At 39.0% G+C, this 115,343-nt stretch carries 96 protein-coding genes (2 of these 96 running past the window's edge); 64 read left to right on the top strand and 32 right to left on the bottom strand.

The annotated features are described in order from the left end of the window. The 5 genes from ACGHEH_RS09400 to ACGHEH_RS09420 form a co-directional block, all read left to right on the top strand. Positions 1 to 2,915, top strand: partial view of a TonB-dependent receptor domain-containing protein gene (locus ACGHEH_RS09400; RefSeq protein ID WP_390444418.1) — the 3' portion only. The gene continues 73 nt to the left of window position 1, outside the view; the window shows 2,915 of its 2,988 coding nt (coding positions 74-2,988); its start codon lies beyond the left edge, outside the window; the stop codon is at positions 2,913 to 2,915. 98 nt (positions 2,916 to 3,013) lie between these two features. Continuing rightward, the gene (locus tag ACGHEH_RS09405) at positions 3,014 to 4,039 is read left to right on the top strand and encodes a proline racemase family protein (protein ID WP_390444421.1); all 1,026 of its coding nucleotides are present in this window, start codon (positions 3,014 to 3,016) and stop codon (positions 4,037 to 4,039) included. A 168-nt stretch (positions 4,040 to 4,207) separates the two neighbouring features. Continuing rightward, positions 4,208 to 5,218 (top strand): ArsJ-associated glyceraldehyde-3-phosphate dehydrogenase, encoded by a 1,011-nt coding sequence (locus ACGHEH_RS09410; protein ID WP_390444424.1) that lies wholly within the window; start codon positions 4,208 to 4,210, stop codon positions 5,216 to 5,218. 5 nt (positions 5,219 to 5,223) lie between these two features. Further along, the gene (arsJ, locus tag ACGHEH_RS09415) at positions 5,224 to 6,417 is read left to right on the top strand and encodes an organoarsenical effux MFS transporter ArsJ (protein ID WP_390444427.1); all 1,194 of its coding nucleotides are present in this window, start codon (positions 5,224 to 5,226) and stop codon (positions 6,415 to 6,417) included. Positions 6,418 to 6,523: 106 nt separating this feature from the next. Further along, on the top strand, positions 6,524 to 7,279 hold the full coding sequence (locus ACGHEH_RS09420; protein WP_390444429.1) for a substrate-binding periplasmic protein: 756 nt from the start codon (positions 6,524 to 6,526) through the stop codon (positions 7,277 to 7,279). Between the two features lie 36 nt (positions 7,280 to 7,315). On the opposite strand, the gene ACGHEH_RS09425 is transcribed toward ACGHEH_RS09420, so the two are convergent. Next, entirely contained in the window at positions 7,316 to 7,837 is a 522-nt protein-coding gene (locus ACGHEH_RS09425; RefSeq protein ID WP_390444432.1) for an NADPH-dependent FMN reductase, read from the bottom strand. A 125-nt stretch (positions 7,838 to 7,962) separates the two neighbouring features. Here ACGHEH_RS09425 and ACGHEH_RS09430 point away from each other — a divergent pair, with 125 nt between their 5' ends. Continuing rightward, positions 7,963 to 8,853: a LysR family transcriptional regulator gene (locus tag ACGHEH_RS09430; RefSeq protein ID WP_390444435.1), complete on the top strand. Its 891-nt coding sequence runs from the start codon at positions 7,963 to 7,965 to the stop codon at positions 8,851 to 8,853. Positions 8,854 to 8,881: 28 nt separating this feature from the next. Here the strand turns inward: ACGHEH_RS09430 and ACGHEH_RS09435 are convergent, their stop codons facing one another. Both ACGHEH_RS09435 and ACGHEH_RS09440 read right to left on the bottom strand, forming a co-directional pair. Beyond that, the gene (locus tag ACGHEH_RS09435; protein WP_390444437.1) at positions 8,882 to 9,532 is read right to left on the bottom strand and encodes an outer membrane beta-barrel protein; all 651 of its coding nucleotides are present in this window, start codon (positions 9,530 to 9,532) and stop codon (positions 8,882 to 8,884) included. Between the two features lie 103 nt (positions 9,533 to 9,635). Next, positions 9,636 to 10,970, bottom strand: coding sequence for a serine hydrolase domain-containing protein (locus tag ACGHEH_RS09440; protein WP_390444440.1), 1,335 nt, complete (start codon positions 10,968 to 10,970; stop codon positions 9,636 to 9,638). Between the two features lie 141 nt (positions 10,971 to 11,111). Between ACGHEH_RS09440 and ACGHEH_RS09445 the strand changes: the two genes are divergently transcribed. The 10 genes from ACGHEH_RS09445 to ACGHEH_RS09490 all read left to right on the top strand — a co-directional run bounded on the left by ACGHEH_RS09445 (position 11,112) and on the right by ACGHEH_RS09490 (position 20,333). Further along, positions 11,112 to 12,695: a winged helix-turn-helix domain-containing protein gene (locus ACGHEH_RS09445; protein WP_390444442.1), complete on the top strand. Its 1,584-nt coding sequence runs from the start codon at positions 11,112 to 11,114 to the stop codon at positions 12,693 to 12,695. 246 nt (positions 12,696 to 12,941) lie between these two features. After that, a complete protein-coding gene (locus ACGHEH_RS09450; protein WP_390444445.1) occupies positions 12,942 to 14,372 on the top strand; it encodes a S41 family peptidase in 1,431 nt (476 codons plus the stop codon). Beyond that, entirely contained in the window at positions 14,369 to 15,058 is a 690-nt protein-coding gene (locus ACGHEH_RS09455; protein ID WP_390444446.1) for a response regulator transcription factor, read from the top strand. The genes ACGHEH_RS09450 and ACGHEH_RS09455 overlap by 4 nt, the downstream gene beginning before the upstream one ends. 57 nt (positions 15,059 to 15,115) lie before the next feature. Next, positions 15,116 to 16,363: a sensor histidine kinase gene (locus ACGHEH_RS09460; RefSeq protein WP_390444449.1), complete on the top strand. Its 1,248-nt coding sequence runs from the start codon at positions 15,116 to 15,118 to the stop codon at positions 16,361 to 16,363. Between the two features lie 85 nt (positions 16,364 to 16,448). Then, entirely contained in the window at positions 16,449 to 17,546 is a 1,098-nt protein-coding gene (locus ACGHEH_RS09465; protein WP_390444451.1) for a type 1 glutamine amidotransferase domain-containing protein, read from the top strand. A 90-nt stretch (positions 17,547 to 17,636) separates the two neighbouring features. Next, positions 17,637 to 18,485 carry an SPFH domain-containing protein gene (locus ACGHEH_RS09470; protein WP_390444453.1) on the top strand — a complete coding sequence of 283 codons (849 nt, stop codon included), beginning with the start codon at positions 17,637 to 17,639 and terminating at the stop codon, positions 18,483 to 18,485. Between the two features lie 62 nt (positions 18,486 to 18,547). Beyond that, the gene (locus ACGHEH_RS09475; RefSeq protein ID WP_058029893.1) at positions 18,548 to 18,745 is read left to right on the top strand and encodes an Arc family DNA-binding protein; all 198 of its coding nucleotides are present in this window, start codon (positions 18,548 to 18,550) and stop codon (positions 18,743 to 18,745) included. A gap of 28 nt (positions 18,746 to 18,773) precedes the next feature. Beyond that, the gene (locus ACGHEH_RS09480) at positions 18,774 to 19,754 is read left to right on the top strand and encodes an alpha/beta hydrolase family protein (protein WP_390444456.1); all 981 of its coding nucleotides are present in this window, start codon (positions 18,774 to 18,776) and stop codon (positions 19,752 to 19,754) included. A 4-nt stretch (positions 19,755 to 19,758) separates the two neighbouring features. Continuing rightward, positions 19,759 to 20,076 carry a cupin domain-containing protein gene (locus tag ACGHEH_RS09485; protein ID WP_390444459.1) on the top strand — a complete coding sequence of 106 codons (318 nt, stop codon included), beginning with the start codon at positions 19,759 to 19,761 and terminating at the stop codon, positions 20,074 to 20,076. Between the two features lie 5 nt (positions 20,077 to 20,081). Next, positions 20,082 to 20,333 (top strand): hypothetical protein, encoded by a 252-nt coding sequence (locus ACGHEH_RS09490; RefSeq protein WP_138478675.1) that lies wholly within the window; start codon positions 20,082 to 20,084, stop codon positions 20,331 to 20,333. A 163-nt stretch (positions 20,334 to 20,496) separates the two neighbouring features. On the opposite strand, the gene ACGHEH_RS09495 is transcribed toward ACGHEH_RS09490, so the two are convergent. Both ACGHEH_RS09495 and hutH read right to left on the bottom strand, forming a co-directional pair. Then, a complete protein-coding gene (locus tag ACGHEH_RS09495) occupies positions 20,497 to 22,497 on the bottom strand; it encodes a urocanate hydratase (protein ID WP_390444462.1) in 2,001 nt (666 codons plus the stop codon). An 11-nt stretch (positions 22,498 to 22,508) separates the two neighbouring features. Next, positions 22,509 to 24,008, bottom strand: coding sequence for a histidine ammonia-lyase (hutH, locus tag ACGHEH_RS09500; protein WP_390444465.1), 1,500 nt, complete (start codon positions 24,006 to 24,008; stop codon positions 22,509 to 22,511). Between the two features lie 126 nt (positions 24,009 to 24,134). On the opposite strand from hutH, the gene ACGHEH_RS09505 reads away from it, so the two are divergent. The 5 genes from ACGHEH_RS09505 (at position 24,135) to ACGHEH_RS09525 (ending at position 27,274) form a co-directional block, all read left to right on the top strand. Then, a complete protein-coding gene (locus ACGHEH_RS09505; RefSeq protein ID WP_390444467.1) occupies positions 24,135 to 25,031 on the top strand; it encodes a LysR family transcriptional regulator in 897 nt (298 codons plus the stop codon). Between the two features lie 233 nt (positions 25,032 to 25,264). Further along, entirely contained in the window at positions 25,265 to 25,423 is a 159-nt protein-coding gene (locus ACGHEH_RS09510) for a hypothetical protein (protein ID WP_390444469.1), read from the top strand. Positions 25,424 to 25,554: 131 nt separating this feature from the next. After that, entirely contained in the window at positions 25,555 to 26,202 is a 648-nt protein-coding gene (locus tag ACGHEH_RS09515) for a PTS transporter subunit EIIC (RefSeq protein WP_390444472.1), read from the top strand. A 59-nt stretch (positions 26,203 to 26,261) separates the two neighbouring features. After that, positions 26,262 to 26,684: a hypothetical protein gene (locus ACGHEH_RS09520; RefSeq protein WP_390444475.1), complete on the top strand. Its 423-nt coding sequence runs from the start codon at positions 26,262 to 26,264 to the stop codon at positions 26,682 to 26,684. Beyond that, positions 26,597 to 27,274 carry an EAL domain-containing protein gene (locus tag ACGHEH_RS09525; protein ID WP_390444477.1) on the top strand — a complete coding sequence of 226 codons (678 nt, stop codon included), beginning with the start codon at positions 26,597 to 26,599 and terminating at the stop codon, positions 27,272 to 27,274. Before ACGHEH_RS09520 ends, ACGHEH_RS09525 begins: the two co-directional genes overlap by 88 nt. A gap of 57 nt (positions 27,275 to 27,331) precedes the next feature. Here ACGHEH_RS09525 and ACGHEH_RS09530 read toward each other — a convergent pair whose 3' ends face one another. The 16 genes from ACGHEH_RS09530 to ACGHEH_RS09605 all read right to left on the bottom strand — a co-directional run bounded on the left by ACGHEH_RS09530 (position 27,332) and on the right by ACGHEH_RS09605 (position 48,379). Then, the gene (locus tag ACGHEH_RS09530) at positions 27,332 to 30,148 is read right to left on the bottom strand and encodes a bifunctional aconitate hydratase 2/2-methylisocitrate dehydratase (protein WP_390444480.1); all 2,817 of its coding nucleotides are present in this window, start codon (positions 30,146 to 30,148) and stop codon (positions 27,332 to 27,334) included. 214 nt (positions 30,149 to 30,362) lie between these two features. After that, positions 30,363 to 32,612: an NAD(P)-binding protein gene (locus ACGHEH_RS09535; protein WP_390444482.1), complete on the bottom strand. Its 2,250-nt coding sequence runs from the start codon at positions 32,610 to 32,612 to the stop codon at positions 30,363 to 30,365. An 11-nt stretch (positions 32,613 to 32,623) separates the two neighbouring features. Further along, positions 32,624 to 33,583: an acetoacetate decarboxylase gene (locus tag ACGHEH_RS09540; protein WP_390444485.1), complete on the bottom strand. Its 960-nt coding sequence runs from the start codon at positions 33,581 to 33,583 to the stop codon at positions 32,624 to 32,626. 261 nt (positions 33,584 to 33,844) lie between these two features. Next, entirely contained in the window at positions 33,845 to 34,021 is a 177-nt protein-coding gene (locus tag ACGHEH_RS09545) for a hypothetical protein (protein WP_390444486.1), read from the bottom strand. 9 nt (positions 34,022 to 34,030) lie between these two features. After that, positions 34,031 to 34,918, bottom strand: a complete 888-nt coding sequence (gene ppk2, locus ACGHEH_RS09550; RefSeq protein ID WP_390444489.1) for a polyphosphate kinase 2 — start codon at positions 34,916 to 34,918, stop codon at positions 34,031 to 34,033. A gap of 136 nt (positions 34,919 to 35,054) precedes the next feature. Beyond that, positions 35,055 to 36,563 (bottom strand): Calx-beta domain-containing protein, encoded by a 1,509-nt coding sequence (locus ACGHEH_RS09555; protein ID WP_390444492.1) that lies wholly within the window; start codon positions 36,561 to 36,563, stop codon positions 35,055 to 35,057. 163 nt (positions 36,564 to 36,726) lie between these two features. Further along, positions 36,727 to 36,927 (bottom strand): hypothetical protein, encoded by a 201-nt coding sequence (locus tag ACGHEH_RS09560; protein WP_390444495.1) that lies wholly within the window; start codon positions 36,925 to 36,927, stop codon positions 36,727 to 36,729. Positions 36,928 to 37,068: 141 nt separating this feature from the next. After that, positions 37,069 to 39,843, bottom strand: coding sequence for a M16 family metallopeptidase (locus ACGHEH_RS09565; RefSeq protein WP_390444498.1), 2,775 nt, complete (start codon positions 39,841 to 39,843; stop codon positions 37,069 to 37,071). Positions 39,844 to 40,039: 196 nt separating this feature from the next. Further along, on the bottom strand, positions 40,040 to 40,696 hold the full coding sequence (locus tag ACGHEH_RS09570) for a CoA transferase subunit B (protein ID WP_390444501.1): 657 nt from the start codon (positions 40,694 to 40,696) through the stop codon (positions 40,040 to 40,042). Positions 40,697 to 40,707: 11 nt separating this feature from the next. Further along, positions 40,708 to 41,406 (bottom strand): CoA transferase subunit A, encoded by a 699-nt coding sequence (locus ACGHEH_RS09575; RefSeq protein WP_390444504.1) that lies wholly within the window; start codon positions 41,404 to 41,406, stop codon positions 40,708 to 40,710. Positions 41,407 to 41,470: 64 nt separating this feature from the next. Next, on the bottom strand, positions 41,471 to 42,376 hold the full coding sequence (locus ACGHEH_RS09580; RefSeq protein ID WP_390444507.1) for a hydroxymethylglutaryl-CoA lyase: 906 nt from the start codon (positions 42,374 to 42,376) through the stop codon (positions 41,471 to 41,473). 1 nt (position 42,377) lies between these two features. After that, the gene (locus ACGHEH_RS09585) at positions 42,378 to 44,342 is read right to left on the bottom strand and encodes an acetyl/propionyl/methylcrotonyl-CoA carboxylase subunit alpha (protein ID WP_390444510.1); all 1,965 of its coding nucleotides are present in this window, start codon (positions 44,340 to 44,342) and stop codon (positions 42,378 to 42,380) included. A gap of 10 nt (positions 44,343 to 44,352) precedes the next feature. After that, on the bottom strand, positions 44,353 to 45,135 hold the full coding sequence (locus ACGHEH_RS09590) for an enoyl-CoA hydratase-related protein (RefSeq protein WP_390444512.1): 783 nt from the start codon (positions 45,133 to 45,135) through the stop codon (positions 44,353 to 44,355). 10 nt (positions 45,136 to 45,145) lie between these two features. Continuing rightward, complete coding sequence (locus ACGHEH_RS09595) at positions 45,146 to 46,753, bottom strand: carboxyl transferase domain-containing protein (RefSeq protein WP_390444515.1); 1,608 nt, start codon at positions 46,751 to 46,753, stop codon at positions 45,146 to 45,148. A 9-nt stretch (positions 46,754 to 46,762) separates the two neighbouring features. After that, the gene (locus ACGHEH_RS09600; RefSeq protein WP_138478705.1) at positions 46,763 to 47,938 is read right to left on the bottom strand and encodes an isovaleryl-CoA dehydrogenase; all 1,176 of its coding nucleotides are present in this window, start codon (positions 47,936 to 47,938) and stop codon (positions 46,763 to 46,765) included. Positions 47,939 to 47,974: 36 nt separating this feature from the next. Further along, a complete protein-coding gene (locus tag ACGHEH_RS09605; RefSeq protein WP_390444518.1) occupies positions 47,975 to 48,379 on the bottom strand; it encodes a MerR family DNA-binding transcriptional regulator in 405 nt (134 codons plus the stop codon). 316 nt (positions 48,380 to 48,695) lie between these two features. On the opposite strand from ACGHEH_RS09605, the gene ACGHEH_RS09610 reads away from it, so the two are divergent. From ACGHEH_RS09610 to ACGHEH_RS09650, 9 genes are all read left to right on the top strand, one after another. Next, positions 48,696 to 49,874 (top strand): thiolase family protein, encoded by a 1,179-nt coding sequence (locus ACGHEH_RS09610; RefSeq protein WP_390444520.1) that lies wholly within the window; start codon positions 48,696 to 48,698, stop codon positions 49,872 to 49,874. A 76-nt stretch (positions 49,875 to 49,950) separates the two neighbouring features. Beyond that, a complete protein-coding gene (locus ACGHEH_RS09615; RefSeq protein WP_349286583.1) occupies positions 49,951 to 51,441 on the top strand; it encodes a CoA-acylating methylmalonate-semialdehyde dehydrogenase in 1,491 nt (496 codons plus the stop codon). A 74-nt stretch (positions 51,442 to 51,515) separates the two neighbouring features. After that, positions 51,516 to 52,673, top strand: coding sequence for an acyl-CoA dehydrogenase family protein (locus ACGHEH_RS09620; protein WP_138478713.1), 1,158 nt, complete (start codon positions 51,516 to 51,518; stop codon positions 52,671 to 52,673). A gap of 13 nt (positions 52,674 to 52,686) precedes the next feature. After that, positions 52,687 to 53,463: an enoyl-CoA hydratase gene (locus ACGHEH_RS09625; protein WP_390444523.1), complete on the top strand. Its 777-nt coding sequence runs from the start codon at positions 52,687 to 52,689 to the stop codon at positions 53,461 to 53,463. After that, complete coding sequence (locus tag ACGHEH_RS09630; RefSeq protein WP_390444526.1) at positions 53,463 to 54,596, top strand: enoyl-CoA hydratase/isomerase family protein; 1,134 nt, start codon at positions 53,463 to 53,465, stop codon at positions 54,594 to 54,596. The genes ACGHEH_RS09625 and ACGHEH_RS09630 overlap by 1 nt, the downstream gene beginning before the upstream one ends. Before the next feature lie 11 nt (positions 54,597 to 54,607). Then, complete coding sequence (gene mmsB / locus ACGHEH_RS09635; protein ID WP_390444529.1) at positions 54,608 to 55,495, top strand: 3-hydroxyisobutyrate dehydrogenase; 888 nt, start codon at positions 54,608 to 54,610, stop codon at positions 55,493 to 55,495. Between the two features lie 8 nt (positions 55,496 to 55,503). Continuing rightward, positions 55,504 to 56,265 carry an SDR family oxidoreductase gene (locus ACGHEH_RS09640; protein ID WP_390444531.1) on the top strand — a complete coding sequence of 254 codons (762 nt, stop codon included), beginning with the start codon at positions 55,504 to 55,506 and terminating at the stop codon, positions 56,263 to 56,265. Positions 56,266 to 56,383: 118 nt separating this feature from the next. Continuing rightward, the gene (locus tag ACGHEH_RS09645; protein WP_390444534.1) at positions 56,384 to 56,701 is read left to right on the top strand and encodes a hypothetical protein; all 318 of its coding nucleotides are present in this window, start codon (positions 56,384 to 56,386) and stop codon (positions 56,699 to 56,701) included. A gap of 104 nt (positions 56,702 to 56,805) precedes the next feature. Continuing rightward, positions 56,806 to 57,525 carry an ABC transporter substrate-binding protein gene (locus ACGHEH_RS09650; protein ID WP_390444536.1) on the top strand — a complete coding sequence of 240 codons (720 nt, stop codon included), beginning with the start codon at positions 56,806 to 56,808 and terminating at the stop codon, positions 57,523 to 57,525. 46 nt (positions 57,526 to 57,571) lie between these two features. Here ACGHEH_RS09650 and ACGHEH_RS09655 read toward each other — a convergent pair whose 3' ends face one another. Further along, positions 57,572 to 58,639 carry a DUF3083 family protein gene (locus ACGHEH_RS09655; protein ID WP_390444538.1) on the bottom strand — a complete coding sequence of 356 codons (1,068 nt, stop codon included), beginning with the start codon at positions 58,637 to 58,639 and terminating at the stop codon, positions 57,572 to 57,574. A 223-nt stretch (positions 58,640 to 58,862) separates the two neighbouring features. Between ACGHEH_RS09655 and glnS the strand changes: the two genes are divergently transcribed. The 3 genes from glnS to ACGHEH_RS09670 all read left to right on the top strand — a co-directional run bounded on the left by glnS (position 58,863) and on the right by ACGHEH_RS09670 (position 62,834). Further along, positions 58,863 to 60,527, top strand: a complete 1,665-nt coding sequence (gene glnS, locus ACGHEH_RS09660) for a glutamine--tRNA ligase (protein ID WP_390444541.1) — start codon at positions 58,863 to 58,865, stop codon at positions 60,525 to 60,527. A gap of 56 nt (positions 60,528 to 60,583) precedes the next feature. After that, positions 60,584 to 62,410 (top strand): serine/threonine protein kinase, encoded by a 1,827-nt coding sequence (locus tag ACGHEH_RS09665; RefSeq protein WP_390444543.1) that lies wholly within the window; start codon positions 60,584 to 60,586, stop codon positions 62,408 to 62,410. Positions 62,411 to 62,537: 127 nt separating this feature from the next. Further along, positions 62,538 to 62,834 carry a hypothetical protein gene (locus ACGHEH_RS09670; protein WP_390444545.1) on the top strand — a complete coding sequence of 99 codons (297 nt, stop codon included), beginning with the start codon at positions 62,538 to 62,540 and terminating at the stop codon, positions 62,832 to 62,834. Positions 62,835 to 62,896: 62 nt separating this feature from the next. Here ACGHEH_RS09670 and ACGHEH_RS09675 read toward each other — a convergent pair whose 3' ends face one another. Further along, positions 62,897 to 63,346 (bottom strand): DUF3010 family protein, encoded by a 450-nt coding sequence (locus tag ACGHEH_RS09675; RefSeq protein ID WP_390444548.1) that lies wholly within the window; start codon positions 63,344 to 63,346, stop codon positions 62,897 to 62,899. A gap of 62 nt (positions 63,347 to 63,408) precedes the next feature. Then, a complete protein-coding gene (locus tag ACGHEH_RS09680; RefSeq protein ID WP_390444551.1) occupies positions 63,409 to 64,401 on the bottom strand; it encodes an endonuclease/exonuclease/phosphatase family protein in 993 nt (330 codons plus the stop codon). 220 nt (positions 64,402 to 64,621) lie between these two features. On the opposite strand from ACGHEH_RS09680, the gene thrS reads away from it, so the two are divergent. From thrS to rplT, 4 genes are all read left to right on the top strand, one after another. Beyond that, entirely contained in the window at positions 64,622 to 66,532 is a 1,911-nt protein-coding gene (thrS, locus tag ACGHEH_RS09685; protein ID WP_390444554.1) for a threonine--tRNA ligase, read from the top strand. A gap of 58 nt (positions 66,533 to 66,590) precedes the next feature. Beyond that, positions 66,591 to 67,157: a translation initiation factor IF-3 gene (gene infC, locus ACGHEH_RS09690; protein WP_390445182.1), complete on the top strand. Its 567-nt coding sequence runs from the start codon at positions 66,591 to 66,593 to the stop codon at positions 67,155 to 67,157. Between the two features lie 177 nt (positions 67,158 to 67,334). Continuing rightward, positions 67,335 to 67,535, top strand: a complete 201-nt coding sequence (gene rpmI / locus ACGHEH_RS09695; RefSeq protein ID WP_023398350.1) for a 50S ribosomal protein L35 — start codon at positions 67,335 to 67,337, stop codon at positions 67,533 to 67,535. Positions 67,536 to 67,550: 15 nt separating this feature from the next. Continuing rightward, on the top strand, positions 67,551 to 67,910 hold the full coding sequence (gene rplT / locus ACGHEH_RS09700) for a 50S ribosomal protein L20 (RefSeq protein ID WP_058029851.1): 360 nt from the start codon (positions 67,551 to 67,553) through the stop codon (positions 67,908 to 67,910). A gap of 51 nt (positions 67,911 to 67,961) precedes the next feature. Here rplT and ACGHEH_RS09705 read toward each other — a convergent pair whose 3' ends face one another. Beyond that, positions 67,962 to 68,786 carry an SDR family oxidoreductase gene (locus ACGHEH_RS09705; protein ID WP_390444558.1) on the bottom strand — a complete coding sequence of 275 codons (825 nt, stop codon included), beginning with the start codon at positions 68,784 to 68,786 and terminating at the stop codon, positions 67,962 to 67,964. A 147-nt stretch (positions 68,787 to 68,933) separates the two neighbouring features. Here ACGHEH_RS09705 and ACGHEH_RS09710 point away from each other — a divergent pair, with 147 nt between their 5' ends. From ACGHEH_RS09710 to ACGHEH_RS09735, 6 genes are all read left to right on the top strand, one after another. Further along, the gene (locus tag ACGHEH_RS09710) at positions 68,934 to 70,736 is read left to right on the top strand and encodes a M14 family metallopeptidase (protein WP_390444561.1); all 1,803 of its coding nucleotides are present in this window, start codon (positions 68,934 to 68,936) and stop codon (positions 70,734 to 70,736) included. A gap of 3 nt (positions 70,737 to 70,739) precedes the next feature. Continuing rightward, a complete protein-coding gene (locus ACGHEH_RS09715; protein ID WP_390444564.1) occupies positions 70,740 to 71,381 on the top strand; it encodes an MBL fold metallo-hydrolase in 642 nt (213 codons plus the stop codon). A gap of 66 nt (positions 71,382 to 71,447) precedes the next feature. Further along, the gene (locus ACGHEH_RS09720) at positions 71,448 to 71,906 is read left to right on the top strand and encodes an Lrp/AsnC family transcriptional regulator (protein ID WP_058029847.1); all 459 of its coding nucleotides are present in this window, start codon (positions 71,448 to 71,450) and stop codon (positions 71,904 to 71,906) included. Between the two features lie 132 nt (positions 71,907 to 72,038). Next, positions 72,039 to 73,595 carry a SulP family inorganic anion transporter gene (locus tag ACGHEH_RS09725; protein ID WP_390444567.1) on the top strand — a complete coding sequence of 519 codons (1,557 nt, stop codon included), beginning with the start codon at positions 72,039 to 72,041 and terminating at the stop codon, positions 73,593 to 73,595. A gap of 143 nt (positions 73,596 to 73,738) precedes the next feature. Next, on the top strand, positions 73,739 to 74,815 hold the full coding sequence (locus ACGHEH_RS09730) for a sensor histidine kinase (RefSeq protein WP_390444569.1): 1,077 nt from the start codon (positions 73,739 to 73,741) through the stop codon (positions 74,813 to 74,815). Beyond that, complete coding sequence (locus ACGHEH_RS09735) at positions 74,808 to 75,632, top strand: LytR/AlgR family response regulator transcription factor (protein WP_390444571.1); 825 nt, start codon at positions 74,808 to 74,810, stop codon at positions 75,630 to 75,632. Before ACGHEH_RS09730 ends, ACGHEH_RS09735 begins: the two co-directional genes overlap by 8 nt. Before the next feature lie 65 nt (positions 75,633 to 75,697). On the opposite strand, the gene pyk is transcribed toward ACGHEH_RS09735, so the two are convergent. Then, a complete protein-coding gene (gene pyk / locus ACGHEH_RS09740; RefSeq protein ID WP_390444573.1) occupies positions 75,698 to 77,131 on the bottom strand; it encodes a pyruvate kinase in 1,434 nt (477 codons plus the stop codon). Between the two features lie 409 nt (positions 77,132 to 77,540). On the opposite strand from pyk, the gene gndA reads away from it, so the two are divergent. Then, positions 77,541 to 78,914 (top strand): NADP-dependent phosphogluconate dehydrogenase, encoded by a 1,374-nt coding sequence (gene gndA / locus ACGHEH_RS09745; protein ID WP_390444575.1) that lies wholly within the window; start codon positions 77,541 to 77,543, stop codon positions 78,912 to 78,914. Between the two features lie 69 nt (positions 78,915 to 78,983). Here gndA and ansA read toward each other — a convergent pair whose 3' ends face one another. Further along, the gene (ansA, locus tag ACGHEH_RS09750; RefSeq protein ID WP_390444577.1) at positions 78,984 to 79,994 is read right to left on the bottom strand and encodes an asparaginase; all 1,011 of its coding nucleotides are present in this window, start codon (positions 79,992 to 79,994) and stop codon (positions 78,984 to 78,986) included. Between the two features lie 64 nt (positions 79,995 to 80,058). Further along, positions 80,059 to 81,933: a signal peptide peptidase SppA gene (gene sppA / locus ACGHEH_RS09755; RefSeq protein WP_390444579.1), complete on the bottom strand. Its 1,875-nt coding sequence runs from the start codon at positions 81,931 to 81,933 to the stop codon at positions 80,059 to 80,061. Positions 81,934 to 82,151: 218 nt separating this feature from the next. Here sppA and ACGHEH_RS09760 point away from each other — a divergent pair, with 218 nt between their 5' ends. The 11 genes from ACGHEH_RS09760 to ACGHEH_RS09810 all read left to right on the top strand — a co-directional run bounded on the left by ACGHEH_RS09760 (position 82,152) and on the right by ACGHEH_RS09810 (position 100,587). Next, positions 82,152 to 84,113 carry an FAD-dependent oxidoreductase gene (locus ACGHEH_RS09760; RefSeq protein ID WP_390444582.1) on the top strand — a complete coding sequence of 654 codons (1,962 nt, stop codon included), beginning with the start codon at positions 82,152 to 82,154 and terminating at the stop codon, positions 84,111 to 84,113. A 330-nt stretch (positions 84,114 to 84,443) separates the two neighbouring features. Further along, the gene (locus ACGHEH_RS09765; protein ID WP_390444584.1) at positions 84,444 to 85,748 is read left to right on the top strand and encodes a tetratricopeptide repeat protein; all 1,305 of its coding nucleotides are present in this window, start codon (positions 84,444 to 84,446) and stop codon (positions 85,746 to 85,748) included. Further along, a complete protein-coding gene (locus ACGHEH_RS09770) occupies positions 85,738 to 86,937 on the top strand; it encodes a FecR domain-containing protein (RefSeq protein WP_390444587.1) in 1,200 nt (399 codons plus the stop codon). Before ACGHEH_RS09765 ends, ACGHEH_RS09770 begins: the two co-directional genes overlap by 11 nt. 7 nt (positions 86,938 to 86,944) lie before the next feature. Continuing rightward, on the top strand, positions 86,945 to 92,614 hold the full coding sequence (locus tag ACGHEH_RS09775) for an Ig-like domain-containing protein (RefSeq protein ID WP_390444590.1): 5,670 nt from the start codon (positions 86,945 to 86,947) through the stop codon (positions 92,612 to 92,614). A 12-nt stretch (positions 92,615 to 92,626) separates the two neighbouring features. Next, positions 92,627 to 93,445: an MBL fold metallo-hydrolase gene (locus ACGHEH_RS09780; RefSeq protein WP_390444592.1), complete on the top strand. Its 819-nt coding sequence runs from the start codon at positions 92,627 to 92,629 to the stop codon at positions 93,443 to 93,445. Then, positions 93,442 to 95,664 carry a CHASE2 domain-containing protein gene (locus tag ACGHEH_RS09785; protein WP_390444595.1) on the top strand — a complete coding sequence of 741 codons (2,223 nt, stop codon included), beginning with the start codon at positions 93,442 to 93,444 and terminating at the stop codon, positions 95,662 to 95,664. Before ACGHEH_RS09780 ends, ACGHEH_RS09785 begins: the two co-directional genes overlap by 4 nt. 9 nt (positions 95,665 to 95,673) lie before the next feature. After that, positions 95,674 to 97,311 carry an HD domain-containing phosphohydrolase gene (locus ACGHEH_RS09790; RefSeq protein WP_390444597.1) on the top strand — a complete coding sequence of 546 codons (1,638 nt, stop codon included), beginning with the start codon at positions 95,674 to 95,676 and terminating at the stop codon, positions 97,309 to 97,311. Between the two features lie 28 nt (positions 97,312 to 97,339). After that, positions 97,340 to 98,092, top strand: coding sequence for an ABC transporter permease (locus ACGHEH_RS09795; RefSeq protein ID WP_349286613.1), 753 nt, complete (start codon positions 97,340 to 97,342; stop codon positions 98,090 to 98,092). Further along, a complete protein-coding gene (locus tag ACGHEH_RS09800; RefSeq protein ID WP_390444599.1) occupies positions 98,089 to 98,748 on the top strand; it encodes an ATP-binding cassette domain-containing protein in 660 nt (219 codons plus the stop codon). Before ACGHEH_RS09795 ends, ACGHEH_RS09800 begins: the two co-directional genes overlap by 4 nt. Further along, complete coding sequence (locus ACGHEH_RS09805; protein ID WP_390444601.1) at positions 98,738 to 99,775, top strand: MlaD family protein; 1,038 nt, start codon at positions 98,738 to 98,740, stop codon at positions 99,773 to 99,775. The genes ACGHEH_RS09800 and ACGHEH_RS09805 overlap by 11 nt, the downstream gene beginning before the upstream one ends. Further along, a complete protein-coding gene (locus ACGHEH_RS09810) occupies positions 99,772 to 100,587 on the top strand; it encodes a hypothetical protein (protein ID WP_390444603.1) in 816 nt (271 codons plus the stop codon). The genes ACGHEH_RS09805 and ACGHEH_RS09810 overlap by 4 nt, the downstream gene beginning before the upstream one ends. Before the next feature lie 27 nt (positions 100,588 to 100,614). Here ACGHEH_RS09810 and ACGHEH_RS09815 read toward each other — a convergent pair whose 3' ends face one another. Continuing rightward, complete coding sequence (locus ACGHEH_RS09815) at positions 100,615 to 101,628, bottom strand: glycosyltransferase family 4 protein (RefSeq protein ID WP_390444605.1); 1,014 nt, start codon at positions 101,626 to 101,628, stop codon at positions 100,615 to 100,617. Positions 101,629 to 101,652: 24 nt separating this feature from the next. Between ACGHEH_RS09815 and ACGHEH_RS09820 the strand changes: the two genes are divergently transcribed. After that, on the top strand, positions 101,653 to 101,979 hold the full coding sequence (locus ACGHEH_RS09820; RefSeq protein WP_390444608.1) for an Hpt domain-containing protein: 327 nt from the start codon (positions 101,653 to 101,655) through the stop codon (positions 101,977 to 101,979). A 33-nt stretch (positions 101,980 to 102,012) separates the two neighbouring features. On the opposite strand, the gene yvcK is transcribed toward ACGHEH_RS09820, so the two are convergent. Next, the gene (gene yvcK / locus ACGHEH_RS09825) at positions 102,013 to 102,909 is read right to left on the bottom strand and encodes a uridine diphosphate-N-acetylglucosamine-binding protein YvcK (RefSeq protein WP_390444611.1); all 897 of its coding nucleotides are present in this window, start codon (positions 102,907 to 102,909) and stop codon (positions 102,013 to 102,015) included. 243 nt (positions 102,910 to 103,152) lie between these two features. On the opposite strand from yvcK, the gene ACGHEH_RS09830 reads away from it, so the two are divergent. The 3 genes from ACGHEH_RS09830 (at position 103,153) to ACGHEH_RS09840 (ending at position 106,533) form a co-directional block, all read left to right on the top strand. Then, on the top strand, positions 103,153 to 105,180 hold the full coding sequence (locus ACGHEH_RS09830) for an ATP-binding protein (RefSeq protein WP_390444614.1): 2,028 nt from the start codon (positions 103,153 to 103,155) through the stop codon (positions 105,178 to 105,180). A gap of 58 nt (positions 105,181 to 105,238) precedes the next feature. Next, positions 105,239 to 105,919 (top strand): DoxX family protein, encoded by a 681-nt coding sequence (locus tag ACGHEH_RS09835; protein WP_390444617.1) that lies wholly within the window; start codon positions 105,239 to 105,241, stop codon positions 105,917 to 105,919. A 65-nt stretch (positions 105,920 to 105,984) separates the two neighbouring features. Next, the gene (locus ACGHEH_RS09840; protein ID WP_390444619.1) at positions 105,985 to 106,533 is read left to right on the top strand and encodes an NAD(P)H nitroreductase; all 549 of its coding nucleotides are present in this window, start codon (positions 105,985 to 105,987) and stop codon (positions 106,531 to 106,533) included. Between the two features lie 55 nt (positions 106,534 to 106,588). Here ACGHEH_RS09840 and ACGHEH_RS09845 read toward each other — a convergent pair whose 3' ends face one another. Beyond that, positions 106,589 to 107,809 (bottom strand): NRAMP family divalent metal transporter, encoded by a 1,221-nt coding sequence (locus ACGHEH_RS09845; RefSeq protein ID WP_390444622.1) that lies wholly within the window; start codon positions 107,807 to 107,809, stop codon positions 106,589 to 106,591. Positions 107,810 to 107,817: 8 nt separating this feature from the next. Continuing rightward, positions 107,818 to 108,588: a class I SAM-dependent methyltransferase gene (locus tag ACGHEH_RS09850; protein WP_390444624.1), complete on the bottom strand. Its 771-nt coding sequence runs from the start codon at positions 108,586 to 108,588 to the stop codon at positions 107,818 to 107,820. A gap of 279 nt (positions 108,589 to 108,867) precedes the next feature. On the opposite strand from ACGHEH_RS09850, the gene ACGHEH_RS09855 reads away from it, so the two are divergent. The 5 genes from ACGHEH_RS09855 to ACGHEH_RS09875 form a co-directional block, all read left to right on the top strand. After that, the gene (locus ACGHEH_RS09855) at positions 108,868 to 110,010 is read left to right on the top strand and encodes an efflux RND transporter periplasmic adaptor subunit (RefSeq protein WP_390444626.1); all 1,143 of its coding nucleotides are present in this window, start codon (positions 108,868 to 108,870) and stop codon (positions 110,008 to 110,010) included. A gap of 11 nt (positions 110,011 to 110,021) precedes the next feature. Next, the gene (locus ACGHEH_RS09860; RefSeq protein WP_390444628.1) at positions 110,022 to 113,333 is read left to right on the top strand and encodes an efflux RND transporter permease subunit; all 3,312 of its coding nucleotides are present in this window, start codon (positions 110,022 to 110,024) and stop codon (positions 113,331 to 113,333) included. 43 nt (positions 113,334 to 113,376) lie between these two features. Further along, positions 113,377 to 113,571 carry a DUF1289 domain-containing protein gene (locus ACGHEH_RS09865; RefSeq protein WP_390444630.1) on the top strand — a complete coding sequence of 65 codons (195 nt, stop codon included), beginning with the start codon at positions 113,377 to 113,379 and terminating at the stop codon, positions 113,569 to 113,571. Further along, positions 113,537 to 113,770, top strand: a complete 234-nt coding sequence (locus ACGHEH_RS09870; protein ID WP_390444632.1) for an MAPEG family protein — start codon at positions 113,537 to 113,539, stop codon at positions 113,768 to 113,770. The genes ACGHEH_RS09865 and ACGHEH_RS09870 overlap by 35 nt, the downstream gene beginning before the upstream one ends. Positions 113,771 to 114,303: 533 nt before the next feature. After that, positions 114,304 to 115,343, top strand: partial view of a TolC family protein gene (locus tag ACGHEH_RS09875; RefSeq protein ID WP_390444634.1) — the 5' portion only. It continues 337 nt past the right edge of the window; the window shows 1,040 of its 1,377 coding nt (coding positions 1-1,040); the start codon lies at positions 114,304 to 114,306; the stop codon falls past the right edge of the window.

Consider the following 115,343-nt stretch of genomic DNA (forward strand, 5'->3'; position numbering starts at 1 on the left):
GTTGGCACGCGCCAACGTTAGCTGTAGACGGTAGTAGTATTGTTAAGGGTCATATCGAAGCAAGTACGGGCTCTGATATTATTGGTGCAACTTTGACTTTCAAACACAAAACCAAAGGTTTGAAATACACAGTGACAACCAATGCCGAAGGTGAGTACTTGTTACGTAATGTCCCTGTCGGTACTTACGACGTAACAATCGTAAAAGATGGTTATCAAAGTGTACTACAAGAAAATGTAAACGTTACCATTGGTCAATCAATGATCATTGATGCACAAATGTCTCAAGCTGGTCAAAATATTGAGCGTATCGCTGTAACAGGTGCTTCGATTCGTCGAGTAGATTTAAGCAACTCGACATCAGGTGTGACATTTAGTGATGAAGAATTAAACATGATGCCCGTAAATACGGGGTTTGAAAGTATTGCACTTCTTGCTCCGGGTACGTCTGCGCCAGGTGGTAGCAGTTTTAATGGTGCATCAAGCTTTGGCGGTGCATCATCAGCAGAAAATGGCTACTACTTCAATGGTTTAAATGTTGCTTCAATCAAAACAGGCCTAGGCTCAATTCGCTTACCTTGGGAAGCGATTTCTCAAACACAAATTAAAACAGGTGGTGTAAGCCCTGAGTTTGGTGGTGCGATGGGTGGTATCGTAAATGCGGTATCAAAATCAGGTGATAATGATTTTGATTTTGGTGCAGAAGTGCGCTGGGATCCATCAAGTCTAGAATCACATCATGATTCCATTTATCAAAGTAACGGCACTATATCAACAAATAACCAACGTGATAAATATGACTTTAAAGAGTTTCAAGTATGGGCCTCAGGCGCTTTAGTTGAAGATAAACTTTTTGCTTATGCGTTATTTTCACCACGTCGTTCTGATAGTGAGGGCGCAGGACAAACAACCTTCAGCTCGACGTCAACAGAAGAAGACCGTTGGTTTACTAAGTTAGACTGGTTCATTAATGAAGATCATTCATTTGGTTTCTCAGCGATGAATAACAAGCGTACTTGGGATACAACTAATTTTGTCTATGACTGGCAAACGAATGTCATTGGCGATCAAAAAGGGGTTGCTGCACCGGGTGAAGATGGTGGTAAAGTTTTCAGTGTTAACTATAACGGTTACTTAACAGATACTATGTCGGTTTCTGCTGTAGTTGGTCAGGTTACTGAGAATGTTGAAAATGTGGTTGCATCTACTGATCCCGGTGTCTGGGATTCTCGAAATGGGTGGACAACATTAAGCCAACACACAACATCAACAGTATCTGAAGAGAAATACGTGCGTGAACAAGCACGTGTTGATTTCACTTTGGACTTAGATGAGCACGCTTTACAGTTTGGTATTGACTATAACAAAGTAAAAGTAAAATTTAGCTCAGGTCAAAATGGTATCGGCGACGGTATGGGCTGGTGGGAAATCAAAAACGCAGGTGTTGATGATATCTCAGGCGCGGCAGAAGGTGACTCTTTCATCGAACGACGTGTTAGAACACGTGATGTAGATTCTGATTCAACTTCAATTGCGTTTTATATTAATGATACTTGGCAAGCAACTGACAATTTAGTGCTTAATTTAGGTCTACGTTATAGTGAGTTTGAAAACACGGTAACAGACGGTAGAGCATACGTTGATATGAAAGACCAGATCTCGCCTCGTCTTCAAGCAATCTATGACTTACACGGTGATGGTACAGCTAAAGTATTCGCAACATTTGGCCGTTATTACCAACCGGTTTCTGCAAACATGAATATTACGCAAGGCTCTGCGTCAGTTGAATGGTTCGAATACCATGAAATGGGCGATGTAAATGCAGATGGTACGCCGGTATTGTTAGCTGATGGTTCACCAAGTCGTGGCGATATGTTACGTGACCGTCGCTGGCGTCAACGTGGTATTACTGAACCTGGTCTAATTGCATCTTCAAGCTTGAAACCTATGTACTCAGATGAGATCACAATCGGTTATCAGCAAGAGATTTTTGACACTATGTCAGCGGGTGTACGCTTTGTTCACCGTGATTTGGGTCGAAGCGTAGAAGATACTGACGTAGGTCCGGTATTAGCTAAGAAACTTGAAGAAATGGGTATTACAGATAATGTGGGTCAAGGGTCATATTATGTGTTGAACAACCCAGGTGAAGCGATCGAAATGTCTTATGACTTTGATGGTGATGGTACAGTTGATGTAATTAATTTATCTGCTGAAGAGCTAGCTTTACCTGCCGCAGTACGAAAATACACAGCGGTTGAGTTTACTTTAGATGGCAACGTGACGGATGACTTAAGACTTAATGCATCTTACACTTGGTCTAAAAACTACGGTAACACTGAAGGCTTAGTTAAAACTGATAATAACCAAGCGGATCCAGGTTGGACGACTTCATACGATTATGCTGACCTAATGGACCATGGCTACGGTAACTTGCCAAATGACCACCGTCATGCATTCAAGTTTTCTGGTTCGTACAATATTACGGATAACCTAATTGCGGGTTTAGTTGCTCGAACTACATCGGGTCGTCCACAAAGCTACTTCTCTGTACACCCTAAAAATGTAGATAGTTGTGCAGAAGGTAACCCATGGGATGCATGTATCAGTCGATACTATGATCATGCTTCACACTATGACGAAAATGGCAACCCGGCGCCTCGTGGTAGTGCAGGCACACTACCATGGGTAACGAATGTTGACCTTTCGATGTCATATTTCACAGAGCTAATGGGTAATGAAGTATCTCTGAAAGCAACCGTTTATAACTTACTAAATGCTGATAGTGCATTAAACATCAACGAAGAGCGTACTCGTTATGGTGATGATGGTATTGAGTTAAACCCAGACTACGGCATGGTAACTGGTCGTCAAGCGGCTCGCTATGTTTCCCTGACTGCACGTATGGTTTTCTAATCTCCCTGAAAATACCCGTGCGCGCTGAGTGAAGTACCTAGGCTCAGCATTCACCCAATGCCAAGCTTGCTTGGCATTTTTCGATCTAAGGAAGTTTCATGTCAGATTTTATAAAACAATTAGAAACACTAAACATCCAGTCTGGGATACAAATAAAGTGCATTGATATGCATACAGGTGGTGAACCGCTTAGAGTAATTAAAAGCGGGTTCGCACATCTGAAAGGCAAGCGTATCGTCGATAAACGGCTTGAATGTCTTGAGCATCAAGATCATTTACGAACAGCTATTATGGGAGAGCCAAGAGGTCACTCGGATATGTATGGTGCTTTAATTACAGAGAGTGAAAGAGCAGACAGTGACTTTGGTGTGTTATTCCTTCACAACGAAGGGTATAGCACTATGTGCGGTCATGCCATCATTGCACTGTCTACATTGGCTGAAAAAGCAGGCCATTTCAAAGACAAAGATGAACTCAAAATTGACTCTCCAGCAGGGCAGGTAACTGCCTATTATAATAATGGGCAGGCGTATTTTGATAATGTTGCCAGTTTTGTAGTGAAACTCGATCACCAAATTAATCATCCTGCTCTTGGGTCTTTTTCAACTGATGTCGCCTTCGGTGGTGCCTATTATGCTTTCGTAGACGCAGACAAGCTTGATATCTCGCTGTCAAAAGCAAATGCTGCAAAATTATCTGAGCTTGGTGAAGATATTAAAGCGTTAGTCAACGACTCTTTAGCGCTCTCACACCCAGAAGATGAAAGTTTGAGTTTTTTATATGGTGTGATTTTTTACTCGTCATCTCAAACAAAAGACAAAGAAAGCCATAGCAAACATGTATGTATATTTGCTGATGGTGAGCTTGATAGAAGCCCAACAGGCACAGGTGTTAGCGCAAGAGCTGCAATACTTCATGCTAGAGAGCAAATAAAAGCGGGTGACAAAATTACCATTGAAAGTATCGTAGATAGTAGCTTTGATGTAACAATCCAAAAAGAGTCACAATTTCATGGTTATAACGCTGTAATACCACGAGTATTTGGCACAGCATATATAACTGCATTTTCTAACTTCGTTTTAGAAGACTCAGATCCATTCAAATATGGTTTTTTTCTAAAATAACCCACTCTAATCACCCAGAACGAAAATTAAACTTGAATATATGGAAAATCGAATATATGATTTTCCATATATTTTGAAGGTGACACGTTTTTCTTCAAATTTAGTAACCACATTTTCAAGAAAGTTGACCATAATCGATGTGTCTTCGTTTAATTTCTGGGAGTTAACATGAGTATAAAAGTTGGAATTAATGGCTTTGGCCGTATGGGTCGCTTAACTATGCGTGCCTTATATGACACTACAGGTATTGAGATAATACAGATCAATGACCCAGCAGGTAATGCTGAAACACTGGCGCATCTGATGAATTTTGACTCGGTGCATGGTCGTTGGAGCCATGAAGTGGATTTTGCTGACGATACAATGGTTATCAATGGTCATACTATTTCAGTTACTCAAAATAACATGATAGAAGCGTCTGATTGGTCAAACTGTGATTTGGTGATTGAAGCCTCTGGAGTGATGAAGACCAAAGCTAAACTTCAAGCTTATTTTGATCAAGGTGTAAAACAGGTCGTCGTAACTGCGCCTGTCAAAGAAGACGGTGTACTGAACGTGGTTTATGGCGTAAACCATGATTTATTTGATGTTGAAAAGCACAATATTGTGACTGCAGCGTCATGTACAACGAACTGTTTAGCGCCACCTATTAAAGTATTACAAGAAAAAATTGGTATTGTGCACGGTTCAATGACAACTATTCACGATATCACCAATACTCAAACCATTCTTGATGCGCCACACAAAGACCTTCGTCGTGCAAGAGCGTGTGGTATGAGCTTGATCCCAACCACAACGGGCTCTGCTACTGCAATAACACATATTTTTCCTGAATTGAAAGGTAAACTAAACGGTCATGCTGTTCGTGTTCCTTTGGCAAATGCATCAATCACAGATTGTGTATTTGAAGTAAGTCGTGCGACTACTGCTGAAGAAATCAATGAATGGATGAAAGAAGCGGCTGAAGGTGAGCTAAAAGACATTCTAGGTTTTGAGACTCGTCCACTTGTGTCAATTGACTATAAAACAGATCCAAGAAGCAGCGTGGTTGATGCGCAATCAACCATGGTCGTGAATGGTACGCAAGTCAAAATGTACTTGTGGTATGACAATGAGTGGGGTTATGCAAATCGTACTGCAGATCTAGTTCGCTATGTTATTGAGCAAAAATGGGGATAATCCAGATGTTGTCCAAACTTTCGGATGACATAAAACAATATTTACTTATCACCAGTAATTATTGGGCGTTCACATTAACAGATGGGGCGCTCAGAATGCTGGTGGTGTTGTATTTCCACCAGCTTGGCTATAGTGCGCTTGAAGTCGCCATGTTGTTTTTGTTTTATGAATTCTTTGGGGTTGTGACTAACTTAGTCGGTGGCTGGCTAGGTGCGCGACTTGGTTTGAATAAAACTATGAATTTAGGCTTATCAATTCAAATCTTCGCATTGGTCATGCTTGCTATTAACCCAGAGTGGTTGAGTGTTGTTTATGTCATGTGCGCTCAGGCATTATCTGGCATTGCAAAAGATCTCAATAAAATGAGCGCCAAAAGTGCCATTAAAAAATTGGTACCTGAAGACGCCGATGGTGTTTTGTACAAGTGGGTGGCTATTTTAACTGGCTCTAAAAATGCGCTAAAAGGTGTCGGTTTCTTTCTAGGCGGCTTGCTTCTGACCTTGTTTGGTTTTCAAGGCGCATTATGGTTAATGGCTGGTATGCTCACGCTTGTTTGGCTATTAAGCCTGTGGCGTTTAAAAGCAGACTTAGGCAAAAAGAAAGCGAAGCCTAAATTCACCGAAATGTTTTCAAAAAGCCCGCAAATCAATCGTCTTTCAGCTGCGAGGTTATTTTTATTTGCAGCTAGAGATGTATGGTTTGTAGTTGCGCTACCAGTTTATTTTGTTAGTGAACTAAATTGGCAAAGCAGCACTGTAGGCTCGTTTATGGCTGTTTGGGTCATTTTATATGGCTTAGTGCAAGCTAACGCGCCCAAAGTAACTGGCCGAGATATGGCGTTAACACAAAGTAAGCAATCAGCGCTGTCATGGGTGACAACCCTTGCGATAATTCCGGCAATGATAGTATTGGGTTTAGATTCAAGTTTCTCTCCCGAGGTCATCCTTGTCAGTGGTTTACTCATCTTTGGCGCTGTATTTGCTATTAACTCGTCATTACATAGCTATCTTATTGTGAGGTGTGCAGATAGTGACGGCGTATCAATGGATGTGGGCTTTTATTATATGGCCAATGCAGCAGGGCGCTTAACTGGTACTGTATTGTCTGGTGTTATGTATCAATATTATGGCTTTAGCGCCTGCTTATTGGTTTCGTCAGTTATGTTAGGCATTGCTATAGTGTTAACTAAACGACTTTAATCTCTTTGTCTAAAACCCAGAAACTTAGATTCTGGGTTTAACTTCCACTTTTTATCCATAATTATCAACTACAGTTAATTTAGGTTTGATAATGATTGGTGTCACATTGAAACAGCTTATAACCGTCTATATATTTTCCTTACTGACTTTATTTTCAAGTTTTCTTGCTTCATCGAAACAAATCACTTTGTCTGTTGGAGAGTGGCCGCCTTATATGGGCAGTGATTTACCAAATAACGGTGCTATTGCAGAGATAATTACCGAGGCATTTGCAGATATCGGGTATCAAGTTTCCTTTGAATTTTACCCGTGGGCGAGAGCGATGGAGCAAGCGCAATTAGGCAGAGTTGATGGTACCGGCCTATGGCTTAAAACTGAATCTAGAGAAAGTGAATTTTATTTTTCTGAGCCAGTATTAGAAGAAAAGCATGTATTTTTTTACAACAGAACAAATAAACCGAAACTAGATAGCTTTGAAGCATTAAAGTCGTATAGCTATGTTGGCCTTGAAGATTTCAGTTATGGCATCGACCTAGATAACATTATTCGAGCGAAACAAATCAACATACAAAGAGTGTCTAATGATGAGCAAGCATTTGGCATGTTGTTAAAAAACAGAGTATCAATTTACCCACAAGAAATGGCGGTTGGCTTCTATTTGTTGCGTCAGCATTTTTCAGAGCAAGAAGTGAAAAACATAGGGCATATTGAACAGCCGTTCATGCGGAAAAACAGCCACATCATTTTATCGAAAGCAGATAAGAATAATGCCGGTATTCTGAAGATTTTTGATGAAGCTTTACTTAGAATGAAACAATCAGGTAGTTATGATCAACTTTTTTCTAAAGTGATTAAATTTTAAATATGAGCTGTGTTTATACACAGCTCATAGAAGATTTTAAACCAAAGCAGTGATAGTTTTGATTTGGTCTACAAGCTCTTGGTTTGTTAACTGACCGGTTTCTAAGTCGAAATTATCATAGAAACTCGGTACAGAAAGTGAGCCTTTTACATCCATCGCAAAAAACTGAGATGAACCAACTGCAGAAGCGAGTACACTTTGCGCACCACCAGGGCCTGGTGAAGTCGCTAACAAAATAACTGGTTTACCTTGGTAAACTTTCATATCAATACGTGATGTCCAATCAAAAATGTTTTTGTAGGCAGCAGTATAAGAACCATTGTGCTCAGCAAAAGAAATAACAATGGCATCAGCTTCGCCAATTTTTTTGAAAAAAGTTTGTGCTTGTTCTGGAATACCTGATTCATTTTCACGATCTGAGCTGTAGATTGGCATTTCAAAATCGTTTAAATCTAATAATTCAACGTCTGCGTTTTCAATTTGATTTGCCGTGTACTGCGCCAACTGTTTGTTAATTGATTGACGGCTGCTACTTGCTGCAAATGCTAATACTTTCATGATTTCTTCCTCATTTATTAAGTGATGAGTCTTAAATTCATTGCTCGACTCGATGAAATATAGTCTATATTATCTTTATTTAGTTATTAATCCCTTATTTGTGTTTTCACTATTTCCATATGACTATGAATAAGCTGTTTGAAGGAATAGAAATTTTTGTTGAAGTGGTTAAGCGAGGAAGCTTTGCAAGTGCCGCGCAGCAATTGGGCCATTCTAATTCTCATATTTCTAAAGAAATGAATAAGCTTGAATCAAGACTCGGTGTAAGGCTGTTAAATAGAACCACACGTTCTTTGGCGCTCACACCTGAAGGTGAGGCTTATTATCAGCAATGCATTCAACTAATAAGTGATGCACAAGATGCCTTTAACCTAGTAACACAGGGAGATGATACGCCTAAAGGCAATTTAAAGTTAAGTTGCCCAATTGGGCTATACCGCTCCCATATCCAGTCTATATTGGTGAAGTTTTTAAAGCTTTATCCAAATGTGACGCTTGATTTAGATTTGAGTGATAAACGGGTCGATTTGGTTGCAGATGGTTTTGATCTTGTGATCAGAGCTACGCCTGCGTTAGATGAATCTAGCCTAATTTGCAAAAAGATTTACGCCTGCCCAACTTATGTTGTTGCATCCAAATCTTATCTTGCACAATTTGGTCACCCTCATCACCCCAGAGAGCTATATAATCACCATTGTATAGGTTACAGTAATCATAAGAACCCAGATAAATGGACATTTACGGCAGTTGATGGCGAGCAATTTACCGTTGATGTGAAACTCAAAGCACTTTGTAATAATGGCGACGCTGAAACAGCACTGGTCGAGGCGGGCATAGGGATCACACGTTTACCTGAATTTTATTTATCGGGTGGTATTGCATCAGGCAACTTACAGATCCTTTTCGCAGAATATAAGCAACCAACAGTGAATGTTTACGCGGTTTACCCAAGTAGAAAGCACCTGTCTTCTAAAGTCAGGCGCTTTATTGATATGTTGAGTAATGAGCTTAAATAATGTTTTAAACTCTTACTTAAGACTTAGATTAGAAGTTAATGCCAACAAAAATTGCAAAGTTGCTTACATCATAGTCTATGTTTACTTTTTCTGAAAATTCACCATCTTTTTCAGTTTTGTCCGACGCCATATTAGTAATAGAGTATTCTAAACCAAGATAGATGTTATCAGAAGCTAAGTATTTAAATCCGAAACCATAGTAAAGATCATTACCATCTTCGCTATCTTTTTCAACTTCACCAGGATAGTAACTATCAGTACTTTCAGCTTTTAAATCCCATGCAGCAATACCTACTCGGCCATTGATAAAAAATTTATCGTTGATTGGCCATTGAGCATTTACACCTAGGGTGGTTGATGAGCTCTTAACTTTGTTATTGATGGTGTCATTAAATTCGTCAATAAAGGTATGATCTGTTTCGCCGAACTGATTATGGCCAAGTTCAACACTAAAGTTAGATGTAAATTGATAGCCTAATCTAACGCCAAAAGAGGTCGTATTTAAACTCGGTTGCTTATAACTTGCTTCGCCAGAATAATAAGGGCTTGAAACCTTATAATTTGATTCGAGTTCATGTTTTGCATTACCAAGTAGAATGTCTGTGTAAATGCTATTATCTGCAAATGTTGATGGTGATAAGAAAAGAGCAGAAGTAAGAGCAAAAGCTATTTTACGCATTATCGTCCTTTTTACGTTTAATTTTTTATGTTATTGATTGGCCCCAATATGGGTTCGGGGATTATAATTAAAATTAATGAAATGTACACCGAAAATGATAAGACTAAAGTGACCTTATCCTTTTTAATGCCTGTTTAGCACGAGTTGATTCTGGATTGAGATAAGCATTTAGCGTTAAAAAGGCAATAGCAGATTGTTGTTCGTTAGCATCAACGAGCTCATATGCAAATCTGATTAATTGAGGCTCACTAAACCCTTCGTGTTCTGCTATCAATGTTTTATACCAAGTGATTGATGTAGAAGTTCCATGATCTATGATCATTTTATAGAGTTGTTGTGAAAGTCTTAATTCAGGCTGTTCATAGTCTTTGTCATAGATAATACTCAGAATTTTTTCGGTGATTGGTGTCATTGGCGCACCACCCGTATTATCAAGCAATACAACTAAAATGTCGTCTTCAAACACTCGACTAATATTGGCATTAAAGCCAGGGATCATACCGCCATGATGTACTCGAGTGAGAGGTTTACCGAATTGCTCTTTTGGGTAGTTTTCAACCAACCAACCTGCAGCATAGTTTCTATGCTCAGTGACTTGATATAAAACTTTGGTTAACGGTTTAGATAAGATTTTGTTTTCGGCTAAGCCTCGATCCCAAAGATACAAATCCATGGCCGTTGAATACATACTGCCCGCAGAAAAGGGCACTGACATGTCTATAAAGCTTGCGTGTTCTAAACGATTTAATAGTCGTTCATAACCAGTCACTCGATTGTTTAGTACAGAATGTTGTTGGTTAAATCCAGAGTTATTCATATTAAGCGGTTTTAGGATTTGCTGTGTTAAAACTTCGCTATAAGATTTACCTGTTACTTGTTCGATGACTTTACCTAAAATTGTATAACCCGCATTGCTATATCTGAATTGAGTGCCTGGCTCGAAGTTTAAATCCTCACTACAAAACTTTGAGATAAACTCGTCAAGCGTGAAAGGGTTCCTTGCTTCAACAGCTTTGTAGCCATCAAGGTGAAAGAAATTGCCAAGGCCCGATGTGTGATTGAGTAACTGTCTAATTGTAATTTTCGAGCCAGTATCTGCTCTGTAGCCTGGATAGTATTCGATTAACTTTTCATCCAGCTTTAGCTTTTTTTGCTCAACAAGTTGAAGTATCAACATGGCTGTAAACTGCTTAGTTATTGAGGCGATTTTGAATTTACCTTCAACAGTATGATTAATGTCCCATTCAAAGTTGGCTTTTCCATAACCTTTTTTCAAGAGCACTTTCCCTTTATGGCTGATTAACGCGACACCATTAAATTGCTCTAATTGGTGATATTGAGTCAGTAGCTTGTCAATTTTTTTGCTCTTTATTTGATTTGCAACGCTTAAAAATGAAGTAAAAAATATAAATAAAAAAAGAATCTTAGTACGCATCATGCTTTTCCTAAATTAAACATGCATTTAATTTAACGACATTCAAACTAATTGAAGAGTGAATTAAAGTGAGTTAGGGTGACGCAAAGTGACAAGATAACTTATCTAATAATAAGAAAAAGTTAAGTATATTTAAGGAATGGGATGTCAGTTTATAGAGTCGGAAAAAACCTAACTTTAAACCTTGATGAGCGAAAATTATTTAAAGGTTCTATAGAGGTTTTTTTGCCTGAGTTATCGTATCGATTATTGGTGTGTTTGGCTGAACGCGCGCCGAATGTCGTTTCTCATGACATACTCTTGGATTATGTATGGCAGGGGAAAATCGTCTCAGAAGACACCATTAAAAAACGTGTATCTCGCCTTAGGGAAGTTTTGGCAGTCGAAAAAGAACAAGATCCTATTATCGCAGAACGAGGGCTAGGATATCGTTTAAATTTATCAGTTAAGCTTTTTGAACATACAGTTAGCCAACTAGAAGAACAACAAAATCCACCAAAACTTGTAAGTCCTCAAGTTCATTTTTCTATTAGGCACCGTGTCATGCTTAGTGGATTAGTCATCTTTGGGATTGCTTTAGGTGTTTTTAAGCAAACAGAATCAAGTAAGATACAGCAACCAGTACAAGCAAATATAAGTCTATCATCTCACGATGCATCGATTGAGCTAGATGTGTCTCGATTTATGGGGTTACAAGACAGCTCAAAAATAGATAGTGCGATTAGCGAGCTAGAAAACTCAATCAAACACGCCAGCAATAAAGTCGCTATTTTCTCAATATTAAGCGAATTGTATTTAACTAAACATAAGTTACATGGCGCCAATCAAGACGATTTAATACAAGCCTATCAATTTGCATTAAAGGCAATTAACGCTTCGAACAGCCAACCATGGCCTTATGTTGCGCTTGGGAATGTGCAGATTGAGCAGGGGAAATATAAAAACGCCATTGAAAGCGCCAGTAAAGCTATTTCACTTTCGCCTAAATGGGTGAACGCGCATGCCGTCAAATCTAGTGCACTGAATCACCGTGGTGATATTTCAGGGGCGTGGAATGCTATTCAAATTGCGCATAAACTACAACCAGACAATCCGCTTGTACAAAAGATACGGGTTCAGGTTTTATTAAATAAAAACATGTTTAGTTGGAGTGAACGTCATTTAGACTCATTGATAGCGTCTTCTCCTCAAGATGCGTTTTATTCACTGACTCAAGCTGAGTATTTCTTGGAAATTAAGCATCATGAAAAAGCAGAAAAAACCTTAACTGAATTACTGACCTTAAAGCCAAACTTTATTGAAGGGCATTTACTCATGGCAAGTGCTTTAGACTTACAAGGAAAAATAGATAAGTCACTGTTTCATTTAGAGCGGGTTGCTATTAGCCAAAGTAAATATGCAAATCTAGCGAAGTTGTTCGCCAATTTGGTTGACGGTAAAAATAGAATTGTGAATGGCAAAACTTCAGAAGGTGATAGATACTCCAACCAATTTATCGCTTCGCTCATCGCGTTAAATAACAAAGATCCTGAGCAATTTTTACATTTAGTGGAGAAAGCCGTACAAAGCGGGTTTTCTAAAGAGTATTTTTTAGATTCCAATATTATTTATACTTCCTTAGAGCAACAAGTGCATAATGATAAGCAACTCAAAGACTTCCAAGCCCTTAAAACAAACTTGTTTAATATCAAGCAAGCACGACGAGTAAAGCGGGTGCCTATCCTGTAGCTGAAATTAATCATTCGCATTTCACGACAAAACCTTCACAAACGCTTTGCTAACTTTGCGATACCAATCCTCTTAATTAAGTGATCTATTTTGAGGCAAAGAAAACTTGTCGATAGCAAGGCGAAAATTTAGCTATTTAGTTGTTCTAAAGAAGATATTTTTAACGAAGCTAGCGACAGTTTTAGTCCCTCAAAATGATTGAGTATTATTGAGGATTGGTATGAGATACCGCAAAGGAGCAAAGCGATGTTCAAACAAATTCTTAAATCACTTAATAAATCACTGATGTTGGCGTGTGTACTACCCGTGTTAGTTGCCTGCCAAGGTAGCCATTTAGAGATAATGCCTGAGTTGTCGGATGAAACCTTGCTGACAGAACATTTATCTGTTGAGCAAATGCATCAAGATATTGATGCTTTATTACAAGGTGCATTGGAGCGTCACCCAAATCTTGAACAGTACACTCAAATCTCAGAGCTAAAAAGCTTCACTGAAGTGCTCAAGTCGCAAATTACTCGGCCTTTAATGCGAACCGAGTTTTATAGAATAGTGGGACAACTCAGCCATAAGTTTAATGATGGGCATGCATTTTTGATTTGGCCGTATCAAGAATATAACTTGCTTAAAGAGCAAGGTGCGAAACCTTTTCCTTTTGAAGTATTTATCAATTCACAGCAAGAGCTATATATACAACATGACTATCAATCAGGTAGTGAAAGGGTTGTAGGCGAAAGTGAAATTTTGTCGATTAATGGTATTTCAACAAAAGACCTTGTAAAAGACTTGCAAAAATATACAGGTGGTGAAAGTCAGCTTCTTCGTGAAAAAGTCGTGGCAGCGAGATTCCCCGTTAACTTATGGGCTGTATACGGTTTTATTAACGAATTTAAACTTGAAATAGAATCTGATGGGAGAACTAAAACATTAGAGATAACTCAAGCCCAAGATTGGCAACAGACAGCAAATGCTATTTCAGGAAAAACAAATCAAGATCTTTATTTTAAAGAGTTAGAAGAAGGTATCGGTTTATTATATTTAGATCACTTTGATATAAAACCAAGTGAGTTTGAAGATTTTGTTGATGAAAGCTTTAAGAAAATTAATGCGTCAAACATTCACTCTCTTATTATTGATATTAGAAACAACCCCGGCGGTAATACGGATACCGTTGCTTATTTAAGCCGCTACCTTGCAAATAAACCATTTAGATTGATCTCAGCGCTGCAAGAAAAACTCAACAAAGACAACCGTGGTTGGTTTCATTATAAAGGTGAAGTAGGGGAAATTCTCGACACGGATTGGGATGATTGGGAAGCGCCAATGAGTGACGATATCAGATTTACTGGTAAGGTTTATTTACTGACAGGCGCTATTAGTTATTCAGCTGCCATCGTATTCGCAACGACCTTAAAAGATAATGGCTTTGCAACCTTAGTCGGTCAGCCAACACAAGGTTTTGCCAATCAATCAGGGCAGGGAAATTTATTCAATTTACCTCATTCAGAATTGAGAGCCTATATTACGACTCGCTTGTTAGTTAGACCGAGTGGGGAGTTGATTCAACAAGGTGTTCAACCACATTATGAGATTGAGCCAGGCAATAGTATCACGCAAAACATGGATGATAAGACCATTGCGGCCACACTAGAATTAATTCGACAAAAGACAGTTAAATGAAAGTAGAAAAATGCCATATTTTATTGGTTGAAGATAATCAGCAATTAGCAGAGCAGCTGAGTAATTTCCTTATGCAAAAAGGCATGGTCGTTGACTATGCCTGTAATGGTCAACTAGCGACTAACTTACTTGAGTCTGAGCATTTTGATGTTGTGATATTAGATTTAACCTTACCAGACATTGATGGACTAAATCTTTGTCGTTTTATCAAATTAGAGCTTACGACGAATATTCCTGTATTGATGCTCACCGCAAGAGACAGTATTGAAGAAAAACTAGATGGCTTTTCACACGGCACAGACGATTACCTAACAAAACCTTACGTGTTAGAGGAGGTTTATGTTCGGTGTTTGGCACTCGCTAGAAGGCATCAATTACATAAGTCTCAGAAGGCATGTATTGGTGATTTAGAAATAGACTTTCATCAAAAAACAGTTCAGCGCGGCGGTCAGAACATAAAACTCTCAAAAACTGATTTCTTATTGCTTAAATTGCTTGCTGAAGCATACCCGAACGCGTTGAGTAAACGCCAATTGATTGAAAAAGTATGGGGGGATGATATGCCTGATACCGATGCCGTTCGCAGTCATATATATACGCTTCGCAACGCCATAGATAAACCGTTTGAGTACCAGATGATAAAAACGGTTCACGGAATTGGTTTTAAAATTGTTGTGCCTGAGTAATGCGTGTCTAAAAAAAGAGCATTTTAATTAGAATAACTAAAATAAAGTGAAGCAACGATGAAAAGCCTTTCAAGCAGTATAAGTCGCGTTATTATAGCGACTGTGATATCTATCTCGCTTATTTATAGCTTGTTGATTATCTTATATGCATGGACAATTGAAGATAATATTTTTAACCGTTTAGTCAACGACGAAGCTACTTATATTACTGAACAATTTAAACGTTCAGGCGTGGTGCTGCCACCAAAAGCTAATTATATGCACTTGGTTATAAACTTTGCAGATCTGCCTATCGAGATCCAAAAAGAATACCCGTCAAACGCTAGCAAAGTCGAGTACCAAATAAGTTCTGGCAAAACGCTCCATATGACCACCCTAGAATTAGGTGGACAACACTTATTTTTGCTCGCTGACGTAGAGCAGTTCGAGGTCAGCAAAGATAATATGCCAAACTTGCTCGTGTGGCTTTTAGTAATAGCTTGTGTTATTTCTGCCATAGCCCTCGTTGTTAGCTTATTGACTGCCAAGAAGATAACAAGGCCTTTAAAAACGCTCGCATCTCAAGTGAACACAAAAAATGCAGACAACATTGAGCCTGATGTATTTCCAGAAAACGAAATCGGTTTATTAGCACTCAATACTAAAAACGCTTTTACTCAGTTGAATAGCGCACTTGATCGAGAGCGCGTTTTTACCAAAGACATAAGTCACGAAATCAGAACGCCTGTGGCGATTATTCAAAATGTACTTTCAGAAAGTAAAGAAGAAAAAATAATCACAGAAGATAATTTTGATACAGTTGCGAAGGCAGTTGCCAATATCAATCAAATCACTTCAATTTTATTGGCGCTTGCACGTACCGAAACCAGCCAAACAGAGGTGGTTAATTTAACTGCTGAGTTAGAGTCTTTGATTATTAAGCAATTCGATTTTTTACTTGCACAAGCAGACAAACATCTTGAGTTAACTCTTAATTTTGACGGGGATGTTGAAGTAACGTGTAACCAAAATCTGGTTAACATTCTGATGCTAAATCTATTGTCTAACATTGTACGACACGCAAGTGGCGATAATGCCGACATCACCTTAAATAATCGACAACTTATTTTTGAAAATCATACTCAACAAAACACCATCAATTCACCATTGGCAAGCGGCGTAAAAGGCAAGCAGAGTGGAGGGTTAGGGCATGGTTTAAACTTAATAAAGCGTATTTGTGAGCAATTAAATTGGCAATTGCACATTGAGCAACCGCAAGGTTACTTTATAGTGAAAATAAGCTTTGATAATCCACTTAACGATTAAATTAATACTCAAATAATTAAATCACGACAAAGTCACGACAAAATAAAATATAAAGTGCTGCTAACTTCAACAAGGAGAAGCAGCAATGAAATATTTAACTTTATTCATAATTTGTCTGGGCTTAATAAGCCCCCATGTATTTGCCAAAAAAGTCGCTCTATTAATTTCCGGTTACGGCAATGAGACCCAAGGTAAAATTAGTTATGACCTTGAAGAGCTTGCACAAACTTATTTGGTTTTGCATAACCATAACTTAGAGCTTGATATTGTCACGCCTAAAGGCGGTGAGGTTGTTGTAAAAACTAATAAAGACAACCTAGTTTATATACAAAAATTCAAAGGTCTTGCCTTTCATAAATTGCAAAATACTCACTCAGCAAAACAGGCAATTAAGCAAAGCTATGACGCTTTATTTATTGTTGGGGGAGACGGAGCAATGTTTGATTTACCTTTTGACTCTGCAACTCAAAATTTTATTAATCAGTTTATCGAACAGCAATCTCCAATCGCCGCTGTATGTCATGGACCTGCTGCACTGGTTAATTTAAAACGTTCTGATGGTCGTTATTTTGTTACAGGCAAGAAGGTAAATAGTTTTACGCAAATCGAAGAGCAAGCTTTTAATGCAGAGCTACTTGATAAGTTTCCATTTTCACTTGAAGAAAAGTTGATTGAGCGAGGTGCGATATTTGTGAAAAACAGCCCAATGATGCCGTATATTGCTGTTGATGGAACGCTTATAACAGCTCAAAACCCTATGAGTGTTGCGAAAGCTGCCGAAGCCTTGTTACTAAAGTTAGGTATTTCACCAAAGCAAAGAACACCCTTTAAAGATGAAGCAACATTCGAATTAATAACACAGGCCAAATCAAACGGTGCTGCGGTTATTTCAATTGAGCTTGCAAAAGATAAAACGAGATATGACTTAAACTATTTGGGGCTCTACGCTTTTTACGCATATAGACTCGCACAAACGCAAGAACAAAAAATACAGGAGTTAACGCTTAAAGCTGAAATAGCAAACATCTTTAAGCATCCTAAACTATCACAGTCTCTGATTAACGCCTACTTAGAGCAGCAATTAATTAAAGAAGCAGAGCAGGCATACCAGGTATTTAGACTCGATTTTCCAAACGATAAGTCTATCGCTTTGCTTGAAAATAAAATAAATAGTTACAAATAGACATCTACAAAATAGAAACAAACTACTTGCCAAAAATCCAAACACGATCTAATGTGATATCAACTTGATATCACATTGATGGAGTTTTCAATGAAAGAAACAAAAGGATTCTCAATAAACGGGTATGTTGCAACGGTGATTTTTATTGCAATCGCATTAGTTTGTTTGAGTCAATTTAACCCCGTAAATGGCGATGGTATTTTATTCGTCGTTATAGCAGCCCTTAGTTTAGCGTGTTTAGCTGGTTTATTTATGGTGCAGCCAAACCAAGGCCGCGTTCTAACCTTATTTGGTAGTTATGTTGGCACAGTTAAAGAAAATGGTTTGCGTTGGACGATCCCTTTCTTTATTCGCAGAAATATTTCTTTAAGGTTAAGAAATTTTGAAAGCAACAAAATTAAGGTCAACGACGCACATGGCAATCCAATCGAAATTGCTACTGTGGTTGTTTGGTCAGTAAAGGACACTGCAGAAGCGGTATTTGAAGTTGATGACTATGAAAGCTTTGTAAATATTCAAAGTGAGGCTGCACTGAGAAATATGTCGAGTGCCTATCCATACGATCAACATGATGGTGATGAAATTGCATTGCGCAGTCACCCAATTCAAGTCTCTGAAGCACTAAAAACAGAAATTCAAGACAGATTGGCAAAAGCAGGTGTAAAAGTACATGAAGCTAGAATTTCACACCTTGCCTATGCCTCTGAAATTGCCAGTGCCATGTTACAACGTCAACAAGCTTCAGCCATTATTGCTGCAAGACAAAAAATCGTAGATGGTGCTGTTGGTATGGTAGAGCTTGCATTAAGCCGATTGTCTGAGCGAGAAATCGTAGAGCTAGACGAAGAGCGTAAAGCAGCCATGGTTAGCAACTTGCTGGTGGTATTATGCGCCGAGCAAAATACGCAACCTGTGGTCAATGCAGGTAGCCTTTACTGATATTAGATTTTCAAATTGAGTTGAAGTGTAAGCTTCAACTCAGCAATTTAAAGAGGCTTATTTTGGCCAGTAAGAAAAGTTACCCACTTAGAATAAACCCTGATGTATTAGCCGCAGTACAGCGCTGGGCCGACGATGACTTACGCAGTGTAAACGCGCAAATAGAGTATATTTTGCGAGATGCATTGGTAAAATCGGGCAGGGTGAAAATAGTGCAAAAAGTGGTAACCGAAGTACATCCACAAGACCCAGAAGAATAAAGCTTATTTTAAGCTTCAAGGAGTAAAAATGGTTCAGGAAGAGATTGTATTTAAGTCACAAACGCTAAACTTAAAAGGTACATTGTCATTACCTAAAAGTAATGGAAAATTTCCTTGTGTTGTTATGGTTCACGGTAGTGGCCAGCAAGACAGAGATGGCAACATAAATGGTTTCGATACCAATATTTTTAAACAACTTTCAGAGCAGTTAATTGAAGCCGGTTACGCCAGTTTTTGTTATGACAAGCGTGGTGCAGGTAAAAGTGAAGGCGATTTTAAAACAGCTGGGTTAGAAGAAGTTGTGTTAGATGCTCACCAAGCAATCAACCATATTTCAACCCATAAACAAGTAAATACTGACGCTATTTATGTATTAGGGCATAGTGAAGGGGCTTGTTTAGCACCTGAAATAGCAAATGAGAATAAACTTATTTCTGGGTTAATTATGCTTTGCGCTAGCCTTCGTAGCTTTGAAGAAGATGGCATTAAAAATGCGGAAGTAATGAATCGAGATCTCGATGCTTTGAAGGGCCTAAAAGGCAAGATCTTAAGGCTTTTTTTGTACACCAAAGACCCTGCTAAAACTATGCGAGATTTGCGGCAAAAAGTTGAAAGTACCGATAAACCAACAGTGAGAGTTGGCTTTCAAAAAGTAAGCACCAAGTTCTACAGAGAAACCTTTAATTATGATGTGAAGTCGCATTTGGCTAACACGATAAAACCAATATTAGCGATTGGAGGTGAAAAGGACTTTCAATGTCACTCTGATGATACTAAGCTCATCGACAAGGTTACAAAAGCATCAACAAGTACACATATCATCGAAAATATGGACCATACTTTGCGGTTGCAAACAGGTTTGCCTTCGCTCGCCAGCTACAAAAACGCTGGTAAAAATGACATAATGCCTGAGGTCGCAATTCAGTTAAATGATTGGCTATCAGGGCAAATCAATTTAATTGAAGAACATGTAACCGATGAGAAACCAAAACCAACAGCCATAACTTAAGCGAATGACAGTTAACTTACTTAATAATATTCCTACTGACTTATCAAACGAAGTCTTTGAAGAACTAATTAATACTGATTCTGTTCGGGTTGAGCGAATTATTTCTAAAGGACATAGCTCACCTGCAACGGGTTGGTATGACCAAGACGAGCATGAATGGGTGATGGTCTTAGAAGGGTTTGGCGTACTTGAATTTGAAAATGGCAAATGTGTGAGGCTAGAGAAAGGAGATTCATTTAATATACCAGCTCATACAAAGCACAAAGTGAAACAAACTTCAGAACAACAGCCAACGATTTGGTTGGCTGTTTTTTATAAATAATCGCCATGGCAAAACCCAATAAGAAAGGGCCGGTAAGAACCGTTGATATTTTTTGCGCAAAATGTAGAACTCAACTTTTTAAATACCGAAAGGGCGGTAAAGGTGCGCTAGTTAAATGTTTTGAAGAGCGAATTGTTGAAGATTACACAAACGATAAAATACATTGTCCTCAGTGTAATATTGAATTTGCAAGAAAAACACTGATCAGAGGCACGCCCGCACTAAAAATTGTTGGTGGTAAGGTTACTTTTAAATAAACCGCTATCAAAAGGTTTTTGTTTGAGTGTGTCGAATTTATAGTGAGAAACAATCTTAGTTAAGATCATTTTGCACCTAGCTTGCACAATAAATATAAAGTCGAATCAAAAAAAAGCCGTTTCATGTATTGAAACGGCTTTCTCAGAAAAACAGCTTGTTTTATTAAAAATCCAACTTATTTAAAATATCGTCTTCGACATTTTGTGATAGCGTGACTTTAAGCTTAGGTGTACGCGCCATTTCACGTTTGATTGCAAAATTGGCTTCTTCGTTACGTGCCCAGCTGCGACGCGCAATACCATTGTTTACGTCGAACAACAGCATAGATTTAAGGCGACGCTCAGCATCATCACTACCGTCGAGTAGCATACCGAAACCACCATTCATTACTTCACCCCAACCAACGCCACCGCCATTGTGGATAGACACCCATGTTGCACCACGGAAACCATCACCGATCACATTGTGAATAGCCATGTCCGCCGTGAAGCGGCTGCCATCATAGATGTTAGATGTTTCGCGAAATGGTGAATCTGTACCAGATACATCGTGGTGGTCACGACCAAGTACCACAGGACCAATTTCACCGCGTTCAATGGCATCGTTAAATGCTTTAGCAATTTTAATGCGGCCTTCAGAGTCGGCATATAGAATACGTGCTTGTGAACCAACAACTAGCTTGTTTTCTTTCGCGTCTTTGATCCACGTAATGTTGTCTTGCATCTGCTGTTGAATTTCTTCAGGCGAGTTTGCCATGATTTCTTCAAGCACTTGCGCGGCAATTTCATCTGTTTTGTCTAAATCTGCAGGGTTACCAGAAGTACATACCCAACGAAATGGACCAAAGCCATAGTCAAAACACATAGGACCTAGAATATCTTGCACGTATGACGGATATTTAAAGTCGATGCCGTTTTCAGCCATAACATCACCGCCCGCACGCGATGATTCTAGTAAGAACGCATTACCGTAATCGAAGAAATATGTGCCTTTCGCTGTGTGCTTGTTTACTGCTTCAGCGTGGCGCTTAAGAGTTGATTGTACTTTTTCTTTGAATAGGTCAGGTTCTTCACGGATTAAACGGTTTGATTCTTCGTAGCTAATATCAGCTGGGTAGTAGCCGCCTGACCAAGGGTTATGAAGAGACGTTTGGTCTGAACCTAGGTGAATAAAGATGTCTTCTTCTAAGAAGCTTTCCCACACATTTACAATGTTACCAATGAACGCAATAGACACTACTTCTTCGTTTTCTTGTGCTTTACGCACGCGTGCAACTAAGTCATCGATGTTATCAACGAGTTCATCTACCCAACCTTGCTCATGACGTTTAATCGCGGCTTTTGGATTAACTTCGGCACATACTGTAATACAGTTAGCTATATTCCCCGCTTTTGGTTGAGCACCGCTCATACCGCCAAGACCCGCGGTTAAGAAGATCTTGCCTTTCGGACTTTCGCCTTTGTTAAGCACCTTACGGAATGCGTTCATCACCGTAATAGTTGTACCGTGTACGATACCTTGTGGGCCAATGTACATAAATGAACCCGCTGTCATTTGGCCATACTGAGTGACACCTAATGCATTGAACTTTTCCCAGTCATCTGGCTGAGAATAATTCGGGATCATCATACCGTTTGTAACTACAACGCGCGGTGCGTCTTTTGAAGATGGGAATAAACCCATAGGATGGCCAGAGTACATATGAAGCGTTTGGTCTTCTTCCATCTCGCTTAGGTATTTCATAGCCAGTAAGTATTGTGCCCAGTTTTGGAATACCGCACCGTTACCACCATAAGTGATAAGCTCTTCTGGGTGCTGTGCTACAGCCGGATCAAGGTTGTTGTCGATCATCAGCATGATCGCAGCAGCTTGCTCACATTTTGCCGGATAATCAGAGATTGAACGTGCTTTTAGCTCATAGTTAGGCTTAAAGCGGTACATATAAATACGGCCAAAATCTTTTAATTCTTGAGCAAATTCAACGGCGAGTTCAGCGTGCCACTCTTTTGGGAAATAGCGGAGGGCATTGCGAACTGCAAGCTGTTTTTCTTCTGCACTTAAAATATCTTTACGTTTTGGTGCGCGGTTGGCACCAGCCGGATACGCTTTTGGCTCTGGCAAAACGCTTGGAATACCTTGTTTGATGATATCTTGGAAATTCATGTCGGTTTTCCTTAGTTTACTGAAACTGTGAAAGCTTGAGATTTAACAAATTCAACCATGGCATCGATGTCTGGTTTAAGTAGTCTGTCTTCTTCAAGCTTGGCGACCTTAGTACGGATCAACGCGTGGTTTTGTTCAATAATATCTGAACACGTATTTGGGCGTCTGAAATCAACGGCTTGGGCTGCGTACATTAATTCAATTGCAAAGATTTTTTCTAGGTTACCAAGAATTTGGTTGAATTTACGGCCAGAAATACTTCCCATAGAAACATGATCCTCTTGACCCATTGATGTTGGTACACTGTCAGCTGATGGTGGGAAACACAGTGATTTATTCTCAGTTACCAATGCCGCTGTGGTGTACTGCGGGATCATCATGCCTGAGTTTAGGCCACCTGATGTCGTTAATAGACGTGGTAGACCGTGTAGGCCTTCAAGCAATAAGTAACAACGACGGTCTGAAATATTACCCAGTTCAGCTGCAGCAATTGACGCATAGTCAAGTACCATTGCTAGCGGCTGACCGTGGAAGCTACCACCCGAGATTGCTTCTTCTTCGCTGATAACGATTGGGTTATCAGTAACAGAGTTCATTTCGGTCTCAGCTAATGATTTTAAATGGTTGTACGCGTTACGTGATGCGCCGTGAACCTGAGGAATACAACGTAAAGAATACGGGTCTTGTACGCGGTCACATTCTTCATGATCAGCCATGTTTTGTGAGCTTTTAAATAATCGACGCATACGTTGAGCGACTTCAATGTTGCCTTCAAACGCACGAATTGCATGTAGTTCTTCTCTGAATGGCGACTCACTACCTTGCATACCTTCAATACTCATTGCGCCTGCAATGTCAGCGAGGTCGAGTAAGTAGCGCATTTTAGTTAGACCAGTTATGGCATGTGACAAAATAAACTGAGTTCCATTAATCAGCGCTAGACCTTCTTTGGCATGTAAGTCCATTGCTTCAAGGTTGTTGTCAGCCAGTACTTTTTCAGCAGGTTGAATTTCGTCGCCTACCCAAAACTCACCTTCACCAAGTAGGGGTAAGAATAAGTGTGATAATGGCGCTAAATCGCCTGATGCACCTACTGAGCCTTGTTCTGGTACTACTGGAATTAAATCAAGCTCAATAAACTTAAGCATACGCTCAACGGTTTCAAGACGAATACCTGAAAAGCCTTGGCTTAACGCATGTACTTTAGTGATAAGCATTAGTTTAGAGATAGATTTAGCGATTGGGTTACCAACACCTACTGCGTGAGTGATCAGCAGGTTTTTTTGTAATAGGTTTGTTTCTTTTGGCGTGATTTGCGTATCACACAGCGGTCCAAAGCCGGTGTTGATGCCATACACCGCTTTGTCTGATGCAGCCATTTTGTCAACGCGTTGGCGGCTTGTATTTATTTTGTCGATAGCCTCACTTGTTAAAACAGCATCAACTGACCCGTTTGCAATACCATTTACAGTATCAAGATCTAGACGATCTACACCGTATCTAAACTTCATCTTGTTCTCCAAATTCATTGAGTTCTTATATTTATGGCGTAAATATTAACGAGTGGATGAAGTTTTATAAATTGCATATAATCGATATTCATTCCGGGTTTATCAAACTAAATATTTGGCACATTAATGCAAATACATGACGTAGATCTTAAATTATTAAGAGTTTTTGTCGCAATCGTGGAATGTGGTGGTTTATCTGCTGCAGAATCTAGATTAAATATTGGACGCTCGACCATTAGTTCACATTTGTCGGACTTAGAAGTTCGTTTAGGCATAAAGCTTTGTAAGCGAGGTCGAAGTGGTTTTGAGTTAACAGAGTCGGGTAGGGTAACCTATCAAGCCTCTTTAGAGCTTTTACGTCAATGTGAAGCCTTTGCCAATACTGTAGCCAGTTCTAAAAATGAGTTATCGGGTCGAGTGAATATCTCTGTCATAGATACAATGGTGAGTGACCCCCGCTGTGGCGTTGCACAAGCGATAGCGTCACTTCGCCAGCTAAGTAAGAACATTCAATTTGATATTAATGTATGTGAGGCTAGAGAAGTTGAAACTTCGGTGATAAACGGTCGTTCCCTTGTTGGCTTAGGTGTGAGTCGTCATCATATTAGAGGGCTTGAATATATTCCGCTGCACAACGAAAACAATTATCTATACTGTGGCAAAGGGCATGAACTGTTCAGATTAGAAGGACAGAGATTGTCAGAGCGTTTATCTGATGCTGAGGTGATTACTTCAAACTATATGAGAGACAAAGAAGTCAGAAATGATGGTTTGAATTATCAAAACAGTGCAACGGCATATCATGATGAAGGCATTGCGCATTTAATTTTATCTGGTCAGTTTATTGGTTATCTCCCGGAGCATTACGCGAGTTACTGGGTTGATAAAGGACTAATGAAGGTAATAGAGCCTGAGAAATACACATATCAGATCCCCGTGAGTTTAATCATTTCAAAAAATAACCAAGCCAATCCATTGTCAAATGCCATCGTTGAGGCACTTATATACTCGCATAGTGACTAATAGCAATCCTCAATAATGCTCAATCCTCTTGAAGGACTAAAACAGAAGCGGCCTTCGTTGAATATTTTTATTTAGAACAACTAAATAGCAAAATTATCGAAGTTGCTAACGGTCAGTTTTCTTTGACTCAAAAATGACTGCTTAATTAAGAGGAGTGGTATGGCTTTAATCATTTATTCGCAGATATTAAGAAGGTATTATACTTAATTTAATAACAATGTTTGGGCGCCTTTTTGTCATTTAAAACAGCGAAACGTTCAAAAAAGGCGGTATTACACAGTCGATTTTTTCTGTCTTTGCTTGAAGCCTTCATTGCTCTGATCCCCTATTTTGTCAGCAGTGCCATCGCTATTTTGTTGTTAAAAAGTGCTTTAAAGCTCAATATTGTGTGACAGACCGATCATGCTTATTCAGTCATACTGGCATGTGCTTCTTTAGTGCTTTCTTTATTTCCAGTTATTGTTTCTAATTCCATCGTTTTTTTATTAGTAAAAACTTTGGGCAAAGTGGTGTGGTGGGTGCCATGCTGGCGCTGCTCTGCTTTTCACTTCATGGGCAGTATATCAATTTTGATGGTGATTCATTTAGACTTGATCCTACTGGCGGCACACCCTATGCGGTCATTATTCCTTGCTTAAGAAGCCTGATCTTAAAGTTGTTGGTAAACCTTCACCCTAATTTAGATAAACACTTTCATCATGTAAGTCGTTTTTTGAGCGAAAAATTACTGATTATCCTGCCTTTTACGCTGACATTATTTAGCTTTTATACATTTATGCCGGTAATTAACTTTGCCGGAGATCTGATTGCTTCTTGGATAACGCTAGATATTAGCCAATCAACAATAGCAGAATTAACGTTTGAAAGAATGCTGTTTACACACGGCCTTTGGTTTTTAGGCATTCATGGCGACAATACTTTTAATATGGTATTTGACGTAAATTATTTAATGCAACCAATTATAGGAAACTTACCTGCGAAAACATTTTACGATACATTTGTTTTAATAGGTGGGACAGGCTGTTTCGCAGGGTTAATTATTGCGGCATTATTCTTGAAATCTGGCTCACATGAAAAAAACATTGCTAAACTTTCAATGCCATTTACGGTTTTCAACTTTTGCGAAATCATTCTTTTTGCATTACCCATATTTTTAAACTTCCTTTTGTAATGGCACCAACAATTAACTTTGTGATTTCTTATACAGTTATAGATTATGGGTTGGTTAACGTGAGTAATGAAACGATTAGTTGGATGACACCTACACTGGTAAATGGGTTCATTGTGTCTCAAGGCTTATCAGGGGTGTTATTGCAATTATTTTTATTATGCTTGAACACATTAGTTTATTACCCATTTTTGAAATGGCACAGTGAACAAATCAATTTTGATAAGGCCATCAGTAAATTGAGTGATCAACTCAACATCTCTGAGCAGCTTCGTAATAAAGGTGAGTCAGATTTTATTGCACACCAAATAGATCTAGAAAAAGCAAATAAAGCACTGAAAGAAGTTCTCACAGAGATCAGCAAGGGTAGGCTACTACTTTATTACCAACCGCAAATTTGCCAATTTTCAAAAACCGTTTCTGGTTTCGAAGCATTGTTAAGATTAAAAAACAATCAGGTGATATTGTTGGTCCTTATTTCTTAGACACCTTAATCAAACATGATGAAACAGAAATTATCGATATGTGGGTGATTGAACAAGCACACAGAGATTTATTGTATTTTAATAGTAAAGAGTTTAAACCAGTCATTAGCATAAATGTTAATCCAAAAGTGATGACAAACAGTTTATTAGTAGAATATATCTGTGAAGTGTTCAAAGATTTTCCAAGTCAGCTAAAAATTGAAATAGTTGAATCAAGTTATCTAACAGATAAGAAAACGGTGCTTAAGAATATAAAAAGCTTACAGAATGCAAAAATACATACAGTTATTGATGATTTTGGAACAGGCTATTCTAGTTTGGCCATGTTGTCAGAGTTACCAATAAAATACATTAAGCTTGATAAATCATTACTAGACTATACTGGCACAGTTAAGGGAAAAGAATTCTATCAACATGTTGTTGAATTAGTTCATAAGATGGATAAATCGATTGTTGCTGATGGTGTAGAAACACACGAGCAGTTGGCGTTTATTAATGGTTTAAAAATTGAGGTAGTTCAAGGTTGGGTATATCAGAAAGCACTTGCAAAAAAGGATGTTATTAATTTCGAAAAGCGTTTTGAAAAATAAAAAACGCGGTAAGAAAAAATACTTACCGCGTTTTAAAATTAAAGAAGCTTAACAATATTAAGCATCAACAACTTTTACTGGCACAGCTTGCTCAGAGCCAAACTTAGTTGTTAGTTCTTCTTCAGCAGGAGTAAATGCTGTTAGGTCGATGCCCTCAACTGCCGCAGTATACTCTTCGATAGTTGGGAAGCGACCAAGTACGGTTGAAAGCACTACTAGTGGTGTTGAACCAAGTAGAGATTCACCTTTCTTCTCAGCTGTATCAGCTACAACACGGCCTTGGAAAAGACGCGTTGATGTTGCAATTACAGTGTCACCAGGTTCAGCTTTTTCTTGGTTACCCATACAAAGGTTACAACCAGGGCGTTCTAGGTAAAGGATGTTTTCGTACTTAGTACGTGCAGCCGTTTTAGGTTGCTCATCGTCAAACTGGAAGCCAGCGTACTTAGCTAGGATATCCCAATCGCCTTCAGCTTTAAGCTCATCAACGATGTTGTACGTTGGTGGAGCAACAACTAGCGGAGCTTTGAATTCAATAGAACCATTTAGTTTTTCAAGGTTACGAAGCATTTGAGCGATGATTTGCATGTCACCTTTGTGAACCATACAAGAACCAACGAAACCAAGGTCTACTGGCTTGTCATTGTAGAATGAAACAGGGCGAATAACGTCGTGCGTGTAACGCTTAGAAACGTCTTCGTTGTTTACATCTGGGTCAGCAATCATTGGCTCAACGATTTCGTCAAGGTCAACAACAACTTCAGCGTAGTACTTAGCGTTGTCGTCTGGTGCTAGAGCTGGTTGCTCGCCAGATTGAACTCCTGCAATACGCTCGTCAGCTAGGTCGATAAGGCCTTGTAGCGTCTTAGCTTCGTTTTCCATACCCTTGTTGATCATGATCTGGATACGGCTCTTAGCTAGCTCGATAGACTTAACAAGTGTTTCATTGTTTGAAATACAGATAGATGCTTTCGCTTTCATTTCTGCAGTCCAATCAGTGAATGTGAACGCTTGGTCAGCCATTAGTGTACCAATGTGAACTTCGATGATGCGACCTTGGAATACGTTCTCACCGCCAAATTGCTTAAGCATTTGCGCTTGAGTTGCGTGAACAACGTCACGGAAGTCCATGTGCTTAGCCATGTTGCCTTTGAAAGTTACTTTCACAGACTCTGGAATTGGCATTGCAGACTCACCCGTTGCTAGCGCTAGTGCAACAGTACCTGAGTCAGCACCGAATGCGACACCTTTAGACATACGCGTGTGCGAGTCACCACCGATGATGATTGCACGGTCATCAACTGTAATATCGTTAAGTACTTTGTGGATTACGTCAGTCATAGAGTGATAAACACCCTTAGGGTCACGTGCAGTGATAAGACCAAACTTGTTCATGAATGCCATTAGCTTAGGAATGTTTGCTTGCGCTTTTTTATCCCATACTGAAGCCGTGTGACAACCTGATTGGTATGCACCGTCAACAAGAGGAGAAATTGTAGAAGCAGCCATTGCTTCTAGTTCCTGTGACGTCATTGGACCTGTAGTATCTTGAGAACCAACGATGTTTACTTTAACACGTACGTTTGAACCAGCGTGTAGTGGCGTTTCAGATTGAACACCTACCGCGTTACGGTTAAAGATTTTTTCAACAGCAGTCAGACCTTGGCCTTCGTGCGAGATTTCTTTAGATGGTGCATACACTGTAGGCGCTGCAACACCCAGTGTTTCAGCTGCTAGTGTTTGCAGTTTCTTACCGAATACAACCGCGTAAGAACCGCCAGCTTTCATGAATTCAACTTTTTGTGGTGTGAACGCAGATGAGATGTCTGCTAGTTCTTCTTCACCGTTGAATAGCTTTTTAGCTTTAGTATCGATAGTAAGCACAGTACCCGTTGCTACTGAGTATGCTTCTTCTAATACAGGGTCGCCGTTTTCATCAGTAATTGTGTTACCTTCAGCGTCTACTTTCTTAACCCAGTTTTTAAGGTCAAGACCGATACCACCGGTTACATCAACCGTAGTAAGGAAGATAGGTGCAATACCGTTAGTACCCGCAACAACAGGTGCAATGTTGATGAATGGAACATATGGGCTTGCTTGCTCACCTGCCCAAAGTGCGACGTTGTTCACACCAGACATACGTGAAGAACCTACACCCATAGTACCTTTCTCTGCGATAAGCATTACTTTAGCGTTAGGGTGCTGTTTTTGAAGTGAAACGATTTCTTGTTGTGCTTCAGGGGTGATCATACATTGGCCGTGTAGTTCACGGTCAGCACGTGAGTGCGCTTGGTGACCAGGAGAAAGTAAATCAGTTGAGATATCACCTTCACCAGCAATATAAGTTACAACTTCAATTTTTTCTGCAACGTCAGGCAACTTAGTGAAGAACTCTGCTTTTGCGTAGCTTTCTAAGATGTCTTTAGCAACGGCATTGCCAGCTTTGAATGCGTCTTGTAGACGAGTTGTATCTGCATCGTATAAGAAAACTTGTGTTTTAAGTACGTCAGCAGCTTGTGCAGCAGTTGCCGCATCTTCACCTAGAGCAAGGTCTAGTAGAGCAGCGATTGATGGACCACCTTTCATGTGTGAAAGTAGTTCAAATGCAAAATCAGCTGTGATTTCAGCTACAGACTCTTCACCAAGAATGATCTCTTTTAAAAATTGTGCCTTAACACCTGCCGCAGAGGTAGTACCTGGCAATGTGTTGTAGATGAAGAAGTTTAAAGAATCTTCACGGTGCTCATTTGTTGTATCTTTAATTTGAGCAATGATTTCAGACAGAAGCTCTGCGTTGTCGATTGGTTTTGGGCTAAGTCCAAGTTCCGCTTTACGCGTTTGGATCTCTTCCATGTATTCTGTATACAAACTCATAGAAAACTCTCGGTGTTTTTTTACTTGATACGAAGTGAGCAACTTAGTGCTAAATTAAATTGCCCAACGAAAATGCTCATTAAAGCCGACTCATATTATAGCCGACTTTATGTATGATATTTTGAATCTATCAATTACTTGCACTGCGATTCTATCGCAAATACATAATAATTTACATCAATACTAAAAATAGTTGCTATAAATATAATTAATATCAAAGCGCGCCATCAGGCTCAAATCCATCTTCACCGCTGATATGCTCAGGTATACCGCAAATGGCTCTTGATGTTTGCATGCCTGCCATTACTGCGGCTTCAACACATCCTGCATTTACACCAGTTTTGATCCAGTCCCCCGTGATGAATAAATTGCTGAAAATAGTGCCATTAGTTGGCAATCGATATTGGCTACTATTTGTGACTGATAGCACATAGCGCTCAGAAGGATCGACGTTTACGCGCCAATATTGTTCATCAAAACGTGACTCCCTCGTTAGCTTATTTGAAGAATAAAGAATGTCCCAATTAAATTCATCACCGTGATAGGCTTCAGGCCATAGTGGTTGCATTTCTTTATTCAATTTTTCGAGCGCGTTTTGTTTAACAATGGCTTTTTGCTGAGATGGGAAGTCGTGTATATCTTTACCAGGGTAATCATCACACGTAAAGGCACTACAAAAATAAGCGATATTTTTGGGATGATTGTTTAGTGGCCAATCTTCTTTATCTAATAAGTTAGACATTGCAGCCCAGGTATCAAAAGGCTGAGAAAAACTACTTAGAATAGGACGCTCTTGGCTTTCAGGAATGTAGTTAAAACCAAGCTGCTCATCCGTTTTATTCAACCACAATTGAAATGCTTGAGTAGCGACAGCTTTAACTTCAGTTGCTTGTTGCTTAAATTTGTCGTCTAGTGCGATTAATTCAGGACATAAGTGCTCAATAGAAGCGACTGAAATACCAAAAATTACTTTGTCGAAATCTTTCCCTTGCTTTAGTGTTTTGGTCGTTAAAGTGTGCCCAAATTTCGCTTCATAAACTTGAGGCCAATCACTCCAGAATGATTCCAAATTAATATTTTTGTCTTGTAATAAATCAGCTTGCGCATCTTCAATTTGATCATAAAGCGGGTAGGAGGGCCAGCAGGGTAAACCTTTGACATCTACAAGTGGATCATAGCTATTTGACTTCAATGAGACTTGTTCAGTCATCATAATCTCATTAATGAGATTATCAGTTTGGCTATTAGTTGCGGGCTTTAAAGCTTCAATCTGGTGGAAAAATTCAAATTTTACACCGCGGTGTTTTAGTAATTCGTAAATAGGTGAAAATATTACATCACCCATGCCTGCTTGCATTTTCCACATAACGCCACCGTGGTAACAGAGCATAAGTCTTAGCATGGCTAAACTTGCAACGCCAGCTTCAACATCTCCTTTGCTAAAATCACCATCGACATAACCGAATACTAAATCGTAAAAACCAATTACAGGCGCTGATTCAACACTGTACTTTTCGTTAGCGCCATTCTTTTTAAGCCAATCTTTAAAATCGATATTGTTGATTGCACCAAAGCCTTTAGAGAAAACTTTATCTTTTATTAGTCCTGTCGCCATTGCGATAGCTAAATCAGCGCAGATATAAGCGCGTCTAATCGTTGGATTATCATCGAGTAATTCAATGGCCTCACTATTTAACCAGCGTTTCAATTTACGAACTATGTACCAAACAACAAGTCTGTCTTTTGGGTTTTGTAGATTTTTATCGTTCGATCTGAGGGATAAAAGGTGTTTGAGCTGGGTGGCAAGGATCTTAGGCGAAGACCAAATTTCTTTCAGTTCATCATGCGCGGAATCAAAAAAATCACTCACTTCGTCTTCAATGTCATCGAAGGCATCAGTTATTTCTGTAGCCAAGTGTCTTAATAAGTTTCTATCTCTAGACTTTTTTGTTTGTAACTTAGTTACCTTGTTTGCCTGTTCTATTTCGTCTTCTAATGAGTCTATAAATTTATGAAGCCATGCAATAAGTACTTCGAGCAATTGCCAAAAATGCAGATCGAGAGTGCCATCAGCTGGGTTCCCCTCAATTGTTGGAAAGTCTACTGGCCAAGTTTCCCATTCATTTTCAATAAACTCTTGTAACACCACAAAACTATGTGGCTTAAATGCTTCTTGCCAGGTACTCAAGGGCATGTTGTCTGGCCTGTTTAATTGATTATATACAGTTTCAATAGCGCGAAATGAATTAACATAAGCGCCAAACCATACATGTAGACCATGCTCTTCGATTCTTTGTCCTAAATAGGGATTTCTACCACTGGCGCCTTTACCACCTAAACGCCAACCTAGCTGGTAAACTGTAATGTCATATTTATCTTGCCAGTTTTCATCTTCTGTCAAATAAACAGCTGATGTCATTGCGGCAACGCCGCCACCTAAAATAACGATTTTTTCCTTAGCCATAGTCAGCTCCTTTAGCTGTTATTTGAAACTATTTCATAAGCACCATCCTGGTCAAAATCCATGCAAACATAATAGGGGAGTAGGGCTTTTTGCTGCCCAATTTTAATGCCAAACATCTGATCAAACGGGAAAGCATCGAGTTTATTGATGTTGACGTGATACTCGTCTTTGAGCATCGCTATCTTATGGACTTTTCTCACAGTTGAAGGTGAGTGAACCACGGCACTGTATACCGAATTGTAGGCAAACCCGTCAGGAATTTGCTTAAACAGAATTTGATCCATTTGCGGGTTTTTAATCCCACTCATAAATTGCTTTATAAGTTCAGCGCTTATCTGGATTTCCTCTATGCTCGCATGAATAAGCTCTGCCACTTCTTGACCAACTTCTATGATCTCTTCAAATAGCGAATCACCGTCAGAGAAACGTTTAATGGTGAGCAATTCGTGCCAGTCCATTTTGGTAATTGGGTTAAATGGCTGAAATGTTTCTAGGCTTAACGTAAAGTTGTCAGCTTGTTTATAGTCACTAGGCATAGAGTAGCGGCACAAATACTTGTTATAACCCCAAGTTTCGCGTCCATTCACTAATGCGTTAATATTATTTACGGTAATAAACGCCGGATACCAATAAATATGTAAAGCTTTCTTTGTGCTCTTATCTACCTTAGCAATAGGCAACCAAACAATAATATCTGTTTCTTGCATCCAACCGTATTGACTAAATGGTTCAACTTTTGAAGCGATGTTTTCAATATCAGTAAAAGTAAGTAAACAATATTGAGATAGAGGTTTAAAATACACATCATTGGTTGAAACTGAATTTAGCGTTGAATCGACAAAATCTGTGATCGTGTCGTATTTGCCTTCAATAAAAAAACCGTACATTCTTGCATTGAGCATACGACAGGGTGGCTTTGCAATAGGGTTTCCTAAAAAGTGCTGGTAACTTCCAGAGTTATTCTCTGACATAGCAATTTCCTTCTTTGATAGCATGATTGTTATATCTGTTTTAGCAGAGGAAATTTGAATTATCGAGTAAGTGATAAGAAATAGCAGAGCTTTAACTCTGCTATTTATAAATTAGGCTGCTGAGATATCAGCTTTTTTGTTTTTAGCCATTTTCTTAGCGCGCTTGATGGCAGACTTTTTAGATGCTTTCTTTTGGGCAATTTTCATTAATTTAGCATCTTTAAGTTGCTTAGTTGCATATTTTAGTTTCTTAATGGCTTTTTAAGCGGCACTCTCTGCTTCTTTAGCTTGATCAACGGCAAGTTGCGCTTTATCTGAAGCGTCTTTTGCAATTGACGATGTGCGCTCAACTTCTTGCTGGCTCAATTGTATTATTTTTTCCAGTTTCGTCAGTCTGTCTTCAAAAACAAGATCGGCATCTAATGTTAAATCTTCCATTGTGACTCCTTATTTACGTTCGAAAGAGCTCGGCTCGCCGACAATCAGAGGGTCAACTTGATTAACGACGTCTTCGTCTTTGCCTGGGTAATCTAAGCAGCTTAAGAAGTGTCTCATACAGTTAATACGACCACGCTTTTTGTCGTCAGAGCGGATCTGGGTCCATGGTGCATCTTTGGTATGCGTATGAAACATCATGGCATCTTTCGCTTCGTTGTAGTCATGCCATTTTGAAAGAGAGGCCATATCAACCGGACTGAGCTTCCATTGTTTCAGAGGGTCATTTTGGCGAGACTTAAAGCGTCTAAATTGTTCTTCACGGCTAACAGAGAACAAATATTTAAATAATTTAATACCGCTATTGACCAGTATGCGTTCGAGATCGGGTGTTTGGCGCATAAATTCGAGATATTCATTATCGTCACAAAAGCCCATGACTTTTTCTACACCAGCACGGTTATACCAAGACCGGTCGAATAGAATGATTTCTCCTTTTGTAGGTAAGTGCTGAATATAACGTTTAAAATACCACAGATTACGCTCTCTGGGATTGGGCTTTTCAAGTGCGATAACATGTGCGCCACGGGGGTTTAGGTGTTCCATGAAGCGTTTAATTGTATCACCTTTGCCTGCTGCATCTCGGCCCTCGAAAAGCACAACAATACGTTGATTGGTTTGTTTTACCCAACCTTGCATTTTTAAAAGTTCAATTTGTAATTCGTGTTTATGGCTTTCGTAATCAACGACATCCATCTTCGATGTATAGGGGTACTTACCATCAGCGTTCCACTTCATTGGTGGGTTTTTTACATTCAGGTCAAATACCAACTCGCTATTTGAGTCTTTAACATGATCAGACGGTGGGGTTGGAAATTGCTCTATATTATTTGATTGCAAGGGCGCTTCCTTATCCAAAAAATTAAACCGATAACACCTTACTATAAAGCGCGCTTCAAGCAGTGTATTGATCTATGTCTAATTGAGCATAAAAGAAGCAATAAAAAAGGGAGCATAATGCTCCCTTGAGAACGGTTTAATTACAGCCTACTTGAATTTGTTCTGTCCAAACTCGTACTACGAAGTCATTATAATCGCCATCATTTTGATCTTCCCAGTACTGTTTTTGACCGTGCCATCTAAAGTTGTTGGTAAGTTTTGAAGCATTGCCGTTGAGTGCGAGTGCATAGTCAAAATGTGCTGATGAAGGTAGCTGGTAACTGCCAGAGCCACCATATTCATCGAGTAGTTTGATAAATTGATTATTAACTTTTATGCCCCAATCATTGTTGTAGCCCGCGCTTTCACTGACAAATTGATAGTTTATTTTGGTATGTGGAACCGGAACGCATTGAGCATCATCGTTTAAGATCATTGCAGGTATATTTGCACTGCCAGTACTATTCAGGCTTGCTGTAGCTTGTAAAGAAAAAGCTTTAGTCTCACTATATTCATCATTATCAATCGTTGGTATTTCAATAGTTGTATTTGTATCACCAGCAGCAAATGTGATTATCTGTGTTGGGAAAGTATAATCAGCGCTAGTGGCTGAGCCTTCAATTGCCGAAACCTCAACTTCAACGTCTTGATAATAGCTGTTAGAAAGGCTTACAGTGAAAGATAAGGTTTGGCCTTCAGTGACAGTATCTTCAATTGCTGATAATGAAATAACTGGTAGGGGATCTGTTTCACATAATGGGGTTGTATAACATGTTGTGGTTTCAGATGTATTAGTAGTGAGGTCGTTAAGCCTCACAGGGACTTCAGAAATAAAGCATGTATTACCTGAATGAGGATTAAGTTTATAAATATCAGATTTGTTGGTGTGACCTAAGTCATTTATTTTAGTACGACTAATTATTAAGTTTCCTGCATGGTCTATAGTCGCCCCCGTAACAGCTGTTAAGTTATGTTTTGCTAATTTTTGAACAGAATAGTCTGATTGGTTGATCTTATAAGACGTAGTACTTGTTACTAGTATCAATTCATTATTATAAAATGCTAAATCACCACGGTACTTACCACTAAGTACACCTAAATCTGCAAGCTTGGTGTACTCACCTGTTTGTGGGTTGATTTCATATAGTGCAGAAAAACTACTGCCGATAAGACGGTTATTCGCTTCGTCAAAGGCAAGAGATATAACGCCTTTTGTTCGACCGACCTCTGTGTGAGTTTGAGTTACGACATCAAAGTAGGCGAGTTTGGTATATTTAAAACGATCACCTGCAATAGGTAAGTGCTTTTTGTCAGCGCTTGATAGATTTAAATGACTAATGTCGACTTTATATGCTAATGCTCTTGGAGCAGAGACATAGTAAATTCTATTTTGTTGAGCATCGTATGCTAAAGCAGCAGAGCTAAACTCAGCGACAGAGTCAGCCTTTACGCTTTGAAGTTGATCATCAAGTTTAAATAAGATACCGGTTTCACCGCGACCAGCGTTGATACCGTATAGCTCACCTTTACATTCATTCGCTAATAATGAGAATGAAGCAGCAGAAATAGCAATCGCCAAAGACGATAACATGAAAGACTTATACATAGTGCAATCCTAAATACAGTTCCGTAACTATAGAAAACACAAAGTAATGACACATCAAATCCGAACTGATGTGGGTCTTAGTCCATAAAGGGAAGGCGCATCCATTATTATCTTTGCAGATGCGAGTATTATTGTCTTTTATTTTACATTTTTCAAATAAAAATTAATTCTTTTGTATTTGTTTTTCGAAGTTTGGTAAAAGTTCCTCAACAATTTTTTTTGCAGGAATGGTATAACGTGTGCCGCTAAACATAACTGAAGTATGCTCGTTGATATCAGTGATCCCGGTTAAGGTCCAACCTTCACCGCGTTCATGACAGAAAACTTTAGTTGTAGGGGGGATAACTTTAAATGATTGGCTCATACTGCTCTCCAAAGTAAAGGGCCTATTTTATAGTAACTATCACAAATGCAAAATTGGCATATAAAAAAAACTAGAACTTTTACAAAAAAAAGCAGTATGGAAAACCACACTGCTTTGTTAACTTTAAATAATCAGCTTATGTTAAAGGTAAGTGATCTCACCAATATTTAAGGTTTCAAGCTGAGACTTAATTTTCGCAACATCGCCAACAATAACCCAAGTTAGTTGATTCGGATTGATTAAGCCTTTCGCTTCGTTATGAATATCTTTAAGTTCTAGCGATTTTACTTTTTCGCCGTATTGCTCAAGATATTCAATTGTACGACCCTTGCTGTACGCATCAGCTAATGCATTACGAAGACGACGTTTTTTCTCGTAACTTCCTGGGATCTTAGCGACCTTGTTAGAGACAACTTTGTGTAGTTCAGCATCTTTTGCAAGATCAGACTTAATGTAGCCATTCAGCTCTTTCAAGATTTCTTGGATAGAATCTTTAGTTTTATCAGTCTGAACAGGTGCATATACAATAAATGGAGACTGAGCTTGTGCATCCATAAGCATACTACGAGCACCGTATGACCAACCTTTGTCTTCACGTAAGTTCATATTGATACGTGATGTAAATGTACCACCTAAAATTGCGTTCATAACATCAAGTTTAATGTCTTGATCAGGTTTTAGGTTGTCGCGCGACTCGCCAAGTAAACCAGCAATAATCAATGATTGTGGTGCCTCAGGTTTATCAAGTACAAAAATCTGCGCTTTTTCAGGAGCAGCCACTTGTTTGAATTGCTTCACAGGTTTTGGCGTATTAGGTACTTTCCATTGGCCTAGTTGAGATTCAAGAGAAGCTGTTAAAGTATCTAGGTCAATATCACCAACTACTACCATACGAGCGTTATCAGGACGTAACCATTTTCTTAAATGAGCTTCAATATCAGCTTTAGTAATTGCTTTAACATCTTCTTCAGTGCCTGAACCTGTCAAAGGTTGAGCATATGGGTGACCTTCACCATAAAGTAGTGGTGGAAGAATGCGGTAGGCGTTTGTTTGCGGGCGAGCTTGTTCTTGCTTAATGCCATCAAGGATTAGCTTTCTTACACGTTCAATATCGGCGTCATTTAATGCAGGGTTTTGTAAGATATCAGCAAACAGAGAAATACCCTTTTCCCAGTTTACAGAAAGTGTACTTAAGGTCATAGATGATGTATCTAAACTTGCCCATGCATTTACTGACGCGCCAATTTTTCCTATCTCAGCAGCTAATTGCAATGCATCTAAACTAGTCGTACCTTCATCGAGCATTGACATAGAGAAATTGGCTAAGCCAGATTTAGCTTCGCTATCAGTCGCAAAACCAGAATCAAATTGTAGGCTAAGTTCTACAGTCGGCGTATCTGAACGTTTTGCTAAAACAACTTCAAGGCCATTACTTAGCGTTGTAGTTTGCACTTCTGGTAAATCAAGCTTGGGCAGTGAATCAACGCTTGGTACCTTTGAACGATCAGCGCCTTTTTCGTTAGCTGAATACTTTTCAAAAGGGTTAATTGTTAAGATAAATTCACCATCAGTAAGCCATTTTTCAGCTGCACGTTGTACATCTTCAACGGTAGCGTTAGCTTGGATCTCTTGAGATTTTTTATAAAAACCAGGGTCATTATGATAGATAGCTCCTGATGCTAATACATCAGACTTACCACCAAAACCACCTACACCTTCAACTCGCTTGATCCAATCTGATGCATTTACAAACTTAGTACGGCTAAGCTCTTCTGCCGATGGGCCTTCAGTAATTAAACGATTTAGTTCTTCATCAATGATGGCTTCAATCTCTGGTAGCTTACTCTTATCTAACGCGTCTGCACCAAGAATAATTTGACCGGCTAGTACGCGCTGGAAGTTAAATGCAAATACGCTAGATGCAAGTTGCTCTTGATAAACTAAGCGTTGGTAAAGACGACTGTTTTTACCAGCAGCAAGTACGTCAGCAAACATGGATAAGTATTCAGAATCAGCAGTACCAAGTTCAGCTGTATTCCATACTTTTAGAACTCGTGATGCAGGAACGCGGTCTTGCATTACCATACGCTTTTCGCCACTTCGTTTAGCTACCCATGCTTCCATTTGAGCAACAGGTTTACCTGGTTTGATATCACCAAAGTACTTGTTTGCTTTTTCTTTTGCGGTCTCAACGTCAATGTCACCTGCTAGCACTAATACAGCATTGTTCGGGCCGTAATAATCTTTAAACCATTGGTGAACGTCATCTAGTGATGCAGCGTTAAGGTCGTCCATTGAACCAATTACGGTCCATGAATAAGGGTGACCTTTAGGGAAAGTATTTACAGTAATTGCTTCCCACATTTTTCCGTAAGGTTGACCCTCACTTTGACGCTTTTCGTTTTGTACAACGCCACGTTGCTCATCTAACTTTTCTTGTGTAATTGCGCCTAGTAGGTGACCCATACGGTCGGATTCCATCCACAGCGCCATATCTAGAGCGGTAGTTGGTACATTTTGGAAATAGTTAGTACGGTCACTATTTGTTGTGCCGTTCATTTCAGTAGCACCAGCTCTTTCAAACGGACCAAAGTATTCATCATCATAGTTTTCAGAACCATTGAACATTAGGTGTTCGAATAGATGAGCAAAACCAGATTTGCCTTCAGGTTCATGCTTTGAACCAACGTTATACCAAACGTTAACAGCAACGATAGGGGCTTTACGATCTGTATGAACAACAACTTTTAAACCATTGTCTAAAGTAAAAGTATCGTAAGCAATATCGATACTTGCTAAGGCTTGTGTTGAACTTGCGACGACTGAATTTTGAGAAGAAGAGTTGGTTGTTGAGTTACAACCTGTCAAGGCAAGGCTTACAGCTAAAGCCAACGCTGATAACGCAGTTTTTTTCATTTTTATACGTCCATATTGTTTGTATATTTTGGTAAATAGTTTAACACTTAAATTGAAACAAATAATTTAAGATTGTAACTAAATGTAGCAAGTAATAGACGAAAAAAAACCCCTCAATTGAGGGGTTTTGGGTAACTCAGTGCATTAGCACTGGGAATGAGGTCGGTACATTCGTGTTGTTATTGTCGACACTGAATTAGAACTGCATTTCAGGGATATCGCCGTCTACAATTAGCTTACCCGCTGTTTTGCTTATAATTTCATCAACAGTAACACCCGGCGCGCGTTCTAGCAAATAAAATGCGCCATCTTTAACTTCTAATACGGCTAGGTCAGTTACGATCTTTTTAACGCAATTAACGCCAGTTAAAGGTAGCGAGCATTTCTCTAATAATTTAGAGTCGCCATGTTTACTAGCATGGGTCATAGTAACGATGATGTTTTGTGCGCCGGCAACTAAATCCATCGCGCCACCCATGCCTTTGATTAATTTTTTCGGGATCATCCAAGAAGCGATATTACCTTCTTGGTCAACTTCAAATGCACCTAGAACCGTTAAGTCTACATGACCACCACGGATCATGGCAAAGCTTTCGGCACTATTAAAAATAGCGGCACCTGTCGCAGCTGTCACGGTTTCTTTACCCGCGTTGATCATATCTGCATCAACTTGGTCTTCAGTCGGGTATGGACCCATGCCTAATAAGCCATTTTCTGATTGCAGCATAACTTCAATGCCGTCAGGTACATAGTTAGCAACTAGGGTAGGAATACCAATACCTAAATTGACGTAATAACCGTCTTGAAGTTCTTGCGCAACACGCATTGCAACTTGTTCACGAGATAAAGCCATTGTTAAGCTCCTTACTTACTGGTTGTAACGCGTTCGATGCGTTTTTCAAAGTTGCCTTTGATAACACGGTTTACATAAATGCCTGGTGTGTGAATTTGACTTGGTTCAAGTTCACCCGGCTCTACGATTTCTTCAACTTCAGCAACGGTAATTTTACCCGCCGTTGCGGCCATTGGATTGAAGTTCATTGCGGTATGGCGGAACACAAGGTTGCCGTAACGATCTGCTTTCCATGCTTTTACAATGGCAAATTCACCGGTGATTGATTCTTCAAGAATATAAGGGCGGCCATTGAATTCTTTTACTTCTTTACCTTCAGCAATCGGTGTACCGTAACCTGTTGCAGTATAAAAACCAGGAATACCTGCACCACCGGCACGCATTTTTTCAGCCAAAGTGCCTTGCGGTGTTAACTCAACGTCGATAATGCCGTCTAGTAATTGCTGCTCGAAAAGGGCATTTTCACCAACATAAGAGGCGATGATTTTTTTTATCTGACGGTCTTGTAATAAAATACCTAAGCCAAAGTCATCAACACCACAGTTGTTAGAGACAACAGTCAGCTCTTTGGTTTGTAGACGTTTAATTTCTGCAATTAAACCTTCAGGGATCCCACATAAACCAAAACCACCGGCGATGATGGTATCACCATCTTTTAAACCCGCCATTGCTTCGGCGTAGCTATTCACTACTTTATCAAAACCGGCCATAAGACCACTCCTAACTATTGTTTGTCAAAAGAGCGCAAGCAGTATGCTCACGCTACTATCATTTTTATTGTTCGCACTTCGCACGTAATGCTAAAGAAACTTTGCTGGCAGGGGGCTTATTTAAGGCATCACAGATAGCCCAACCTGCTTTGGCAAGTCTTTCTAAATCAATTTGGGTACTTATGCCAAGCCCTTCAAGTAAGTAAATCACATCTTCAGTGGCAACATTTCCTGACGCACCTTGTGCATAAGGGCAACCACCCAGGCCTGCAACGGCACTGTCTATGGTACTAATACCCATTTCTAGTGCTGTGTGAATGTTAGCAATAGCTTGGCCATAGGTATCGTGAAAGTGTACAGCCAGCTTGTCTAAAGACAGTTCTTTAGTGAGCAAATCAAGTAGTTTTTTCACTTTACCTGGTGTACCAACGCCTATGGTGTCGCCTAAGCTTATCTCGTAACAGCCAAGAGCCAACAATTGTTTACACACATCAAGCACTGCTTCGGGTTGCACATCGCCTTGATAAGGGCAACCAACCACACAACTTACATAGCCACGCACTTTAACGTCATGTTGTTGAGCTAGTTCAACCACAGGTTTAAAGCGCTCAATACTTTCTTCTATAGAACAATTAATGTTCTTTTGTGTGAATGCTTCACTGGCAGCGGTAAAAATAGCGAATTCTTTAATGCCGCATTCAAGGGCGGCTTCTGCGCCTTTTAAGTTTGGTGTGAGCGCTGAAAGCTGCGCGTTTTCGCCAACAGATAAGCCCTTTATTACTTCAGCCGAGTCCGCCATTTGTGGCACCCATTTAGGCGATACAAACGCACCAGCTTCAAGATGAACCATACCTGCTTCAGATAATCCATTTAACAGGGCTATCTTTTGCTCAGTGGTCACCTTACTTTCATTTTGTAAGCCATCACGGGCACCCACTTCAACGATTTTGACCTGAGTTGGATACGCCATGTTATGCCTCCGCTTCGTCAACGATGGCAAGTAGGGCACCATGACTTACTAATTCGCCTTCAGCAAAGCAATAGCTTGATAATGTGCCTGCAAATGGGGCGTTAAGCGTATATTCCATTTTCATGGCTTCAATAACGACTACAGCATCACCTTTAGCGACTTCTGCACCCACTTCAACAAGGTGTTTAACAACCGTACCGTTTAGTGGTGCTGCTAATGGTGCTTCTTCATGTTCATGCTGACTAATATAATGTTTAGAGCGTAAATCAAAGGTACGCACAAATGCGCTGAACATTACCGTCACTTGCTCGTCATTGACCAATGCACTTGCTTTGTAGATACGACCATCAAGGTTGATGGTTAAAGATTCACCTTTAAGAGTTGCTGAAACTGTATGTTCATTAGCATCCACCGTTAATTTAAAGCTTCTGTCTTGAACAAATGCTTTTATGTTTAAACCATCAAACGGCACAACCACAGATGCGGCTTGGTTTAGCTTGAAGCCAAGCGCGCTTTGCCAAGGTGATTTAGCGGCAGCAAGATTCGCTTGGTTTTGTTTATTTGCTAAGTAAGCTGCTGCTGCAATCACAGAGATCATTTCTTCAGGCGCATGCTCAACCGTTAATACATCAGTTTGAGTATCAATAAAGTGAGTATCTGGCGCGCCTGCTACAAAAGTATCGTGTCCCGATAGGTGGTGTAAAAACGCAATGTTGGATTTAACACCCGATAAATGCACTTCTTCTAATGCGTGGTGCAGCTTTAACAATGCAGTTTTACGATCTGTGCCATGCACAATCAACTTGGCTATCATAGGGTCGTAGAACGGGCTGATCTCAGCACCTGATTGCACACCTGTATCAACACGTAAGCCTTGGTTTTCAGCAGGGAAAGATAAGTGTGTTAGTTTGCCAGAGTATGGCATAAAGTTCTCAGTCGGGTCTTCGGCGTAAATACGCGCTTCAAAACTATGGCCCGATAAACTAACTTGAGCTTGTTTAAGAGGAAGCACTTCACCACTTGCGACACGAATTTGCCATTCAACAAGGTCAAGGCCAGTGACCATTTCAGTAACTGGATGCTCTACTTGCAGACGGGTGTTCATTTCCATGAAGAAGAATTCGTCGCCGCAAAGCAAAAACTCTACCGTACCTGCACCGCGATAGTTAATCGCCTGAGCACAACGTACCGCGGCTTCACCCATATCACGACGAAGCTCGTCAGATAAACCCGGAGCAGGTGCTTCTTCAATCACTTTTTGGTGACGACGTTGTAAAGAGCAATCACGGTCACCTAAATAAACACAGTTACCATGTGTATCTGCAAAGACTTGTACTTCAACGTGACGCGGAGTATCTACGTAGCGCTCAAGTAAAACTAGGTCGTTACCGAATCCTGCAAGTGCTTCACGTTTCGCGCCTTCTAACGCGCTCACGAAATCTGAGGCTTCGCGTACAACACGCATGCCTTTACCACCGCCGCCAAATGCAGCCTTGATAAGCACTGGATAGCCAATTTTCTCAGCTTCAGCCGTTAAAAAGTCCACATCTTGGTTTTGACCATAGTAACCAGGCACAAGCGGTACATTCGCTTCAGCCATGATCTCTTTAGCACGAGTTTTTGAACCCATAGCTTCAATGGAGCTTGCAAGTGGCCCTAAAAAAGCAATACCTGAGTCTTCACACTTTTGAGCAAAAACATCGTTTTCAGATAAAAAGCCGTAGCCCGGGTGAATACAATCAGCACCAGCTAGTTTTGCTACTTCTAGAACTCTATCAGCAACTAGGTAAGAATCTTTACTTGGTGCTGGGCCTATATGGTAGGCTTCATCAGCCTGTTTAACATGCAGGGCATTGGCATCTGCATCTGAATAAACGGCAACAGTACGCAAACCTAAGCGCTTAGCTGTTTTCATAACGCGGCAGGCAATTTCACCACGGTTCGCAATTAGAATTTTCTTTAACATAGTAATGACCTTATTGCTTTGCGGCGGTTTGCCAATTTGGCGCACGTTTATCGAAAAATGCAGTTAAGCCTTCTTGGCCTTCTTCACTTACTCTGATTTCAGCAATACGTTTTGCCGTATGAAGGATCAGCTCTGCATCAATGTCTTGATTAGCCACTTCATTAATTAATGACTTTGCTGATTTAACAGCTGCAGGGCCGTTGTTCAGTAATAGCTCAAAAAACTGGTCTTGTGCAGTAGCAAGGTCATCATTAATCTCATGGATTAAGCCCATATCTAATGCTTTCTCAGCCATAAACACTTCGGCCGTTAAAAAGTAGCGACGGGCTTGGCGCTCACCGATAGCTTTAATGACATACGGGCTAATAACCGCAGGAATAAGACCAAGCTTAACTTCACTTAAACAGAATTTAGCGTTGCTAGTCGCAACTGCGATGTCACAACAGGCGATTAAACCCAGTGCACCACCAAATGCAGCACCTTGCACTAAACACAGAGTCGGGTGAGGGCTGGTAGCCAGCACATGCATTAACTTTGCAAGTTGCTCCGAATCTGCGACGTTTTCATCGTAATTATTCCCGGCCATTGATTTCATCCAACCAAGGTCAGCACCTGCAGAAAAGTGCTTGCCTTCAGTTTTTAAAACCAAAGCGCGGATATCAAGGCTATTTGCATGCTCAATACATTGGATCAACTCGTTGATCACGAGGGAGTCAAAGGCGTTATGTTTTTCAGGGCGACTTAGTTCTAAAATCGCCACTTTTGTTTTTGTTATGTTTAAAGTGACCGACATAGTGCGCTCCTTACATTCTGAAAATGCCAAATTTAGATTCTTGCTTAGGCGCATTTGCTGCGGCCTCAAGGGCAAGACCTAAAACAGTACGAGTATCAGCTGGGTCAATGATGCCGTCGTCCCATAAACGGGCGCTTGCATAATAAGGGTGACCTTGCTCTTCATATTGCGCAACAATTGGCTTTTTGAACTCAGCAACTTCTTCGTCAGTCATGCTTAAACCTTTACGTGCAAGACCATCCTGACGCACTTGCGTCAGTACACCCGCAGCTTGTTCACCACCCATCACTGAAATACGTGCATTTGGCCACATCCACATCATGGTAGGCTCATAAGCACGACCACACATGCCATAGTTACCTGCGCCGTATGAGCCACCAATTAATACTGTAAATTTAGGCACGTCAGCACAAGATACAGCGGTTACCATTTTGGCACCGTGTTTGGCGATACCTTCGGCTTCGTATTTTTGACCGACCATAAAGCCAGTGATGTTTTGTAAAAACAACAAAGGAATATCGCGCTGAGCACACAACTGAATAAAGTGTGCACCTTTTTGTGCCGACTCAGAGAATAAGATACCGTTGTTGGCAACAATCCCTACTGGGTGGCCGTAGATTTCAGCAAAGCCAGTAACAAGGGTTTCACCAAAGAAGCGCTTGAATTCGTCAAATTGTGAATCATCAACAATACGTGCAATTACTTCACGTACATCGAATGGTTTTTTCAGATCCGTACCGACAATGCCATACACTTCACGAATATCGTAACGTGGTGGTTTAATGTCTTTAAGTATTGGCGCAGTAGGGCGCTGATGGTTTAAACGGGCAATACATTGACGGGCAATCGATAGGGCATGTTTGTCGTTTTCTGCGTAGTGATCGGCAACACCAGATGTTTTACAATGCACATCTGCACCGCCTAAATCTTCGGCTGATACTTCTTCACCTGTTGCAGCTTTAACCAGTGGTGGGCCAGCTAAGAAAATCGTGCCTTGCTCTTTGACGATGATACTTTCATCTGCCATTGCAGGTACATATGCACCTCCTGCAGTACATAAACCCATAACGACGGCAATTTGTGGAATGCCTTTGGCTGACATGCGCGCCTGATTATAGAAGATACGGCCGAAATGCAGTTTGTCAGGGAATACTTCGTCTTGTTCAGGTAAGTTTGCGCCGCCCGAATCAACCAAATAAATACAAGGTAGATGACAACGCTCTGCGATTTCTTGAGCACGTAAATGTTTTTTAACAGTCAGTGGGAAGTAAGTGCCGCCTTTTACGGTTGCATCGTTACCGACAATCATACATTCAACGCCTTGAACTCGGCCGATACCAGCAACCACACCTGCACAAGGTATATCTTGTTCGTAAACGCCAAACGCAGCAAATTGAGAAATTTCTAGAAAAGGAGAGCCTTCATCGAGAAGGGTATTGATACGGTCACGAACAAACATTTTTCCGCGACTTTCATGACGAGCGATAAGAGCTTCACCACCGCCTTGAGCAAGTTGAGCAACTTTGTCGTTTAAATCTGCAACCAGTGAAGCCATAGCTTCACTGTTTGCTTTAAACTGACTGTCATGCGCATTAATAGATGAGTTTAAAACAGTCATGGTGTGTCCTTAGCGGCTTTCTGTGAATAGTTCACGACCAATTAGCATACGGCGAATTTCAGACGTACCTGCACCAATTTCATAGAGTTTGGCATCACGTAATAAACGGCCAGTGGCGTATTCGTTGATGTAACCGTTACCACCTAAGATTTGAATCGCATCTAGTGCAAGTTTAGTTGCCAGCTCTGCAGCATATAAAATGGCACCCGCAGCATCTTTACGGGTTGTTTCACCACGGTCACAAGCTTTAGCTACCGTGTATACGTATGAACGCGCGGCATTCATTTGCGTATACATGTCAGCAACTTTACCTTGAATTAATTGGAACTCACCGATTGATTTGTTGAACTGTTTACGCTCGTGAATATAAGGTACGACAATGTCCATACACGCTTGCATGATACCTAGTGGGCCACCGGCAAGCACAACACGCTCGTAATCAAGACCACTCATTAGTACCTTAACGCCTTCGTTTAGGGTGCCTAGAATGTTTTCTTCTGGTACTTCACAGTCTTCAAAAACCAGCTCACAGGTGTTTGAACCACGCATACCTAATTTATCAAGCTTTTGTGCGGTAGAAAAACCTGGGAAGTCTTTTTCAATGATGAAGGCTGTGATACCTTTAGAACCAGCTTCTAAGTCCGTCTTTGCATAAACAACTAAAACATCTGCATCAGGACCGTTAGTAATCCACATTTTATTGCCGTTAAGAATGTACTTGTCGCCTTTCTTTTCAGCTTTTAACTTCATCGAAACAACGTCAGACCCCGCATTTGGTTCACTCATAGCTAGAGCGCCAATATGTTCGCCGCTGATTAGCTTAGGTAGATACTTTTGTTTTTGCGCGTCGTTACCGTTGCGGTTAATTTGGTTTACACACAGGTTAGAGTGAGCGCCATAGCTTAAACCGATAGAGGCACTTGCACGGCTGATTTCTTCAATCGCAATAACGTGCTCTAGGTAGCCCATATTTGCACCACCAAACTCTTCAGGCACGGTAATACCTAATAAGCCCATCTCCCCGAATTGTGGCCAAAGTTGATTTGGGAATGCATTGTCTAAATCAGTTTTCTCAGCAAGTGGTGCAATTTCAGCACTTGCAAAGCTATTTACATGATCACGGATCATGTCAGCTGTTTCACCTAATCCAAAGTTTAATTCTTTATATAAAGATACAGTGCTCATCTTGGTTATCCTGTGTGAGAGTTATTATAAATTTAATTAGTCTTCGTGCTCATCTAGCTTTTTGAGGGTGTCTCGACAACGACGTTCTGCGGTAACGAGCTCCATCAGAACCACTTTAATGTCATCCATTTGTTGACTTAAATCAGCTTTCTTTTCTTCTATTAGCGCCAACATAGTGGTGAGCTGTTTCGCACTTGATTTATCGGCATCGTAAAGTTCAAACAATCTGCCTGTTTCAGCCAGAGTGAAGCCTAAACGTTTGCCGCGTAAGATAAGTTTTAGACGTACTTTGTCTCGTTTTGAATAAATGCGGGTTTGACCATTTCGCTCTGGCGAAATTAATCCCTGATCTTCATAAAAACGAATAGAACGGGTGGTAATGTCAAATTCCTTAGCCAATTCGCTAATAGAGAAGGTTGGTTCGTTAAGGTTATCTTGCATAATTGTTTTACACTTACTTCAAAACAGATTAGACCAATATAAGTGAAGTTTACGTAAAGGTAAAGTTGCGTTTTGGGGAATGTATTATTGAGTGTTAACAAAAAGTGTGAATATCAAATGCAGTTCTAACTAAAAAAACCGCCTTTTCGCAGTTTCTAGCAGTATTGGCAAGGAAAACGTGCAACTTAAGTTTACAATTTAAGTCAACGCAATTAACTTGATTTTAGATTTACGTTGGCGTAAACGTAAATATTAGGTATGCTCAAATCATCATTTTGAAACAAACAAGCAAGAAGCTTGTGAACAGGAGTTTAACATGAGTAACGAAGCAGTTGTAATCGTAGCAGCAAAACGTACCCCTATGGGTGGCTTTATGGGGGCACTTTCAGGCGCAAGCGCAACAGAACTTGGCGCAACTGCAATCAAAAGCGTTATGAGCGAAACAGGTCTTACGGACGCATCAATTGATGAAGTGATCATGGGTTGTGTACTACCGGCAGGACTTGGTCAAGCACCAGCACGTCAAGCTATGCTGCATGCAGGTCTAGCACGTTCAACAGGTGCAACAACGATTAACAAGGTATGTGGCTCAGGTTTAAAAGCAGCCATGCTTGCTCACGACCTAATCAAAGCAGGCAGCATTTCATCTGCAATTGCAGGTGGTATGGAAAGCATGTCTAACTCACCATATTTTATTCCTAAAGCGCGTGGCGGTATGCGTATGGGTCATGGCGAAATTAAAGATCACATGATGGCCGATGGTCTTGAAGATGCTTACGATAACAAAGCGATGGGTTGTTTTGCACAAGCAACCGCGGATGATTATGGCATCACGCGTGAAGAAATGGATGAGTTTGCACTTAGCTCTTTAAGTAAAGCAAATGAAGCGATTGAAAACGGCAGCTTCAATAACGAAGTAGTCTGTCATGTTTTAAAAACGCGTAAAGGTGATGTTGAAATCGCCATTGACGAGCAGCCAGGTAATGCGCGTCCTGATAAAATTCCAGGTCTTCGTCCAGCATTCAAAAAAGACGGCACGATTACCGCAGCAAACTCTTCTTCAATCTCAGATGGTGCAGCAGCACTTATTTTGATGAGCGAATCAGAAGCGAAGAAGCAAGGTTTAACACCACTTTGTAAAGTGGTTGCTCACGCGACTCACTCACAAGCGCCAGCAGAATTTACGGTTGCACCAGTCGGTGCAATGAACACGCTACTTGAAAAAGCGGGTTGGGACAAAGCTGACGTAGATTTATGGGAAATCAACGAAGCATTTGCAATGGTGACTATGCTAGCAATCAAAGAGTTAGGGCTTGAGCAAAGCAAAGTTAACGTTAATGGTGGTGCATGTGCCCTTGGTCACCCAATCGGTGCAAGTGGTGCGCGTATCCTAGTTACTCTAATTCATGCCCTACGTAATCGCGGCCTTTCAAAAGGTGTTGCATCACTGTGTATCGGTGGTGGTGAAGCGGTTGCACTGGCAGTCGAAGTTTAATCACACCAAGTTGTAGGCACCGTATAAATAATATAACAGCGGTGCCTTTTTTCTATTTACCAGGGGAGGAGTGCAGATGCACCAAGTACCTTTATACATCAACGGCGAATTCACTCAATCATCATCAGAGCAATGGATTGATGTTGTTAATCCAGCAAACCAAGAAGTACTTGCAAAAGTACCTTGTGCGACAGAGCAAGAAGTAAAAGCAGCGATTGATTCTGCACAAGAAGCATTTAAGACTTGGCGCAACGTGCCAGTACCAGAGCGTGCTCGTATTATGATGAAATACGCGGCGCTTTTAAAAGAGCACCAAGAAGAAATCGCGACCATTATCTGTCATGAATTAGGCAAGACGTTCGAAGACGCTAAAGGAGATGTATGGCGTGGTATTGAAGTGGTCGAGCAAGCTGCAAATGCCCCTGCAATGATGATGGGCGAAACTGTTGAAAACGTTGCCCGAAACATTGATACGTATTCTTACACACAGCCTCTAGGTGTGTGTGCAGGTATTACCCCATTTAACTTCCCTGCTATGATCCCACTTTGGATGTTCCCAATGGCGATTGTATGCGGTAACACTTTTGTTCTTAAGCCTTCAGAGCAAGATCCGCTAACACCAATGCGTTTAGTTGAGCTATTCGAAGAAGCGGGTGCACCAAAAGGCGTACTACAAGTTGTACACGGTACAAAAGACCAAGTTGACCAAATTCTAGAAGCACCAGAAATCAAAGCGGTGTCTTTTGTTGGTTCTTGTAATGTGGGTCATTACATTTACAGCAAAGGTACACAGCATAAAAAACGTGTTCAAGCGTGCGTTGGTGCTAAAAACCACATGGTGATCATGCCAGATGCGTCAAAAGCGCAAACAGTGAATAACCTAGTTGGTGCGTCAGTGGGGGCTGGTGGCCAACGTTGTATGGGTATTTCGGTAGCAGTATTTGTTGGTTCATCAAAAGAGTGGGTAGAAGACATTAAAAAAGGTTTTGAAGGCGTACGCCCAGGTCTTTGGAACGACCCTGAAGCGGCTTATGGCCCGCAAACTACACCACAAGCAAAACAGCGTATTCTTTCACTCATTCAAAGTGGTAAAGATCAAGGCGCAACCTGTTTAGTTGATGGTTCAGACTATACGGTTGAAGGCTATGAAGCTGGTAACTGGGTTGGCCCGACGCTATTTACAGATGTGACTGAAGAAATGGAAATCTACAAAGAAGAAATCTTTGGTCCAGTTTTAAGCTGTGTATTTGTAGACACGCTAGACGAAGCAATCGCGCTAATTAACCGTAACCCATATGGTAACGGTACGTCTTTATTTACAGCAAGCGGTGCAGCAGCGCGTAAATTCCAACAGCAAATCGAAGTAGGTCAAGTGGGTATTAATATTCCAATTCCTGTGCCACTGCCATTCTTCTCGTTCACAGGTTGGAAAAACTCTTTCTACGGTGACCAACACACCTACGGTAAGCAAGGCGTGCGTTTCTACACAGAAACGAAAACGGTGACGTCTCGTTGGTTTGATGATGAGGTCGTGACTGGCCCGAATATGAGCATCAACCTACGTTAATCTTTTCTTTCTAATTTTATAATAACAATGTGGGCCGACATGAGCGGCTCACCTTTGACAACAAGAGGTCTTTTATGGACTTTAATCTAAATGAAGATCAACAGGCATTTGCCGAAACAGCATATCAATTCGCGATGAGTGAACTAGCGCCAAACGCTGCGCTGTGGGACCGTGAACATATTTTCCCTAAAGACGTGATTAAAAAAGCCGGTGAACTGGGCTTTTGTGGTTTATACACGCCAGAAGAGGCAGGTGGCCTTGGTTTATCACGTTTAGATTCAAGCATTATTTTTGAACAGCTTGCTATGGGCTGTACAGCAACAACCGCCATGCTAACAATCCACAACATGGCAACTTGGATGATTGCAAGCTTTGGTACAGATGCAGTTAAAGAACAATACATCGATCAACTGGTGATGGGTGAATTGTTAGCGTCTTATTGTTTAACTGAGCCAGGCTCTGGTTCTGACGCCGCATCACTTAAAACTAAAGCTGATAAAGATGGCGACAGCTATGTATTGAACGGCTCGAAAATGTTTATCTCAGGTGCCGGTGAAACTGACGTACTTGTTGTAATGGCACGTACTGGTGAAGCGGGACCGAAAGGTATTTCTGCGTTTGTTGTACCAGCGGATGCTGAAGGTATTTCATACGGTAAAGCTGAAGAGAAAATGGGTTGGAATGCACAACCAACACGTCTTGTCACCCTTGAAAACGTGCGTATTCCTGCTGCAAACCTAATGGGTGCTGAAGGCGAAGGCTTTAAGTTTGCGATGCAAGGTCTAGACGGTGGTCGTATCAATATCGCGACTTGTTCAATCGGTACTGCACAGCAAGCGCTTAACACAGCTAAGCAATATATGACTGAGCGCGAGCAGTTCGGTAAGCCTCTTGCGGCATTCCAAGCACTACAGTTCAAGATTGCTGACATGAATACTGAGCTTGTTGCTGCACGTCAAATGGTTCGTCTTGCGGCATTTAAACTAGATACCAATGACAGCGAAAAAACCACTTACTGTGCAATGGCAAAACGATTTGCCACTGATGTTGGTTTTAAAGTATGTGACGACGCATTACAAATTCATGGTGGTTACGGTTATATTAAAGAATATCCGCTAGAGCGTCATGTTCGTGATGTACGCGTTCACCAAATTCTTGAAGGCACCAATGAGATCATGCGCGTGATCATCGGTCGTCGTATTTTAGCTGAAGGCGCACCAAGCGTATTGTAATAAGGAAACCAAAATGACTGCACAACTTAAATTAGAAAAGCAGGGTAACATCGCAGTAGTAACAATGAGCAACCCGCCTGCGAATACATGGACACGCGATACCTTGGTCGGTTTAAAGAATCTTGTAATCGAGTTAAATCAAGATAAAGAAATTTACGCTTTAGTGATCACAGGTGAGGGTGAGAAATTCTTCTCAGCTGGTGCCGACTTAAACGTTTTTGCAGACGGCGACAAAGGAGTTGCTGCTGACATGTCTCGTGTATTCGGTGAAGCGTTCGAAACCTTGAGCGATTTTAGAGGTGTTTCGATTGCTGCTATTAATGGTTTTGCTATGGGTGGTGGCCTTGAAGTGGCTCTGGCTTGTGATATTCGTATTGCTGAAAGCCAAGCTCAAATGGCTCTACCAGAAGCTAAAGTTGGTTTACTGCCTTGTGCTGGTGGTACGCAAAACCTATCGTGGCTTGTTGGTGAAGGCTGGGCTAAGCGCATGATTTTATGTGGCGAACGTCTAAAAGCTGACAAAGCACAACAAATTGGCTTAGTTGAAGAAGTAGTTGAAACTGGTGAAGCTTTGAATGCGGCGCTTACTTTAGCAGAGAAAGTAGCTGATCAAAGTCCAGTTGCGGTGACGGCATGTAAAGCGCTTATTCAAAAAGGTCGTACAGGCACAATCAACAGTGCACTTCCGCTAGAGCGTGAACTATTTGTTACCTTGTTTGATACGCAAGACCAAAAAGAAGGCGTTAATGCATTCTTAGAAAAACGTAAACCAAACTGGGTGAACGGCTAATGGCAAAATTACAGCTATTAAACCAAGCAGATGCGTCAGTCGTATTTGAGTTGGCTGACTGTGATAATGGTAAAAAGGTGGCGTTTGCCACCTTAAACGTGCCAAAAGCACTGAATGCACTCAACTTAGATATGATCCGTTTGTTAGCGCCTCAGCTAACAGAATGGGCGAATGACGATGCCATCGCCTTGGTGGTTTTAAAAGGTCATGGTGAAAAAGCGTTTTGCGCCGGTGGCGATGTAGTCAGCTTATACAAAGCAATGGCTGCAAATGATGGCAATAACCACATCGAAACCTTCTTCAGCGAAGAATATTCACTTGATTATCAAATCCACACTTATGAAAAGCCTATCTTACTTTGGGGTAACGGCATTATCATGGGTGGCGGTCTAGGTCTAATGGCAGGCGCAAGTCACCGCGTTGTGACAGAAACAGCCCGTATTGCCATGCCTGAAATCACAATTGGTCTATACCCAGATGTCGGCGGCAGCTATTTTTTAAATAAAATGCCAGCGGGTGTTGGTTTATTCTTAGGTCTTACAGGCGCGTCAATCAATGCCAAAGATGCTCAATTTGTTGGTTTGGCAGATCATTTTGTGAATGCCGAGCTCTACGGTGAGTTGTTAGCAAGCTTACTGGGTACAGATTGGAAAAACAGCGCTGAGTATAATCATGGCTTACTCTCAGATGTGTTGCATTCACTACAAAACCAATCGAGTAACGAGCCAGCGAGCGAAATTGAACCACTACAATCTGTGATCGCAGAGCTTGAAAGTAAAGACAGCTTAGAGTCGCAAATTGATGCCATTTTGTCTCTTGATGCAACGGATAACAAATGGCTATCTCGTGCACAAAAATCACTGCAACATGGCTCACCATTAAGTGCAAAGCTTGTCAGTGAACAATTAAAGCGCGCAAAGGGGTTAAGTTTAGCAGACTGCTTTAGATTAGAGCTTGGTATGTCGGTATCTTCGGGAGAATTCGGTGAATTCCAAGAAGGTGTTCGTGCATTATTAATCGATAAAGATGGCGCACCTAACTGGCAGTTTGAAAATACACAAAGTGTGACAGATGACGCGATTAACGCTTTTTTCAAAGCACGTTGGTCAGAGCATCCACTTCAAGGTTTGTAAGGAATGTAACAATGGCAAAAATTGGATTTATTGGTTTAGGAAATATGGGTGGCCCAATGGCCATTAATTTAGTCAAAGCGGGTCACGAAGTACGCGTTTTTGATTTAAGTCCAGACGCAATCGCAACCCTTTTAGAAGCCGGTGCAACTGCCGTAAACGCGGTAGAAGAAGTCTGCGAGAACGCTGATTTTGTTGTCAGCATGTTACCTGCAGGCAAGCATGTTAAAGCGATTTACACTGGCGAAAATGGCCTAGTTAACCATTTAAACAAAAGCACTTTAGTTATTGATTGCTCAACAATTGATGCAGAATCAGCACAATTTGTTGGCAAAGCACTTGGCGAAGCGGGTATTAAATTCGTGGATGCACCAGTCTCTGGTGGTGTTGCAGGTGCTGCCGCTGGCACACTAACCTTTATTGTGGGTGGTTCAACAGCGTGTTTTGAATTGGCAAATACGATACTGCCTAACATGGGTAAAAATATTTATCATGCAGGTGACATTGGTGCAGGGCAAGTAGCGAAGATCTGTAACAATATGCTGTTAAGTATACTTATGGCAGGGACCAGTGAAGCGCTACAGATGGGTATAGACCATGGCCTAGATCCAAAAGTACTGAGTGAGATTATGCTTAATAGCTCAGGTCGTAACTGGACGCTAGAGCTTTATAACCCTTGTCCAGATGTACTTGAGAATGTTCCGAGTTCAAATGGCTATAAGCCTGGCTTTATGGTGGACTTAATGGCCAAAGATTTAGGTTTAGCTCAGCAAGCTGCACAACAAACTAACTCGGCAACACCTATGGGCGCATTGGCGAAAAACCTGTACAACTTGATGCAAAATCAAGGTAAAGGTGCCGAAGACTTTAGCGCAATCTTTAAACTTTATAGTGAAAAATAGACTGCATTATGGACATTAAAAATAAAACGGTTGTCATTACCGGTGGCGCGCAAGGCTTAGGTTTTGCGATGGCCACACAAATGGCAGAACTAGGCGCAAACCTTGCTTTAATCGATATGCAAGATGAAGTATTAGCTGAAGCAAAAGCTGAATTGGTAAAGCTTGATGTTAAAGTTGAAACCTATGTGGCTAACGTGAGTGTTGAAGCTGACGTTGAAACGGTTTTCAACAACATCGTCAGTGATTTCGGTGCCGTACATGTTCTTATTAATAACGCAGGCATTCTACGCGATGGTCTGCTTTTAAAAGCAAAAGATGGCGTAGTCACTGCTAAGATGGAATTGTCACAATTCCAATCTGTTATTGACGTTAACCTTACAGGTGTTTTCCTATGCGGCCGAGAAGCAGCTGCAAAAATGGTTGAAAGTGGTGAAGGTGGTGTCATTGTTAATATGTCGAGCGTTGCACGTGCGGGTAATATGGGTCAAACCAACTATGCAGCTGCTAAAGCAGGTGTGGTTGCCATGACGACGACATGGGCGAAAGAACTTGGTCGTTTTGGAATTCGTGTCGGTGCAATTGCACCGGGTGTTATTCGTACTAAAATGACAGATGCAATGAAACCTGAAGCGAAAGAGCGTTTGGTTAAGATGAAACCTGTTGGTCGTTTAGGTGAAGCACAAGAAATTGCCCATACAGCAAAATACATCATTGAAAATGACTTTTTCACAGGTCGTGTCGTCGAAGTTGATGGCGGAATTCGACTTTAAAGATTGATATTATCAAGGCTTTGCGCCATGCAAAGCCTTTTTTCTACAAATTTTTTCCTATTTTCTCAGCTGTTTACTATCTTTTAAGTACTATTCTTCGCGTAATGGTTCTCTGGTCATGTTTGATGGCTTGATTAATAACTTAAAAATTAAAACTAAAATTAGTCTACTAAGTGTTATACCAACATTTTTCGTTTTAATTAATTTTATTTATTTGGTCTTATTTCAATACTTAAGTTACAAGGAGTCGTCTCGACTTGAAATTTATGTAAATGCAGTAAATGTACTAGATCAAACAGCAAATAACTTCGCAGTTGAACGTGGCCTTACAGCTGGCTATCTTGCAAGTGGAGGAAAAAAAAGAGATAGGGTTCTTGCACAAAGAAAAAATGCGGATTTATCCAAAATTCAACTCTTTACACTTACAGATGAATAGCGTAATGATTTACCTAAGTTTACTCAAATCATTATTAACGATAAAAGAAGTCAGCAACCAATTAAATTTTTTCAAATTAAAAAGAGCAATAAGAAGGTGAGTGCTTGAGAATTACGTTATTACCCAATGTATTAATCATTTGCTTGCTAAGCTCCGTAGAGGCTCACGCAAAAGAGTCATTAAGATATAACCCAGCAGCATCTGACTCTTGGTACCCTTACTATATACCAGACAAAGACAAACCAGGTATTTTAGGTGAATTAATTCCACTGATTTTAGAGAAAGCAAACATTCATGGTATTGAGTTACGGTTTCCTCCAAAGCGGACTATTTATGCAATGGAAAATGGCCTACTTGATTTTGATGTAGTTTCACCTGTTTGGTTTCCAGGTGGTGATGCAGGTGAGCAGTTTGTATTTTCACACAAGTTATTTGGTATTGAAGAGTATTACGCAAGTATCGATGGTACTCAACTTGCGCCAATGGTTTATAAAGAAGAAGTGGGCACTATACTGGGATATTATTATTTCGATGATAATACTTTTACACGTATCGACTTCGCTTCTGAAAAAGAGCTCGTTTTAGCATTAAAGAAAAATAGAGTTGATCGTATTTTAATTGGTGATTTACCTGCGAAATATTGGGCAGACATGTTGAATGTTTCAATTCGACTGGATCAGCTTCATACCAAGGGTGAGCTAAAAATCAGGTTGCACAAGTCAAAGATTCACTTATTGCCATTATTAAATAATGCCATTACAGAACTTCAACAAACGGGGAAAATTGACATACTAGTAAGTAAATACACGGTCAACCAAAAATAAAGGTGTTGTTTAGTTCAGTTAAACAACACCTACACAAAATGCGAGATTAAGCGTTATAGCTTATGTGTTGGAAAAAGCGCACATTGAGTGCTTGTCTTTGAGCCGACAATTCTAATGTCTGAGATAGACCTCTGACCATAGACTCGACATTATTCATAAACTTACCATATCCGACATCTTTATTATCACTGGCTTTGGCAACCACAACAAAATGTAACGTATCTACCAACTGGTTTTTATCCCAATGGGCTTTGTATTGTGTTTCTTCAGAGCAAATATCAAAACTTAACTTTTGTAACTCACTATTTTGTGCAGACTTATCAATTTTACTATTTCTAACCAGTGGTAACCGTCCATCAGCAATGAAAGCGGCTTGGCTGATCTGCTTATAGCCACATGCACTGAAAAACTTATCTTCAATAAATGAATAAAATTGTGTGTAATGTTCGTCTTCGAGCAAATGTTGAAATTGTGTTTTTAAAGAACGAGTCACTGGAATGTTAAAAGTGACATAGGTCATTTCAGTGTGTTCGACTGGAATTTCACATTTTCTAGCTTCATAACGTGGATATAAACTTCTTAATTTATAACCATATGTTTCTTTATGCCCTTTAACGCGAGCAAATAAATCGTACGTTAAATGCTGGTGGTCTCTTATCTTAAAAGCATCTTCAACGCCCAAGTTTACTTTTAAATCATGTAGTGTCTTTTGAACTTTATTATGAAAATTTGCAGCATTTGCTCTAAGCTCGTCACCTGTTGCTAAAAACAGAAGGCGTACTTTCTTTGCTCTAACACCTTGTTGCCAATAAGACTTATGTGCTTCATGGTATTTGGGGTTGTAGAAAAACAACATTTGCTTCTCTGTTTGTAGGCAATATGACTCTTCATGAAAACGTGTAATAGGCAACTTATCGTTGGCAATCATATGAACGTTGTACAAGCCATTTTCTTCACAGGCTAAAAATAACTTTCGTGCAATGCGCTCATAACAACTATCAATGTTGTCAAAGCTTGATACAAACTCATCGCTTGGTTTGAACTCAGCTAAAATGTACTGGTTATTTCTTGCGTTTGTTGGAATATAAACTCGGTTAGAACTGCTAGATGCCATTGTCTTAAATCCTTGGTAATCAATCTGTGGCGAACATTAACGAGTTTTCATGAAAGATTTATTGCGTTAGGACAATATTTACGACAATTGTCACAATTTTGAACGGAAAGATAAATCTAGCCGAGTTTATACAAATAATAAGCTCTAGCATCTGTTAGTTCTTAATTGTTTTTGTAATAATGCGACATGTATAAGAATGCTTGATTCAGAGGAATGCATATCTATGGCGGAAACAGAAAATCGCCCAACTAACTTTATTCGAAATATCATTGATGCTGATTTAGCAAGTGGCAAGCATCAATCTACGCATACACGTTTTCCACCTGAGCCAAATGGTTTTCTTCACATTGGCCATGCGAAATCTATTTGTTTAAACTTCGGCATAGCTCAAGATTACCAAGGTTTATGTAACTTACGTTTTGATGACACAAACCCAGAAAAAGAAGACATCAACTACGTTAAGTCGATTCAAGAAGACGTATCTTGGTTAGGTTTTAACTGGGATGGTGAAATTTGCTATTCATCTAACTACTTCGATAAGCTTCATGGCTACGCAGTTGAACTTATCGAAAAAGGTTTGGCATACGTATGTTTCTTATCGCCTGATGAAGCGCGTGAATACCGCGGTACATTAACAGAGCCAGGTAAAAATAGTCCATACAGAGACACACCAGTTGATGAAAACTTAGCTTTATTCGAAAAAATGCGCAAAGGTGAGTTCAAAGAGGGCGAATGTGTTCTTAGAGCTAAGATTGATATGGCTAGCTCATTCATGGTGCTCCGAGATCCTATCATCTACCGTATCCGCTTTGCACATCACCACCAAACTGGTGATAAGTGGTGCATTTATCCTATGTATGACTTCACTCATTGTATTTCTGATGCGTTAGAAGGCATTACACACTCACTATGTACACTCGAGTTCCAAGATAACCGACGTCTTTATGACTGGGTTTTAGATAATATCTCTCTAGAGTGTCACCCACAACAGATCGAATTTTCTCGCTTAAACCTTGAATACACGGTTATGTCAAAGCGTAAGCTAAATGATTTAGTTGTTGAGAACCATGTTGATGGTTGGGATGACCCACGCATGCCTACTATTGCAGGTCTTCGTCGTCGTGGTTACACGCCTGCTTCAATTCGTGAGTTCTGTAAGCGTATCGGTATCACCAAGCAAGATAACATGGTTGAAATGGGCATGTTAGAAGCATGTATTCGTGATGACCTAAACAATAACGCACCACGTGCGATGGCAGTTATTGACCCTCTTCGTATTGTGATAGAAAACTTCGAAGAAGGTAAAGTTGAGCAATTAGTTGCGCCTAATCATCCTTCTGAAGAATCGATGGGCACGCGTGAATTACCATTTACGAAAGAGTTATATATCGAGCGTGAAGATTTCCGCGTTGAAGCGAATAAGAAGTTCAAGCGCCTAGTACTTGGCAAAGAAGTACGCTTACGTAATGCTTATGTTATTAAAGCTGAGCGTATTGAAGAAGATGCTGAGGGTAATATCACAACTATCTTCTGTAGTTATGATCCAGATACACTAGGCAAAAACCCAGCTGATGGCCGTAAAGTAAAAGGTGTTATTCACTGGGTATCAGCAACTCATTGTGTTGAAGCTGAAGTGCGTCAGTATGACAGATTGTTCAATGTACCAAATCCAGCAGCAGCTGAGTCGTTTGTTGAAACGCTTAACCCTGACTCACTTACTGTAATTAAGTCAGCTAAACTTGAGCCGTCTTTAGCTCAAGCAGCCGTAGAACAAGGCTTCCAATTTGAGCGTTTAGGGTATTATTGCCGCGACAATAAAGAAGAAGGTCTTGTATTCAACCAAACGGTTGGTTTAAGAGATTCTTGGGCTAAAATAGAACAAGCTTAATCTTCAATGTAAAAGGCCGATTTATCGGCCTTTTTTGAATCAAAATAACAATAATTATGACTGCCAAATCAATCAATAATTTCTATATCAACGAACAGCAATCTATTTATCTACTCTCTCATCATGACGCAAAAAAGCATAGACAGTGGTTAAATATATGTAAGAAGCAATTGCAGCTACTGGGTTATGGCGATGTTGAAGAAATTGGTTCTGGTGCGTTTGGATTTGTTTTCGCAGGCATTGGTGAAGACGGGCAAGAGTGGGTGTTTAAGTTCTCTCGAATTACTCTTGCTCAAAGTATCAGAGATAGGCTTGAAGACGAAGCTTATATGTTGTCGCAAATTAATAACCCCATGGTGCCTAAGTTTTTTGCTTTTGAGCGGGTAAAAAAACAAGGCATTTTGATGATGGCCCGAGCAAAAGGGGAAGACTTAGAAAAAATCTCACTAAAACGTGGCCGTTTTTCAGTTCAAGACATCGTGAGCTTAGCGTTAAAACTCAGAAATGTATTACTTGACTTGCGCAGGCATAAAAATGGTTTAAGTCCACAACCTATTGTCCACGGCGATATCAAACCCTCTAATATTGTATGGGATGTTGATACAGATGAGTTCTCTCTGGTTGATTGGGGGAGTTCTGTCTATGCGCAAATTGATGAATATGGTGAAGTCGTTGCCAGCAACATCATGGACTTAATGTCAGCAGATTTATCGAGTACCAATGCCCGCATGGGCGATGTGTATTTTATAGGTGATGAACAAATGTCAGGTATGCAGTCATCGCCCCGATTTGATGAACAAGGTGTTGCGTCAACACTCTATGCATTGGCAAGTGCACAATCATGCCGTTTTGGTGTGGGTGTTATTCCAGCAGCAAGTCTTGGGTTACCTCAGGAATTTGCGACAGTCATAGACAATATGCTGTCAAAGGATAAAAAATTAAGAGATGCAGCAGGAGACTACTTTATCCGCAATATGCCAAGTATGGCTAAAGTTTACTTGCCAGAACTAGATCACAAAACAGTCAAAGCGAACATTCCATTTTGGGTCAATGAATTTGAATTTGAACCAGACACAGTTGTGTACAGTTCACGTAAAGAGTTCTTACGAAGAGCAGATCATAATCAACAACTGCTTGATGTTAACGATGCGCAACTAGATAGGTACTATAAAGAATTTTTGTTTGATACCGGAGATACAGAAAAAGCCTTTTTAGCGTCGATAAGTCGTCTTGCAAAATTCCCCGTGGTTGGTGGCTTAAGTTTTCATTGGCGTGAAGAAAATCTACATATTGAATCAAGTCTAATTTTGCACGATGAAACTTTACACCAAGCATTTACTGATTCTGTGAATGCAACGGTCATGCTTGCCCAAGGCATAACCCAAAAAGGCTTGTTCAAATGTTGCTTATTTGATGCAAGGCAAACTATTCAATTAGAAAGAGACAGCACGGGTGCGTTTATTTTCGATGTATTACCTCAGTTACATTACTCGGTTGTTGATACCAGTAGCCAAGAAATAACCCGACCACATAGTTATTTCGAAGATGGGAAAGATCCTGACGAGCAATTGCAGTTACCAAAAAGTATTATTCAATGTGTGTTCGAGTTAAACAAAATTCACCACACAGGATGTATTATTTTTGAATCGGTAGAAAACCGTTTAAAGATCCACCATTACTATCGATTATTGGATGCGTCTAAGGAAAGTCAATTTAAGGCACTTTTAGAAGAAATCATGCAGTACGCCTTATGTATTGACAACTTTGGTGTTGCAGGTTTTATGAAGTTACCTTACAAAAATACCCGTGAATTTGATTTATGCCAGAACCAGCCTACAAACTTCTATCCAAGAAACCCTAAAGCACTAAATAATTCACTATAAGATATGACCAAAGGCGTATTGAAGATTAAAGCATATTGATCAAAGCTAAAGACATGTTGAGCTTTGTGTTAAATAAATAATATCTTTAAAAGGTATACAAGGCTAATTTCAATCCTAGAGGTGTGCTATGGAAAAGCAGCAGAGACAAGATATTTTAACTTTAAGCTGGTCGATTCATGACCAAGTTGAAGAAGCTATCAGGGTTCATCCTGCAAGTCGTGCTGATGAAAATTGGCAAGAAAAACAACGTTTGCTTATGGCCGATATGGCATTGCATTTATTGCAAACCGCATTAAAGCCGGGTGAGTTGCAAAAAGAAAAGTTAGTAAATAACTTAAATGCAATTCTGACGTTGAGTGATGACTATATTGATAATGTAGATTTAAGAAAAGTGTCAGATTGTTTATATGAAACACATAAATAAACCGATATTCAGTGAGATAAATATCCGGACTGATATCGCCGGATATTTAGTGAGTCTACTCTTTATAGCTCTTCTGGGCGGTATGTTTTCATCATGATATAAACGTATGCATTAACAAATGCAGTTTCTTGATATTTCTTAAGCCCAGTTTCTTCAAAGTCGATTGGTAAAGGGTTACGCTTCAATTGCTCTTTAATTTCAGTTGCAGATAAAATTTTAACATCCACATCTTTTATTAATTGAATGGCAGCTTCGATTTTAAAGCCCGTCGCACTACCTGCAAACTTACCCTTTGGTGCTCTTTGTTTGATGGCAACAGAGTCAATTTGGTAATCTTCTAATAATTTTGCAAAATCAAATTGGAATTTGCGCATTTCTTCAGTGTCTTGGCCAACTTGTCCAAGGGTAAAACGTGTTTGACGCACATCACGAATATCGAAAACGTCTTCTTCTTTTGTCAGCAAGCATAAAAGTACTTCACTGCCTGTGATTTCAACACCACATGTTCTCATAATTTTTCCAATATATTGAAACTTGTTGGTAATTATAACGATGAGTGGAATAAAGCAAAAGCTTAAACTGATAAATCGATCATGATGGCGGCATGATCTGAATAACGAATGTCTTCTCCGTCTCTTTGTGTGGTTAAGTGTCCGTCAAAAGTAGCATAGTTTAATTCGTTAATTACACAGTTATCATGAACAGGGTCGAAGTGTTGAGACAGTAAAATATAATCTAATACATTACCTTTACCACGATAAAAGTGTGTTGCAGGTTTTTGTTTTCCTTCCATTGCCTGTTGTGAAATTTTGAAGCTATCAATTAAGCCACTTTCTGATGGTACGTCTTTGAATGAGTGATCGTTGGCAATATTAAAGGGCAACAAGCTAGCGTGCTCAAGATTATGATTAAAATCACCTAACACGACAACAGGCATATTTTGATTGTTGGTCATCACATCATGCATGATTATGGAGGCCTCTAAGGAGCGATCTTGACTGTTCCTAAGTAATGCAAAAGATTGTTCGTAGTAGTGACGAAGTTTTGGCTCAGCATTGATTTGCTCGAATAGGTTGCCATCAGTGATAAGGCGTTGTGATTTTAAATGGACCACATAAAAACTGACAAATCCAACGTCTGGCAGGTTTATCTTGCACTTGATTGGTGTCCGATTAAAACCAAAAGGTGTTTGATGACCAAAATAATCGAGCAAGTCCTTATTTGGCAACAGACAATTTAAAGATTCAATTGGATATTTAGAAGCGATTGCAACAACCGGTGAATATAGCACATCGGGTTTTAACGCTTCATGTTTAACCGCTGAAACGGCAGAAAAATAGGGAAGGCCTTGCTCTTTACAAATCTCTTCCAGTTCTTTGACAGAAAATACTTCTTGAAAGGCAACAATGGTTGGCGACATATGAGCCAACAATTCAGAAATAAATAAAGTTTTAGATTGCCACTGACTGTATGTGTAACCTTCAAATTCAGAATAAAAGCGATAAGGCGGCGCTGCAAAATTAAGCAGATTTAACGTAGCAATTTTTATAGATTTTTGTTCAGGCATTTAAAATTTCATTTATTCATCGATTTACAGAGTTAATTTTAGTCTTTCCCTTGAATTTAGTCACTGTGAAGGCCAAAATAAGCTTCGCTTAAAATCCTTAGTTAACTTGCCAAACAGTTCATCAATGCTTATTCGTAAAAGCGTTGTAAAAGGTACTCATTTTTTAAACTTTAATACACGTGATACTTGGTAGGTGTCACCACTGTAAATAGGAATTATCATGCCTGTAATTACGCTTCCTGACGGTAGTCAGCGTGCTTTCGAAAATCCAGTAACAACATTAGAAGTAGCTCAAGATATCGGTCCTGGTCTTGCAAAGGCAACCATCGCGGGCCGAGTGAATGGTGAAAGAGTTGATGCATGTGATTTAATCACTGAAGATTCAAATCTACAAATCATCACAGCAAAAGATGAAGACGGCTTGGAAATTATCCGTCACTCATGCGCACACTTAATTGGTCATGCAATTAAACAGCTTTTCCCTGATGTAAAAATGGCGATTGGTCCAACCATCGACAATGGTTTTTACTACGACATCGATTTAGATCGTTCATTAACTCAAGAAGATCTAGATGCAATTGAAAAGCGCATGCTTGAGCTTGCTAAAACAAATTATGACGTTGTTAAGAAAACAGTCACTTGGCAAGAAGCAAGAGACACCTTTGAAGCACGCGGTGAGACTTACAAAATTGAAATCCTAGACGAAAATATTTCGAAGGATGACAATCCAGGTCTTTACCATCACGAAGAATACGTTGACATGTGTCGCGGTCCTCACGTGCCAAACATGAAGTTCTGTCAACACTTCAAGATCATGAAAGTTGCTGGCGCGTATTGGCGTGGTAACTCTGATAATAAGATGCTACAGCGTATCTATGGTACAGCTTGGGCTGATAAGAAACAGCTTAAAGCGTATTTGAAGCGTCTTGAAGAAGCAGAAAAGCGTGATCACCGTAAAATTGGTAAAGCGTTAGACTTATGGCACTGGCAAGAAGAAGCGCCAGGCATGGTATTCTGGCATAATGATGGCTGGAGCATTTATCGTGAACTTGAAGACTTTGTTCGTGAAAAGTTGCGTGAGTACAGCTACGAAGAAGTAAAAGGCCCATTAATGATGGACCGTGGTCTTTGGGAAAAGTCTGGCCACTGGGATAAGTATTCTGATGCCATGTTCACCACTGAATCAGAAAAACGTGAATATGCTATTAAACCAATGAACTGCCCAGGTCACGTGCAAATTTTCAATCAAGGTCTAAAATCTTATCGTGATCTACCATTACGTATGGCCGAGTTTGGCTGTTGTCACCGTAATGAGCCATCAGGTGCATTACACGGATTAATGCGTGTACGTGGTTTCACTCAAGATGATGCGCACGTATTCTGTACTGAAGAACAGGTGATGGATGAAGTGTCAGCATGTATCAAGATGGTATATGACACATATTCAACATTTGGTTTTGAAAACATTGTTGTTAAGTTATCGACACGTCCAGAAAAGCGTATTGGTGACGATGAAATGTGGGACAAATCAGAAAAAGCGTTGGCTGATGCATTAGAAGCGAATGGTATTGAATTTGAATACCTACCAGGTGAAGGTGCATTCTACGGTCCTAAAATTGAATTCACATTATATGATTGCTTAGACCGTGCTTGGCAGTGTGGTACAGTGCAGTTAGACTTCGCATTACCGGGTCGTTTAGGTGCTACTTATGTGGCCGAAAATAACGAGCGTAAGACGCCTGTCATGATCCACCGTGCAATTTTAGGTTCTATCGAACGATTCATCGGTATCTTAACAGAAGAATATGCGGGTCTTTTCCCAACTTGGTTAGCACCAAAGCAAGTGGTGATCATGAATATCACCGATAAACAAGCTGATTATGTACAAGAAATTGTGCAAAAATTAAATAAACTTGGAATTAGAGCTTGTGCTGACTTGAGAAATGAGAAGATTGGCTTTAAAATTCGCGAGCATACTTTAAAACGTATTCCGTATTTACTTGTTGTTGGTGACAAAGAAGTCGAACAGCAAGAAGTTGCGGTTAGAACACGCAAAGGTGAAGACCTTGGCAAGTTCTCGGTTGATGACTTTATCGCAAAGGTAAGCGAAGAGATTAAAGACCGTAAATAAAATTATGGCGTGTGGCTTACAACAATATATCAAGCTACACGCTTTATCTTTTGATTTTTTGGAGGATCGTACCATTAGAGGCGGCAAAAAAGGGCAACCAACAGCTCAAAAACAACATCGTATTAACGAAGAAATCACAGCGAGAGAAGTTCGCTTAACAGGCGTAGAAGGCCAGGAACCAAGTATTGTATCGTTAAGAGAAGCTCAAGCTATTGCTGATGAACTAGGTGTAGATTTAGTAGAAATTAGTCCAAATGCTGAACCGCCAGTTTGTAAGGTGATGGATTACGGTAAGTTCCTTTTCGAAAAAGCAAAAGTACAAAAAGAACAAAAGAAAAAGCAGAAGCAGATCCAAATCAAAGAGATCAAGTTCCGTCCAGGTACTGACTCGGGTGACTACAACGTTAAACTTCGTAGCCTAAGAAAATTCTTAGAGGGTGGTGATAAAGCTAAAGTTACTATTCGCTTCCGCGGCCGTGAAATGGCTCACCAAGACATTGGCCTAGATTTATTAAACCGTGTTAAGGCTGATTTAGAAGACATCGCAACAGTTGAGTCTTTCCCAAATCGCGTAGAAGGTCGTCAAATGATTATGATGTTGGCACCTATTGCGAAAAAAGCATAAACACGGCATAATACGCTCCGATTTTGAACTAGGTCTCAAATGCTTCGGCTACCTAGTTCAACTGGTCTGTAAAAAGTAGATTGATTTCTCACCAGAACTTAGGTTGTAATAAGGCTCTACAAGTGGTTTATCCCGCCTTTTTACATTGATTAGCGCAATACATTTGGAGTTATTGCAATGGCTTACAAGCTAAAAACACACAGAGGCGCAGCTAAGCGTTTCAAAAAGACTGCTTCAGGCGGTTACAAGCGTAAACAATCGCATCTTCGTCACATTCTGACTAAGAAATCTTCAAAGCGTAAACTACACCTTCGTGCAAAGTCTATGGTTCATAAGAATGACCTAGGCCTAATCGATCGTATGTTACCATTCGCTTAATAGAGGATATCAGAAATGGCAAGAGTTAAACGCGGTGTTATCGCACGTGCACGTCACAAAAAAGTATTAAAGCAAGCTAAAGGTTACTACGGAGCACGTTCACGTGTTTACCGCGTAGCGTTCCAAGCTGTAACTAAAGCAGGTCAATACGCTTACCGTGACCGTCGTGCTAAGAAACGTACTTTCCGTCAACTATGGATTGCACGTATCAACGCAGCTTCACGTCAGAATGGTCTTTCTTACAGCCGTTTCATCAATGGCCTTAAAAAGTCATCTGTTGAAATCGATCGTAAGATCCTAGCTGATATCGCAGTATACGACCAAGTAGCTTTCGCAGCATTAGTTGCTAAAGCAAAAGAAGGTCTAGCTGCTTAATAAGTCTTGAACTTATTGATTTAAAAGGAGCCATTGGCTCCTTTTTTAGTTTTAACGATTTTTTATTAAAATTTTATCAAGTAATCTAGTACTTAATATTCTTCGCATCACGCCCATGAAATAGGTTGGAAATGTGACGTAGTAACGCGGCTTTGGTTTTTCTGCATTTATTGCATACAAAAGCTTTTCTAGAACAGCTTCAGGGCCTAGAGTAAATTTTTGTGGTGCAGTTTGACTTTCTAGTCGGTTTAGCTGTGCTCTATAATTATCGCTATGTGCACTTTGTTCAATATTGATATTTTTAATAAATGCCTGTTTTGCATTTTCTCTAAACTTAGAGGCGATTGGTCCTGGTTCAACTAAGCAAATGTGGATATTGGTATCTGCTAACTCCATTCTCAATGTATCTGTTAACCCCTCTAAAGCGAACTTACTGGCATTGTAAGCACCTCGATAAGGTAGAGCTACAAAACCTAACACGGACGAATTGTGAATAATTCGACCATGTCCCGTTGAGCGCATATGTTTAATTGCCAAATTGGTAAGGTGGTGCCAAGCAAAAAAGTTGACTTCAAATTGTGCGCGTAAAGTATCTGTTGGCAAGTCTTCTACTGCGCCGGGTTGTCCATAAGCACCATTGTTAAACAATACATCTAACTGCCCATCACATATATCAAGTGCTGTTTTAAAGCCTTGCTCTATACTTGCCTGGTCCGCGAGATCTAATTTAATACAGGTTAAACCTTCTTCTGAGAGCCGCACAACATCCTCATTTTTACGGCAACTGGCTATGACTTTATAACCTGATTTATGTAGTTCTTTTGCACAGTGATAACCGATGCCGGTAGAGCAGCCTGTGATCAAGATTGATTTCATTTTGTTATTTCGCTGTATTAATGTAGATAAAAAATGCCAAATATGTCATTTGCTGCATTTTTTTGTTGAATCACCGCACATTCTAAATTGGTTTGTAAAAGATTGATATAATTCATCTAACTTATAAATTATTAATGAGTCTTTTACATGTTTGCAAACGTCATAATTTTATCCACTGTGTTGAGTATGAATGGTCATTTACCACCATTAATACCTTGGCAAGGGAAAAGTTTGCAACTAATTCAAAGTTCTGGTCCTTTAACAACAGACTTTGAACTAAGTGGTGGGGAAGTATCGCCTACTTATGAAGACACAATGAAATTCGTTGATAGATTAATTGCGGCAAATCCAACCCAGTTCAGCAGCTTATCAATTGGTGAAAGTTTTGGTCAGCGTGAAATCAAAATGATTGTTGCCAGCGAAAATGGCCAATTTTCTGCAAACATGATCAAAAGCAATGGTAAGCCGACAATGTTAATTCAAGCTGGTATCCATTCTGGTGAAATTGACGGTAAAGATGCTGGCTTTATGTTGTTAAGAGATATAGCAACGGGCAAAAGAAGAGATCTGTTAAATAAAGTAAATATACTTTTTATTCCTATCTTAAACGTTGATGGGCATGAGCGCCGAAGTGAGTTTAATCGTATAAATCAGCGTGGCCCAATTAAGATGGGTTTCAGAACGAATGGAAACAACCTAAACCTTAATCGTGATTACACTAAGTTAGATACACCAGAAGTAAAAGCTGTATTGAAGGTAATTAATGAATTTGAACCAGACTTGTACGTAGATGTTCATGTCACAGATGGTGCAGATTATCAATACGATGTCACTTATGGCTACACACCCGCATTCGCTAGTGAATCACCACAAATTGCAACTGTGTTAGCTGAAAAGTTTCAGCCTCATATTGATAAAACATTAGCAAAATACGACCATATTCCTGGTCCACTTGTATTTGTCATGGATAAAAGAGAATTTAAGAGTGGCTTAGCAGGTTGGATTGCAGGACCGCGATTTTCAAACGGTTGGGGAGACCTTGCTAATGTACCAACGATTTTAGTAGAAAATCATTCACTTAAACCCTATAAGCAACGTGTATTAGGTACCTATGTATTTTTAGATGGCGCAATAGATGCTTTATCTATACATTCTCAAGCACTCGAAAGTGCAGTTAAAAAAGAATATGAGACGCCAAAACGTCTAGTGCTTAATAGAAAGTATGCAACAGAGCCTGACTTTATCAACTTCAAAGGGATTAAGTATAAGCGATTTAACAGTGCGCTTTCTGGGCAACAAGAGGTTAAGTATCTTGGAGAGCCAGAGCACTACGAGAAGCTACCTATCTATTGGAAAAAAGAGGTTGTTTCTGTTGTGGATGTGCCTGATGCATTCTATATACCACAGTCATATAGATTCATTGCAGATAAATTATCAATACACGGTATCAATGTTGAAAAAGTCACTTCTACTGATTTAGTTTCTAACCTAAAACTTGCAGAAGTTAATGATTATGCTTTCGAAAAAACACCTTTTGAGGGGCGTTTTAGAGTAACTGCACAGTTCACCAATAGCGATATTGAACAAAAAAATTTAGCAGGTTGGTATAAAGTAACGACGCAGCAAGTAAGAGGCAAGCTGGCAACTCATTTACTGCACCCTGAAGCCCCAGACTCTTTTTTCTCATGGGGAAGTTTTCATACAATATTCCAACGAACGGAATATGTTGAAAATTATGCATTAGTACCTTATGCCCGTTCAATGTTAAAAGATAACCCTAAACTTGCGCTAGAATTTGATAAGAAATTAAGAGAAGACAAAAACTTTGAATCAGATCCTAAAGCACGTTTAAATTGGTTGTATTCAAAAACGCCATATTTCGATCAAGGCTACTTAAAATACCCAATTTTAATGCAATATAAACCAGAGCAAAAAGAAGTAGAGAAGTAATCAGTGAAAGTCGTTACCAAGCCTGTCACTGCATTTATGCAAAATACACGTTTCATTACTTGTGAAGAAACTGGCGATACAGCAATACTCGATCCCGGTGGAGATGCACCTTTATTATTAGAGCACATAGCTAGTAATAATCTCAGAGTTAAGTGTATTTTGTTAACTCATGGTCATCTTGATCATGTTGGTGCAAGTGTAGAAATAGCAAGCAAACTTGATATTCAAATTATTGGTCCAACCGAAGATGAACGTTTTTGGTTTGATGCTTTGCCGATGCAATCGCAAATGTTTGGATTTGATCTTCATGAAGTGTTTTACCCTGATCGTTGGTTAGAGCATGGTGAAGTCTTTAATTTAGGTAATTTAAACTTTGAAGTGAGACATTGCCCAGGGCATACGCCTGGTCACATTGTTTTTTATGAAGCCAGTAAACAAGCTGTATTTGTAGGTGATGTTTTATTTAAAGGCTCAGTTGGCAGAACTGACTTTCCAAAAGGAGACAGTGAGCAATTAAAAACATCAATAAAAACACAGCTTTTTACCTTACCAGATGACGTTGAAGTTTTTTCTGGTCATGGACCAAATACTTCAATTGGTTATGAGAAGGCACATAATCCTTTTATGAGTGGCCGATTCGGCTAAAACACACTAAAATTTAATCTAAGAAAGAGAATAAAATTCTCATAATTTTAAGAGAACGTATTAAATATGTCTTTAAATCAAGTTGACAGACAAATATTGGCCTTAATCCAACAGGATGCAAGTTTATCAACAGCAGAGATTGCAGATAAAGTTGGCCTTTCACAATCACCATGCTGGCGCAGAATTGCAAAGCTAGAGCAAGATGGCTATATCAAAGGTAAAGTCGCTTTATTAGATGATAAAAAGCTGGGCTTTGATATGTTGGTTTATGCCAACGTTAGGTTGTCCAACCACGGGCGCAATAATCTTGCTGAGTTTGAAGAGCTAATCTTAAGCTATGACGAAGTAACAGAATGTTACACCATGGCGGGCACTATGGATTTCATGCTCAGAATTATTTCAAAAGGCATAGACGGCTACGAGCGGTTTGTTCGTGATAATTTATTGAATTTGGAATATGTTCAAGAAGTACATTCAAATGTAACTATGACGTGTGTAAAGAGAACAACTGCTTTACCACTTTAAAACCTCTGTCACGTATTTCGACTATACTCATCTGATGTAGTCAGTTTGTTAAAAGCGCTGGATTTCGCTATAATCCAGCGCTTTTCTGTTCATAATTATTATAAATACATATCTAACACATCGAGGAAATGAATGTTTAATCTGATAGGCAAAGCGCCAAGCTCTGCTAAAAACGATATCCTTTCCGGCTTAACCGTTGCATTAGCACTGGTACCTGAAGCTGTAGCATTCGCATTTGTTGCGCATGTTGACCCCTTAGTTGGCCTCTATGCGGCCTTTATCGTCGGCTTAATTACCTCAATTTTTGGTGGTCGCCCAGGCATGATCTCAGGTGCAACGGGTGCGTTAGCTGTTGTTATGGTTAGCTTGGTTATTGAGCATGGTGTCGAATATTTATTTGCTACCGTTCTATTAATGGGTGTGTTTCAAATATTGGCGGGCATATTTAAGCTCGGCAAATTCATTAGAATGGTTCCACACCCAGTGATGTTGGGTTTTGTAAATGGGTTGGCAATTGTTATCTTTTTAGCTCAATTAGGGCAGTTCAAAGTAATGGATGGCAATGGTCAACTTCAATGGATGCAAGGCTCAGAGCTATATGTGATGGGTGGTCTTGTTGCTTTAACGATGGCAATCATTCACTTCTTACCGAAACTTACTACAGCAATTCCATCATCTCTTGCTGCCATATTGGTAGTGACTGGCCTAGTGATTGGTTTAGATCTAGAATCTCGCACTGTACTTGATTACTTAAAAGACATGTCAGGCGATTTGAATGCAACAATTGCAGGCGGATTCCCTGAGTTCCATATTCCGGCTGTACCTTTCAATTTTGAGACTTTCAAAATCATCTTCCCTTATGCATTAGTTTTAGCTGCGATAGGCCTGATTGAATCGCTTCTAACATTAACACTAATCGATGAAATCACAGAAACACGCGGTAATTCAAATAAAGAATGTATCGGCCAAGGTGCTGCAAACGTTACATGCGGTGTATTTGGTGCAATGGGTGGTTGTGCCATGATTGGTCAATCAATGATAAATATTAATTCTGGTGGTCGTAGCCGTTTATCAGGTATCACAGCAGCCGTTTTACTACTTGGCTTTATCTTGTTTGCTGCAAGTCTAATTGAAATGATCCCACTCGCGGCACTTGTTGGTGTGATGTTTATGGTTGTTTTAGGCACATTCGAATGGTCTAGTTTTAGATTAATGAAACGTATACCTAAAACGGATGCTTTCGTGATAGTGCTAGTATCGGGCGTCACGGTAATAACCGATTTAGCCATTGCAGTGTGTGTTGGTGTGATTGTTTCTGCACTGGTATTTGCTTGGGAGCATGCAAAGCATATCTACACAAACAACTATATCGATGAACAGGGTTCCAAAGTCTACGAACTTCATGGTCCATTATTCTTTGGTTCGGTTAAAAACTTTGCTGAGTTATTCGATATAAACAACGACCCAAATGATGTCATTATTGAGTTTAAATATAGTCGAGTTGCAGATCATAGTGCAATTGAAGCCATTGATAGCTTGGCGGAACGCTATAAAAAAACTGGTAAAACAGTCCATTTACGTCACTTAAGTCCGGACTGCATTGAGTTGCTTAACAAAGCAAAAGATTTAGTAGAAGTGAATGTTATCGAAGACCCTAATTATAAGGTTGCTTCAGATAAACTTGCATAAAAATCTATGTTGATTGGATAAAGGGGCACATTTTTGTGCCCCTTTTCTTTGCGGTAAGCCGATGAAATTATGAGATTGGTAGCAGTGCGTTAATCCGATGCATTACGTATAATTAAGGCATTAAATAGGAGTTATATAATCCATTGAAATGGCAAGCTTTAGTCGATAATCGACAACGATTCTTTTGGGTACTTCAAATTGCAGGCTGGATTGGCTATGCATTGGTCAATTATATTGGCTCAAAAGTTTTCGAAATGAGAGATATATATGTATTCGTGATTGTATTAAACGCCTATGCAGGGTGTTTAATGACAGTGCCGTTACGTTACCTCTACAGAATTATATGGAACTCTAAACCTTGGGTTTTAATCGTTGTTGTTTTCAGTGCCTCATACATTACTGGTACCCTTTGGTCAGTCATTCAAAAGTTCAATTTGTGGGAGATATACCGTCATGGTTACAGACCCACTGAGTGGTTTTATTATTTTCAACAAGGTTTGGATTCAGTCTATATCATCCTTTGCTGGAGCGGCCTGTATTTTGGTATCAAGTACTATCAGTTACTTCAAAGTGAACGCCAAAAAGCTCTGAAAGCAAATACTATGGCGCATGAAGCGCAGCTCAAAATGCTTAGATATCAATTAAACCCTCATTTTTTGTTCAACACACTTAATGCAATTTCTACACTTATACTTGTTGAAGAAAATAAAGATGCAAATCAGATGGTATCTAGGCTCAGTGATTTCCTTCGTTATACACTCAATACTGATCCCATAAAAAAAGTGCCATTAGAACAGGAAATTCACGCATTAAACTTATATCTAGAGATTGAAAAAGTACGTTTTGATGAACGTCTATCAATAGATGTCAGTATGACAGAAGAAGCGAAACATGCGCTAGTACCAAGCTTGTTGCTGCAACCATTAATCGAAAACTCAATCAAATATGCCATCGCCCATATGACTGAAGGCGGTAAATTAGAGATAAAGGCGCAAGTCTTTGCCAATGAATTATTATTAGAAGTAGGGGACAATGGACCCGGTGCTGAAATAGAAAATGGCAAATTATTGAATGCGTCAGGAGTGGGTATTGCAAACACTCAAGATAGGCTTAAAACTTTATACGAAAATAATTACTCGTTCGCTCTATCACATAACACACCAAAAGGGCTAAAAGTAAATATTCGCGTTCCATACGAGAAGGCAGAAAGTAATGAGTAGAATTAAAACATTAATCGTTGATGACGAGCCATTAGCAAGAAAAGGCCTTGCTGTACGTTTAAAAGAATTTGAACAATTAGAAGTAGTTGATTTATGCCCTACAGGCGAACAAGCGATTCAAGCTTGTAACGAAAACGACATTGATTTGCTATTTTTAGATATTCAAATGCCTGGAATGAATGGTTTTGAAGTTGCCAAAACGCTCAGTGAAAAGCCAGGTTCAATGCCTGCTGTTGTGTTTGTAACGGCGTTCGATCAATATGCTGTGCAAGCATTTGAGATCCATGCCCTCGATTATATTTTAAAACCCGTTGATGACAACCGATTAGAACAGGCGGTGGATAAAGTGCAAAGCTATTTAAAAACACAACAAGATAACGCCCATAAAAAGAAACTAGCTAGTTTCGTTGCAGGTATTACAGGTAATAACTGTGAAGAAATCTTGAAGAAATTAGCAACAGGTGATGCGTTAGAAGATAAAAAATATCCTGAATCTCTTGCTGTGAAAGAGCAGGGTGAAATTATTCGTGTCACGACGTCATCAATACAATGGGTTGATGCCGCGGGAGATTATATGTGCCTGCACTGCAATGACGGGAAAACACATATTCTGCGTAAAACAATGAAAGAACTTGAACAAGAGCTGGACCCAGCGTTATTTGTTCGTGTTCATCGTTCAGCAATCGTGAATACTAAACAGATTAGCAAGTTAGTTACACAGACAAGTGGCGAGTATTTATTAGTGCTAGACAACGGGCAAGAATTAAAAGTAAGCCGTAGTTATAGAGATAAAGTAAAAGCAGCGCTTGCGAGTTAATTTATCTTCTTTGCATAGAAAAGGAGCAGCTTTTAATCTGCTCCTTTTTGCGATTAGAACCGAGTTTACACAGTGATTATCTTCATTGTGTTAGTCGCACCTACGGTTTCCATTTTGTCTCCGTGTGTCAGTATAACGGTGTCACCTTTAACAAGTGAGCCACGTTCAACTAGTGTATCTAGTGCGTCTTTGATCATACATTCTTGATCATGCTTAGTTGAATCGAAGTATACTGGGTATACGCCACGGTATAATGCTGTTTGACCAAGTGTAGATGCATGGCGTGATAATGAGTAAATAGGGTGACCAGAGCTAATACGTGACATTAGCTTTGCAGTTTTTCCTGACTCTGTAAGCGTTACAATTGCTTTCACACTGTCTAAATGGTTTGCTGCATACATAGCAGAAAGAGCAAGTGTCTCTGAGGTGTCTGAGAACATACTATCTAATCGATGCTTAGAAATATGTGCTTCTGGCTGTGACTCGGCGCCTAAACAAACTCGAGCCATGGTTGCTACTGTTTCTTCAGGATAATCACCTGCAGCGGTTTCTGCTGAAAGCATAACTGCATCTGTGCCATCTAATACTGCGTTAGCCACATCCATGACTTCTGCACGTGTAGGCATTGGGTTATCAATCATTGATTCCATCATCTGTGTTGCTGTTACAACAGTACGGTTCAGAGAGCGAGCACGGCTGATAATTAATTTTTGCTTGCCAACTAAAGCAGCATCACCAATCTCAACACCTAAATCACCACGTGCAACCATTACCGCATCAGATGCAAGAACGATATCATCAATTGCTTCTACGGTTTCTACGGCTTCTGCACGCTCGATCTTTGCAAGAAGTTGAGCGTTGGAGCCGGCTTTCTCTGCAAGTGAACGTACATAACGCATGTCGTCGCCACTGCGCGGGAATGAAACAGCAATATAGTCAACACCAATTTCAGCTGCAGTGATTAAGTCTTGTTCGTCTTTTTCAGTGAAAGCTGGTGCGGTTAAACCACCACCCAAACGGTTAATACCTTTATTATTTGATAACACACCACCCACTTTAACTGTGGTATGAACAAGTGCGCCGTCTACCGAGTCTACTACAAGCTGAATTAAACCGTCATTTAAAAGAAGTAGGTCACCTTGTTTTACGTCTTGAGGCAGTTCTTTATAATCTATACCAACAGCCTCAACAGTACCTTCACCTTTAGCCATTTCAGCATCAAGAATAAATTTAGCACCAACTTCAAGATTTACTTTACCATCTTTAAAAGTAGAAACACGGATCTTAGGACCTTGAAGGTCAGCAAGGATAGCAACGTGTTTATTTAGTTTAGTTGCAATATCTCTTACAGCTTGTGCTCTGTCTTTATGATCTTGAGCAACGCCGTGAGAAAAGTTTAGGCGAACTACGTTTGCACCCGCTTTAATGATTTTTTCTAAGTTGTTATCGCGGTCAGTTGCAGGTCCAAGGGTTGCTACAATTTTTGTGCGTCTAAGCATCAGGTTCTCCTGTAGGCCTATTTAGATAGGTAGATATTAATAAATGCGAAATAAACCAACAAATTTAAGCAAAGATAGCTCAATATTTGATTAAAAACGCATTAGATGTTGAAAGAATTTGCATTAACTCTTTTTAACACCGTAATTAAGTTATATGATCTATATGACATCATTATGACACCGGTGTCAGGATGCGTCAATCACAAGATCCTGGTGTCTTTACATACAAATGAATTAAAAGAATCCGAGAGAATGGTGCTAAACATTTTTGCTTATAGATTCTTTAACCCCATATAAAGTTTGTTTGTGTAAAAGATTTAAATAGTAGTAATTGGTATCTTACAAAGCTAAGACATATAATAGGCTACTGAAGTATTGCTCAAATTAGTTGTTACCGAGGAGGAACTTAATGCAAGTTGCATTAGTTGGTTTAGGTGTGATGGGTAAAAACCTTGCACTAAATCTCATTGAACAGGGTTTAACGTTAGTTGCCTACGATAGAAACCCGGACGCAGGTGCTGAGCTTTTAAGCTGTGCTCAGTCACTTGGCTTAGCTGAGCGCTTGCACATTGTTTCTGACCTTGGTGATATGATCCGCCGTTTAGAAACGCCTCGTTCAATTTTACTACTTGTTCCAGCCGGCGAGTTAGTAGATAGAGTGTGTTCTGATTTAGTTGAAGCGGGTGTAGATAAAGACGATATCATCATCGATTGCGGTAATAGTAATTATAAAGATGGTATTGCACGTAAACTTAAATATCAGAATAAATTTGAGTTCGCTACCATGGGGATTTCAGGCGGTGCAGAGGGTGCTCGTCATGGTCCTGCGATGATGGCAAGTGGCTCAGAGGGTGGATGGGAACGAATTATTCCATGGTTCGAAAAAGTAGCAGCAAGCTATAACGGCGAATCTTGTTTCGCTCGAGTTGGTCAGTCTGCTTCGGGTCACTTTGTAAAAATGGTACACAATGGTATTGAGTATGCATTAATGCAACTTATTGCTGAAATGTATCAACTACTTCGACATGGAACCGGTAGAACACCAAAAGAAGTTGCAGAAGTATTCCAATCTTGGTCAGAAGGTCATTTGAATAGCTACTTGTTATCGATTTCAAGTCATATTTTAGAGCTTGAAACTGATAACCAAGAGTCTTTAGTTGACCTGATTGACAACAAAGTTGGTGCAAAAGGCACAGGTCTTTGGACTGCACAAAATGCATTAGAGCTAGGTATTGCTGTGCCTTCTTTAGTTGCTGCAGTTCAAGCGCGTCACTTAACCAATACCATCGATACACATGCAGCGAAAGAAATGACTTATGCATCGCAGCAAACGGCGAAAATCGATATTGATTTAGATGAGCTTAAATCAGCTTTCTATCTTGCAAGCCTGCTATGTTACCGCCAAGGTTTAGCATTAATCAAAGGTGCATCACGTGCACACCAGTGGAAGGTCGACCTTGGTAAAACGCTTCAAACATGGCGTGCAGGTTGTATCATTAGAGCCGATTACCTGGATGATATTGCTGAAGGTGTGGAGTTCATCGATACGTTACAAGCAGAATCGCTAGCACTTCGCAAAGTAACAGGTCTTGCAGTGTCATCTGGCCTTGCTTTCCCTGTATTAAGTTCTACACAGACTTATATTGCAACATTAAGCACACCTAGTAACGGTCACCTTGTACAAGCGCAACGTGATTACTTTGGTGAGCACGGTATTAAAACCCACTCGGGTGAAACGTGCCACCTAACGGACTTAGTCGAGATTGACGCAAAAGTCAGATAAAACAAGAGTCAAACTTAAAAAGGTCAGCGTTGCTGACCTTTTTTGTATCCGATAGAGAATGGTTTATTTTTATCGAGTTAATTCACCCCGCAAATTATCTTGCATAAGATGTCTGACAGTTTCAAGTTCTAAGTTCTGACTAAACAAATAGTGTAGCTTTGTTAGACACGCTTCTAAGGTCATATCATAACCGCTCAACACTCCACAATTTAACAGCGCATTGCCAGTTGCATAGCCACCCATATTAACTTGACCTTGAATACATTGAGTGAGGTTTACAATCACGGTGCCATTGTCTGTGGCACTTTTAAGGATCTCAAGAAATTCATGTTGTTGCGGGGCATTACCAACACCAAAGCTGAGTAATATTAAGCCTTTGACGTCTTCGGTGATGATATTTTTAACCATTTCAACCGAAATACCAGGGTACAAATATAAAATTGCTATTTTTTGTGACTGCACCGAAGTGACTTGAAGTGCTTGCTCAACATATGGACTTAATTTTCCTTCAATCAACTGAATGTTTATACCTGATTGCGCAAGAGGTGAAAGATTTGGAGAAGCAAAAGCGTTGAAACCATCTGCATGTGCTTTTGTTGCTCTATTACCTCTGAAAAGCTGATTGTTAAAAAATAAGCTCACCTCAGCAATTGGGTAGTTTGCGGCTAAGTACATTGCATTTAGCAAATTGACTTGGCCATCAGAGCGCAATTGCGAAAGTGGGATTTGCGAACCTGTAACAATGACAGGTTTTGTCAGGTTTTCAAACATGAACGATAAAGCCGAAGCAGTATAAGCCATAGTATCAGTGCCGTGAAGGACAACAAAACCATCGTATTGATCATATTTAGACTTAATATCACCAGCGATTAATTGCCAATGATGAGGAGACATATCAGAAGAGTCTATTAACGGACAATATTCATGAATATCAAAAAGTGGCATTTCTTCTCGGGTAAATTCGGCATTGTTTTTAACGGTTTCTGTTAAATAACCAGCAACGGGTACATAACCACGAGACGACTGTTTCATACCGATTGTACCGCCAGTATAAGCGATGTAGATTTTTTTTCTTTTCATAAAAATAAGCCCAGATATCAATCTGGACTTATTATATTCGTAAGCTTGAATTTATGACAGAGGATTAATAAGTCACTTCACACGTTAAACAGCGTGTGTAGATGTGATTAGGGTCATTAAACTCATTAACAATATTCAGTTGCTCAACAACTTGCTCACCAAAACCACCAAATAACTTCGATAGATTAGCCAGAATGTCGTCAGACGAGCCATCAGTTTCAATCATTGAACTAATCATTGCAGAGCCTAATAGGTCTCTTAATAATTGGTCTTTTTCGGAGAGCGTTTGTTCAATAGTAATAACATCAAAATCTTCAAGTTGTGCAAGAGATGCAGCAGCATCAATCGCATCTTGTTTATCACCTAATTTATCAACTAAGCCAAAGCTTTGAGCTTGAGTAGCAGTCCAAACTCGACCTTGTGCAACTTCATCAACCGCTGATTTTTCCAATCCACGTTCTTGAGCAACTAAGGAAATAAATTTATCATACGCATTTTCAATGCCTAACTGAAATACTTGAGAGAGCTTGTCCGAAATACCTCTTGATAAAGAGATATTATTTAGCTCCGTTGTTGCAACACCGTCAGAGTAGATCCCTATTGAATTTAACGAATTCTCAAATGTTAAAATAGTACCGAATACACCAATTGAGCCTGTAATTGTACTGGGGGCAGCCCAGATTTCATCTGCAGACATCGCTATCCAATAACCGCCAGAAGCGGCAACAGAGCCCATAGAAGCAATAATTGGTTTACCTGCTTCTTTAATAGCTAGGACTTCGTTTCGAATTATTTCTGAAGCGAACATACTGCCACCACCGGAATCAATTCTAAGTACAACCGCTTTAACCTTTTCGTTTAAGCGAGCTTTCTTTAGAAGCGCGGCTGTTGAATCACCACCAATACGTCCTGCTTTTTGTTTTCCATCTACAATATTGCCTCTTGCTACAATAACTGCAACTTTATTATCGGAAGGCATCGTAAAGCTAGGCTGATTATTTAACGATTCAAGATATTTGTTAAAGCTGATGTTTTTAAATGTTTTACCTGAAGCGTTTGTACCAACTTGCTCAATAAGTTGCGCTTGAAGCTGTTGATCTGTTTGTAACGTATCTACCCAACTATTTTGCAATGCATATTGCGCATAATCCCCATTTACAGCCTGAATTTTAGCTAAATATTGATCTGCTTTTTCATCAAAATTACTGACTTCAAACTCACGCGCTGCGGCAATATCTGACTTGTATTGAGCCCATAACTCATCTAACCATAGCTGGTTGGCTTCTTTTGCTTCAGGAGACATATCATTACGTATAAAAGGCTCTACTGCAGACTTATAAGTGCCCACTCTAAATACATGTTGCGTTACTTTAAGTTTCTCGAGTGCATCTTTAAAGTAAAGCGGGTAGCTTGCAAAGCCTCTCAATTCAACGCCACCATATGGGTGAAGAGAGATTTCGTGTGCATATGAAGCTAAAAGATATTGGCTTTGCGAGTAATATGCACCATGCGCGATGACTTTTTTACCTGACTTTTTGAACTCAACGATTGCCTGCGCAATAGCATCAAGCTTGTTTAAATGAGCACTATGTAAAGATTTCAGATTTAGTAGCAAAACTTGGATTCGCGAGTCTTGAGCTGCTGAGTTGATGACATTAACGACATCGTCAACCAAGATCTCTTTTGGCTGGTCATTGCTAGAAAAAACTTCGCCAAAGGCGGCATCGACTGGGTCTACGTATGTTAGTTCTTCGACTAGCGAACCGTTAAGATTTAAGTTTAAAACAGCACCATTAGGTACGTTTACCTGCGCCTCTTGCTGCGGGATCGATAAAATTATCACAGCAAGAAGTCCGAAGAAAACTAAGTTCAATACGAGTTTTCTTGAAAAATTTATTGCGGCCCACAGGCCTTTAAAGAATTTACCTATATAAATCAAAGCTCACCTTTATTATTGTCTAAATCTAATCTTTTTCACTACTTTTATAATAACTGAGTTAATTTAAGAGTGTTATACCTAAAACGTAACTAAGTATTTATAAGCTTACAGAACGTACATTTAGATTAAAATTAAGCTTTTTTAAAAGATAAACTTTGCTAATTTGTTAAAAATTGCTAAGGTCTCAGGAGGTACGACCAGTTTTGAGAAATTAATCCATGTTAGAAGCACCATTAGAATTAAAAAATACAAGGTTGCGTAATAGACTCGTTATGGGCTCGATGCATACGGGCTTAGAAGAAGGGTGGTCAAATAGAAAGAAATTGGCTGCATTTTATGAAGAGCGTGCTAAAGGTGGCACAGGTTTAATTATAACAGGTGGATATAGCCCTAATATTCGCGGTAAATTGACGCCTTTTGCATCCTCATTTAATACAACGTTTGATGTAGTAAAGCATAAAGCCTACACAGACGCAGTTCATAAGCATGACGGTAAGATATGCTTGCAATTACTCCATGCAGGAAGATATGCATATCACCCTTTTAGTGTAGCTCCAAGCGCAATAAAGGCGCCAATTACACCATTCAAACCAAAAGCAATGTCTTTAGGGCAAATAAAATCTACGGTTAAAAGCTTCGCTAAATCAGCGAAACTGGCTGAAAAGGCAGGTTATGATGGCGTTGAAATCATGGGCTCAGAGGGCTATTTAATCAATGAATTTATGGCGCCACATACTAACAAGCGTAAAGACTGTTATGGTGGAAGTCTTGAAAACAGAGTGCGGCTTGCAAAAGAAGTCGTCGAAGCCGTTAGAAGTCAAGTATCTGATAAATTTATGATTATCTTTAGACTTTCTGTCATGGATTTAATTCCTGATGGTTCAACTACCGATGAAGTAGAATATCAGGCTAAAGAGCTTGTTAAAGCCGGCGTTGACATTATCAACACTGGTATTGGCTGGCATGAGGCGAGAGTACCAACAATCGCAAGCATGGTGCCGGCCGGTGCTTTCAGGGAAGCATCACAAAGGCTAAAGCAATGGGTGGATGTTCCTGTTATTGCAGTTAACCGTATCAATACACCTGAAATAGCAAATGAGATATTAAATGATAACCAGTCTGATCTTATCTCTATGGCACGGCCTTTATTGGCTGATCCTGAATTCTTTAATAAGTACAAGCAGAATAAATCAGAACAAATTAACATCTGTATAGGTTGTAACCAAGGGTGTCTAGATCATGTGTTTAAGGGCCAACGAGCAACATGCTTGGTGAACCCTCAAGCTTGTTATGAGCTTGACTATCCATTAGAAAAAGCCTCTAAGGAAAAAAATGTATTAGTTGTCGGTGCCGGACCAGCTGGTTTGTCAGCGGCTATTTATCTAGCAAGAAAAGGTCATAAAGTAAAGGTTATAGAGCGAAATAGTTATGCTGGTGGTCAGTTCAATTTAGCAATGCAAGTGCCTGGAAAAGAAGATTTTAAGAAGACATTAAAATATTTCTTGCAAGAGGTAGAGCGTTTAAAAATTAACCTTGAGTTAAACTGCGAATACTCACCAGATATGGACTGCAGCTTTGATGATATTGTTTTTGCATCAGGGGTTAAACCGCGTGTAGCAAGTTTCCCATGCAAAGATGGCAAGCGTGTCTATCACTATGATGAGGTTATTCGCGGTGAAGTTGAAATTGGAGACAAAGTTGCCATTCTAGGTGCTGGTGGAATTGGTTTTGATATGGTTGCATTCCTGCAAGAGAAGCCTGAGCAATCAATTGAGGAATTTAAAACTCAATGGGGTATAGAAACTGAACAGCAGCATACTGGTCCTAAAAGACAACTTTATATGTTAAAGCGAAGTGAAGGACGCTTTGGTTCAGAGCTTGGTAAAACAACAGGCTGGATCCATAGACAAGTTGCAAAACAGCATAATGTTAAACAATTATCAGAATGTGAATATTTAGGTTTTGATGCACAAGGCTTGAAGATTAAACATAAAGGTAAAGAACAAACCCTAGATGTTGATACCGTGATAGCCTGTATCGGTCAGGTTTCAAATAGTGAAATATTCAATAAAGACGCGTTACCTGATAATCATCATGTGATTGGTGGTGCGAAACTCGCTGCAGCGATAGATGCTAAGCGAGCAATTTTTGAAGCGCTTCAGGTTGCACGCAAAATTTAGCCCTTTCATAATTCCAACAAGTAAAGCCCGTCTTTTGAAAAGATGGGCTTGTACCTACTATCTTTACTGACGAACACACAATCTTGATTATACTCAAAATGAAGACGGCACCATTTGTCTTGTATCTTCCATAGCAACATGAAGCTAAAAGAACTTAATTGAATTTTGTATAAATTTTCATATTTGGTGCACATCATTTTCTTAATTGACTATTTTTACTCTGAAATGTTTTAAGGAGTGAAAATATTCTGAAAGTGAACTTGTTTGTATAGTTGCCGTTTCAAACCAGCTTACTTTGATTCATAAACTTTTAAATAGTTAGGATCAATTATGTGGCGTTACAGTTTTTATTTTTGTTTTTACTTATTTATTGGGTGTAACTTTTCAGCTGTTTCATCTGAGCAACCTCTTTTGAAGATCTCGGAAGCGTATAATAATCAAAAAACACAAGAAGCATTTAAAATTGCTGAAATGTATTTTGATGAATTAGCTGGCACTGCTGAGTTTGATGCTTTGTACGGTCAAATTTGTCTTAAGCTAAATAAAATAGATGAGGCAGTCTTTGCCTTCGAAAGAGCCATATCTGAGAATCCCAATGACTATATATCTTTTTACTTATTAGCTTTAAGTTATGCCAAACAAAATAACCTCAATCAATCAGAGCAAACACTTAATACCCTACTTCTACTTCCGATACCGAATGATCTAAGAATAAATATTCAAGAGAATTTACAATTTGTAAAAACGAAAAGAGAGAATTTAGATTCAAATACTATACAACGACTTTCGCTTAACTTGGGGCATGATTCAAATGTAAATAGTGGTTCATTGGACGATAGAGTAGTAGTTTCTGGCGTAGAAATTTTATTAGATGAAGCAAGTCAAAAATCTGCAGACAGATTTGCTCGATTTGACTACCAGTTTAATGGTAAGTGGCAAAGTACCCAGTATGAGGCTTGGCGACTAAATTTAAATCTTTCTCAACTAATACATAACAATCTCACTCAGTTTAATAGAAACCAAGGAAATATTGGGTTTGGATATGAGTATGCTAATTCATCATCACGTTTAAACCTTAGAGGAGTTGCATCTGTTATGTCACTAGATGAGGCGACTTATCAACAACAAGTTGGTGTGTTAACCAGTATACAATATCAGCTTTTGAAAAACTGGGTGTTTGAGTTTAATGCTAAAGCATCATCAGTTAATAATGTTCAAAATGAAGACCTTGACAGTGATATCTTCGAATTAGATTTAGGCTTCTTATACTTCCAAAATAGATTTTTAGCAAAAATCGCTTTTTTAAATGGTAAGCAAAATGCAGATTTACAGTCTGCGAGGCATTATGGCCGTGATTACAAAGCAGCGTCTTTTTACTTGTCTTATAACATATCTACTCTTCATGCATTTGTAATTAGTAGTCAATACAAAACAGTCGAGCATCATGACATTCATCCTTTTTTTATGGTCTTGCGAGAAGAAAATATACGCAATGCTGCTTTCGAATGGCGTTACAGTTTATCGAAACAGTGGTACTTGCATACACGCTTCAGTCATTACAATAAGTCGAGCAATTTAGCTATTTATGAATTTGATAGGAATGAATTGTACTTAGGAGCTAGTTATGAATTCTAAACAACAAAAACTTATTTTTATTTATGCAATTACTTTAATATTTCTCGTCAAAAATGCAGATGCACAACAACAAGCAGGAAAAACTTTGCTGGCTAAAGGGACTGTTGAGGCTATTTCTTTACAAACATCTGAGGTAAGAAGTCTAAAAAGAAGAACACCAATCTACAAGGTTGATAGAGTTTCTACTTATCAACACAGTAAAGCTCAATTGAAGATGATTGATGGGGCTTTATTGGCACTCAAAGAAAATACAGCGTTAAACATAGAAGAGTATTTATTAAGTGAAAATGATGAGCAAAGTTCGATCGTTATTGAATTAGTATCCGGTGGATTGAGAACTATTACAGGAAAAATAAAAGGAAACTCAGATAACTATAAGTTAAAAACTCCTCTAGGGAGTATTGGTATCAGGGGCACTCATTACGAAGTAGAAATAGTAAAAGGTGATCTATTTCTGGCTGTTTGGGACGGTTCAATTGAAATATCAAGCGATATTCTCACAGAACCCCTTGTTTTGGGTTCAGATGGTACGCATGCATTCGCCAAAATCTCAAGTTTTGGTGAAGTAAAAGCCCTATTAAAACCACCAAAAGAGCTATCGTCATTATTTGGTAAATTACTTAACGATGAGCAATATTCTGAAGAGCAATTAACAGAAATAGTTACCTCGATTACATCAGAAAACCCGAATTTATTGGTTACAACACAAAATATCGTTGAATCATTGGACATCGAAGCTTTAAAAAATGCTATTGAAGATAGTAGTTTTTTAACTGAAGAAATCCTAGATACTTTTCAAACAGACGATATTGGAGCTTTGTTGGCTCAGCGCAGTGGTGTTATTGAATATTCGGATGTTGAAGAATTTTCAGTAATATCAAGTGTCGGTGAAGTCAGCGCCTTTTCGATGCGCATAGATGTTGATTTTGACAACGGTACTGTTCCTCTTGGAGCATTGTCATTCCTAGACAGTGAAGGCGAATGGTTTGCAACTTTTAATGGTTTAATCAACACGAGTGGTATGCAACTGGGTATTAATTACGCGAGTCATGGGCAAAACTTAGCTTATGGAGATATCAAGGCACAATTCAGTGATGAACTAAGTAAAATAAGAGGAAGTTTTACCTTATTTGAAATTGAGAATATAACCACCAATGCCGGTGGGTTATTCGTAATTAAAGAGAAGTAGGTTTAAGATGAATAAAATAACTCACTTTTTTTGTATGTTATTTATAAATTTACTTTTTGGTTGTGGTAATGAAAAGGCTTTAGAACAACCCGCTCCTAATTCAAGTAATTCTATTATAGTTCAGACCATTTCATCCGGCGAACAGACACAACCTTTTGCTTATAAAAGAATAGTGAAAGGAAATCCCTTTAGAAAGTCACGGCTCGTGCCTGAAGATTTTATGAATTCTAAAGCAATAATTAATACTCCACAAAGTGGTAACACTATAAGAGGAAATATCACTGTTGCAGCTGATCGAATTGAAGATGAAGAAGGGATCAAAAGAGTTTGGTTGGGTTTTGCACAAAGTGATAAAGCATTTCTTGTATGCAGCGAAAATTGTACTTCGCCTTACCAACTTTTTGAAACTGGCATTAATCCATATAATTTTAATCAATCACCAGGTTCAATACAGCTACAAATTTGGGTTGAAGATTCACAAGAGAACGTATCTTTAGCACAAATCCAACAATTCAACTGGTTACCGCAAAAAATTATAATAAGTGAAAGTATAAGGGAGGATGAGTCAGTTACATTAAATTGGTTAGAATCATCGAGTTTCCTTAGATACAACGTTTACTTAGCTGAGTCCCCCTTAGATGTACTGACTAATTTCACATTATCTGAAACAAATCAGCGTGCGATTTCCATTACCAACAACTCACATGTCTTTGAAAAACTCTCAACGAAGAAAAACTATTATGCACGAGTGACAGGTATCGATGGTAGTGGTGAAAGCGCCTTTAGTGAGAGCTTATTGATCCCAGCAAAAGAAGTTATTTTTCCAGTGGCTGTAAATGATGAATTTGAAATTGAACAGTTTGAGTCTTTAAGTGGTAACTTACTGGTAAACGATAAAGATAATGGCCTAGCCCCAATTGTACTAGAGCTTGAGCCTTTAATTGCTCCTGAACATGGTGAATTGACCTTATTCAAAAATGGCGATTTTATCTATTTGCCTAAAAATAACTTTACCGGCTTGGATAGTTTTAAATATAGGGTTATAAACCCACAAGGTCTAACATCAGAAGCTATAGTAACGATATCAATAAAGCAAATAAACAACGCTCCGGTTGCATTGTTCAATGAGTTTCTTGTCTCAGCAAATAGTGAATTTCGCGACAATACAAGCGTACTTATTCTCAATGATATTGACTTTGATGGTGACCAATTATCTATCAATACTTTACCAGTTAGAAATGTTGAACATGGCACTCTCGCTTTAGAGAGTTCAGGGTCATTTAGCTACACACCCTATCAAGGGTTCGTCGGTGAAGATTCTTTTGTATATAAACTTCAAGATGGTCAAGGTGGGGAAGACACTGCTGAGGTAAAGCTGACTGTTCTGGAAGATGTAAATACGCCCGCTCACGTGAGTGTTAATGATGATTATTTGCTAAATGAAGACGAGGTATTGATTGTTGACGCGCCTGGTATATTAAAAAATGATCGCGTTGAAAGCCCTGAATCGTATGACGTAACAATATCTCAAACTACTATGAACGGAATTTTAGAGTTATCAACTTCCGGTTCATTTAGGTATTTTCCTGATGAGAATTTTTATGGGTCTGATTATTTTATATATAATGTTGAGAGTTCTGAAGGATTAAAAACATCTGCATTTGTATTACTTAACATCACTGCTGTCAACGACGCTCCAATTACACAAGATGATAATGTATCAACCAGTGAAAATCAGTCTATCTTTATAGGGGTTTTAGAAAACGACTATGACGTAGACAGTGAAATAGACAGATCAAGCTTGCAAGTTATAAAGAATACGTTGCATGGCGATTTGAAATTGAACTTAGACACAGGCACGATTGAATATACAAGTGCCACAGATTTCATAGGTCAAGACAGTTTTAGTTATATTGTTTCTGATACAGAAGGGTTAGAGTCAAATCCATCGTCAGTTTATATTGAAGTAACTGGTCCAAACAAACCACCCATAGCAATGAACGACATTGCAGAGACTCAACAAGACACTTCTGTAGAAATTAGTATTCTAGGTAATGATACTGATGTCGATGGCACTATCGATTTGAATACCGTCAAGCTTGTGTCTGTGCCACAAAATGGAGGTGCTGTTTTCTCCGTTGAATCGAGTAAAATCTTTTATACACCTAATGCGGGCTTTTATGGCACAGATTTTTTAACTTATAGTTTTAAAGATAATGAAGGGGCTTCTTCAAATGAAGCCACAGTCTCTATTACTGTTACTAGAGTTAACAAACCGCCTATAGCCGTTGACGATAGTTTTGATGTGAATGAAGGTACAGCGCTTGAGTTGAATATACTGCAAAATGATTCAGATACAGATGGCGCTATTAATAGTTCAACTCTAGAAATAATAAACACTGTGCAATTTGGTGATTTAGAGATTTTATCTACCGGTAATGTGTTATATACAAATGCTGACCAAAACACTGAATCAGATAGTTTTACATATCGGTTTAGAGATAATGAAGGGGCAATCTCTAATAGTGCGACTGTGACGATAAACATTTTAGAAGTAGATACATTTCCTATCACACAGAGCGACAGTACTGAAACGTTCAAAAATCAATCGATAAATTTAAATGTTTTAAATAATGATGATTTTCTAGGTATCGCCATTTCAGAATCGCCTTTAGTAATTGAAACTCAGCCTAGTCAAGGTGAAGTTTCAATTGTTAATCAAACTGGTGAAATAAGCTACACACCTAATTTCAATTTTGTCGGTAACGATATATTGAGCTATAGAGCGATAAATAGTAAAGGTGAAAGCTCACAGCCAACATCTGTTTTTATTTTGGTTAAGGATAAAAACTACACCCCAACAATTGAACCTGTAGAAGCCAATATCACAACTGAATTTAATAATGGAGATATTATTGCAACGATTGCGGCATCTGATCCCGACAATGATGACATTACTTATGAGCTTTCAGGAGGTTTCGCATCGCTATTTAGTGTAAATAATATGGGGCAGGTTGTTATTAGTGATATTCAGACGATTATTGCTAATGGTGATGCACAATATATTGTAGTGTCTAAGGTTTGTGATGTGATAAATCCTCCCCTGTGTGCTGAATCAACATTAACGGTTAATGTTGATGAAATCTTACCCATTGAAATAGCTGTTCTGAATAGCGAATTTGCAGATTCAGGAATTTCTTCAATTAATTTACGTGTATCACTTGAGCACCATGAAGTGGGAAAAGCCATCACAACTTCTGACGGTAGTATATTTATAGCTTCAGGCATTGGCCACTACGACGAGTCTCAAGGTCGTCATATTCACAGAGCCGTTGTTACAAAAGTGACTCCATTGGGTGCCATTGATAATAGCTTTGCTCATGAAGGGGTATTTGAAACTGATTTAGGCATTCAAGTTGGAGGCTTACCTCAAAATGTTGTTGCACAAAATTTAGTGTTTGATGATGCAAATAAGCTTTTGTATGTTTCTGGTTACATTGACCAAGTTAGTACTCAAGATTTTTTCATAATGAGATTGACTGAACAAGGGGAACTCGACACAAGTTTTGCGAACACTGGCTATTTTGTCATACCCTCTGATACGGGGAAAAAAGCTTCTTCAGTAAGCTTGAAGCTTGATTCGAATGTACTCATAGCTTTAATTAATGACACCATGACTAATAATGTTGAGCTCATTGAAGCGAGGCTCATTCGCTTTGATTTAGTTAGCTTTTCAGTATCTCATAGTGAAGTACTCGTTGCGGATTTAGGCAGTGAAGCGAGCGGAATGACCCTGTTATCTGAAAATAAATTAATGGTCTTTGGCAATACTAAAAATTCGAGTAACAGTTCAGATATTTATTTAGCAAAATATAATATTACAGACCTTACATTAGACAGCAGTTTTAAAAACACAGGTTATCTTCAGTTAGACATAGGCAGCCAAAATGTTGATGACCGTGTCAAAGCCCTTATAGTTTTACCTGATGAACAACTGATGTTGACTGGTGACCATTTAACCGTTGTCGGTAACTACCCAACACCCAATAAATATAGCCTATTTTTGTTAAAAATGGATCAAAATGGCAATCTTGATACAACCTTTAATGACGTTGGTTATCGTATTTATATTGAAGAAGAATTACCAACTTATGCTGTGGGAGAAGACTTATTGAATTTAAGTGCCCAAGGAATTGACTTACAAGTTGTATCTAACTCTCTATATGTGACCATTAATCGAGAGATTTATAGTAACAATAAAGCAGTACAGTTAATGAAGATTGGCTTTGATGGTGTAATTGATTCAGGGTGGTCTTCTCCTAATAAAGGTATTACAACTTATGACATAGATGGTGTTCGCAGTCATGGAACATTATTGACCAATTCATCGCTTGTTTTATATGGCTATAAGTTGAGGTACGCTGGATATGATTACTACGCTAGTCAATGGCTTGCAAAAGTGAACTTAAATGGCGAGTTCAACGATGAGTTCGGCTTTCAGGGTCAAACAACGTTAAGCTCTTCATCTTCTGATGAAGTCGTCATTGTAAGTGCAAAACAAAGCAACGGGGACTTACTTCTTGCCGCATATGCACTTAATTGGCGAAATGAACGAGTACCTTATATTTACAGTTTAGACTTTTCCGGAAACGTCAATCAATCATTTGGCGAACAAGGTTTAAGTCGGCTTAATTTCTACTCAGATGCCAATCCGACGTCTTTATCTGTTAACGATGATGATTCACTGTTTTTAGTCGGTAACGAAAGTGACAGCTCGGCATTTATTTCAAAATTAACCTCATCTGGCATACCTGACAATTTTTATGCTCATGGAAATGACGTCAGTTATTTACCATCATCAGGTTTTACTGCTGAATCAATTAAACCTTTGTACATACACGAACTACCAAGCCAGGAACAATTATTATTAAGTGATATTTACGACGGCTGCATCACTAAATCAGTTGGCGTATATTTATCTTCAACGGGAAGTAAGTTAACTGACTTTACGTTTGAACCACCCTCAGGATACGAATGCGCTAATACAGCGTTTAAATTAGATGAAATCAAAGTCACGGATACAGGAATATTTGGTATAGGCACAGATGGACAATCTTATACTTCTCCCCGTATTGTGATAGTTAATGTAGATAGTGAGGGTAATTTAGTCCATGAATTTGGAGAAGCAGGTATTGCAGTCATTGATGTGGGGGCATTGCTTGGTCAGAACTTATCAGTAAATGGTTATTTACTTGACTCATCTGGAAATTTTTATATTTATGGGCAATTAGCTTCAACAAACTTTATCGCAAAAGTGAATAGTTTAGGAGAGCTCGAAACAGGTTATGCTACAAGTGGCATCTTTAATCTCAGCAATTATAAAGGCGATCCGGTTACAATTAAAAATATTGCTTTTGACTCGCAAAATAGGATGGTGCTTTTCTCCCAGTCTCAAATTAGCCAGGCAATTTATATATCAAGATTATTGCTAGATGATCCGGAAGAACTAATAGACCAGCAGTTAAATGAAACAGGTTTCCAACTATTAGATATTGGTATTGCATACGAACTTATTGATGTTCAACACCACAATAATAACGACAGCTTCTTACTTATATTACAAGATACTCTTAGAAAAAGGATAAGTGTGGCTGCTATTGAGATAACAGGACAGTAACTGGAGTTTTTGATGAAATTAACCTTTTATGGTGTAAGAGGCTCTGTGCCGACTCCTGGACAAGACACAGTTAGGTATGGTGGTAATACAACAAGCATACTACTTGAGAATAAAGCATCTGATTTTTTGATTTTAGATGCGGGAACTGGCATCAGAAATTTAGGTAAGGACATTCAAAGTTATGCAAATGATATCTATATCCTGTTAAGTCATAATCATTGGGATCATATTCAAGGCTTTCCATACTTTATACCTGCTTACATACCAGAAAAAAAAATAAACATAATACCGGGCTTAACGGAAGAATATGAGCCAAAAGCAATTCTTGAGCAAATGAAAGGCAGTTTTTTTCCAATAAACTCAAAAGACCTTTTAGCGAAAATTTTAATCACTCCCATAAAAAGCCATTCTTGGAAATATAAAACTTTTCAAATATCTCGTACTAGAATGAATCACCCAGGTGGGGGAAGCGCGTATAAAATTATTACAGATGAAAGAACGATAGTTTATGCAACCGACAATGAACTATTTCCCCCTTACCCGGTTGCTACCACTTTTGAACAATGGGTTCAGTTTTGCAGAAAAGCAGACTATTTAATTCATGATGGGCAATACTTACCTGAAGACTATCCTTTCAAAAGAGGTTGGGGACATAGTCAGATACAGCATGCGTTAGATCTAGCCATGCAAGCACAAGTTAAGAACTTAGTTCTTGTAAGTCATGACCCAGATAGAACAGATGAACAAATTGACAAATTACAATCTGAGTTACAGCAGGGTGAGTACCCGTTTAATATTCTATTTGCTTATGAAGGTTTAACGCTCATATGAGTGTGAGAGCAAATTGGTCACATTACAAATATCAATGGCTTAGTGGTCTTCTTATAATAATTTTAAGTATCTTCATACATCTTTCATTTTTAGTTCCTGGCAGTAAACAGGGCGATTTCTTTAAGCGCTTGGAGGGCTTAGCTTATGACTTAAGACTTCAGGCAACTTTAACAATGCACCCAAAACGTGCTTTCCTACCTATTATTATCGTTGATATTGATGAAAAAAGTATTAAAAAGCTTGGCAGATTTCCATGGAGTCGAACTGTAGTTTCGCAATTACATAATAAACTGTTAGATGCAGGTGTATCAGTAATAGCTTATGATATCTTGTTTTCAGAACCTGAAATAAATCCGGTTGACAGGGTAGTTGAAAAGAGTAAAAACAAAGCACTTAATAATTCCCTCAGCATGATTAGAGACAACTATGATGCAGATAAAACGTTCTCAACTGCTTTATCTGATAGTGATTCAGTAATAGGTCTGTTGTTTGAGCATAATAAAACTTTACAAGTTGGTTCGTTGCCAGAACCTGTTTTTCTTGGTGATACTTCATTAGAAGACCTTCCAGCTCCAGAGTTCTCAGGTTATGTAGCTGGTCTAGAAATTTTACAACAAAGTGCACTGGGAAATGGATTTATCAATAGTGCGCCTGATGAAGATGGGTTCGTTAGATATGCTATGTTACTGGCAAAGCACAATGGTCAACTTTATCCTTCTTTGTCACTTGAAGTCGCTAGGCTTTATACCCTTTCGGATAATATAACAGTCGAGTCAACAGCGTTTGGTGATGACTTTACGATTACAGGGCTAAAACTCGGTATAGAAACAATTCCAACTGATGACTATGGTCGAGTGGCAATCCCGTTTAGAGGTCCTGCATTTAGCTTTCCATATGTTTCTGCGACTGATGTATTAGATAATAAATTTGATGCTACTTTATTCGAACAATCTATAGTTTTTATTGGTACATCCGCAGTTGGTCATGCCGATCTAAGAACAACACCTGTTGGGGTTCAATATCCAGGTGTTGAGATTCATGCAAATCTGTTAGAGGGGTTAATTTTTCCTGAGTTATTACCTAGTAGGCCAGATTGGATAGATGGCTCTGTGGTTTTAGTACTTCTCATAGCTGGCCTTATTGGTGCCTTTGTTTTACCAACACTTGAGTTGATAGGTATCGTTCTATATTTCTGTGTTTCAATCTTTTTATTTTTAGCTTTAAGTATTTTTGCTTGGAGTCAGCACTATTTAGATTTTCCTCAAGTCTCCATTTTAGCAATGTTGATTCTTCAAGTAGTTGTGTTGGGTAGTTTGAGCTTTCTAAACGAACATAAACAAAAGATCCAAATCAAGAGTATTTTTGATCAATATGTTCCGCCAGCGCATATTCAATCGATGCTAGATAACCCTAAATCACTGTCCATGTCAGGAGAAAAAAAATATATGACAGTGCTGTTTGCAGATATTCGTAACTTTACTGCTATTTCGGAACAGCTAAATGCATCTGAACTGAAAGTGTTACTTAATCTTTATTTTACTCCCATAACGCAAATCATATTTGAGCATGAGGGCACGATTGATAAATATGTTGGTGATATGGTCATGGCTTTTTGGAATGCACCTCTAAAAGTTAATGAGCATGAACAATTCGCAGTGTTATGTGCGCTTAAAATGCAGCGTCAAGTTCAAGCATTAGAAACAGAGTTTGCAAAACAGAATTTGCCAAAACTAGAAATTGGTATTGGCATTAATTCTGGTGATATGAATGTCGGGGATATGGGGTCAGTTTATCGTAGAGCATACACAGTAATAGGTGATGCGGTAAATTTAGGTTCAAGATTAGAAGGGATCACTAAATATTACGGCGTAAAAATACTCGTAAGTGAATCAGTATACGTAAACTGCAAAGGCATCACTTTTAGGCCTATAGACATGGTTAAGGTAAAAGGAAAAGAAACATCTGTTTCTATTTATGAGCCCATTGGATTGACGGCTTGTTTAACTTCTGAAGAAATTAATAAAATTAATTTACATAAAAAAGCTTGGTCTTCATATTTAAATCAAAATTGGGATGAATCATTACAGGTATTTACTACACTTATGAATAATCATCCGAAAGAAAAATTGTATTCGATTTTTTGTGAACGAATAAAAAATCTCAGTACGATTGAGTTAAATAAAGATTGGGATGGTAGCTATAAACATGTTACTAAATAAGGTTTAAAAATGAACCAAATGATTGCTGAAAATCCAACTACTACTGATGCAAGAGATAGTCAACTTGCATTACAGCACTTATTAAAATTAGCAACCGAACTCGCTTCAGAGCGTTGTACTGAACGTTTACTAGAAAACATATTGTTAAGTGCCATGGCTCTTACAGAGTGTGATGGTGGAACAATTTATTCAGTAATAGAACAAGAATACTTAGGATTTGCGACATTAATTAATAAGCCTCTCGAACTTCATTTGGGTGGGACTTCAGGGAAAGACATTCCCTATAAACCTATTCCTATATTTATCAATAAAAAGTCGAATGAAAAAGCACTCGTTGCAATATCCGCTGCGACAAGAAAGCCTATTTGTATTGAAGATGTCTACTCATGTGCTGAATATGACTTATCGGCAGCTAGACAAATGGATGAAAAAACTGGCTATCATACTCAATCAGTATTAACTATTCCACTTGAAAACCATGAAGAAGAACTAAATGGGGTTTTGCAGCTTATTAATCCTAGAATAAATGGACAAGTCATACCTTTTACAAATGAACAAGTTAATTTAATAAGTTCTATTGGTGCTTTGGCGGCTGTAGCGCTTACTAACAGACAGCTTATTGATAATATGGAAGAGCTGTTTCAGTCTTTTACTCGGTTAATTGCTAAAGCCATTGATGAAAAGTCTCCATACACTGGAGGTCACTGTAGAAGAGTACCAGTATTGACCATGATGATTGCTGAAGCTGTTCATCAATATCCCACTGGGCCTCTTAAAGATTTTAAAATGACAGACGCAGATAAACATGAATTATCTGTTGCAGGCTGGTTACATGATTGCGGAAAAATTGCTATTCCTGACTCTGTAATGGATAAATCAACAAAGCTTGAATGCATTTTCGATAGAATTGAGTTGATCAAATGTAAAATTGAGATAGCTAAAAGAGATTTAGAGATTACTTATTTAAAAAATAAAATTAGTTCAGAAGACGGTTGTATAGAAGCATTTGAACAGTCGGAAAATGCTTATAAGAAAGAAGTTGACTATCTAGAATCTGAATTGTCATTTTTAAAGCAAATAAATTTAGGTGGCGAGTTTATGTCTGATTCATTCAAACAACGTGTAATAGACCTTGCTGATAAATATAAAATAAAAATTGATGGCGAAGTTCAGACAATTTTGTCAGACAATGAAGTCCAAAATTTAAATATCACTAAAGGTACGTTAACAAACGAAGAAAGAGAAATCATCAATAAGCATATGGATATTACGATATCTATGCTTGAAGCTATGCCATTTCCAAAACACCTAAAACGAGTCCCAGAATTTGCTGGTGGGCATCATGAAAAAATGGATGGTACAGGTTATCCAAAGGGTTTAACGAGAGAGCAAATGTCGGTACCCGCAAGAATGATGGCGATTGCAGATATTTTTGAAGCGCTAACTGCTGCTGACAGGCCTTATAAAGATGCAAAACCTTTAAGTGAGTGTTTAATGATTATGTCTCAAATGACGAAGCATCATCACTTAGATCCAGATTTGTTCGAGATATTTTTAAAGTCTGGTGTCTACCTTAATTATGCAAAGCAGTATTTAAAACCAGAGCAAATCGACCATGTTGATTTAAGTCTATTCACAACAAACTAGTTCACTTAAGACAAAAAGAGGAGGGGGGATGCTCAGATTAGGGTTTATTCCATTTTCCTATTATGTCATTGCTGATTGCTTTGATTTTCACAGTCATAAATCAATCAGCGCAGAAGTGTTATTTAAACAGATCAGATTTACAGGCCTTGAAGCCTTGTCTCTCATTTTTACGATCTCTTTTGTATTGAGCGTTTTAATCATAGCGCAAGGGTACCCAATCCTCACCTCTATAGGCCAACAAGCATTGATATACGACATACTGATAGTCAGTATTGTCCGTGATGGCGGCCCATTTATTGTTTGCTTTATTGTTTTGGCACGCTCAGGCACCGCAATCACTACGGAGCTTGGCAATATGGTTGTGGCAAAAGAAATGGATGCACTCAATGCAATGGGGATTTCACTCATTTCATATCTTGTTGTCCCCAGAGTGTTGGGTATGTTTTTTTCAGTTATTTTATTGATGAGCTATTTTGTGTTAGCTGGCACCTTGAGTAGTTTTCTTACTGTGTCACTGTTTAATCATATGCCTTTGGTACGTTTTATAAGTGAACTTTTAAATCAACTAACGCTTGTAGATTTGATCATAATGATTGCTAAGGTTGTTTTATGTGGGTTGTTAGTTGCACTAATTTCATGTTTTCACGGTTTAAAAGTCAATAAGGCAATAACAGAAGTGCCGCAAAGGAATATAAAAGCAGTTGGTCAAAGTTTAACTATAATTTGTATAGTCCATTTAGTTTTGAGTTCGACCCTATTAATTGACTTAGGTGTGTCATGAACCTTTCATTACGAAAAATACATCATAAACTGCAAGGACGAGATATTTTTAATGACTTGAATTTAGAAGTTCAATCTGGAGGATGTTGTGTAATCAAAGGTGTATCGGGCTCTGGTAAGTCGCTACTATTTAGTATGATATGTGACATTGTTAGACCCCAGAATGGCTGTGTTGTATATAACAATGTGTGTTTACCAGATATGGATAAATCGCAGTATTACAGCTATAAAAAAGAAACCGGTGCTATTTTTCAACTGCCAGCACTAATCTCAAACCTGACTTTAAAAGAGAATTTACTTTTACCACTTAATCAATTTTGTAACGATTTAAGCTACCAAGATAAACTTAAAATCATTGAATCTAAATGTGAAGAAATAGGGCTACAAAATCAATTAGAGCTGAGAACCGATCATTTATCGATTGGAATTGCATCACTGGTAGGTGTAATTAGGGCAACCATACTTCAACCTAAAGTTATTGTATGGGATTCACCAATCTGTGAAGTCGACAGTCATTGGGCGGACTATGAAATAAATCTGATAAAAAACTTAAATAGTTCAGGAGTAACTCAGATCCTATTTTCTAATAGACGGGTTATTTCAACTCTTGCTGACTCAGTTTATCAGCTTAAATCGGGTTCTTGTTATGCAGCATAACTTAGCGAAAGAGCATAAATCAGTGTTTGTGTTTGTATCAATAGGTGTTTTGTTTCTAGCTATTACGATTATTTCTGTATTGAGTTCAAATTATACTTTTGCAGATAAAAAACAATTTTATACTGAGCTTGATGATGCGCTTGGTTTAAAATCTATGCCTCTAATTTATTTTAAGGGTATAGAAATAGGCCGGGTTGAATCATACGACTTTAATTTCGAAACAAAAAAGATCAGAGCTGAGTTTTGGATCTTATCAAAATACTTTCCACTATTAACAAAGCATTCTATTTTAAAAAGCGAGCAGCACCCGATATTTGACGAGGTTTACTCGTTCACACTTTATACGCCTGAGTTCTCTTACAATAAGAAAGATGTGCCAGAAATAAGAGAAGGGTCGCTAATACTTCATGCAAGCAGTGATGCCGCAAAAGCCCTTGAAGCTTCACATGGGGCGATATTACCCAAAGACGACCTTGATTCTATTCTTGAAAATATAAATTCGCTGCTTACAAATCTTCAAAAAGAAGATAACCCAAACGCAGGGTCTTTATTTAGAGCACTTGACCGAGTAGCAAAAATAAGTGAGCAGTTATTACGGATAACAGACTCGATTGAAAAAAGCGGCATCGTAACTAAAGCAGATCAAACCATTGAGCAAACAGAAACGTGGTTAAAAACACTCCCTATTATTGCTGAGAAATTAAATGAATCTCTAGTTAGAGTCGATAAATTATTGATCACTTCTGAGTCCGTTATTAGCAACTATAAATCGCCAGATGAACTAGTCAGCAGAGTTACAAATAATCAGCTGCCATTGGTTTTGGGGAACATTAATCAAAACTTAGACTTGGTTAAAGGTATGCTATCTGAGGTACATACAGAAAGAGCACAATTGATGATGACAATTTATCAAAGCCAACAAGTACTGTCTGAGCTTGAAAAAACATTACAAGCATTAAATAACAATCCAATTTTAAAACGTGGGATTAAAGAGCTTGATAATTCGCTTACGGTAGAGGTTCAATGAGACATACAATAGTAATTACTATATTACTTATTTTCATAGTTGCATGTTCTCAAGTGACTAACGAAAAAAAAGTAAATAATGAAGTGAATAAACTAGCATTAACTTGGTATCAACTTGCAGAAAGAAACCGAGTTAATCATGAGTTATCAAAAGCATTAAAACACTATAAGCTGTCGTATGAATTCTCATTAAAAAGAAACAACTTAAGGTTGCAATTGTTTATTCTGACAAGGCAGGCGTTAGTATTCAGTCAACAAGGTAAGAAATCGCAGTCTCTAGAAAAGTTAAGTTCAGCAAAAAAGCTTCTAGCACACGAAATTCCAGAGTTCACTGAAGAATTCAATATTTTGCAAATAACAGTACTAAAACACCTTGGACAATATGAACAAGCGCTAGAATTATTAAAATCAAATAAGGGATATTTTAAAACAGAAGAACAAAAGATATATGCAAATTGGTTGCAACAAGAACTTGAGCTAGATAATCAAACTTCAAATAGTGATTCACCAAACAATTTAGATAACGATTTCACTTTTCTTTACACGCAATACGAAGAGAATAAACTCGTAAATATAGAAATATTAACTTACGTAGGCTTACGATATCTGAAATTACTTTCTGATAATAAACACCCTAAACTACAAACAGTGTTAAGGGAAATGTTACGTTTCTTTTCTGAACAAGAAAACGGGGCTAAAACAGCGCAGTGTTATAAAATTGCAGCGAATTATTACGGCTCAGTTGGTGCAAGTGAGAAAGCCAATTACTTTTCAGAAAAAGCAAAGAAAATTGAAGCTTATCTATTAAACTAGGTTTTAAATTGAATAAGCAAATATAAACTAACCAAAGTATACGCGCGTTAATTGTTCAAACTGTTTTGACCCGCTGAAATTTTGCTGGATCGTTTGAAATGCATTTTGAGTTATTTTTTTCTTCATATCTTTGTCTGAATTAGACCAACTAACAAGGATATCGCTTAATTCATCTATACAATTGCTACTGCATATAAACCCATTGGTATTGTGAGAAATGACTTTGGATACAGCACCGACATCGAAACTAATCACACATTTAGATCTAGCCATCGCTTCTAATAGTACCATAGGTAAACCTTCTGCTCGGGAGCTGATAACAAGTACATCGATTTTCTCCCAAAAATCAGAGCTAGCTTGGTGGCCATGAAATTGAATATTGGCGGGCTTAGATGATTGTAAATCAGGTGCCATAGGGCCATCACCAAACACATTAAAACTTATGCTCTGGTTTTTATCTAGTCTTCGAGCAAGCTCCACAAAATTATCAGGACCTTTTTCGTGAGACAGCCTGCCAACAAAACCGACTCTTAATTTTTCACTATCTTCGAACGACATTGAGATTGTTATATCAACAAAATTGTCTAGTACTTCAGCATTGTGCACTTGTGATAATAATCTATCAGACACAACAAAGTTTTTAGAAAAGAAACTGGTGAGTTTATCTATATAATTATAAAAATAGACTAAGCCAGTACCTGCTTCACCTGCATGGTATGTTGAGATACAACGAGCATTTAACAACTTACAGGTTAAACGCCCGATAATACCGGCTTTATAACCGTGGGTATGAAGATTGAAAGGCGCATCTTGTGTTTTTAAAAGTTTATATAATGAGGCAACTTTACCGTCTAGAAATGTATAATTGCATCGGGCATCATCTAAATTGCGATAGAGTTGTAAATTGCCATGGTCTTGATAAAACAAGACTTCAACAAGAAGGTTGTGGTTTTTTAAAAGCCTTACTAATTGCACTATATGTGTTTCAATACCTCCATAAAGGCTTGAATCTAAGAAAAGAATGGTCTTTACTGATTTCATAGTCACCTCATTTGGAGCGTATATATGTTTAACCCAATTACCATACAACAATTAAAAGATGATGTAGGTGTCGACGTTTTAGCTCAGTTGATGCAAGTTTTCCTTACTGAAAGTACTAAGCTGGTAGAGCAACTTACTGCAAATTCAGTCGAACAAAACGATATTGAACGAATTGCACATAGTTTAAAAAGCTGTGCTCGCTCTTACGGTGCAGACCAACTAGCGGACATTGCTGCTGACATAGAGACTGCAGCAAAAAGCAGTCCAGAATTAGTAAATATAGAGTCTAAAATTTCACTACTCAGTGAAGTTCATAAAAAAACTCTAACTTCGTTACCTAAACTGAATTAAGTTATTTAGCAAACACACTTTGCTTAGTAATGACTAATGTATTAGAGAGGGTAACTTCACTTTTTTAGGATGCGCAATCATGCTCTCGATCACAAACTTAAGCTGTTGTTTATTATGAGTATTTATTGATTCTTTATTTAAGTTATTAAAATCAACTCTGGTGTCCATCGCGCCGAGAGCATCGACACTTAAGCATAAATCAAAAAACTTATAACCAATTAAGTCAGCGAGCCAAGCGGCATGTTCGCACGGGGAAATACTCGACATTACACTGTTTTCTTTACAAACATTTTCGATAAAAACACGGCATGCAGAGGTGTTCAACAATGCGTTTTTAATATCATTGACCAGCAGAGGAGGGGTAACACTTGTTAAGGCACTGCCTGGGCCAATTAAAATCATGTCAGCATTGTAGATATCACGGACAGCTTCGGGGACTGCAGAAATAGTTTTATCACTTAGGTAAAGTGCTTGAGGCAAATCACTTAATGCATCAACTTCACACTCTCCTTCGATACGAGTACCATTTTTTGCGGTTGCGATTAAATCGACTGGAGATTCGCTCATTGGATAAATAGCATGGTCTACGTTTAGTAATCTTGCGTATTCTTGTATTGCTTCGCTAGGGCTTTGAGTAAGTTCACACAAGGCACTTAGTATTAGATTACCAACGCTATGTCCCTTAACATCATGTTCGAAACCAAAACGATGTTGTGATAGCACAGACATGAGATGGTTCTTATTGGCAAGAGAGTCAATGCAACGTCTTATGTCGCCTAGCGCAACCAGTCTTTTATCAGCTCTAAGCCGTCCTGTGCTGCCCCCATTATCAGTGGTCGCAATAATTGCACTTAAATGATGATTTCCAGAATTCAAGGCTTCTAACACGGTTGATAAACCATGACCACCACCAATACACACGATTCTCATAACTGCCTCCTTCTAACTCCAGTTATACTAATCAATAACTAGGCCAACATAATTGTGTGAATCAGGTTAAACTATAGTTGAATTTCTGTAACTTTCGCATTTTGCATTGCAAATAAGTTATTAATTATGAAGATTACTAGTTTAGTGCTAGTAACCATTGAAGTTATCAGAGATGAAAAAGCTGAGTTATTCTGGTAATTGGTCTAAATTAGAAGTATCAAGTTAAGGTATGAAGGAAAGTACATGGAGAGTGTTTTATCGTCAAAAGCACTTGAGTTCATAGATAGTATTAATAACTCAAAAAATCATAGTGAAGCCCTCTTACGTCTTAAAATTGGATTGAATGATTATATCAATGTTTATCATATTTCAGCTTTTATAAATGAGGTTAATGGGTTTTATGAGTTAGCTTCGACAAGTGAATTTAGAGTTGTTGATTTCAATGATCTTGATGAATTATGGCATGACTTACAAACACACTCTTTAATTGATAAAAACGTTGATGCGCTTCCTGTTTCACTATCAAATGTCACTTTCTCAAAACCAAATCAACTCGATTTAAAGGCATTTCTTGTTTACACAAAAGTTAATGAAGCAAATGGTTTTATTATTTGCTATTACAAAAGTCGGGCTTTATTGACACCGAAAGAAATGACGCTTATTCATTCACTTTTACCTATATTTCGTCATACATTTTTAAAATTGGATTATATAGAGCGCACAACACGATTACTAAATGAAAAAACGGCAGCATTAACTGTCAGTCAGGCACGATTCCAAGCATTTGCAGAGCTCGCGTCTGATTGGTTTTGGGAAACAGATAACCAACTTAGGTATGAATATATATCGAGTGCTGAAGATGAGTTTCAAGCTCATACATATCAACACTTTATTGGAAAAACGCCCATTGAAATTCGTTCATACGATGAACAAAAACAGCAAAAGAAATGGGGCATGTTTCTTAATTTCGTCAATAACCATCAAGAAATACACAACTTTGAATATGAAGCTAAATCGTCTGACGGCAAGACTTTTTGGATAAGTATTAGTGGTAAAGCGCAATTTGATGAAGAAGGTGAGTTTATTGGTTATATGGGCATAGGTAGAGACATCAGTTATGCCAAACAGCGCGAAATAGATTTACAAAAAGAAAAAGAGCGTGCTGAAAAAGCCAATGCCGCAAAGTCAGATTTTTTGGCTGTTATGTCTCATGAAATTAGGACGCCTATGAATGCCATTCTAGGTATGCTTGAGCTTCTTGAAGATACAAACCCGAGTTCAAAACAACATGAGTTAATTGATTACATGCGCAGTAGTACAAGGTTATTACAGGGTGTGATCTCAGACACGTTAGACTTTGCCAAAATAGAATCAGGTACCCTAAAACTCGAACTAGCAGACACAAATCTAATAAATTTAACTAAGAATTTAGTTAAACAGTTTGAAACTCAGGCTATCAAACATGGTATCGAATTTGAGTGCACCATCGATAAAAGTGTACCACAGAGAATAAACTGCGATGGTGTCAGGTTATCGCAAATTCTGCTCAATCTACTAAGCAATGCATTTAAGTTTACTCGTAAAGGTAGCGTTAAACTCTATCTTAATAAGAGTGACAATCAAATACTCTTCAGAGTTATTGATACAGGTATAGGAATAAGCGAAGAAGACATCTCAAAACTGTTCGAGCCCTTTACGCAATTTCACTCTAGACAAAAAGGGCGGCAGCAGGGTGTTGGACTGGGCTTAAGTATAACGCGTAGATTATTGAACCTAATGGGAGGAAGTATAACTTGTTGCTCAACAGTGGGAGAAGGTACAGAGTTTATTATCAGAGTGCCATACACTTCAATTGAGTTAGCTGATGAAAAAAATGAATATGATGAGTTCACAAACATACCTAAAATGTCACTAAAAGTGCTCGTTGCAGAAGATAATATTGCAAACCAGTTTGTAATCAAAGCGATTCTCGAAAAGAGAGATTACCAAGTCACCATAGTCAATGACGGACAAGAAGCCCTTACTGTACTTACAAATGATAAATTTGATTTAGTCTTGATGGATATGGTGATGCCAGTGATGGATGGTGTAACAGCTGCAAAGGCAATCAGGCAAGAGCTGTATTTAAATGAACTTCCAATTATTGCCTTGACAGCCAATGCTGGATTACAAGATAAAGAAAAATGTCTAGAGGCGGGTATAAACGACGTTCTGACTAAACCTTTAGACAGTAAATTACTTGACGACAAAATTAAGGAGTATTTATTTTAAAAAATAGAAATTTAATATTCTTTAGTTGGGTCTTATAGAAAAAGCAAAGAGAATTGACATGCAATTTAAAGATTCTAATTATGTAAAAACCATCAAGTCCAAGTTAGCTTCAATAGACTTTATATCACCCTTATTATTTAGGCTCATACTCGCGCCCACAATGATCATTGCTGGCTTCAATAAATTAAATCTGGGTAATACAGATGTATCTTTACTATCTCGTTTACTCGCTGATGAAAATGTGGTGACGTGGTTTGGTAATTCAGAGTGGGGATTAGGGTTACCTTTTCCTGAGTTACTTGCTTTTTTAGCTGGATGGACTGAGTTTCTGGGGGGCTGGCTGTTATTACTTGGTTTGTTAACGCGCTTAATTTCAATCCCATTGATCTTCACTATGCTTGTTGCTATTACATGTGTACATTGGCATAACGGATGGTTTGCCATCGCGCCAAGCTCAGGTGACTCTAGTCCTGCAAAAGTTTTAAGTTGGTTCAATATTGAAGCTGCGCAGCTAAGTTTAGAAAATTCTAATGAAGTATCGCAAAGGCTTTCTAAAATAAATGAAATAATAGAGATGCACGGCTTTCCAAGTTACCTGCTCGAAAAAGGCTCTATTGCGATATTAAATAATGGAATCGAATTCGCAGCCATTTATTTAGCAATGTTATTAAGTTTGCTATTTACAGGTGGAGGCCGGTTTGTCAGTTTAGATTATTGGATATTTAAAAGATATCGTTAATCAGGGGATGCGAATAAGTCTGATTTCTTGTTATTCTAGTAGCATGTTTACTAAAGAGAATTATCATGGATGCATTAGAGCTTCTTACAACAAGGCAATCAGACAGTAATTTGTCTTTTCCTGGTCCGAATTTTGAGCAACTTGAAATAATTAAAAAAGCAGCCTTAAAAGTGCCAGACCATGGAGGTATAGCGCCATGGAAATTTATTGTAGTCGAAGAAGATGGACGCGATAAATTGGGTGAAATTTATTATCAAGCTGCCGTTGCTGAACAGCAGGACGAAAGAACAGTCAGTAGGGCAAAAGAGCTGCCGCAAAGAGCGCCAATGCTTATCATTGCTGTTAGCCCTTATATGGAGCATCCAAAAGTGCCAAGAATAGAGCAAATTGAAAGCGCTGCTTGTAGTGTGTTTGCAATGCAACAAGCCGCTTTTGCACAAGGCCTTTCGGGCGTTTGGAGAACAGGTTATTTTGCTCAAAGTGAAAAGGTAAAAGAGTTACTCGAGCTTGATAGCAAAGATGAAATAGTGGGTTATTTATATTTGGGCACGCCCACTGTAATGTGTACTAAACCAGTGCGTCATAAATCAGAAGATTTCTTTTCGAGCTTATAAAAAAGTATCTTTTGAAAAACAAAAATCTCGGTGAGGGCATTACACCCTCACATATTTAAAACACTTTCCAAAAAACAAATAATACTGAGATACCAACTAAAAACATAAAACCTGAGCCAGTTAGAATTTTTATAAACGTGGACTCAGACTGGAATACTTCGCCCTTAACCAATTGATAATTCAACCATGCAAAGAAGGGGGTCGTTAAAAAAGACAGAGTCATAGCAAGCATCAGCATATCTTTGATATTCGCTTTGAAAAATAAAATAACAATTAAACCTAAAACAGCTTGCGCAATCAAAATCATCCACATTAGGTTCTTAGGTGACTTGGTTACTAGGGTGTATGATTCGTTTAGAGTTCTACTATAACCATCTAAAACAGTTATGGTGGTACCAAACATACATAAGAATGCCACTGTTGCAATTAACCAACGAGACCATTCACCAATCGTAAGCGCATACATATCAATGAGTTGTTTAGAAAAAGCAACGCCAGCTAGTTCAATCGGTTTATCCTGACCATATTGAAGCAGCACTCCAAGAGAGAAAAACAGCAAGGCAAGTAGCAAAGTTAGCCCATAACCTAATTTGAAATCAAAAAGTGTTTGTTTGAAATCTATGTGTTTGTGTCGGTTTTTCGCTTTTATCCAAAGAGAATTTATCGCAGAAATTTCAATTGGCGCAGGCATCCAACCCATTAGTGCCACCATAAAACCAAGCATTGCCATTGAAAAAGGAGAAATCTGCGTAGCAGGCTCAGGATGTACTTGGCCATTTGATAAAGCAACAATAAAGGCGACAAATGTTGATAAGGTCAGAAACCCCATAATGACCTTACTTGCTTTATCAAGTGCCTTGTAGTGCCCAAATAGTAAAAGCAATAAGCACGAAAATAAAATACCTATGGATAAAGTTGTCAAACTGACTTGGAATGGTATGACGTATTGCAACAGAAGTGCTGTAAGCAATAGAACCCCGGCAGTGTTAACGACCGCCGAGATGATATTAAGCAAAGTGAACAAGTAAAATAATGTTGTGTTATGTTCTTTATAGCCTTCAACTAAACTTTTATTAGTCTTGGCCGTATATGCAACAGCAAACTTGAAAAATGGATATTTCAATATGTTTACTATGATAATGAACGCGAAAAGCTGCCAGCCAAATAATGCGCCTGCTTGGGTCGAAGCAACTAAGTGCGAACCACCAACGGCAGCCGTTGACATTAAAATGCCAGGGCCTAAATTCTGGATTGTGTTTTTTATATCAAATTTCATTTTTATTCTTATTTTTTGATAGCCTGTATGGCAAAAATTTGCGGGATCAACTTACCTTTATGGTGTTTGACAAACCCTTTATCGACTACATGCTGCAAATTTTGCTCACAATCATAGGGGGAGTAAGGTGACTCAGTATATTGCTTTATTTCAAGTCCAGCGTTAATCAAGGCTTGGATCACATCACTAACAGAGTGTGACCAAGTTACAATGGTAGACTCTTTACCATCGCAATTCTCAGTATAAGTGCCTTCTTTTTCAACATCGGCAGACTGCTTTTCGAAATAATCATAGCCTGCTAGTAGGTCATTGAATGGGTGAAACTCAACCAATACAAATTTACCACCAGTTTTTAATGCATTTGAAATGGTCTTTGCCCATTGACTCAAGTCAGGTAACCAACACAAGACGCCGTAAGATGTATAAACTACGTCAAATTGTTTGTCATTTTTTTCGCCAAATTGAACTATATCATCACAAATAAAGTTGGCATCTAGGCAAAGCTCAGAGGAAAGCCGCTTTGCAGCATCAATTGCTTTAGTTGATAAATCAACACCGGTTGTTTTTGCTCCCAGTCGAGTAAGTGAAAGCGTGTCTTGGCCAAAGTGACATTGTAAGTGAAGTAAATCTAGAGACTCGACTGAACCAAGTAATTCTTTTTCGAGCGGGTTCAGGCTACATTTACCATTAATAAAAGATTGCACATCATAAAATGAAGACTCAAGGTGAATATCTGTTCTTTTATCCCATGATGCTTTGTTGATACTTAAATAATCCATATCAGATACATAACTTTTTGTTTCTAATATTCTAACACCTTTAGATTATTAGAAAGCAAGGGAAAAATTAGGTTGATTTTTCAACCATTCATTAGAATAATAAAAAGGCTTGATAATCAATTATCAAATTAACCCACCAAAAACCCAATAATCTATTTCATTCTATACTTAGTACAAGTGTACAAATCACATTTTTGCTACTTTTATTTATAGTAATTTAAAATTGCATAGCAGTACTGAGTTCAGTTGCCAAAACTGGTGTATTTACAAGGAACCTCAATGGCAAACTTATTAATTCGAAAAAAACGACTGACTAATTCGCTATTATTTTTATCATTAATGTTTATCTCAAACGCTCATGCACAAGTGGTACGATATAGCGAAGTAGTAGAAAAAGAAGAGCAAGAGCAGATCCGAGTAGTCGGAACGCTAAAAGCCTATCAAACATCTAATATTGCCATCAGTGAATCAGGTTTGGTTACTGAGGTGTTTGTCAATGATGGCGATTACGTTGAAAAAGGTGATCGACTTCTAAAAGTTGATGATAGACGTCTCATGGCGCAAGTCGAACAATTGCGAGCAGAACATGCTGCAGCTAAAGAAAGCTTAAAAGCCGCTGAAGCCGAATTTGAACGAGCACAAAGTGACTATCAAGCCTATTTAACTTCGCAAAAAAATAATGCGGTGTCTAAACAGCAGCTTGAAAGAAGCCGTGCAGAAGCTAATTCTACGAAAGCGAATATGCTCGCAGCGAAACAAAACGTGGATGCTGTGAAGGCAAGTCTAACACTTGCGGAAGTAAAGCTCTCTGATACGCAGTTAGTTGCACCATTTAGTGGGCAAGTCGTAGAACGTCACGCTGAACTAGGGCAATGGTTATCTGCTGGCGATACTGCTTTTAAAGTCACTTCTTTTGATAAACTAGAGGCATGGCTTGATATACCTGAACGACTTTCTCACCTTAAGCATAGTGAGGCGTTATCGATCCCATTGCAAAGCGCCAGTGCGTTAGCGACCTCAAATAAAGTGAAAGTAATCAATCAAATTGACCCTAGAGCACGTACCTTCAAAGTCATTGCTGAAATTAAACATCCTGGATTTATGCCCGGTATGTCAATCAGTGCTTGGCTTCCTACAAATGTCAAATCATCAACATTAATGGTGCCAAAAGATGCCTTGATCCAACGTGGTGGTAGTTATTTTGTTTATAAGTTGAATATTGACGGAGACAACCAGTCTGCGCAATCAGTGCCTGTAAAAGTTAAGTTTCATAGATCTGGTTGGGTTGCTATTGACAGTGTCGTCTTAGCCAATGGCGATAAAGTGGTGACTGAGGGGAATGAGCGGCTAATGCCTGGACCTGTTGTGGCTGTACCAGATACGCAAGTCAGTTCACAGTCTGTTTCAGAGAATGTGAACTAAAAGGGATATTTATGAATGTAGTTAAATCTGCGGTTAAACAACCAATATCAGTGGTTGTTGCCGTTATTCTGTCAGTGCTTGCAGGTATATTGGCATTCACAAAAGTCCCTGTGCAAATGACCCCAACTGTCGACTCGGTTGTCGTCAGTGTGCGTACATTTTGGGAAAACGCCAGCCCGGAAGAAATTGAATCTGATGTTGTTATTGAACAAGAGAAAGTGCTTTCTGATGTCACGGGTTTAGTTTCGTTAACCAGTATTAGTCAAAACTCAGCGGCACAACTTAGATTAGAATTTGAAACTGGCACTGACATTAATAAAGCGCAGGCTGAAGTGGTACAAAAACTCAATGAAGTACCTGCTTACCCGATGGGTGTCTCTCAACCAACTGTTGAAGGGGTTGATCCCATGTCAGTCGATTACATCGCATGGGTAGGCTTGGCCGCGACAGATCCTAACTTTGACAATACGACATTGTATGATTTTATGGAAAGGCGATTAAGGCCACGTCTTGAGAACATCAAAGGTATATCGAAAGTCGGCATGATGGGCGCACGTGAGCAAGAACTTCAAATTAGAGTAGACCCAGTCAAATTGGCAAACTTTGGTGTCACATACAGTCAACTTGTTGATGCCATACAACTGAGCAACACAAGTTACTCAGGAGGCAGACTTCCTGATGGAAAAAATGATATTCGTGTGAAAGCCCATGGTCGTTTCAGTGATCTATCAGAAGTGAAAAACATCGTATTACGCAGAGATAACAATGGCCCTGTATATATCAGTGATGTAGCTGAGGTAGTCATTGATTATAAAGACATGACTGATTGGGTTAGAGCTCGTGGCGTAAAAATGCCATTTTTTAATTTTCAGTTAACTCGCGGTGCTAACTTACTGGAAGCCATGAACGCCTTAAAAGCAGAAATGGCCGAACTTAATAAACCCGGCGGAATGCTTGAGCAGCATGCAAGAAAACTCGGCATAAACGGCACATTTGAACTGGTTCTGACATGGGATTCATCAACTTATGTAGAAAATGCGATTGGGCTTGTACAAAGCAATATTGTCGTTGGAGGTATGTTAGCCGTTTTTACACTGTTATTGTTTTTACGCTCACTCAGAACCATAGGCGTAATAGCCATTGCTATTCCTATTTCTGTTATTGCATCTGTTGTTGTCTTGGTTGCACTTGGCCGCTCAATCAATATTGTCTCTTTGGCAGGTATGGCTTTCGCGGTAGGTATGGTGGTTGATAACGCCATCGTCGTTATTGAAAATATATTTAGACACCTTGAAATGGGTAAAAGACCCCTTAAGGCGAGTGTCGATGGGACCCAAGAAGTTGCTGGGGCGGTATTTGCCTCAACCATGACCACGCTCGTTGTGTTTATTCCTATCTTGACTATTAGTGACAGTGCGGGTCAGTTATTTAGAGATATATCTCTTGCTATTATGGCTGCGGTTTTTATCAGTTTTATTGTATCAATCTTAGTTATTCCGGTCGCTGGCAGCTATTTTTTGAGAATGCGTACTGAGTCTAAGCAAGTAGAAATCAATTTTAAATGGTTCAAAGCGGTTGAGGTTAAAGCGGCAAAACTCCCTGATATAATTGGCGCTATCTTTACTTATCTGACGGAAACGACCAAACGAAAGTTAATTGTAATTTCAAGCTTTGGCGTTATCACTCTTGCAGGTATCACAATTTTAATTCCGCCATTAGATTACTTGCCTAAGGGTAATCGAAATTTTGCATTTGGCTTTATGGTGCCACCACCGGGCTACAACTTAGATCAAATATCAGAAATTGGCGATCGGATTGAGCAAAAGCTACGTCCTGCTTGGGAGCTAACAGAAGATAAATATCAAGCTGAGCAATATTTTAGGCAAGGTGAACGTGCAACCGAAGCTGATAGGCCAAGCATTCAATTAATGGATGGCTCTATGATAGATGCCCCAAAAGTTGATCATTACTTTTTAGTCGCAATGGGTGGGCAAGTATTGCACGGCCTTATTCCACAAGACCCTATTAAAACCGTAGATTCAGTTGATTTACTTAACCAAACTTTGATGGGTGTAAACGCACCTGATGTTATCGGTTTTGCTTTTCAGTTCCCTCTGTTTAGCACTGGTGGCACAACGGGGTCAGCCATCCAAATTGATTTGGTAGGAGATGACTTAGAGCAAATAACACAAAGCGCGACAGCCTTGTTGTTTAGATTGATTGGTACTTATGGTCCTTATGCAACCATACCTGAGCCTGCCAATTTCATTTTACCGACCCCTGAGTTAAGTATTAAACCACTAGATGAGCGTTTGGCTGAACTAAATATGACCAGAAGAGATCTGGGTTTAGCTGTGCAAACAAATGGTGATGGTGTGATACTAATGAACAGTTTTGCCATAGGTGGAGAGCTAAAAGATCTCAAAGTGGTCACGCAAGCTCAACAATCAGATTATCCAATTGAATCTTTAATGCAGTTACCCATTGCCACTCCTGGAACCGCTATTATCGATCTTCAATCTATTGCAATAGTAGAGCGAACTCAGACTGCGGATCAAATAAAACACGTTGCTAGACAAAGGGCGATTACTTTGCAATTTACGCCACCAGCAGGTATGCCGCTTGAGCAAGCAATTAACTCTGTGAATGCTATGGTGAGCGAATTAAAAAGCCAAGGTGCGATGTCTCAGTTTGTTGATGTAAATATGGCAGGCAGTGCGGGTAAACTAGCGGATCTAAAAAATGCACTGTTAGGTGACGGCAGCTTATTTGGCACTTCAAGTTCGAGCATGTTCTTAGCTATGTTCGTGGTTTATTTGGTAATGGTAATCCTGTTTCAAAACTGGAAATATCCACTGGTTATTTTGGTTACGGTACCGCTGGCAACATTAGGTGGATTTATGGGCTTAAGTGCTGTGCATTGGGCCAGCGTATTTGACCGATATACGCCAATTCAAAACCTTGATGTACTCACATTACTTGGCTTTGTAATTTTGGCTGGGGTGGTCGTAAATAATGCTATTTTGATTGTGCACCAAGCATTAAATAACCAAAAAGAACGTGGAATGAACGGTCAGCATGCAATACGCTCATCTGTTGAAAGCCGAGTGAGGCCAATTATGATGTCAACGCTTACCTCTGTCGGCGGTATGTTACCACTGGTATTAATGCCAGGTGCAGGGAGTGAACTGTATCGTGGGCTAGGGGCTGTTGTTGTTGGAGGCCTTATTGTCTCTACAATTTTTACCCTGATATTGGTTCCTGTTTTGTTGAGCTTTTTAATGAAAGATGAAGTGAAAAAAACAGAAAGCAATTTAGCTTAATTATTAAGGCTCCATGAGGGGCCTTTTTTATAGGCTTTTAAACATGAATAATGAAAAACCTTCAAAGATAGAATCACCTTGTATACGGCAATGCTGTTTGGATGAGAGTGACGTCTGTGTTGGTTGCTTTAGAACTTTAGGTGAAATTTTAAAGTGGAATTCATTGTCAGTTATTGAAAAAAAAGTAATTATAAGTACTTGCATTGACAGAAAAAAACAAAAAAAGGAATCGAGATGATCACCCCAATTTACGTTGCCTTATTAGCAATATTATTCTTATTCTTAAGTTTAAAACGATAAAAATCAGAAAAAGATTACAAGTTGGTGTTGGTACAGGAGATAACCCTGAATTACTAAGAGCCATGCGTGTACATGCTAATTTTTCTGAATATGTACCAATCACTTTATTATTGATTTTATCAGTTGAATTATTATAAGGGCATTTTATTATCGTGCATATTCTCTGTGTATCACTTTTAATTGGACGAGTAATCCATGCTTATGGCGTTTCACAAACCAGAAAAACTTAAAATTTCGAGTAGCAGGCATGTTACCCACATTCTCAACTATGCTGGCCTCTATTGTTTCAATTTTATACCTTTCAATTATTTAGCAGAAAAGCGCATTTCGCTTTTCTTACACTACTCTTAACATTTTTTCTGCCTTTCTATAGCGAAAAAATAAAACTAAATTGGTGTTTTTAACGTATTTGGGCTTGGTAGTGTAATGTAAGTCTTTGTAAAGATGATTGTTGACAATTTTATCCAGCTATAGACTTATATCAATCTGGTTAAATAACCTGCCATTCTAGCGAGCTTAAATGTCCATTAACTTCTTCTGAAATTTATTATATAGAGCAACTATACATTAAAATTTCAACATCGTTATTGAGCATTTCTTCTGTCGCAGTAATGGACTATAAGTTTAATGTAATTGGTATTAAAGCGGATATTAATTAATAGGTTCAACAATGCAAAAGAAATGTCTTGTGTTGATAGCATGTGCAGCTTTAGCTGGGTGTAGTTCAACATTCGAATCAAATAAAATACCTCAAGACAACGTGCCGATTAATTGGTCTGAATATGGGTCTGATGGGAAAGCTTCTAACAGCTGGCAAGAAATCAATAAAGATATGTACTTACACACGTTGATAGTGCAATCAATTTTCAACAATCGTTCGATTCGTAAAGCACGATTAGAATTAGACATAGCCAAGCAACAACTCATTATTGCAGATGCAGACTTTTTACCAAATCTTTCATCTAGTTTCGATTACAACAAAAGAAAACAAGCAGACCAAGAAAGTGCATCATCAAGTTATGGTCTTGGTTTTGATTTAAAGTATGAACTTGATGTTTGGGGAAAGCTCAGTGCCAATAGTCGGCAAGCTAATCTTAATTATCTATCAGCACTTGCTAGTTACGAACAACAGCTAATCAATTTAGTCACAAGCGTATCTAAATCTTGGTACTCTTTGGTTGAGTCAGAACAACAAATAAAATTACAAAAAGAACGAGCAGAACTCACAAAACAAAGCGTTGATATTATAGAGAAGGGTTACAGACAAGGCTTAAACAGTGCACTTGATGTGTATTTGGCAAGAACGGAATTAAATAACGAACAAGCTAAATTATTTGAATTGCTAAACAGTAATAAGCGTTTACAACGTGACCTCAAAACTTTATTGGCTGAATATCCGGAAGCTAATGTAATTACCTATGCTGATTTTCCAGAATTGAGCTCTCTAAATTCACTTGGCCTGCCAAGCGAGGTTATCAAACAAAAGCCAGCTATTCAATCTGCTTGGTTTAAATTATTAGCCCAAGATGCAGCATTGGCTTATGCGCATAAACAGCGCTTCCCAAGTTTTAATTTGTCTCTGAGTATCGATTCAGCGGATGAAAAATTTTCAGATGTAATCCGATTCGATCAAATTGGTTGGAATTTCTTAGCAGGCATTACCGCACCAATTTTTAATGCAGGGAGGCTCGCCGCCAACGAAGAAAAGCA

The sequence above is a fragment of the Pseudoalteromonas sp. MTN2-4 genome (assembly GCF_042848605.1).
Lineage (GTDB): Bacteria > Pseudomonadota > Gammaproteobacteria > Enterobacterales > Alteromonadaceae > Pseudoalteromonas.

Bases quoted from the DNA above. Each gene is read 5' to 3' on its own strand.
- ACGHEH_RS09405 (WP_390444421.1), top strand. From the start codon at position 3,014: ATGTCAGATTTTATAAAACAATTAGAAACACTAAACATCCAGTCTGGG.
- ACGHEH_RS09410 (WP_390444424.1), top strand. From the start codon at position 4,208: ATGAGTATAAAAGTTGGAATTAATGGCTTTGGCCGTATGGGTCGCTTA.
- arsJ (WP_390444427.1), top strand. From the start codon at position 5,224: ATGTTGTCCAAACTTTCGGATGACATAAAACAATATTTACTTATCACC.
- ACGHEH_RS09425 (WP_390444432.1), bottom strand. From the start codon at position 7,837: ATGAAAGTATTAGCATTTGCAGCAAGTAGCAGCCGTCAATCAATTAAC.
- ACGHEH_RS09430 (WP_390444435.1), top strand. From the start codon at position 7,963: ATGAATAAGCTGTTTGAAGGAATAGAAATTTTTGTTGAAGTGGTTAAG.
- ACGHEH_RS09435 (WP_390444437.1), bottom strand. From the start codon at position 9,532: ATGCGTAAAATAGCTTTTGCTCTTACTTCTGCTCTTTTCTTATCACCA.
- ACGHEH_RS09440 (WP_390444440.1), bottom strand. From the start codon at position 10,970: ATGATGCGTACTAAGATTCTTTTTTTATTTATATTTTTTACTTCATTT.
- ACGHEH_RS09445 (WP_390444442.1), top strand. From the start codon at position 11,112: ATGTCAGTTTATAGAGTCGGAAAAAACCTAACTTTAAACCTTGATGAG.
- ACGHEH_RS09450 (WP_390444445.1), top strand. From the start codon at position 12,942: ATGTTCAAACAAATTCTTAAATCACTTAATAAATCACTGATGTTGGCG.
- ACGHEH_RS09455 (WP_390444446.1), top strand. From the start codon at position 14,369: ATGAAAGTAGAAAAATGCCATATTTTATTGGTTGAAGATAATCAGCAA.
- ACGHEH_RS09460 (WP_390444449.1), top strand. From the start codon at position 15,116: ATGAAAAGCCTTTCAAGCAGTATAAGTCGCGTTATTATAGCGACTGTG.
- ACGHEH_RS09465 (WP_390444451.1), top strand. From the start codon at position 16,449: ATGAAATATTTAACTTTATTCATAATTTGTCTGGGCTTAATAAGCCCC.
- ACGHEH_RS09470 (WP_390444453.1), top strand. From the start codon at position 17,637: ATGAAAGAAACAAAAGGATTCTCAATAAACGGGTATGTTGCAACGGTG.
- ACGHEH_RS09480 (WP_390444456.1), top strand. From the start codon at position 18,774: ATGGTTCAGGAAGAGATTGTATTTAAGTCACAAACGCTAAACTTAAAA.
- ACGHEH_RS09485 (WP_390444459.1), top strand. From the start codon at position 19,759: ATGACAGTTAACTTACTTAATAATATTCCTACTGACTTATCAAACGAA.
- ACGHEH_RS09490 (WP_138478675.1), top strand. From the start codon at position 20,082: ATGGCAAAACCCAATAAGAAAGGGCCGGTAAGAACCGTTGATATTTTT.
- ACGHEH_RS09495 (WP_390444462.1), bottom strand. From the start codon at position 22,497: ATGAATTTCCAAGATATCATCAAACAAGGTATTCCAAGCGTTTTGCCA.
- hutH (WP_390444465.1), bottom strand. From the start codon at position 24,008: ATGAAGTTTAGATACGGTGTAGATCGTCTAGATCTTGATACTGTAAAT.
- ACGHEH_RS09505 (WP_390444467.1), top strand. From the start codon at position 24,135: ATGCAAATACATGACGTAGATCTTAAATTATTAAGAGTTTTTGTCGCA.
- ACGHEH_RS09515 (WP_390444472.1), top strand. From the start codon at position 25,555: ATGCTGGCGCTGCTCTGCTTTTCACTTCATGGGCAGTATATCAATTTT.
- ACGHEH_RS09530 (WP_390444480.1), bottom strand. From the start codon at position 30,148: ATGAGTTTGTATACAGAATACATGGAAGAGATCCAAACGCGTAAAGCG.
- ACGHEH_RS09535 (WP_390444482.1), bottom strand. From the start codon at position 32,612: ATGGCTAAGGAAAAAATCGTTATTTTAGGTGGCGGCGTTGCCGCAATG.
- ACGHEH_RS09540 (WP_390444485.1), bottom strand. From the start codon at position 33,583: ATGTCAGAGAATAACTCTGGAAGTTACCAGCACTTTTTAGGAAACCCT.
- ACGHEH_RS09545 (WP_390444486.1), bottom strand. From the start codon at position 34,021: ATGGAAGATTTAACATTAGATGCCGATCTTGTTTTTGAAGACAGACTG.
- ACGHEH_RS09555 (WP_390444492.1), bottom strand. From the start codon at position 36,563: ATGTATAAGTCTTTCATGTTATCGTCTTTGGCGATTGCTATTTCTGCT.
- ACGHEH_RS09560 (WP_390444495.1), bottom strand. From the start codon at position 36,927: ATGAGCCAATCATTTAAAGTTATCCCCCCTACAACTAAAGTTTTCTGT.
- ACGHEH_RS09565 (WP_390444498.1), bottom strand. From the start codon at position 39,843: ATGAAAAAAACTGCGTTATCAGCGTTGGCTTTAGCTGTAAGCCTTGCC.
- ACGHEH_RS09570 (WP_390444501.1), bottom strand. From the start codon at position 40,696: ATGGCTTTATCTCGTGAACAAGTTGCAATGCGTGTTGCGCAAGAACTT.
- ACGHEH_RS09575 (WP_390444504.1), bottom strand. From the start codon at position 41,406: ATGGCCGGTTTTGATAAAGTAGTGAATAGCTACGCCGAAGCAATGGCG.
- ACGHEH_RS09580 (WP_390444507.1), bottom strand. From the start codon at position 42,376: ATGGCGTATCCAACTCAGGTCAAAATCGTTGAAGTGGGTGCCCGTGAT.
- ACGHEH_RS09585 (WP_390444510.1), bottom strand. From the start codon at position 44,342: ATGTTAAAGAAAATTCTAATTGCGAACCGTGGTGAAATTGCCTGCCGC.
- ACGHEH_RS09590 (WP_390444512.1), bottom strand. From the start codon at position 45,135: ATGTCGGTCACTTTAAACATAACAAAAACAAAAGTGGCGATTTTAGAA.
- ACGHEH_RS09595 (WP_390444515.1), bottom strand. From the start codon at position 46,753: ATGACTGTTTTAAACTCATCTATTAATGCGCATGACAGTCAGTTTAAA.
- ACGHEH_RS09600 (WP_138478705.1), bottom strand. From the start codon at position 47,938: ATGAGCACTGTATCTTTATATAAAGAATTAAACTTTGGATTAGGTGAA.
- ACGHEH_RS09605 (WP_390444518.1), bottom strand. From the start codon at position 48,379: ATGCAAGATAACCTTAACGAACCAACCTTCTCTATTAGCGAATTGGCT.
- ACGHEH_RS09610 (WP_390444520.1), top strand. From the start codon at position 48,696: ATGAGTAACGAAGCAGTTGTAATCGTAGCAGCAAAACGTACCCCTATG.
- ACGHEH_RS09615 (WP_349286583.1), top strand. From the start codon at position 49,951: ATGCACCAAGTACCTTTATACATCAACGGCGAATTCACTCAATCATCA.
- ACGHEH_RS09620 (WP_138478713.1), top strand. From the start codon at position 51,516: ATGGACTTTAATCTAAATGAAGATCAACAGGCATTTGCCGAAACAGCA.
- ACGHEH_RS09625 (WP_390444523.1), top strand. From the start codon at position 52,687: ATGACTGCACAACTTAAATTAGAAAAGCAGGGTAACATCGCAGTAGTA.
- ACGHEH_RS09630 (WP_390444526.1), top strand. From the start codon at position 53,463: ATGGCAAAATTACAGCTATTAAACCAAGCAGATGCGTCAGTCGTATTT.
- mmsB (WP_390444529.1), top strand. From the start codon at position 54,608: ATGGCAAAAATTGGATTTATTGGTTTAGGAAATATGGGTGGCCCAATG.
- ACGHEH_RS09640 (WP_390444531.1), top strand. From the start codon at position 55,504: ATGGACATTAAAAATAAAACGGTTGTCATTACCGGTGGCGCGCAAGGC.
- ACGHEH_RS09645 (WP_390444534.1), top strand. From the start codon at position 56,384: ATGTTTGATGGCTTGATTAATAACTTAAAAATTAAAACTAAAATTAGT.
- ACGHEH_RS09655 (WP_390444538.1), bottom strand. From the start codon at position 58,639: ATGGCATCTAGCAGTTCTAACCGAGTTTATATTCCAACAAACGCAAGA.
- glnS (WP_390444541.1), top strand. From the start codon at position 58,863: ATGGCGGAAACAGAAAATCGCCCAACTAACTTTATTCGAAATATCATT.
- ACGHEH_RS09665 (WP_390444543.1), top strand. From the start codon at position 60,584: ATGACTGCCAAATCAATCAATAATTTCTATATCAACGAACAGCAATCT.
- ACGHEH_RS09670 (WP_390444545.1), top strand. From the start codon at position 62,538: ATGGAAAAGCAGCAGAGACAAGATATTTTAACTTTAAGCTGGTCGATT.
- ACGHEH_RS09675 (WP_390444548.1), bottom strand. From the start codon at position 63,346: ATGAGAACATGTGGTGTTGAAATCACAGGCAGTGAAGTACTTTTATGC.
- ACGHEH_RS09680 (WP_390444551.1), bottom strand. From the start codon at position 64,401: ATGCCTGAACAAAAATCTATAAAAATTGCTACGTTAAATCTGCTTAAT.
- thrS (WP_390444554.1), top strand. From the start codon at position 64,622: ATGCCTGTAATTACGCTTCCTGACGGTAGTCAGCGTGCTTTCGAAAAT.
- rpmI (WP_023398350.1), top strand. From the start codon at position 67,335: ATGGCTTACAAGCTAAAAACACACAGAGGCGCAGCTAAGCGTTTCAAA.
- rplT (WP_058029851.1), top strand. From the start codon at position 67,551: ATGGCAAGAGTTAAACGCGGTGTTATCGCACGTGCACGTCACAAAAAA.
- ACGHEH_RS09705 (WP_390444558.1), bottom strand. From the start codon at position 68,786: ATGAAATCAATCTTGATCACAGGCTGCTCTACCGGCATCGGTTATCAC.
- ACGHEH_RS09710 (WP_390444561.1), top strand. From the start codon at position 68,934: ATGTTTGCAAACGTCATAATTTTATCCACTGTGTTGAGTATGAATGGT.
- ACGHEH_RS09720 (WP_058029847.1), top strand. From the start codon at position 71,448: ATGTCTTTAAATCAAGTTGACAGACAAATATTGGCCTTAATCCAACAG.
- ACGHEH_RS09725 (WP_390444567.1), top strand. From the start codon at position 72,039: ATGTTTAATCTGATAGGCAAAGCGCCAAGCTCTGCTAAAAACGATATC.
- ACGHEH_RS09735 (WP_390444571.1), top strand. From the start codon at position 74,808: ATGAGTAGAATTAAAACATTAATCGTTGATGACGAGCCATTAGCAAGA.
- pyk (WP_390444573.1), bottom strand. From the start codon at position 77,131: ATGCTTAGACGCACAAAAATTGTAGCAACCCTTGGACCTGCAACTGAC.
- gndA (WP_390444575.1), top strand. From the start codon at position 77,541: ATGCAAGTTGCATTAGTTGGTTTAGGTGTGATGGGTAAAAACCTTGCA.
- ansA (WP_390444577.1), bottom strand. From the start codon at position 79,994: ATGAAAAGAAAAAAAATCTACATCGCTTATACTGGCGGTACAATCGGT.
- ACGHEH_RS09760 (WP_390444582.1), top strand. From the start codon at position 82,152: ATGTTAGAAGCACCATTAGAATTAAAAAATACAAGGTTGCGTAATAGA.
- ACGHEH_RS09765 (WP_390444584.1), top strand. From the start codon at position 84,444: ATGTGGCGTTACAGTTTTTATTTTTGTTTTTACTTATTTATTGGGTGT.
- ACGHEH_RS09770 (WP_390444587.1), top strand. From the start codon at position 85,738: ATGAATTCTAAACAACAAAAACTTATTTTTATTTATGCAATTACTTTA.
- ACGHEH_RS09775 (WP_390444590.1), top strand. From the start codon at position 86,945: ATGAATAAAATAACTCACTTTTTTTGTATGTTATTTATAAATTTACTT.
- ACGHEH_RS09780 (WP_390444592.1), top strand. From the start codon at position 92,627: ATGAAATTAACCTTTTATGGTGTAAGAGGCTCTGTGCCGACTCCTGGA.
- ACGHEH_RS09785 (WP_390444595.1), top strand. From the start codon at position 93,442: ATGAGTGTGAGAGCAAATTGGTCACATTACAAATATCAATGGCTTAGT.
- ACGHEH_RS09790 (WP_390444597.1), top strand. From the start codon at position 95,674: ATGAACCAAATGATTGCTGAAAATCCAACTACTACTGATGCAAGAGAT.
- ACGHEH_RS09795 (WP_349286613.1), top strand. From the start codon at position 97,340: ATGCTCAGATTAGGGTTTATTCCATTTTCCTATTATGTCATTGCTGAT.
- ACGHEH_RS09800 (WP_390444599.1), top strand. From the start codon at position 98,089: ATGAACCTTTCATTACGAAAAATACATCATAAACTGCAAGGACGAGAT.
- ACGHEH_RS09805 (WP_390444601.1), top strand. From the start codon at position 98,738: ATGCAGCATAACTTAGCGAAAGAGCATAAATCAGTGTTTGTGTTTGTA.
- ACGHEH_RS09810 (WP_390444603.1), top strand. From the start codon at position 99,772: ATGAGACATACAATAGTAATTACTATATTACTTATTTTCATAGTTGCA.
- ACGHEH_RS09815 (WP_390444605.1), bottom strand. From the start codon at position 101,628: ATGAAATCAGTAAAGACCATTCTTTTCTTAGATTCAAGCCTTTATGGA.
- ACGHEH_RS09820 (WP_390444608.1), top strand. From the start codon at position 101,653: ATGTTTAACCCAATTACCATACAACAATTAAAAGATGATGTAGGTGTC.
- yvcK (WP_390444611.1), bottom strand. From the start codon at position 102,909: ATGAGAATCGTGTGTATTGGTGGTGGTCATGGTTTATCAACCGTGTTA.
- ACGHEH_RS09830 (WP_390444614.1), top strand. From the start codon at position 103,153: ATGGAGAGTGTTTTATCGTCAAAAGCACTTGAGTTCATAGATAGTATT.
- ACGHEH_RS09835 (WP_390444617.1), top strand. From the start codon at position 105,239: ATGCAATTTAAAGATTCTAATTATGTAAAAACCATCAAGTCCAAGTTA.
- ACGHEH_RS09840 (WP_390444619.1), top strand. From the start codon at position 105,985: ATGGATGCATTAGAGCTTCTTACAACAAGGCAATCAGACAGTAATTTG.
- ACGHEH_RS09845 (WP_390444622.1), bottom strand. From the start codon at position 107,809: ATGAAATTTGATATAAAAAACACAATCCAGAATTTAGGCCCTGGCATT.
- ACGHEH_RS09850 (WP_390444624.1), bottom strand. From the start codon at position 108,588: ATGGATTATTTAAGTATCAACAAAGCATCATGGGATAAAAGAACAGAT.
- ACGHEH_RS09855 (WP_390444626.1), top strand. From the start codon at position 108,868: ATGGCAAACTTATTAATTCGAAAAAAACGACTGACTAATTCGCTATTA.
- ACGHEH_RS09860 (WP_390444628.1), top strand. From the start codon at position 110,022: ATGAATGTAGTTAAATCTGCGGTTAAACAACCAATATCAGTGGTTGTT.
- ACGHEH_RS09865 (WP_390444630.1), top strand. From the start codon at position 113,377: ATGAATAATGAAAAACCTTCAAAGATAGAATCACCTTGTATACGGCAA.